The 111,879-nt window shown below is 68.3% G+C and carries 104 protein-coding genes (2 of these 104 only partly in view); 30 read left to right on the top strand and 74 right to left on the bottom strand.

Annotated features, from left to right (window positions below; translation table 11 throughout):
- From BLQ77_RS07675 to BLQ77_RS07485, 40 genes are all read right to left on the bottom strand, one after another.
- Window positions 1-157, bottom strand: partial view of an MlaD family protein gene (locus BLQ77_RS07675; RefSeq protein ID WP_089957499.1) — the beginning only. The gene continues 1,949 nt to the left of window position 1, outside the view; only the first 157 of its 2,106 coding nucleotides appear in the window; the start codon lies at window positions 155-157; its stop codon lies off the left edge, out of view.
- 6 nt (window positions 158-163) lie between these two features.
- A complete protein-coding gene (locus BLQ77_RS07670) occupies window positions 164-790 on the bottom strand; it encodes a paraquat-inducible protein A (RefSeq protein WP_089957497.1) in 627 nt (208 codons plus the stop codon).
- A complete protein-coding gene (locus BLQ77_RS07665; RefSeq protein WP_089957494.1) occupies window positions 757-1,401 on the bottom strand; it encodes a paraquat-inducible protein A in 645 nt (214 codons plus the stop codon). Before BLQ77_RS07665 ends, BLQ77_RS07670 begins: the two co-directional genes overlap by 34 nt.
- 102 nt (window positions 1,402-1,503) lie before the next feature.
- Window positions 1,504-2,541, bottom strand: coding sequence for an L-threonine 3-dehydrogenase, zinc-binding type (gene tdh, locus BLQ77_RS07660; protein WP_089957492.1), 1,038 nt, complete (start codon window positions 2,539-2,541; stop codon window positions 1,504-1,506).
- Window positions 2,538-3,725 (bottom strand): glycine C-acetyltransferase, encoded by a 1,188-nt coding sequence (locus BLQ77_RS07655; RefSeq protein WP_089957489.1) that lies wholly within the window; start codon window positions 3,723-3,725, stop codon window positions 2,538-2,540. The genes tdh and BLQ77_RS07655 overlap by 4 nt, the downstream gene beginning before the upstream one ends.
- Before the next feature lie 91 nt (window positions 3,726-3,816).
- Window positions 3,817-4,386, bottom strand: a complete 570-nt coding sequence (locus tag BLQ77_RS07650) for a type II toxin-antitoxin system RelB family anti-toxin (RefSeq protein ID WP_089957760.1) — start codon at window positions 4,384-4,386, stop codon at window positions 3,817-3,819.
- Window positions 4,387-4,425: 39 nt separating this feature from the next.
- Window positions 4,426-6,093 carry a ribonuclease J gene (locus tag BLQ77_RS07645; RefSeq protein ID WP_089957486.1) on the bottom strand — a complete coding sequence of 556 codons (1,668 nt, stop codon included), beginning with the start codon at window positions 6,091-6,093 and terminating at the stop codon, window positions 4,426-4,428.
- Complete coding sequence (locus BLQ77_RS07640) at window positions 6,090-6,869, bottom strand: type III pantothenate kinase (protein WP_089957484.1); 780 nt, start codon at window positions 6,867-6,869, stop codon at window positions 6,090-6,092. The genes BLQ77_RS07645 and BLQ77_RS07640 overlap by 4 nt, the downstream gene beginning before the upstream one ends.
- 13 nt (window positions 6,870-6,882) lie before the next feature.
- A complete protein-coding gene (locus BLQ77_RS07635) occupies window positions 6,883-7,629 on the bottom strand; it encodes a biotin--[acetyl-CoA-carboxylase] ligase (RefSeq protein ID WP_008884282.1) in 747 nt (248 codons plus the stop codon).
- 123 nt (window positions 7,630-7,752) lie between these two features.
- Window positions 7,753-9,195 carry an NADH-quinone oxidoreductase subunit NuoN gene (nuoN, locus tag BLQ77_RS07630; RefSeq protein WP_089957481.1) on the bottom strand — a complete coding sequence of 481 codons (1,443 nt, stop codon included), beginning with the start codon at window positions 9,193-9,195 and terminating at the stop codon, window positions 7,753-7,755.
- An 11-nt stretch (window positions 9,196-9,206) separates the two neighbouring features.
- Window positions 9,207-10,757, bottom strand: coding sequence for an NADH-quinone oxidoreductase subunit M (locus BLQ77_RS07625; RefSeq protein ID WP_008885847.1), 1,551 nt, complete (start codon window positions 10,755-10,757; stop codon window positions 9,207-9,209).
- Window positions 10,757-13,045, bottom strand: a complete 2,289-nt coding sequence (nuoL, locus tag BLQ77_RS07620; protein WP_089957478.1) for an NADH-quinone oxidoreductase subunit L — start codon at window positions 13,043-13,045, stop codon at window positions 10,757-10,759. Before nuoL ends, BLQ77_RS07625 begins: the two co-directional genes overlap by 1 nt.
- A gap of 5 nt (window positions 13,046-13,050) precedes the next feature.
- Window positions 13,051-13,356: an NADH-quinone oxidoreductase subunit NuoK gene (nuoK, locus tag BLQ77_RS07615; protein ID WP_008884673.1), complete on the bottom strand. Its 306-nt coding sequence runs from the start codon at window positions 13,354-13,356 to the stop codon at window positions 13,051-13,053.
- Window positions 13,357-13,460: 104 nt separating this feature from the next.
- Window positions 13,461-13,589 carry a hypothetical protein gene (locus BLQ77_RS29630; protein ID WP_278184692.1) on the bottom strand — a complete coding sequence of 43 codons (129 nt, stop codon included), beginning with the start codon at window positions 13,587-13,589 and terminating at the stop codon, window positions 13,461-13,463.
- Window positions 13,590-13,620: 31 nt separating this feature from the next.
- Window positions 13,621-14,223: an NADH-quinone oxidoreductase subunit J gene (locus BLQ77_RS07610; protein WP_089957475.1), complete on the bottom strand. Its 603-nt coding sequence runs from the start codon at window positions 14,221-14,223 to the stop codon at window positions 13,621-13,623.
- Window positions 14,220-14,627, bottom strand: a complete 408-nt coding sequence (locus BLQ77_RS07605) for a carboxymuconolactone decarboxylase family protein (protein ID WP_008884627.1) — start codon at window positions 14,625-14,627, stop codon at window positions 14,220-14,222. The genes BLQ77_RS07610 and BLQ77_RS07605 overlap by 4 nt, the downstream gene beginning before the upstream one ends.
- A 105-nt stretch (window positions 14,628-14,732) precedes the next feature.
- Complete coding sequence (nuoI, locus tag BLQ77_RS07600; protein WP_008884682.1) at window positions 14,733-15,227, bottom strand: NADH-quinone oxidoreductase subunit NuoI; 495 nt, start codon at window positions 15,225-15,227, stop codon at window positions 14,733-14,735.
- A gap of 8 nt (window positions 15,228-15,235) precedes the next feature.
- On the bottom strand, window positions 15,236-16,273 hold the full coding sequence (gene nuoH / locus BLQ77_RS07595; RefSeq protein WP_008883906.1) for an NADH-quinone oxidoreductase subunit NuoH: 1,038 nt from the start codon (window positions 16,271-16,273) through the stop codon (window positions 15,236-15,238).
- A 10-nt stretch (window positions 16,274-16,283) separates the two neighbouring features.
- Complete coding sequence (locus BLQ77_RS07590; RefSeq protein ID WP_089957472.1) at window positions 16,284-16,679, bottom strand: YNQ4 family lipoprotein; 396 nt, start codon at window positions 16,677-16,679, stop codon at window positions 16,284-16,286.
- A 2-nt stretch (window positions 16,680-16,681) separates the two neighbouring features.
- Window positions 16,682-18,703 (bottom strand): NADH-quinone oxidoreductase subunit NuoG, encoded by a 2,022-nt coding sequence (gene nuoG, locus BLQ77_RS07585; protein WP_089957467.1) that lies wholly within the window; start codon window positions 18,701-18,703, stop codon window positions 16,682-16,684.
- Between the two features lie 99 nt (window positions 18,704-18,802).
- Window positions 18,803-19,216 (bottom strand): DUF5333 domain-containing protein, encoded by a 414-nt coding sequence (locus BLQ77_RS07580; protein ID WP_089957465.1) that lies wholly within the window; start codon window positions 19,214-19,216, stop codon window positions 18,803-18,805.
- A gap of 128 nt (window positions 19,217-19,344) precedes the next feature.
- The gene (locus BLQ77_RS07575; RefSeq protein ID WP_089957462.1) at window positions 19,345-19,695 is read right to left on the bottom strand and encodes a hypothetical protein; all 351 of its coding nucleotides are present in this window, start codon (window positions 19,693-19,695) and stop codon (window positions 19,345-19,347) included.
- Between the two features lie 8 nt (window positions 19,696-19,703).
- Window positions 19,704-20,135, bottom strand: a complete 432-nt coding sequence (locus BLQ77_RS07570; RefSeq protein WP_089957459.1) for a DUF5333 family protein — start codon at window positions 20,133-20,135, stop codon at window positions 19,704-19,706.
- Window positions 20,132-21,427 (bottom strand): NADH-quinone oxidoreductase subunit NuoF, encoded by a 1,296-nt coding sequence (gene nuoF / locus BLQ77_RS07565; RefSeq protein ID WP_008886009.1) that lies wholly within the window; start codon window positions 21,425-21,427, stop codon window positions 20,132-20,134. The genes BLQ77_RS07570 and nuoF overlap by 4 nt, the downstream gene beginning before the upstream one ends.
- A gap of 4 nt (window positions 21,428-21,431) precedes the next feature.
- Window positions 21,432-21,659 (bottom strand): DUF5337 domain-containing protein, encoded by a 228-nt coding sequence (locus BLQ77_RS07560; RefSeq protein WP_089957456.1) that lies wholly within the window; start codon window positions 21,657-21,659, stop codon window positions 21,432-21,434.
- A 166-nt stretch (window positions 21,660-21,825) separates the two neighbouring features.
- A complete protein-coding gene (locus tag BLQ77_RS07555) occupies window positions 21,826-22,557 on the bottom strand; it encodes a helix-hairpin-helix domain-containing protein (protein WP_089957454.1) in 732 nt (243 codons plus the stop codon).
- 37 nt (window positions 22,558-22,594) lie between these two features.
- Window positions 22,595-23,761, bottom strand: a complete 1,167-nt coding sequence (locus BLQ77_RS07550; protein ID WP_089957451.1) for an NADH-quinone oxidoreductase subunit E — start codon at window positions 23,759-23,761, stop codon at window positions 22,595-22,597.
- Between the two features lie 95 nt (window positions 23,762-23,856).
- A complete protein-coding gene (locus BLQ77_RS07545; protein ID WP_040384427.1) occupies window positions 23,857-24,198 on the bottom strand; it encodes a hypothetical protein in 342 nt (113 codons plus the stop codon).
- 93 nt (window positions 24,199-24,291) lie between these two features.
- Window positions 24,292-25,521, bottom strand: a complete 1,230-nt coding sequence (locus BLQ77_RS07540) for an NADH-quinone oxidoreductase subunit D (RefSeq protein ID WP_206889831.1) — start codon at window positions 25,519-25,521, stop codon at window positions 24,292-24,294.
- Complete coding sequence (locus BLQ77_RS07535) at window positions 25,521-26,129, bottom strand: NADH-quinone oxidoreductase subunit C (RefSeq protein ID WP_089957448.1); 609 nt, start codon at window positions 26,127-26,129, stop codon at window positions 25,521-25,523. The genes BLQ77_RS07540 and BLQ77_RS07535 overlap by 1 nt, the downstream gene beginning before the upstream one ends.
- Before the next feature lie 13 nt (window positions 26,130-26,142).
- A complete protein-coding gene (locus BLQ77_RS07530) occupies window positions 26,143-26,676 on the bottom strand; it encodes a NuoB/complex I 20 kDa subunit family protein (RefSeq protein WP_083791812.1) in 534 nt (177 codons plus the stop codon).
- The gene (locus BLQ77_RS07525) at window positions 26,667-27,032 is read right to left on the bottom strand and encodes an NADH-quinone oxidoreductase subunit A (protein WP_008885187.1); all 366 of its coding nucleotides are present in this window, start codon (window positions 27,030-27,032) and stop codon (window positions 26,667-26,669) included. The genes BLQ77_RS07530 and BLQ77_RS07525 overlap by 10 nt, the downstream gene beginning before the upstream one ends.
- A gap of 233 nt (window positions 27,033-27,265) precedes the next feature.
- Entirely contained in the window at window positions 27,266-27,673 is a 408-nt protein-coding gene (locus BLQ77_RS07520; RefSeq protein ID WP_089957445.1) for a hypothetical protein, read from the bottom strand.
- Window positions 27,674-27,816: 143 nt separating this feature from the next.
- The gene (locus BLQ77_RS07515; RefSeq protein ID WP_089957443.1) at window positions 27,817-28,596 is read right to left on the bottom strand and encodes a crotonase/enoyl-CoA hydratase family protein; all 780 of its coding nucleotides are present in this window, start codon (window positions 28,594-28,596) and stop codon (window positions 27,817-27,819) included.
- A gap of 21 nt (window positions 28,597-28,617) precedes the next feature.
- Window positions 28,618-29,469, bottom strand: a complete 852-nt coding sequence (locus BLQ77_RS07510; protein ID WP_089957439.1) for a hydroxymethylglutaryl-CoA lyase — start codon at window positions 29,467-29,469, stop codon at window positions 28,618-28,620.
- Between the two features lie 44 nt (window positions 29,470-29,513).
- On the bottom strand, window positions 29,514-30,179 hold the full coding sequence (locus BLQ77_RS07505; RefSeq protein ID WP_089957436.1) for a glutathione S-transferase family protein: 666 nt from the start codon (window positions 30,177-30,179) through the stop codon (window positions 29,514-29,516).
- Window positions 30,176-32,134 carry an acetyl/propionyl/methylcrotonyl-CoA carboxylase subunit alpha gene (locus BLQ77_RS07500; RefSeq protein WP_089957433.1) on the bottom strand — a complete coding sequence of 653 codons (1,959 nt, stop codon included), beginning with the start codon at window positions 32,132-32,134 and terminating at the stop codon, window positions 30,176-30,178. The genes BLQ77_RS07505 and BLQ77_RS07500 overlap by 4 nt, the downstream gene beginning before the upstream one ends.
- Window positions 32,135-32,233: 99 nt before the next feature.
- Window positions 32,234-32,653, bottom strand: coding sequence for an ASCH domain-containing protein (locus tag BLQ77_RS07495; protein ID WP_089957429.1), 420 nt, complete (start codon window positions 32,651-32,653; stop codon window positions 32,234-32,236).
- Between the two features lie 21 nt (window positions 32,654-32,674).
- The gene (locus BLQ77_RS07490; RefSeq protein ID WP_089957426.1) at window positions 32,675-34,279 is read right to left on the bottom strand and encodes a carboxyl transferase domain-containing protein; all 1,605 of its coding nucleotides are present in this window, start codon (window positions 34,277-34,279) and stop codon (window positions 32,675-32,677) included.
- Window positions 34,276-35,886, bottom strand: coding sequence for an AMP-binding protein (locus BLQ77_RS07485; protein ID WP_089957423.1), 1,611 nt, complete (start codon window positions 35,884-35,886; stop codon window positions 34,276-34,278). Before BLQ77_RS07485 ends, BLQ77_RS07490 begins: the two co-directional genes overlap by 4 nt.
- Before the next feature lie 158 nt (window positions 35,887-36,044).
- Between BLQ77_RS07485 and BLQ77_RS07480 the strand changes: the two genes are divergently transcribed.
- Window positions 36,045-36,653 carry an OmpW/AlkL family protein gene (locus BLQ77_RS07480; protein WP_008885975.1) on the top strand — a complete coding sequence of 203 codons (609 nt, stop codon included), beginning with the start codon at window positions 36,045-36,047 and terminating at the stop codon, window positions 36,651-36,653.
- A 14-nt stretch (window positions 36,654-36,667) separates the two neighbouring features.
- On the opposite strand, the gene BLQ77_RS07475 is transcribed toward BLQ77_RS07480, so the two are convergent.
- Together BLQ77_RS07475 and BLQ77_RS07470 are read right to left on the bottom strand one after the other, a co-directional pair.
- Window positions 36,668-37,117 (bottom strand): lysozyme inhibitor LprI family protein, encoded by a 450-nt coding sequence (locus BLQ77_RS07475; protein WP_089957420.1) that lies wholly within the window; start codon window positions 37,115-37,117, stop codon window positions 36,668-36,670.
- 79 nt (window positions 37,118-37,196) lie between these two features.
- Complete coding sequence (locus BLQ77_RS07470) at window positions 37,197-38,360, bottom strand: isovaleryl-CoA dehydrogenase (protein ID WP_089957418.1); 1,164 nt, start codon at window positions 38,358-38,360, stop codon at window positions 37,197-37,199.
- Between the two features lie 138 nt (window positions 38,361-38,498).
- On the opposite strand from BLQ77_RS07470, the gene BLQ77_RS07465 reads away from it, so the two are divergent.
- Window positions 38,499-38,969, top strand: coding sequence for a pyridoxamine 5'-phosphate oxidase family protein (locus tag BLQ77_RS07465; RefSeq protein WP_089957415.1), 471 nt, complete (start codon window positions 38,499-38,501; stop codon window positions 38,967-38,969).
- A 23-nt stretch (window positions 38,970-38,992) separates the two neighbouring features.
- Window positions 38,993-39,445 carry a CreA family protein gene (locus tag BLQ77_RS07460; protein WP_008886284.1) on the top strand — a complete coding sequence of 151 codons (453 nt, stop codon included), beginning with the start codon at window positions 38,993-38,995 and terminating at the stop codon, window positions 39,443-39,445.
- 11 nt (window positions 39,446-39,456) lie between these two features.
- Here the strand turns inward: BLQ77_RS07460 and BLQ77_RS07455 are convergent, their stop codons facing one another.
- A complete protein-coding gene (locus BLQ77_RS07455; protein ID WP_089957412.1) occupies window positions 39,457-40,632 on the bottom strand; it encodes an FAD-dependent monooxygenase in 1,176 nt (391 codons plus the stop codon).
- Window positions 40,633-40,749: 117 nt separating this feature from the next.
- Window positions 40,750-41,172 carry an RNA polymerase-binding protein DksA gene (dksA, locus tag BLQ77_RS07450; protein ID WP_008886276.1) on the bottom strand — a complete coding sequence of 141 codons (423 nt, stop codon included), beginning with the start codon at window positions 41,170-41,172 and terminating at the stop codon, window positions 40,750-40,752.
- A 471-nt stretch (window positions 41,173-41,643) separates the two neighbouring features.
- On the opposite strand from dksA, the gene BLQ77_RS07445 reads away from it, so the two are divergent.
- Window positions 41,644-42,483, top strand: a complete 840-nt coding sequence (locus BLQ77_RS07445; protein WP_089957408.1) for an AAA family ATPase — start codon at window positions 41,644-41,646, stop codon at window positions 42,481-42,483.
- Window positions 42,484-42,489: 6 nt separating this feature from the next.
- Here the strand turns inward: BLQ77_RS07445 and BLQ77_RS07440 are convergent, their stop codons facing one another.
- Entirely contained in the window at window positions 42,490-43,095 is a 606-nt protein-coding gene (locus tag BLQ77_RS07440) for a hypothetical protein (RefSeq protein WP_008884642.1), read from the bottom strand.
- Between the two features lie 86 nt (window positions 43,096-43,181).
- A complete protein-coding gene (locus tag BLQ77_RS07435) occupies window positions 43,182-43,550 on the bottom strand; it encodes a VOC family protein (RefSeq protein WP_008884012.1) in 369 nt (122 codons plus the stop codon).
- 137 nt (window positions 43,551-43,687) lie between these two features.
- On the opposite strand from BLQ77_RS07435, the gene BLQ77_RS07430 reads away from it, so the two are divergent.
- Complete coding sequence (locus tag BLQ77_RS07430) at window positions 43,688-44,590, top strand: AEC family transporter (RefSeq protein WP_089957405.1); 903 nt, start codon at window positions 43,688-43,690, stop codon at window positions 44,588-44,590.
- A 45-nt stretch (window positions 44,591-44,635) separates the two neighbouring features.
- On the opposite strand, the gene BLQ77_RS07425 is transcribed toward BLQ77_RS07430, so the two are convergent.
- The 5 genes from BLQ77_RS07425 to BLQ77_RS29625 form a co-directional block, all read right to left on the bottom strand.
- Complete coding sequence (locus BLQ77_RS07425; protein ID WP_207545821.1) at window positions 44,636-45,709, bottom strand: ABC transporter ATP-binding protein; 1,074 nt, start codon at window positions 45,707-45,709, stop codon at window positions 44,636-44,638.
- A gap of 151 nt (window positions 45,710-45,860) precedes the next feature.
- Window positions 45,861-47,441, bottom strand: a complete 1,581-nt coding sequence (locus BLQ77_RS07420; protein WP_089957401.1) for a pyruvate kinase — start codon at window positions 47,439-47,441, stop codon at window positions 45,861-45,863.
- Window positions 47,442-47,541: 100 nt separating this feature from the next.
- Window positions 47,542-48,090 carry an RSP_2648 family PIN domain-containing protein gene (locus BLQ77_RS07415; protein WP_089957398.1) on the bottom strand — a complete coding sequence of 183 codons (549 nt, stop codon included), beginning with the start codon at window positions 48,088-48,090 and terminating at the stop codon, window positions 47,542-47,544.
- Window positions 48,087-49,283 (bottom strand): RSP_2647 family RNA methyltransferase, encoded by a 1,197-nt coding sequence (locus tag BLQ77_RS07410; RefSeq protein WP_089957395.1) that lies wholly within the window; start codon window positions 49,281-49,283, stop codon window positions 48,087-48,089. The genes BLQ77_RS07415 and BLQ77_RS07410 overlap by 4 nt, the downstream gene beginning before the upstream one ends.
- 165 nt (window positions 49,284-49,448) lie before the next feature.
- Entirely contained in the window at window positions 49,449-49,577 is a 129-nt protein-coding gene (locus BLQ77_RS29625) for a hypothetical protein (protein WP_008884653.1), read from the bottom strand.
- Between the two features lie 768 nt (window positions 49,578-50,345).
- Here BLQ77_RS29625 and edd point away from each other — a divergent pair.
- Window positions 50,346-52,151: a phosphogluconate dehydratase gene (gene edd, locus BLQ77_RS07405; RefSeq protein ID WP_089957391.1), complete on the top strand. Its 1,806-nt coding sequence runs from the start codon at window positions 50,346-50,348 to the stop codon at window positions 52,149-52,151.
- Between the two features lie 94 nt (window positions 52,152-52,245).
- On the opposite strand, the gene BLQ77_RS07400 is transcribed toward edd, so the two are convergent.
- Together BLQ77_RS07400 and BLQ77_RS07395 are read right to left on the bottom strand one after the other, a co-directional pair.
- On the bottom strand, window positions 52,246-52,881 hold the full coding sequence (locus BLQ77_RS07400) for a hypothetical protein (protein WP_131821995.1): 636 nt from the start codon (window positions 52,879-52,881) through the stop codon (window positions 52,246-52,248).
- Between the two features lie 19 nt (window positions 52,882-52,900).
- Window positions 52,901-54,151: a hypothetical protein gene (locus BLQ77_RS07395; protein WP_089957383.1), complete on the bottom strand. Its 1,251-nt coding sequence runs from the start codon at window positions 54,149-54,151 to the stop codon at window positions 52,901-52,903.
- 323 nt (window positions 54,152-54,474) lie between these two features.
- Here BLQ77_RS07395 and BLQ77_RS07390 point away from each other — a divergent pair, with 323 nt between their 5' ends.
- Window positions 54,475-56,424 (top strand): LodA/GoxA family CTQ-dependent oxidase, encoded by a 1,950-nt coding sequence (locus BLQ77_RS07390; protein WP_089957379.1) that lies wholly within the window; start codon window positions 54,475-54,477, stop codon window positions 56,422-56,424.
- Here BLQ77_RS07390 and BLQ77_RS07385 read toward each other — a convergent pair.
- The 4 genes from BLQ77_RS07385 to BLQ77_RS07370 all read right to left on the bottom strand — a co-directional run bounded on the left by BLQ77_RS07385 (window position 56,412) and on the right by BLQ77_RS07370 (window position 62,152).
- The gene (locus BLQ77_RS07385; protein ID WP_089957375.1) at window positions 56,412-57,467 is read right to left on the bottom strand and encodes an NAD(P)/FAD-dependent oxidoreductase; all 1,056 of its coding nucleotides are present in this window, start codon (window positions 57,465-57,467) and stop codon (window positions 56,412-56,414) included. The genes BLQ77_RS07390 and BLQ77_RS07385 overlap by 13 nt on opposite strands.
- 174 nt (window positions 57,468-57,641) lie before the next feature.
- Window positions 57,642-59,996 (bottom strand): TRAP transporter large permease, encoded by a 2,355-nt coding sequence (locus tag BLQ77_RS07380; RefSeq protein ID WP_089957371.1) that lies wholly within the window; start codon window positions 59,994-59,996, stop codon window positions 57,642-57,644.
- A gap of 13 nt (window positions 59,997-60,009) precedes the next feature.
- Window positions 60,010-60,939 carry a TRAP transporter small permease subunit gene (locus BLQ77_RS07375; RefSeq protein ID WP_008884512.1) on the bottom strand — a complete coding sequence of 310 codons (930 nt, stop codon included), beginning with the start codon at window positions 60,937-60,939 and terminating at the stop codon, window positions 60,010-60,012.
- Window positions 60,940-61,066: 127 nt separating this feature from the next.
- Complete coding sequence (locus BLQ77_RS07370; protein ID WP_008884533.1) at window positions 61,067-62,152, bottom strand: TRAP transporter substrate-binding protein; 1,086 nt, start codon at window positions 62,150-62,152, stop codon at window positions 61,067-61,069.
- 232 nt (window positions 62,153-62,384) lie between these two features.
- On the opposite strand from BLQ77_RS07370, the gene BLQ77_RS07365 reads away from it, so the two are divergent.
- Together BLQ77_RS07365 and BLQ77_RS07360 are read left to right on the top strand one after the other, a co-directional pair.
- Complete coding sequence (locus BLQ77_RS07365; protein WP_089957366.1) at window positions 62,385-63,806, top strand: cache domain-containing protein; 1,422 nt, start codon at window positions 62,385-62,387, stop codon at window positions 63,804-63,806.
- Window positions 63,803-64,447 carry a response regulator transcription factor gene (locus BLQ77_RS07360; protein WP_008883978.1) on the top strand — a complete coding sequence of 215 codons (645 nt, stop codon included), beginning with the start codon at window positions 63,803-63,805 and terminating at the stop codon, window positions 64,445-64,447. Before BLQ77_RS07365 ends, BLQ77_RS07360 begins: the two co-directional genes overlap by 4 nt.
- A 46-nt stretch (window positions 64,448-64,493) precedes the next feature.
- On the opposite strand, the gene BLQ77_RS07355 is transcribed toward BLQ77_RS07360, so the two are convergent.
- A complete protein-coding gene (locus BLQ77_RS07355; protein ID WP_089957363.1) occupies window positions 64,494-64,712 on the bottom strand; it encodes a hypothetical protein in 219 nt (72 codons plus the stop codon).
- 472 nt (window positions 64,713-65,184) lie between these two features.
- Here BLQ77_RS07355 and BLQ77_RS07350 point away from each other — a divergent pair, with 472 nt between their 5' ends.
- Both BLQ77_RS07350 and ilvN read left to right on the top strand, forming a co-directional pair.
- Window positions 65,185-66,939 carry an acetolactate synthase 3 large subunit gene (locus BLQ77_RS07350; protein WP_008884808.1) on the top strand — a complete coding sequence of 585 codons (1,755 nt, stop codon included), beginning with the start codon at window positions 65,185-65,187 and terminating at the stop codon, window positions 66,937-66,939.
- Window positions 66,940-67,040: 101 nt separating this feature from the next.
- Window positions 67,041-67,604 carry an acetolactate synthase small subunit gene (gene ilvN, locus BLQ77_RS07345; protein WP_008885116.1) on the top strand — a complete coding sequence of 188 codons (564 nt, stop codon included), beginning with the start codon at window positions 67,041-67,043 and terminating at the stop codon, window positions 67,602-67,604.
- Between the two features lie 15 nt (window positions 67,605-67,619).
- Here the strand turns inward: ilvN and BLQ77_RS07340 are convergent, their stop codons facing one another.
- On the bottom strand, window positions 67,620-68,000 hold the full coding sequence (locus BLQ77_RS07340) for a hypothetical protein (RefSeq protein ID WP_008885738.1): 381 nt from the start codon (window positions 67,998-68,000) through the stop codon (window positions 67,620-67,622).
- A 238-nt stretch (window positions 68,001-68,238) separates the two neighbouring features.
- Between BLQ77_RS07340 and BLQ77_RS07335 the strand changes: the two genes are divergently transcribed.
- Window positions 68,239-69,048 (top strand): helix-turn-helix domain-containing protein, encoded by an 810-nt coding sequence (locus tag BLQ77_RS07335; protein ID WP_008885382.1) that lies wholly within the window; start codon window positions 68,239-68,241, stop codon window positions 69,046-69,048.
- A 44-nt stretch (window positions 69,049-69,092) separates the two neighbouring features.
- Here BLQ77_RS07335 and BLQ77_RS07330 read toward each other — a convergent pair whose 3' ends face one another.
- The 5 genes from BLQ77_RS07330 to BLQ77_RS07310 all read right to left on the bottom strand — a co-directional run bounded on the left by BLQ77_RS07330 (window position 69,093) and on the right by BLQ77_RS07310 (window position 76,491).
- Window positions 69,093-69,905, bottom strand: a complete 813-nt coding sequence (locus BLQ77_RS07330) for a DUF2189 domain-containing protein (protein ID WP_089957360.1) — start codon at window positions 69,903-69,905, stop codon at window positions 69,093-69,095.
- Window positions 69,906-70,036: 131 nt separating this feature from the next.
- Complete coding sequence (prfB, locus tag BLQ77_RS07325; RefSeq protein ID WP_089957355.1) at window positions 70,037-71,158, bottom strand: peptide chain release factor 2; 1,122 nt, start codon at window positions 71,156-71,158, stop codon at window positions 70,037-70,039.
- Between the two features lie 248 nt (window positions 71,159-71,406).
- Window positions 71,407-73,944, bottom strand: a complete 2,538-nt coding sequence (locus BLQ77_RS07320; protein ID WP_008884319.1) for a penicillin-binding protein 1A — start codon at window positions 73,942-73,944, stop codon at window positions 71,407-71,409.
- 90 nt (window positions 73,945-74,034) lie between these two features.
- Window positions 74,035-75,243, bottom strand: a complete 1,209-nt coding sequence (locus BLQ77_RS07315) for an N-acetylmuramoyl-L-alanine amidase (protein WP_089957351.1) — start codon at window positions 75,241-75,243, stop codon at window positions 74,035-74,037.
- 102 nt (window positions 75,244-75,345) lie between these two features.
- Window positions 75,346-76,491, bottom strand: coding sequence for a pyridoxal phosphate-dependent aminotransferase (locus BLQ77_RS07310; RefSeq protein WP_089957754.1), 1,146 nt, complete (start codon window positions 76,489-76,491; stop codon window positions 75,346-75,348).
- A gap of 56 nt (window positions 76,492-76,547) precedes the next feature.
- Between BLQ77_RS07310 and BLQ77_RS07305 the strand changes: the two genes are divergently transcribed.
- Together BLQ77_RS07305 and BLQ77_RS07300 are read left to right on the top strand one after the other, a co-directional pair.
- A complete protein-coding gene (locus BLQ77_RS07305) occupies window positions 76,548-77,903 on the top strand; it encodes a M48 family metalloprotease (RefSeq protein WP_089957348.1) in 1,356 nt (451 codons plus the stop codon).
- Window positions 77,904-77,947: 44 nt separating this feature from the next.
- Window positions 77,948-78,718: a DsbA family protein gene (locus BLQ77_RS07300; protein ID WP_207545820.1), complete on the top strand. Its 771-nt coding sequence runs from the start codon at window positions 77,948-77,950 to the stop codon at window positions 78,716-78,718.
- A gap of 277 nt (window positions 78,719-78,995) precedes the next feature.
- Here the strand turns inward: BLQ77_RS07300 and ispG are convergent, their stop codons facing one another.
- From ispG to hemA, 3 genes are all read right to left on the bottom strand, one after another.
- Window positions 78,996-80,129 (bottom strand): flavodoxin-dependent (E)-4-hydroxy-3-methylbut-2-enyl-diphosphate synthase, encoded by a 1,134-nt coding sequence (gene ispG / locus BLQ77_RS07295; RefSeq protein ID WP_008885993.1) that lies wholly within the window; start codon window positions 80,127-80,129, stop codon window positions 78,996-78,998.
- 156 nt (window positions 80,130-80,285) lie between these two features.
- Window positions 80,286-81,890, bottom strand: coding sequence for a helix-turn-helix domain-containing protein (locus tag BLQ77_RS07290; protein ID WP_089957345.1), 1,605 nt, complete (start codon window positions 81,888-81,890; stop codon window positions 80,286-80,288).
- Window positions 81,891-82,241: 351 nt separating this feature from the next.
- Window positions 82,242-83,465 (bottom strand): 5-aminolevulinate synthase, encoded by a 1,224-nt coding sequence (gene hemA, locus BLQ77_RS07285; protein WP_089957341.1) that lies wholly within the window; start codon window positions 83,463-83,465, stop codon window positions 82,242-82,244.
- Window positions 83,466-83,787: 322 nt separating this feature from the next.
- On the opposite strand from hemA, the gene BLQ77_RS07280 reads away from it, so the two are divergent.
- The 3 genes from BLQ77_RS07280 to BLQ77_RS07270 all read left to right on the top strand — a co-directional run bounded on the left by BLQ77_RS07280 (window position 83,788) and on the right by BLQ77_RS07270 (window position 86,524).
- Window positions 83,788-84,120 carry a hypothetical protein gene (locus tag BLQ77_RS07280; protein WP_008885502.1) on the top strand — a complete coding sequence of 111 codons (333 nt, stop codon included), beginning with the start codon at window positions 83,788-83,790 and terminating at the stop codon, window positions 84,118-84,120.
- Between the two features lie 72 nt (window positions 84,121-84,192).
- Entirely contained in the window at window positions 84,193-85,569 is a 1,377-nt protein-coding gene (locus BLQ77_RS07275) for a M20/M25/M40 family metallo-hydrolase (RefSeq protein ID WP_089957337.1), read from the top strand.
- A 436-nt stretch (window positions 85,570-86,005) separates the two neighbouring features.
- Window positions 86,006-86,524 carry a hypothetical protein gene (locus BLQ77_RS07270; RefSeq protein WP_089957334.1) on the top strand — a complete coding sequence of 173 codons (519 nt, stop codon included), beginning with the start codon at window positions 86,006-86,008 and terminating at the stop codon, window positions 86,522-86,524.
- 424 nt (window positions 86,525-86,948) lie between these two features.
- Here the strand turns inward: BLQ77_RS07270 and BLQ77_RS07265 are convergent, their stop codons facing one another.
- On the bottom strand, window positions 86,949-87,212 hold the full coding sequence (locus tag BLQ77_RS07265) for a hypothetical protein (RefSeq protein WP_131821993.1): 264 nt from the start codon (window positions 87,210-87,212) through the stop codon (window positions 86,949-86,951).
- Between the two features lie 139 nt (window positions 87,213-87,351).
- Between BLQ77_RS07265 and BLQ77_RS07260 the strand changes: the two genes are divergently transcribed.
- Window positions 87,352-88,098 (top strand): hypothetical protein, encoded by a 747-nt coding sequence (locus BLQ77_RS07260; RefSeq protein ID WP_089957326.1) that lies wholly within the window; start codon window positions 87,352-87,354, stop codon window positions 88,096-88,098.
- Window positions 88,099-88,117: 19 nt separating this feature from the next.
- Here the strand turns inward: BLQ77_RS07260 and BLQ77_RS07255 are convergent, their stop codons facing one another.
- Both BLQ77_RS07255 and BLQ77_RS07250 read right to left on the bottom strand, forming a co-directional pair.
- On the bottom strand, window positions 88,118-89,416 hold the full coding sequence (locus BLQ77_RS07255; RefSeq protein ID WP_089957323.1) for a DUF3422 family protein: 1,299 nt from the start codon (window positions 89,414-89,416) through the stop codon (window positions 88,118-88,120).
- A gap of 142 nt (window positions 89,417-89,558) precedes the next feature.
- Window positions 89,559-89,951, bottom strand: coding sequence for a DUF6314 family protein (locus BLQ77_RS07250; protein ID WP_242661644.1), 393 nt, complete (start codon window positions 89,949-89,951; stop codon window positions 89,559-89,561).
- 183 nt (window positions 89,952-90,134) lie between these two features.
- On the opposite strand from BLQ77_RS07250, the gene purB reads away from it, so the two are divergent.
- The 4 genes from purB (at window position 90,135) to BLQ77_RS07230 (ending at window position 95,079) form a co-directional block, all read left to right on the top strand.
- Entirely contained in the window at window positions 90,135-91,442 is a 1,308-nt protein-coding gene (gene purB, locus BLQ77_RS07245) for an adenylosuccinate lyase (protein WP_089957316.1), read from the top strand.
- 175 nt (window positions 91,443-91,617) lie between these two features.
- Entirely contained in the window at window positions 91,618-93,591 is a 1,974-nt protein-coding gene (locus BLQ77_RS07240) for an alpha/beta hydrolase (RefSeq protein ID WP_089957312.1), read from the top strand.
- 125 nt (window positions 93,592-93,716) lie between these two features.
- Window positions 93,717-93,872 carry a hypothetical protein gene (locus BLQ77_RS07235; RefSeq protein WP_040384082.1) on the top strand — a complete coding sequence of 52 codons (156 nt, stop codon included), beginning with the start codon at window positions 93,717-93,719 and terminating at the stop codon, window positions 93,870-93,872.
- Between the two features lie 151 nt (window positions 93,873-94,023).
- Window positions 94,024-95,079, top strand: a complete 1,056-nt coding sequence (locus tag BLQ77_RS07230) for a flagellar motor switch protein FliG (RefSeq protein ID WP_089957309.1) — start codon at window positions 94,024-94,026, stop codon at window positions 95,077-95,079.
- Between the two features lie 254 nt (window positions 95,080-95,333).
- Here BLQ77_RS07230 and BLQ77_RS07225 read toward each other — a convergent pair whose 3' ends face one another.
- The 4 genes from BLQ77_RS07225 to BLQ77_RS07210 all read right to left on the bottom strand — a co-directional run bounded on the left by BLQ77_RS07225 (window position 95,334) and on the right by BLQ77_RS07210 (window position 102,900).
- Window positions 95,334-97,016, bottom strand: a complete 1,683-nt coding sequence (locus BLQ77_RS07225) for a hydantoinase B/oxoprolinase family protein (protein ID WP_089957307.1) — start codon at window positions 97,014-97,016, stop codon at window positions 95,334-95,336.
- 226 nt (window positions 97,017-97,242) lie between these two features.
- Window positions 97,243-99,303: a hydantoinase/oxoprolinase family protein gene (locus BLQ77_RS07220; protein WP_089957747.1), complete on the bottom strand. Its 2,061-nt coding sequence runs from the start codon at window positions 99,301-99,303 to the stop codon at window positions 97,243-97,245.
- A 47-nt stretch (window positions 99,304-99,350) separates the two neighbouring features.
- The gene (locus BLQ77_RS07215) at window positions 99,351-102,068 is read right to left on the bottom strand and encodes a molybdopterin-dependent oxidoreductase (RefSeq protein ID WP_089957304.1); all 2,718 of its coding nucleotides are present in this window, start codon (window positions 102,066-102,068) and stop codon (window positions 99,351-99,353) included.
- Window positions 102,058-102,900, bottom strand: coding sequence for an FAD binding domain-containing protein (locus BLQ77_RS07210; RefSeq protein ID WP_089957300.1), 843 nt, complete (start codon window positions 102,898-102,900; stop codon window positions 102,058-102,060). Before BLQ77_RS07210 ends, BLQ77_RS07215 begins: the two co-directional genes overlap by 11 nt.
- Window positions 102,901-103,251: 351 nt before the next feature.
- Here BLQ77_RS07210 and BLQ77_RS07205 point away from each other — a divergent pair, with 351 nt between their 5' ends.
- The 8 genes from BLQ77_RS07205 to BLQ77_RS07170 all read left to right on the top strand — a co-directional run.
- Window positions 103,252-104,679 carry a 6-hydroxynicotinate reductase gene (locus BLQ77_RS07205; RefSeq protein ID WP_242661655.1) on the top strand — a complete coding sequence of 476 codons (1,428 nt, stop codon included), beginning with the start codon at window positions 103,252-103,254 and terminating at the stop codon, window positions 104,677-104,679.
- Window positions 104,676-105,548 carry a UPF0280 family protein gene (locus BLQ77_RS07200; protein WP_089957293.1) on the top strand — a complete coding sequence of 291 codons (873 nt, stop codon included), beginning with the start codon at window positions 104,676-104,678 and terminating at the stop codon, window positions 105,546-105,548. The genes BLQ77_RS07205 and BLQ77_RS07200 overlap by 4 nt, the downstream gene beginning before the upstream one ends.
- Window positions 105,541-106,125 carry an amino acid synthesis family protein gene (locus BLQ77_RS07195; RefSeq protein WP_089957289.1) on the top strand — a complete coding sequence of 195 codons (585 nt, stop codon included), beginning with the start codon at window positions 105,541-105,543 and terminating at the stop codon, window positions 106,123-106,125. Before BLQ77_RS07200 ends, BLQ77_RS07195 begins: the two co-directional genes overlap by 8 nt.
- Window positions 106,122-106,700 (top strand): amino acid synthesis family protein, encoded by a 579-nt coding sequence (locus BLQ77_RS07190; RefSeq protein ID WP_089957286.1) that lies wholly within the window; start codon window positions 106,122-106,124, stop codon window positions 106,698-106,700. Before BLQ77_RS07195 ends, BLQ77_RS07190 begins: the two co-directional genes overlap by 4 nt.
- A 52-nt stretch (window positions 106,701-106,752) precedes the next feature.
- A complete protein-coding gene (locus tag BLQ77_RS07185; protein ID WP_089957283.1) occupies window positions 106,753-107,823 on the top strand; it encodes an aromatic ring-hydroxylating dioxygenase subunit alpha in 1,071 nt (356 codons plus the stop codon).
- 61 nt (window positions 107,824-107,884) lie between these two features.
- Window positions 107,885-109,093: an ABC transporter substrate-binding protein gene (locus tag BLQ77_RS07180; RefSeq protein WP_089957279.1), complete on the top strand. Its 1,209-nt coding sequence runs from the start codon at window positions 107,885-107,887 to the stop codon at window positions 109,091-109,093.
- A gap of 210 nt (window positions 109,094-109,303) precedes the next feature.
- Window positions 109,304-111,163, top strand: coding sequence for an ABC transporter permease (locus BLQ77_RS07175; protein ID WP_089957274.1), 1,860 nt, complete (start codon window positions 109,304-109,306; stop codon window positions 111,161-111,163).
- On the top strand, window positions 111,160-111,879 hold the 5' portion of the coding sequence (locus BLQ77_RS07170) for an ABC transporter ATP-binding protein (RefSeq protein WP_008883806.1). The gene runs 51 nt beyond the window's last position; only the first 720 of its 771 coding nucleotides appear in the window; the start codon lies at window positions 111,160-111,162; the stop codon falls past the right edge of the window. Before BLQ77_RS07175 ends, BLQ77_RS07170 begins: the two co-directional genes overlap by 4 nt.

The raw sequence follows: 111,879 nt of genomic DNA, 5'->3' as shown, positions 1-111,879 counted from the left end.
TCTCGATGCGCGAGCCGCGCTCGGAGAAGCTCTTCCAGGCGATGCCGAGCGTTACCGCGAGCGCCAGGATCGGCACCAGCCACGTCAGCGACAGGTTCCGCCAGATGGACCGCTTGGGCCCCTCGATCTGCATTTCCGCCGGGCGCGGTTCAGTCATCGCTCGCTACTCCCCGTCTACGTCCCAGATAAGCCGCGAGTCGAAGCTCTGGGCCGAGATCATTGTAAAGGCCACGGAAAGCGCAAAGCTGACCGCCGCGATCCCCGGATTGATGGAAGCCGCGAAATCGAGCTGCACCAGAGACGACAGGATCGCAACCACGAAAACATCGATCATCGACCAGCGCCCGATGAATTCCACCGCCTCGTAGAGTTGGTGCCGCCGGTGTGCCGACATCGCCACCTGGTGCTGCACGCTCAGCGCGAGGTAGGCGATGGCGATGAACTTCGAGATCGGGATGACGATCGACGCCCCGAAGACGATGGCCGCCACCCCGTAGGATCCGTGGTGCATGAGCTCCACCACCCCGCCGAAGATGGTGCTCTCCGAGGTCTTGCCAAGGATCGTCGTGAGCAGCATGGGGTAGATGTTGGCGGGGATGTAGACCACCAGCCCGGCGAAGAGCCACGCCCAGACCCGCTGCAGGCTCGTGACGTCACGGCTCTGCAGGCGGGCACCGCAGCGGGTGCAGCGGGCGACGCCGGGGCGATGAACGCGCCCGCATTGGGTGCAGCCCACCAGCCCCGCCGCCTTCGCGGTCAGGATGGGCGCCGGTGCTCCAGCGTCTTCCATAGGGTCACCCTGCTCATGAAGTTGTCTTTCAGCACGGTCACGATGACCAGCGCCACGAAGGCCCAGAAGGCAGGCCCGATGAAGATATGCGCCATGCCCGCCACCTTGACGAGCGCCACGGCGACGCCGACCACGAAGATCTCGGCCATGGCCCAGGGCCGCAGGCTCTCGGCCACGCGGAACACCACCTCGGCGTGGCGCGCGGGCGCGTGCCCGAAGGCCATCGGCGCCATCACGTAGATCAGCGCCCCGATGCGGATCATCGGCACCACGACGATCAGCGAGGCCATGGCGATGGTCAGCGGCGCGGTGAGCCCGCTCGAGAAGGCCAGCACCGTATCGAGCAGCGACGAGCGGTGCATCCGCCCCGCCGCCTCGAGCTCGAGGAACGGGAAGAAGATCGCGGCGATCATCAGGATCATCGCAGACACCGCCAGCATGATGATGCGGGTCATCGCGGTCTGGCGAGGTGCCTCGAGCACCTCGTGACAGCGCAGGCAACGCGCCGTCTCGCCGGGCGCCACAGGGCGTTCGACGTAAAGTGCATCGCAGGAGGGGCAGGCCATAAGCGCCTCGGGCGCGGGCAGCTCGGCCGGGGATTCGGCTGTCATGCGGCTCAATCTAGAGCGATGGGCAGTGCGGGGAAAGTGGCCGCGCCGCAGCATGCCGCCGGGTGTGTTCCGGCGACCAGCCGCGGGCGGCGGGCGGGCGCCTCAGCGCCAGTCGAGGACGACCTTGCCCGAGACCCCGCTGCGCATGGTCTCGAAGCCCTCGCGGAAGTCGCGGGCGCTGAAGCGGTGGGTGATCACGCGGCGCACGTCGAGCCCGTTCTCGAGCATCGCGATCATCTTGTACCAGGTCTCGAAGATCTCACGGCCGTAGATGCCCTTGAGGGTGATCGCCTTAAACACGATGCGCGACCAGTCGACCGGGCTCTTGCCCGGCGGAATGCCCAGAAGCGCGATGCGCCCGCCCATCACCAGGCTTTCGACCATCTGGTCGAGCGCCGTCTGGTTGCCGGACATCTCGAGGCCGACGTCGAAGCCCTCCTTCATCTTCAGCCGGGCGATGACGTCGCGCAGGTCCTCCTCGGCCACGTTCACCGGCACCACGTCGGCGACCTTGGCGGCAAGCTCGAGCCGCGCCGGGTTCACGTCGGTGATGACCACGTGCCGGGCCCCCACGTGGCGCGCCACGGCGGCCGCCATGATGCCGATGGGCCCCGCGCCGGTGATCAGCACGTCCTCGCCCACGAGGTCGTAGCTCAGCGCCGTGTGCACCGCGTTGCCCAGCGGGTCGAGGATGGCGCCGATCTCGTCGTCCACCGCCTCGGGCAGCGGCACCACGTTGAAGGCCGGCAGGCGCAGGTACTCGGCAAAGGCCCCCTGCTCGTTCACCCCGATGCCTCGCGTCTCGGGGTCGAGATGGAAGCGCCCGGAGCGGCTCTGGCGGCTCTGGCGGCCGATCAGGTGTCCCTCGCCCGAACAGCGCTGGCCGATCTCGAGCCCGCGCACGTCGCGGCCCAGCTCGACGATTTCGCCCGCGAACTCGTGGCCGGTGATGAGCGGCACCGGCACCGTGCGCTGCGCCCAGGCGTCCCAGTTCCAGATGTGAATGTCGGTGCCGCAGATGCCGGTCTTGTTGATCCGGATGAGAACATCCTCGGGCCCGATCTCGGGCACCGGCGCCTCGACCATCCACAGGCCGGTCTCGGGCTTCGACTTCTCGAGGGCAAGCATCTGGTTGGTCATGTCAGGACTCCGGTGTCGCGGCCCGCCTGCGCGAAGGCGGCAAGGGCGTCGTCGAGGTCGGCGCGGGTGAGCGCCGCGTTCATCTGGGTGCGAATGCGGGCCCGGCCCTTGGGCACCACGGGGAAGAAGAAGCCCGAAACGTAGACGCCGAGCTCGTAGAGCCGCTGCGCCATGGCCTGCGCCTTGCGGGCGTCATAGAGCATGACCGGAATGATCGGGTGCTCACCCTGAAGCAGGTCGAACCCCGCCGTTGTGAGCCCCTCGCGCCAGTAGCGGGCGTTCTCGAAGAGCTGCGCGCGCAGGTCGTCGCCCTGCTCGACCAGATCCAGCGCGGCGAGCCCGGCAGCCACCACAGCAGGCGGCAGCGCGTTGGAGAAAAGGTAGGGCCGCGCCCGCTGGCGCAGCAGGTCCACCACTTCCTGCGGGCCGGCGATGTATCCGCCAAGCGCGCCGCCAAGCGCCTTGCCCAGCGTGCCGGTCAGGATATCCGCCCGCACCCCGAAATGCGACGGCGTCCCCTGCCCCTTCGGCCCCATGAACCCGGTGGCGTGGCAGTCGTCGACCATCAGGAGTGCGTCGTAGCGGTCGGCCAGCGCCCGGATTTCGGGCAGCTTCGCGAGATAGCCGTCCATCGAGAACACGCCGTCGGTAGCGATCATGATGTGCCGCGCCCCATCGGCGCGGGCGGCCATCAGCTGCGCCTCGAGGTCGTCCATGTCGGAATTGGCGTAGCGATAGCGCTTCGCCTTGCAGAGCCGGATGCCGTCGATGATCGAGGCATGGTTCAGCGCGTCCGAGATCACCGCGTCCTCGGGCCCCAGCAGCGGCTCGAAGAGCGCCCCGTTGGCGTCGAAGCAGGCGGCGAAGAGGATGCTGTCGTCGGTGCCGAGAAAGGCCGCCAGCCGCTGCTCGAGCGCGCGGTGCAGATCCTGCGTGCCACAGATGAAGCGCACCGAGGCCATGCCGTAGCCGTGGTCGTGCATCGCCCGCCCGGCCGCCTCGATCAGCGCCGGATGGTCGGCCAGCCCGAGGTAGTTGTTGGCGCAGAGATTGATGAGCTCGCGCCCGTCGACGCCGACGCGGGTGCCCTGCGGCGAGGTGATGAGCCGCTCGGTCTTCATCAGCCCCTCGGCCTCGACCTCGGCGAGGGTGTCGCGCAGGTGGGTCAGAAAAGCTTGGGCCATGAGTCGCACTCCCGTCGTGGTGTGCGTCTCTTTTCCGCCATCGCGGATTATCGGTCAATATAAAAGATACGCTATCACGGAACTCTGTCCGTTATGGCGTCTCGACGATGAGGAAGCAGCGCGCGCCCTCTCCGCAATCACGGATGGCATGCGCCACGTCCGCCGCATAGCGCGCGGTGTCGCCCGCGCGCAGCGTGTCCTCGGCCTCGCCCGAGCGGATGGTCAGCGCGCCCTCGATCACCGTCAGGTGCTCGCGCGCGCCCTGCCCGTGCGGCTCGCTCTCCAGCGCGCCACCGGCGTCGAAACGGATGTCGTAGACCTCGTAGCTGCCGACCTTGCCGGGCTCGGACAGGATGGTGATGTGGCAGCCCAGCCCGTGGCCGGTGATCACCGGCGCCTGATCGGCGCGGATGACCTCGATTGCGCGGGCCGGCGCCCCGAGGTCGAGAAGCCCGGCGAAATCCACCTGCAACGCGCGGGTGAGGTTCCAGAGCGTCGCCACGGTGGGGTTGGATTCGCCGCGCTCGATCTGGCTCACCATCGAGCGGCTCACGCCCGACAGCTTCGCCACGGCGTCGAGCGACAGGCCCTTGGCCTGCCGCGCGTCCTTCAGCCGTCCGGGAATGCGGCCGAGCACCGCGTCTGCATCATGATCCGTCATGACGGATGGCATGACCGACCCGGAGGCCGCCGTCAACGCTCAGTTCAGGCGGCTGACGATGACGGTGACCTCGGGCTTCTTGCCGATCTCGTTCTGCGAAGAGTTGCGGACGATGCGGCGCATGTCCTCTTCGAGCTTGTCGTCGTCACGAAGCGCCTTGTCGCCCGCCCGGCCAAGGTACTGACTCAGATCCTCTTCCAGCACGTCGACCAGCGGCGCGTTGCTGCGGCCGATCTCGGGCAGGCCCATGACCTCGCACCACGGCTCGCCGAGCGGCTCGTCGTCCTCGTCGAGGATCACGGTCACGATGACATGGCCGTTGAGCGCCATCCGGATGCGGTCGCGCACGATGCCGTCGAGCGCGCCGATCTGCACCGACCCGTCGAGATAGGTGCGGCCCGCGTCGATCCATTCGGCCACCGTGGGCTCGTTGCCGGAGAGGTCGATCATCATGCCGTTGACCGCCAGCACCCCGGCCCGGCCCCGCGCCTTGGCAAGCTTCACGTGCTCGCGCAGGTGGCGGTGCTCGCCGTGCATGGGGATGACGATCTGCGGCGACACGATGTCGTGCAGGCGCACGAGGTCCGGACCGTTGGCGTGGCCCGAGACGTGGTACTTGCCGCCCGAGTCATCGACCACGTCTACCCCGCGCTCGGAGAAGTTGTTCATGATGCGGATGACGTCCTTCTCGTTGCCCGGAATGGTCTTGGACGAGAACAGGAACAGGTCGCCTTCCTTCAGCTCGATGCCGTTGTACTTGCCCCGCGACAGCTGCGCCGAGGCGGCGCGGCGTTCGCCCTGGCTGCCGGTGACGATCAGCATCAGGTTGTCGCGCGGGATATCCGCCGCTTCCTCGGGGCTGACCACCTTGGGGAAGCCGGTCAGCACGCCGGTCTCGATGGCGGCCTCGATCATCCGGCGCATGGCGCGGCCCAGCAGGCAGATCGAGCGGCCCGCCTTGGAGCCCGCCTCGGCCAGCGTCTTCACCCGCGCCACGTTCGAGGCAAAGGTGGTGGCGACGACCATCTGCGGCGCGGCCGAGACCAGCTCCTCGATGTTGGGGCCGACCTCGGATTCCGAGCGGCCGGGGTTGGGCGAGAACACGTTGGTGGAATCGCAGACGAGCGCCTTGACGCCGCCCGCCGAGACCTCGGCCCAGAGCTCGGGATCGAAGGCCTCGCCCACCACGGGGCTCGGGTCGAGCTTGAAGTCGCCCGAGTGGATCACCCGGCCGCCGGGCGTGTCGATGACCAGCGCCGAGCTCTCCGGGATCGAGTGCGAGATCGGCAGGAAGCCCACCTCGAACGGGCCCACGTTGGTGGTCTCGGGCCATTTCGAGCAGGTTTTCACGGTCTCTTCCGAGTAGCCGTATTCCGCCAGCTTCTGCCGCGCGAGGTTGGCGGTGAAGGCACGGGCGTAGATGCGCACGCCAAGCCGCTCGAAGCAGTGGCCGACGGCGCCGATGTGGTCCTCGTGCGCGTGGGTGATGAACACCGCCTCGATGCGCTCGCGGTTCTGCTCGAGCCAGGCGATGTCGGCGAAAATGATGTTGACGCCGGGGGTGGTGTCCATGTCGGGGAACGCCACGCCGAGGTCGACGACGATGAGCCGCTCGGCCCCGGGTTCGCCGTAGCCGTAGACATAGCAGTTCATGCCGATTTCGCCCGCCCCGCCGAGGGGCAGATAGATGATACGTTGGGTGGTCATGAGGACTCCTGCCTCTTGTTGTAGTCGTGGATGACGGTCAGACCATGCATCGTGAGCGCATCCACCCACTCGTCGAAAAGGTCTTCGGATTGCTGGAAAAGCGGTGCCAGCCCACCTGTCGAGATGACCTTCATCGGCCGGTCGCGTTCGGCCTTGATGCGGTCGCAGATTTCACGGACGAGGCCGATGTAGCCCCAGAAGACGCCGGACTGCATGCAGGCGACGGTGTTGGTGCCCACCACCCGCTGCGGTTTGGAGATGTCAACGTGCGGCAGGGCGGCGGCGGCAAGGTGCAGCGCCTCGAGGCTGAGGTTCACGCCGGGCGCGATGACCCCGCCGATATAGGCGCCGTCACTGGCCACCACGTCGAAGGTGGTGGCGGTGCCGAAGTCGACCACGATCAGGTCGCCGCCGTATAGATCGTACCCCGCCACCGTGTTTACAAGGCGGTCGGGGCCGACATTCGTGCCGACATCGACGCGCGCGTCCACCGGCAGCAGGCAATCGGGCTTGCCCACCACGTAGGGGCGCGTGTTGAAATAGCGGTCGGCGAGGACGCGGAGGTTGAAGACCACGCGCGGCACCGTCGACGAGATGATCACGTCGGTGATGTCGGCCTCGATCTTCTGGAAGGCTATCAGCGTCGAGAGCCAGACGTAGTACTGGTCGGCCGTGCGCTGGTGCTCGGTCGAGGTGCGCCACGTGGCGAGGAACTTCTCGCCGTCCCAGATCGAGAAGACCGTGTTGGTATTGCCGCAGTCGATCGCCAGAAGCATGTCGCTCTCTCCCTCAGAAGAACACGTCTGCCGCGGCAATGGCCTGCCGGCCGCCGCGGGTGGTCAGGATCAGGTTGCCACGCTCGTCGACCGTCTCGAAGGTGCCGACGGTCTCGGCGGTGCCGCTGCGCGCGGTGATCACCTCGCCGAGCCGTGCGGCCCGCGCCAGCCACGCCTCGCGCAGCGGGCCGAAGCCATAGGTGGCAAAGCGCGCCTCGTGCTCGGCGTAGCTCGTGGCCAGCAGGTCGAGGAAGCTCTCGGGATCGATCAGCACGCCGGACTCGGAGAGCAGCGACACCGGGCGCAGCGCGCCGGGCTCGACCTCGCCCGCATCGGGCGCCTCGGCGAGGTTCACGCCGATGCCGATGGCCAGATGCGCGACGCCGCGCCGCTGGCCGAGGCTCTCGAGCAGGATGCCCGCCACCTTGCCGCCGTTCAGCAGCACGTCATTGGGCCATTTCAGTGCCAGCCCCTCGACCCGGCCGGTGGCCGCGGCGAAGGCGTCGTAAAGCGCCAGCGAGGCCACGAAGCTGCGCAGCGCCACCACGTCCGGCGTCTCGCGCGGCATCATCAGAAGCGTGCCCGCGAAGTTGCCCTTGGGGTTGACCCAGGGCCTTCCCCGGCGCCCGCGCGCCGCGGTCTGGCGCAGCGCCAGGATCCATTCCGGTCCCGCCAGCGTTCCCGCCAGCCGTGCCGCCTCGGCATTGGTGCTGTCCACCTCTGCCAGAACCCGTCTTCCGTATCCCGCTGGCCAGCTCAAAGCACCCCGTCCTTCATCTTTCGGTATCGTCTCCCGCCGGGGGCCGCACCGCTGCGGCCGCCAGAACGAAAAAGGCGACGCGCTTGGGGCGCGTCACCATAGGCAGGGATCCCGCCGTGTGGCTCAGTTGACAAGCGTCGCTGCCGCTGCCGCTGCCGCGCCCTCGACCCCGAAGAGGTTCACGACGCCCGCAACCATGAGCACGGCCGAGAGCACGAGGAAGCCCCAGAGCACCGGCGAACCGCCGGCGTCGAGATCGTCGCTCCGGTCGTCGCCGAAGTACATGTAGAAGACGATGCGCAGGTAGTAGAAGGCGCCGATCACCGAGGCGATCACGCCGGCCACGGCCAGCCACGCCAGCCCCGCCGCGTAGGCGGCCTGCAGCACGTAGAGCTTGCCGAAGAAACCCACCAGCGGCGGCACGCCCGCGAGCGAGAACAGCAGCACCAGCATCGCCAGCGCACGGGCCGGCTCCTTCTTCGAATACATGCCGAGCGCGCCGATGTCGGTCACCGGCTGGCCGTCGCGCGACATCGACAGGATGAAGGCGAAGGTGCCGACGTTCATGGTGACGTAGATCGCCATGTAGACCAGCATCGCCTGCACGCCGAACTCGGTGCCCGAGGCAAGCCCCATGAGCGCGTAGCCCATGTGGGTGATCGAGGAATAGGCCATCAGGCGCTTGATATTCCGCTGGCCGATGGCCGCGACCGAGCCGAGGAACATCGACAGCAACGACAGCAGCGCCACGACCTGGCTCCAGTCCGCCACGGCGCCGCCGAAGGCATCGAAGAGCAGCCGCGCGAAAAGCCCCATTGCCGCGACCTTGGGGGCGGTCGCGAAGAAGGCGGTGACCGGGGTCGGCGAGCCCTCGTAGACGTCGGGCGTCCACATGTGGAACGGCACTGCCGAGACCTTGAAGGCAAGGCCCGACATCATCAGCACGAGGCCGATCAGCAGGCCGATCGAGAGATGCCCCTCGGTCGCGGCGGCGATCACGCCCGAGAACAGCGTGGTGCCGGCGTAGCCGTAGGTGAGCGAGGCGCCGTAGAGCAGCAGACCCGACGACAGCGCGCCCAGCACGAAGTACTTGAGGCCCGCTTCGGTCGAGCGCTCGCTGTCGCGCCGAAGGGCCGCGACCACGTAGAGCGCCAGCGAATGAAGCTCGAGCCCCATGTAGAGCGAAATCAGGTCACCGGCCGAGACCATGACCATCATGCCCACGACCGAGAGCAGCACCAGCACCGGGTACTCGAAGCGCAGCAGCTTGTGGCGCGCCATGTAGCCCTCGGACATCAGCAGCACCGCCGCCGCCGAGACCAGGATCACCACCTTGGCGAAGCGCGAGAAGGCGTCGTCGATGAACATGCCCGAGAAGGCGATGCGGGTATCCGCGCCGGTCGTCCCGATCCAGATCGCCATGAGCAGCATCAGTGCCGCGCTGGCCCAGACCAGCAGCGGGGCGACCTTGTCCTTGCCGGTGTAGACCGCGCCGACCAGCGCCAGCATGGCGAAGACCGCGAGCACGATCTCCGGAAGGATGATGTTGAGATCAGCCGAGATCATGTCCCGCCCCCCTAGTGGTTCGCTTCGGCCACGGTGGCACCGCCGAGATCGGCGGCCGCCACGGCCGTATCATAATTGTCGACAAGCGCCTCGACCGACGGGCCGATGATGTCCAGCGCCGCGGCCGGGTAGACCCCGAGCCAGAGCGTCATGACCACGAGCGGCGCGAAGATCCACTTCTCGCGCGAGGTCATGTCCTGGATGGTCTTGAGGCTTTCCTTGATCAGGTCGCCGAAGACCACGCGGCGGTAGAGCCAGAGCGCGTAGGCCGCCGAGAAGATCACACCCGAGGCCGCCACGAACGCCACCCAGGTGTTGACCTGGAAGATCCCCATGAGCGTCAGGAATTCGCCGACGAACCCGGAGGTGCCCGGCAGACCGACGTTGGCCATGGTGAAGAGCATGAAGATCAGCGCGTAGGCGGGCATCCGGTTCACGAGACCGCCATAGGCATCGATCTCGCGGGTGTGCATCCGGTCGTAGATCACGCCGACGCAGAGGAAGAGCGCGCCCGAAACGAAGCCGTGGCTGAGCATCTGGAAGATGGCCCCGTCCACGCCCTGCTGGTTGGCAGCGAAGATGCCCATGGTCACGTAGCCCATGTGGGCCACCGACGAATAGGCGATGAGCTTCTTCATGTCTTCCTGCACCAGCGCCACCAGCGAAGTGTAGACGATGGCGATGGCCGACATCCAGAACACCAGCGGCGCCATGACCTCGGACCCCACCGGGAACATCGGCAGGCTGAAGCGCAGGAAGCCGTAGCCGCCCATCTTCAGCAGAATCGCCGCCAGCACCACCGAACCGGCCGTGGGGGCCTGCACGTGCGCGTCCGGCAGCCAGGTGTGCACCGGCCACATCGGCATCTTGACCGCGAAGCTCGCGAAGAAGGCCAGCCAGAGCATCGTCTGCATGCCGCCGACCACGTGGATGCCAAGCACCGAGAAGTCGGCGAAGGCGAACTCGTGGCGCAGCAGCGTCGGGATGTCGGTGGTGCCCGCGTCTACGTACATGGCGACCATGGCGACCAGCATCAGCACCGAGCCGAGGAAGGTGTAGAGGAAGAACTTGAACGACGCGTAGATGCGGTTCTGGCCGCCCCAGATGCCGATGATCAGGAACATCGGGATCAGGCCTGCCTCGAAGAACATATAGAAGAGCACCAGGTCGAGCGCCATGAACACGCCGAGCATCAGCGTCTCGAGCATCAGAAACGCGATCATGTATTCCTTGACGCGGGTCTTCACGCCCCAGCTCGAGAGGATGGTGAGCGGCATGATGAAGGTGGTCAGCATCACGAACAGCACCGAGATGCCGTCGACGCCCATCTTGTAGTTCAGGCCCATGATCCAGCTGCCCTCTTCCACCATCTGGAAGTCGGTGTTGGAGGGGTCGAACTGGAACAGGATGAAGAGCGAGATCACGAAGGTCGCCGAGCTCGCGATCATCGCCAGCCACTTGGCGTTCCGATCCGCCGCGGCATCGCCCCCGCGCAGGAACAGCGCGAGGATCAGCGCCGCGAGCGCGGGCAGGAAGGTGACGATGGACAGCAGGTTATCCATTAGTGAGCCCCTCCGAGGATCGACATCCAGGTGACGAGAACAGCGATCCCGATCACCATGGCGAAGGCGTAGGTGAAGATGTAGCCGGACTGAGCGCGTCCCGCGAGCTTGGTGAAGAAGGGGATGATCCCCATGGCGATGCCGTTGATGGTGCCATCGATGATGTTGCCGTCGCCGCGCTTCCAGAAGATCCGGCCCACCGCACGGGCGGGACGGACGAAGAGGAAGTCATAGGCCTCGTCGAAGTACCACTTGTTGAGCAGGAAGAGGTACAGCGGCCGCTGGTTCTCGGCCAGCTTGCGGGGCAGCGTCGGGTTCACGATGTAGAACCAGTAGGCGACCACGAAGCCGATGATCATGGCGATGAAGGGCGAGATCTTCACCCAGACCGGCGCGTGGTGCGCCTCTTCCATGACATTGTTGTCGGGCGACATGTAGATCGCGCCGTACTCGAGCCCGGCCGCGGCATGTGCCCCGGCACCTTCTTCGCCATGGGCGTCGGCGGCCGGAGCCTCGCCATGCGCCTCATCGGCGACGGCGGTCTCTTCTGCACCCACTTCGGATGCGGCGGGCGCCTCGCCCCCGGCGGTGTCGGCGGCAGCGGTGTCCGCGCCGGCGGCCTCGTCGGTCGCGGCAGGCACCTCCCCTTCGGCCGTGTCGGCGGCGGCGGTCTCGGTGCCGTGCTCTTCGGTGGCGGCGGCATCACCGTGGCCCTCGGCCGCGGCTTCCTCGCCATGGCCCTCGCTGGCCTCGGCATGGTGCGCGGGCATTCCGAAGAAGCTCAGCACCTTGTCGTGGTTCCCGAAGAAGGTCGCGTAGAACACCATGCCCGAGAACACCGCACCGACGGCGAGCACGCCGAGCGGGATCAGCATGACCCTGGGGCTCTCGTGCGCGTGCTCATGCGTGTGCTTGTCGCCCCGCGCCTTGCCGTAGAAGGTCATGAACATCAGGCGCCAGCTGTAGAAGCTGGTGAAGAGCGCCGCGATGACCAGCATCCAGAAGGCGTAGCCCCCCTGCGTGCCGGCCCATGCGCTCTCAATGATCGCGTCCTTGGAGACGAAGCCCGCGAAGCCGAGCCAGCCGGTGAGCGGGATGCCCACGCCGGTGATGGCGAGCGTACCGATCATCATCGCCCAGAAGGTCATCGGGATCTTGGTGCGCAGCGCGCCGTAGTTCCGCATGTCCTGCTCATGGTGCATCGCGTGGATGACCGAGCCCGCGCCGAGGAACAGCATCGCCTTGAAGAAGGCGTGGGTCAGCAGGTGGAACATGGCGACCGAGTAGACGCCCACGCCCGCGGCCACGAACATGTAGCCGAGCTGCGACATGGTAGAGTAGGCGATGACCCGCTTGATGTCGTTCTGCACGAGGCCGATGGTCGCCGCCACGAAGGCGGTGGTGGCGCCGAGGAAGGTGATGAAGGCGGTGGCCTGCGGCGCGTATTCCATCAGCGGCGACATGCGACAGACGAGGAAGACGCCCGCGGTCACCATGGTTGCCGCGTGGATCAGCGCCGACACCGGCGTCGGGCCTTCCATCGCGTCCGGCAGCCAGGTGTGCAGGAAAAGCTGCGCCGACTTGCCCATGGCCCCGACGAACAGCAGGAAGGCGATCAGGTTGGCGGCGTTCCACTCGGTCCAGAGGAAGTGCAGCTGGGTTTCCGCCAGACGCGGGATCTCGGCGAAGATCTGATCGAACTGGATGCTGTCGGTCAGGTAATAAAGCGCGAAGATCCCCAGCGCGAAGCCGAAGTCGCCGACCCGGTTGACCACGAAGGCCTTGATCGCCGCGGCGCCCGCCGAGGGCTTCTTGTAGTAGAAGCCGATGAGCAGGTAGGACGCGAGGCCCACGCCTTCCCAGCCGAAGAACATCTGCACGAGGTTGTCCGAGGTCACCAGCGCGAGCATCGCGAAGGTAAAGAGCGACAGGTAGGCGAAGAAACGTGCGCGGTAGGGCGTGTTTTCGAACTGCGGGTCATGCGCCATGTAGCCGAAGCTGTAGAGGTGCACGAGCGCCGAGACCGTGGTCACCACGATCAGCATGATCGCGGTCAGCCGGTCGATGCGGATCGCCCAGTCGGTCGAGAGCGTGCCGCTCTCGATGAAGCGGAAGAGCGTGACCGTGTGCGACTCGCCCAGCGTCAGGAACACGATCCAGCTCAGCAGCGCGGCGAGGAACAGCAGGCCGGTGGTGAGCCACATGGCCCCCTTCTCGCCCATGAACTTCCAGCCGAAGCCGCCGAGGATGGCGCCCACGAGCGGGGCGAAGAGAATGATCGTCACCATCGGGCTCAGCCTTTCATCACGTTGACGTCTTCCACGGCGATGGAGCCGCGGTTGCGGAAGAAGCAGACGAGGATCGCGAGCCCGATGGCCGCCTCGGCCGCCGCCACCGTCAGGACGAAGAGCGTGAAGACCTGCCCCGCGAGATCGCCCAGGTAGGACGAGAAGGCGACGAAGTTGATGTTCACCGACAGCAGGATGAGCTCGATGCTCATGAGCAGGATGATCACGTTCTTGCGGTTCAGGAAGATCCCGAAGATCCCCGTGACGAACAGCACCGCCGCCACCGTCAGGTAATGTTCAAGTCCGATCATGTTGTCCCTCCGGGCATAACCCGTCTCGTCTTTGCATTCGTCTCTCCGGGGCTCGCTGCCCCGGGTGTTCCGTGCCGCGCCCTCCGGCGCGTGTCCGCCGCCTGTCAGCCCCTGGGCCGGCGCGCCCGCCAGGCGCGCAGGAGCACGTAGCCCACGCCCGCCTTGACCACCCAGAGCCCCCCCGAGGCCGCGATCCCCCAGGGTGTCTGGAGGAAATGCAGGAGGCCGTTCATCCCCGCGCGCTCCGCAGGTCCGGGAACCGCCTCAAAGGCCCTGCCCCGGTTTCACGTCCTTCAGCTCCATCGCCTTGGCCGGGTCGCGCCACATCTGTGCGAGCACGTTCTGGCGCTTGACGTCCTGGCGGTGACGCAGGGTCAGCACGATGGCCCCGATCATCGCGACCAGCAGGATCAGCCCCGCAAGCTGGAAGGCGAGGAAGTAGCGGTCGTAGATCAGCACGCCTAGGGCGGCGGTGTTCTGCATGTCGCCGGGCGTCGGGGCCGAGAGCTGGCCCGCGGCCAGGTCCGAGGTTTCCCACGCGCCGAAGGCCATGCCGAGCTGCATCAGGATGACCACCCCGATCAGCAGCGCCAGCGGCATGTATTTCGCCATCCCCGCGCGCAGCTCGGCGAAGTCCACGTCGAGCATCATCACCACGAAGAGGAAGAGCACCGCCACTGCGCCCACGTAGACGATCACCAGCAGCATCGCCACGAACTCGGCGCCCAGCAGAACGAAGAGCCCCGCCGAACTGAGGAAGGCAAGGATCAGCCAAAGCACCGAGTGGACCGGGTTGCGGCTGATGACAGTGAACAGCCCGCCCAAGATGGTGCAGAGCGAAAAGAGGTAGAAGGCGAACACGGTCATGCTTCGTCATCCTTGTTGTCTTCCATCACCTCGCGCGCGAGTTCCATGGCGCGGGTCATGGCAGGAATGCCTGCGAACATCGACATGTGGGCGATGGTCTCGGCGATCTCGTCCTTGGTGGCGCCGGCCTCGATCAGGTGGCGCACGGTCATTCTGATCGGCGTATCGGCCTGCGCGCCCTGCATCGTCAACCCCGCCAGGGTCAGCAGCAGCCGGGTCTTGGCATCGAGCCCGTCCTTCGACATGCCGCGCCCGAACCAGAACTCCATGAAGTCCTTGGGCATGGTCGGCCAGAGCTTCTCGAACTCGCGCGGGGCGAAGCTTTCCAGCGCCGGGTTGAAGGCCTTCGCCATCTCCTGCGCCTGCTGCATCATCAGCTCGAAGGGGGTCTTGGGGTCGCTCATGCCGTCTCTCCTTCTGCGCGCACGTCCCCCGCCCGCCGCGGGATGCGGCGGAAGGCGGTCAGGTCAGGAACGGTACGGGTGGCGATCATGGCTTCCTCGGTCCGATCAGCGGTAGGGCGCGTCCAGTTCCAGGTTGCGAGCGATCTCGGCTTCCCAGCGCTCGCCGTTGTCGAGCAACTTCTGCTTATCGTAGAAGAGCTCTTCGCGGGTCTCGGTGGAAAACTCGAAGTTCGGCCCCTCGACGATGGCATCGACCGGGCAGGCCTCCTGGCAGAAGCCGCAGTAGATGCACTTGGTCATGTCGATGTCGTAGCGCGTGGTGCGGCGGGATCCGTCGTCACGCGGCTCGGCGTCGATGGTGATGGCCTGCGCCGGGCAGATTGCCTCGCACAGCTTGCAGGCGATGCAGCGCTCTTCCCCGTTGGGATAGCGGCGCAGCGCGTGCTCGCCACGGAAGCGGGGCGACAGCGGGCCCTTCTCGTGCGGGTAGTTGAGCGTCGGCTTGGGTGCGAAGAAGTAGCGCAGGCCAAGCTGGAAGCCCTTGATGAAGTCCGCCAGCAGGAAATATTTCGCGGCGCGGGCGTAATCGATCTGAGTCATTGGCTTGCTTAACCTCCCATGGTCCAGCGGGCGAAGATCCCCCAGAACCAGCCGAATTTGGCGGCGAAGGAGACGAAGACCACCCAGGCGAGGCTGAAGGGCAGGAACACCTTCCAGCCGAGTCGCATGAGCTGGTCGTAGCGATAGCGGGGCGTGATCGCCTTCACCATGGCGAACACGAAGAAGAAGAAGGCCATCTTGCCGACCATCCAGAGCGCGCCGTCCGGCAGGCCCGGGATCGGCGACAGCCAGCCGCCGAAGAACAGCAGCGAGGTGAGCGCGCACATCAGGAAGATGGCGATGTATTCACCGGCCATGAAAAGCAGGAAGGGCGTTGCCGAGTATTCCACCTGGTAGCCGGCCACCAGCTCCGATTCCGCTTCGGGAAGGTCGAAGGGCGGGCGGTTGGTCTCGGCCAGCGCCGAGATGAAGAACAGGAAGACCATCGGGAAATGCGGCAGCCAGTACCAGCCCAGGAGGCCCCAGCCGGTGTCCTGCGCGGTCACGATCTGGCCGAAGTTCATCGAACCGGTCGAGATGATCACGCCGATGATGATGAGACCGATGGAGACCTCGTAGGAGATCATCTGCGCCGCCGAGCGCAGTGCCCCGAGGAACGGGTATTTCGAGTTCGACGCCCATCCGCCCATGATCACGCCGTAAACCTCCAGCGAGGAGATGGCGAAGACGTAGAGGATGGCGACATTGACGTCCGCCAGCACCCAGCCGTCCGAGAACGGAATCACCGCCCAGGCGATCATCGCGCAGACGAAGGAAATCATCGGCGCCATGATGAACACGGCCTTGTCGGACCCCGCCGGGATCACCACTTCCTTGACGACGTATTTCAGCGCGTCGGCCACGGACTGGAGAATGCCGAAGGTGCCCACGACGTTGGGCCCGCGCCGCATCTGGACCGCGGCCCAGATCTTGCGGTCGCCGTAGACCAGGAACAGCAACGAGATCATCACGAATGCCAAGACGGCCACGCATTGCGCGAGGATGATCACGAAGGTTCCGAACGGGGTTGAGAAGAAGTCTGCCATCAAGTGTCCCTCACACCATCGGTATTCCGTTCTCGGCACAGGCCAGCGCGACGACTTCCGCGTCGATGGTCTTGAGCCCTCGCGGCAGCGCCGCCGAGATCGTGTAAACAGCATCTCCGCGCCAGAGGCCACCCTCTTGCGCGACATTCGTGCGCAGATGCCGCGCGAAGCCGTAGCCCCGGATCAGCGCATACTGCGCCGCAGCGCATTCCGCGTAGTCCTCGACGTCCGAGGAGCCACGCGCGCCGCGCATCGCGACGAAGAAATTCACCAGATCGCCGTCCAGCAGCGCCGTCTCGACGCCCTCGTAGACCGGCTCGAACGGGGCCGGCTCCCGCGGCTCGGTCTCGCCGCAGGAGGTCAGCGCCGCAAGCGCCAGACTGGATATGGCGAGACGCGACCACATGCCTACTCCGCCGCGATCGGCTGGTCCTTGCGGGCCTTGGCGTTGGCCGAGAGCTCGGCCATCAGGACCGAGGCGCGGGCAACCGGATTGGTCAGGTAGAAGTCGCGCAGCGCGTAGCGGAAGCTGGCGCTGCCGAGGCTGGCCTGCGGAAGCGACGACCAGGCGTTGCCCGGGACCACGTCGATCTCGGCGAGGTGCGGAACCTCGGCCACCAGCTTCTGACGCAGCTGCGCGAGGCTGTCCCACGGCAGGGTCGCACCGATCTCGGCGGAGAGCGCCCGCATGATCGCCCAGTTTTCCTTGGCCTCTCCCGGCGGGAAGCAGGCGCGCATGGCCAGCTGCGGACGGCCCTCGGTGTTGACGAAGAGACCGTTTTCTTCCGTGTAGGCGGCGCCCGGCAGAATCACGTCGGCGCGGTGTGCGCCGCGGTCGCCGTGGCTGCCCTGGTAGATGACGAAGGGGCCCTCGGCGATCTCGACCTCGTCGGCGCCGAGGTTCCAGACCACGTCCGCTCCGTTCATCGCCGCGTCGAGCCCGCCCTCGGTCACGGCGCCCGCATCCATCGCGCCCACGCGGGCGGCGGCGGTGTGCAGCACCATGAACTTGCTCCGGGTGTCCTCGGCCAGCTTCATCGCGGCGGCGAGCACGGCGGCGCCATCGGCCTCCTGCAGCGCGCCCTGCCCGACGATGACCACCGACGGCGCCTCGAGCACCGAGTCGTACTCCTTGTCGAGCAGCGACGACAGCGCGGCGCGGTCGGCGCCCACATGGGCGTAGTCGTAGGTGAGGTCGACCGCCTCGCCCACCAGCCCGACCTTGGCGCCATGCAGCCAGGCCTTGCGGATGCGGGCGTTCAGCACCGGCGCCTCGTCACGCGGATTGGCGCCGATCAGCTGGATGAACTGCGCGGTGTCGATGTCCTCGATGGTGGCGTTGCCGACATAGCCCGCGCGGTTGCCCGCGGGCAGCTTGGCACCGTCGGTGCGGCACTCGACCGAGCCGCCCAGCCCCTCGATGATGGTCTTGAGCGAGAACGCGGCCTCGACCGGAGCGAGATCGCCCACCAGCCCCACCGGCTTCGACGCGCCCTTGAGCGCCGCCGCGACCTTCGTCAGCGCCTCGGGCCAGGTGGCGGGCTTCAGCTTGCCGTCGACGCGGATGTAGGGACGGTCGAGACGCTGGCGGCGCAGGCCGTCCCAGACGAAGCGGGTCTTGTCCGAGATCCACTCCTCGTTGATGCCGTCGTGGTTGCGCGGCAGGAAGCGCATCACTTCGCGGCCCTTGGTGTCGACGCGGATGTTCGAGCCCATGGCGTCCATGACGTCGATGCTCTCGGTCTTGGTCAGCTCCCACGGGCGGGCGGTGAAGGCATAGGGCTTGGAGACCAGCGCCCCCACCGGGCAGAGGTCGATGATGTTGCCCTGCAGGTTCGAATCCAGCGTCTGGTTCAGGTAGCTGGTGATCTCGGCATCCTCGCCGCGGCCGGTCTGGCCCATCTGGGTGATGCCCGCCACCTCGGTGGTGAAGCGCACGCAGCGGGTGCAGGAGATGCAGCGCGTCATGTGGGTCTCGACCAGCGGGCCGAGGTCGAGGTCGGTGACAGCGCGCTTGGGCTCGCGGAAGCGCGAGAAGTCGACGCCGTAGGCCATCGCCTGGTCCTGCAGGTCGCATTCGCCGCCCTGGTCGCAGATCGGGCAGTCGAGCGGGTGGTTGATGAGCAGGAACTCCATCACCCCCTCGCGGGCCTTCTTGACCATCGGCGAGTTGGTCTTGACCACCGGCGGCTGGCCTTCCGGCCCCGGCCGCAGGTCGCGGACCTGCATCGCGCAGGAGGCGGCGGGCTTGGGCGGGCCGCCGACGACCTCGACAAGGCACATGCGGCAGTTTCCCGCGATCGACAGGCGCTCGTGGTAGCAGAAGCGCGGCACCTCGATCCCGGCCGTCTCGCAGGCCTGGAGAATGGTCATCGCACCGTCGACTTCGACCTCGTTTCCGTCGATGATGATCTTGCGCAGGTCACTCATTGGCATCTTCCCAGACAGAATTTCCCAGGGGCCGGCACCTCTGCCGACCCGGGCACGGGCGTGCTGGCGCCGGCGTGTCCCCGCCGTGCGTGCCCCACATCACCATGCCCTCAGGAGCGCGCCGATCTGCGAGCCCCTTTCGATTTCCTGACGACCGATGCGGCAGTAGTCCGCCTCGACGCCCAGTGTCACGCCGCGGGCCTTCAGCCAGGCCTCGCCCTCGGCGCGGTATTTCTTCTTCTCGGCCTTCGAGGTCACGTAATCCTCGATCTCGTCCTCGCTGTACCCCAGCGCGCGGGCCCTCGACTTGAGTTCGCCCAGGTAGCTGTAGGCCCGGAACATGCGGGCGCTGATGCTGCCGCAGCGGCTGCGGATCTCGTCGGCGAGCCCCACGGCCAGCAGCCCGTCGTGGATTTCCTTGACCGTACCCAGCGAGGGCCTGGCGGCAGCAGCCTGCGGCAGCAGGGCGGCGCCCATCACGGCCGCGACCAGCAGGGTCTTGATCTTGCGCATGTCATGTCTCCCGAACAGGGTTGCGGGGCCGCCGGCGTGGCGACCTCCTCTCCCCCGGAAGGTGGGAACGCCGGGTGCAGTCATGCAATAGCACGCCGCGCACGCCCCCGTTATGACAGCCGCTCCGGTCACTCGAGGCATTCCCCCCGATAGGTCAGCTTGTCCTTCTCGATCGGCAGCTGCGACGGCGGCGTGTCCGGGCCGATGGCCCAGCGGATGTCCGAGCTGCCGAGATAGTCGATGCAGTACTTGATCGCCTCGTAACTCGCCGCCGCGCGCGCGCCGTCGATCGAGGCGCTGACGGGGCCCGCCGTGGCCACGAACTGCTTGCGGTTGTCCTTGATGCCCTTGGCATCGCCGGGGAAGCGCATGCCGCCGTACTGGTAGGCGTTGTTGCCGCCGCAGCCGGCGAGCGCCAGCAGCACGAGGCCGGGCAGCGCGAGGGCCCTGAGGCGGGTGCGGGTGGAAGAAGTGGTCATGCCGTCCCTCACGATTTCTGCAGCACGCGCCCGAGCTCGGAGCCCTGGGCGATCTCGGACTCGCCGACGGCGCAGAGGCTGGCCGGGGCCGCCTCGGACGCGCCGCGGGCGGAGAGATAGCTCTTCACCGCCGCTGTGGTCGTGTCGAAGTCGTGGTTTGCGTAGGCCGCCTCGAGCGTGGCGCGATCGACGCCCTCGGCCGCCAGTTCCTCGGTCGCGCGATGCACCGCCCCGCCATAGGGCGACGGCGCGAGGAAGATGCCCTCGGAATAGCAGACATCGGCGATGCGCTCGGCCAGCGTCAGCGTGGCGACGCGGCTTTCCCAGCGACCGCTGGACGCGCCCGGGGCTGCGGTGCCGCCCAAGGGCGCAGGCCCTGCGGCGCAGCCGGCGAGCGCCGCAAGCGCGACGAGCGGGTATGCGAAACGCGACACGGTCATTCCGCCGCCATCGCGCCGCTGCGACCGGTGCGCTTGGCCTTGATGCGGTCCTCGATTTCGTCCCGGAAGTGCCGGATCAGACCCTGAATCGGCCAGGCCGCCGCGTCGCCGAGCGCGCAGATGGTGTGGCCCTCGACCTGCTTGGTGACGTCGAGCAGCATGTCGATTTCCTCGACCTCCGCCTCGCCGGTCACCAGGCGGTCCATGACGCGCATCATCCAGCCGGTGCCTTCGCGGCACGGCGTGCACTGGCCGCAGCTCTCGTGCTTGAAGAACTTCGACAGGCGCCACACCGCCTTCACCACGTCCACCGAGTTGTCCATGACGATCATGCAGCCGGTGCCGAAGGAAGAGCGGTTCTCGCGCATCCAGTCGAAGTCGAAGATCGCATCCTCGAGCGCGTGCTTGGGCAGCACCGGGCACGAGGCCCCGCCCGGGATGATGGCCTTGAGGTTGTCCCAGCCGCCGCGAATGCCGCCGCCGTGCTTCTCGATGATCTCGCGCACCGAGAGCGACATCTCTTCCTCGAAGACGCAGGGCGTGTTCACGTGACCGGTCAGCGCCATCAGCTTGGTGCCCGAGTTGTTCTTGCGGCCGAAGCCCGAGAACCACGAGGCGCCGCGGCGCAGGATGGTCGGCACGACGGCGATGGACTCGACGTTGTTCACCGTGGTCGGGCAGCCGTAGAGACCGGAGCCGGCCGGGAATGGCGGCTTCATCCGCGGCATGCCCTTCTTGCCCTCAAGGCTCTCGATCAGCGCGGTTTCCTCGCCGCAGATGTAGGCGCCGGCACCGTGGTGCAGGTAGAGGTCGAAATCCCAGCCGGTGCCACAGGCGTTACGGCCGATCATGCCCTTGTCATAGGCCTCGTCGATGGCCGCCTGCAGAGCTTCCTTCTCGCGGATGTATTCGCCGCGGATGTAGATGTAGGCCGCATGTGCTCCCATCGCGAAGGAGGCGATCAGCGCGCCCTCGATCAGTGTGTGCGGATCGTGGCGCATGATCTCGCGATCCTTGCAGGTCGCGGGCTCGGATTCGTCGGCGTTGATGACCAGGTAGGACGGCCGGCCGTCGCTCTCCTTGGGCATGAAGGACCACTTGAGCCCGGTCGGGAAACCTGCCCCGCCGCGTCCGCGCAGCCCCGAGGCCTTCATCTCGTCGATGATCCAGTCGCGGCCCTTGCCGATGATGTCGGCGGTTCCGTCCCAGTGGCCACGCTTCTTCGCGCCCTCCAGCGTGCGGTCATGCATGCCGTAGAGATTGGTGAAAATGCGGTCCTCGTCCTTCAGCATCGCATCACTCCTCGTTCGAGCGGTTCTTCCGGCGCGCACGCCAGAGCCCGTAGATCATCCATATCGCCGTCCCGAACCCGGCGATCGCCGCCAGGTCGAAGAAGGCTCTCGTGCGCTGGCTCCAGTCCAGCGCGACACCCGCGGCCGTTGCGGCCATCCAGGCAAGCCCGGTTCCGGCGATCACCAGCGCGATGATGCGCCCCTGCCGGCTGTGGCTGTCCCGGTCGTTCATTCCCCGGCCCCGGTCCCTTTCGCGGCCCCCGACGGTCGCAACCCGCAGCGCCGGAAGAGCGGTCTGTCACCGGCCCCGGTCGCGCGGGCCCCTGCCCGTCTGCCAGTTTCATCCTGCACCGTGTCCCTGCGGAACCCAGGCGCCCTTGTCGTGCCGTCGCGCGGTCTCAGTAGACCTCGCCCTCGTCCACCCGCGTCGAGAATGCGGTCTCGCCCCCGGCGGCGAGGATCTTTGCCTGCCCGATCCAGTCATCGCGCGAGACGCGGCCGCGGAACCCGTTGAGGTTGCCGTCCATCCAAGCCACTTCGGCGGCAGTCCAACCGGCGATCTGGTCGAAGTGGTAGATCCCGAGCTCGTTCAACTGCTCCTCGAGCTTGGGGCCGACCCCCTTGATTTCCTTCAGGTTGTCCGCCCCGCCATCGCGCGGAGCCGACAGTGCCTCGGGCCGGGTGCCCGCGTCCTCTGCGACCGCCTCGGCCGTCTCGCCTTCGTAGCGCCACGCGCCCTTGCGGCCCGCCAGTTCCGCCTCGCCCGCGAGTGCCTTGCTGGGCTTCACCAGCGGCTCGGCGGTCTTCTCGGCGGCGGACGCCAGTTGCGGCGCGGCTGCGGGTGCCGGCGTTGCGGTCGGCGCCGGGGCGGCGCTGGCCTCGGCCGGAGACGCCACGGGCTTCGGGGCAGGCACCGGCTTGGGCGTGACCGGGGTCAGCTTCGGCACAGGCGCGCAGCTCACCCAGATGAAGAGCTGCGACAGGAGCACCATCGCGAGGACACCGAGGACGAGCGCCGCGACGAAGCCGCGATCCGCGCCAAGCGCGAACAGCGCCACGAACAGACCGACCACCGCGGCGGCGATCCAGCATTTGCGTCGGCAGGTCCCTTCCATCGTCGTGTCCGTCATTCCCCGTTCTCCTCCTCACCCGAGCCTTGCGGCCCCCTTATTCGTCCGCGTCGTCACCTTTCCCGGAGCGCTGCGAGAACTCGGTCTCGCCCCCCGCTGCCAGCGTCCTGGCCTGTGCGACCCATTCGTCGCGGGTCACGCGGCCGCGGAAGCCCTGCAGGTTCTCGTCGACCCAGGCGACCTCGTCCGGCGTCCAGTTGGCGATCTGGTCGTAGTGATAGAAGCCGAGGCTGTTGCACAGCTCTTCGAGCTTCGGCCCCACGCCCTTGATCTTCTTGAGGTCGTCCGCCCCACCCTCGCGCGGCGCGTCGAGCGCCTCGGGGCGGGTGCCGGCGGTCTCGGCGGGCTGCTCGGAGCCGCCCTCGACCGGCTGCTTGGGCTCGCCCGCGGGCGTCACCGGCGCCTCGCGCTTGTCGATGCCGGTGTCGTCGGCGCTGGCCCCGTCCGAGAGCTTGGGCGCGTGGGTGTCGGGCACCGCGTCGCCGTCCTCGTCCGAGCGGTCGCGCCACGGCGTACGCAGCGGCACTTCGCTGCCGTCGATGCGCTTGACCGTGTCGCCGATGTCGGTGGCGAGCGCCACCGAGGCATTGTACTGCGCGCGACCGTCGACATGGGCGGTCAGCACCACCGGGCCGCCGAGCGGCTCGGAGCCGTAGCGGCCGTTCTGCGGGCCCGGCACCGGCACCTTGCCGGCGGCGAGTTCGTCGAGGATCTCGCCGAGGCGCTCGGCGGTCAGGTCCTCGTAATAGTCCTTGCCGATCTGGGCCATGGGCGCGTTGGCGCAGGAGCCGAGACATTCCACCTCTTCCCACGAGAACTTGCCGTCGGGCGAGACCACGTGGGCCTTGGGCGCGATCTTCTCCTTGCAGACGCCGATCAGGTCCTCGGCGCCGCAGATCATGCAGGTTGTGGTGCCGCAGACCTGCACATGCGCCACCGATCCCACCGGCTGCAGCTGGAACATGAAGTAGAAGGTCGCCACCTCGAGCACCCGGATGTAGGCCATGCCGAGCATGTCGGCCACGGTCTCGATCGCCTTCTGGGTCAGCCAGCCTTCCTGCTCCTGGGCGCGCCACAGAAGCGGGATGACCGCGCTGGCCTGACGGCCCTCGGGATACTTCGTGATCTGCCCCTCGGCCCAGGCGAGGTTGTCCGGGGTGAAGGCGAAGCTTTCTGGCTGTTCGGGATGGAGACGGCGCAGCATCGGCGGATGGCCTCTTTCTCAGGGTCTGGTGCGCGCGCGGCGCGCGCGGGCCTCGCGGCCCTCATGGGTTATGGCGTCGGAGCCCGTCACCCGGTTCAGCCGGCGGTGGCCATGTCGCCGGTCGCGTCGGCGACCGGGGCTGCCGGTTCCGCGACCGGGGTGCAGGCGCCGGAGGTCAGGCGGAAGCCGCCGGTCTCGGTGCGCTCGCCGTTGCCGCCCGCGATGCGGTAGTTCGCGACCTGCTGGATCTGCTCGCGGGTCAGCCCGGTCTGCAGTTCGACGGCAAGGTAATCGGCTTCGTAGTCCAGCGCGCAGCCGATCGAGTCCACGGCGTCGTCGAACGCCAGCATCTGCTGGTCCTCGACCCCTTTGGGCGGCAGCGCAAGGCAGCCTGCGGTTGCAACGAGCGGCAGCACCGCCAGGCAATTCTTCAGCATCACGATCCTCAAGTCCCTCTTTCCTGTCACGGCCTCCGACGGGCCGGGTGGACCGCGGCGCGCCTCGCGCCCTGGTCCGCTAAACTCTCCGCCTCAGCGGTCGACCTCACCGAACACGATGTCGAGCGACCCGAGGATCGCGGCCACGTCGGCCAGCTGGTGCCCCTTGCAGACGTAGTCCATCGACTGCAGGTGCAGGAAGCCCGGCGCGCGCAGCTTGGCGCGGTAGGGCTTGTTGCTGCCATCGGCCACCAGATAGACGCCGAACTCGCCCTTGGGCGCCTCGACGGCGGCGTAGACCTCGCCGGCGGGGACGTGGAAGCCCTCGGTGTAGAGCTTGAAGTGGTGGATGAGCGCCTCCATCGAGGTCTTCATCTCGGACCGCTTCGGCGGGGTGATCTTGCCCCGCGCCAGAACGTCGCCCTGATTTTCGGGCATGCGCAGCTTCTCGACGGCCTGCTTCATGATCTTCACGCTCTCGCGCATCTCGGCCATGCGGCAAAGGTAGCGGTCGTAGCAGTCGCCGTTCTTGCCGACCGGGATCTTGAACTCGAACTCGTCGTAGCATTCGTAGGGCTGGGCACGGCGCAGGTCCCAGGCGAGGCCCGAGCCGCGCACCATGACGCCGGAATAACCGTGCTCCTGGATGTCCTGCTCGGTGATCACGCCGATGTCGGCGTTGCGCTGCTTGAAGATGCGGTTCTCGGTCAGCAGGTCGTCGATGTCCTGCAGGCGGGCCGGGAACTGGTCGCACCACGCGTCGATGTCGTCGATCAGCTTGGGCGGCAGGTCCTGGTGCACGCCGCCGGGCCGGAAATAGGCCGCGTGCAGGCGCGCGCCGCAGGCCCGCTCGTAGAAGACCATGAGCTTCTCGCGTTCCTCGAAGCCCCAGAGCGGCGGCGTCAGAGCGCCCACGTCCATGGCCTGGGTGGTCACGTTCAGCAGGTGATTCAGGATGCGCCCGATCTCGCAGTAGAGCACGCGGATCAGCTGCGCCCGGCGCGGCACCTCGACCCCGGTCAGACGTTCGATCGCGATGCACCAGGCGTGTTCCTGGTTCATCGTGCCGACGTAGTCGAGACGGTCGAAATACGGCAGGTTCTGCAGGTAGGTGCGGCTTTCCATCAGCTTCTCGGTGCCGCGGTGCAGCAGGCCGATGTGAGGATCGCAGCGCTCGACGATCTCGCCGTCGAGCTCGAGCACGAGACGCAGCACGCCATGGGCCGCGGGGTGCTGCGGGCCGAAGTTGATGTTGAAGTTGCGGATCTTCTGCTCGCCGGACAGCGCGTCGGTGCTGCCGTCGTCGAATTTCGAGCCGTCCATCATTTCGATGCCTCCGCCTTTTCATCGCCGGGCAGCACGTACTGGGCGCCCTCCCAAGGCGACATGAAGTCAAACTGCCGGTATTCCTGCACGAGGCTTACCGGCTCGTAGACGACACGCTTGAGTTCTTCATCGTAGCGCACCTCGACATAGCCCGTGGTCGGGAAGTCCTTGCGCAGCGGGTGGCCCCGGAAGCCGTAGTCGGTGAGGAGGCGGCGCAGGTCCGGGTGGCCCGAGAAGATGATCCCGAACATGTCGAAGACCTCGCGCTCGAACCAGTTGGCACTGACGTGCACGCCCGTGATCGAGGGCACCACCTCGTCCTCGCGCACGGCGACGCGGACGCGGATGCGGTGGTTCTGGTACATCGACAGGAAGTGGTAGACCACGTCGAAGCGCTTGGCCCGCTCGGGGTAGTCCACCGCCGTGATGTCGACCAGCGTCGAAAAGCGGCAGGACGGGTCGGTCTTCAGAAACTCGACGAATCCCGCGATGTTGGACGAGGCCACGTCGACGTTCAGCTCGTCGAACGACACGTTCCAGCCCAGCACGCAATCCGGGCGCTTGAGCTCGAGATGCCCGCCGAGTTCGCTCATTGCCTGCGTCATTGCTCGCCTCCCCTCAGCGCACGATGGTTCCGGTGCGGCGGATCTTCTTCTGCAGCGCCATGATGCCGTAGAGCAGCGCCTCGGCCGTGGGCGGGCAGCCGGGAACGTAGACGTCCACCGGCACGATGCGGTCGCAGCCGCGCACCACGGAATAACTGTAGTGATAGTACCCGCCGCCGTTGGCGCAGGAGCCCATCGAGATCACGTAGCGCGGCTCGGGCATCTGGTCGTAGACCTTGCGGAGCGCCGGCGCCATCTTGTTGGTGAGCGTGCCTGCGACGATCATCAGGTCCGACTGGCGCGGGCTGGCGCGCGGGGCGGTGCCAAAGCGTTCAAGGTCGTAGCGCGGCATCGAGGTCTGCATCATCTCGATGGCGCAGCAGGCGAGACCGAAGGTCATCCAGTGCAGCGAGCCGGTACGCGCCCAGTTGATCACGTCGTCGACCGAGGTCAGCAGGAAGCCCTTGTCCTGAAGCTCGCGGTTCAGCGCCTGTGTCGCCACCTCGCGGTCGGGTCCGGCGGTGGTCGGTCCGGTCATCACTCCCATTCGAGCGCCCCTTTCTTCCATTCGTAGGCGAAGCCCGCGGTCAGCACCGCAAGGAACACCATCATCGACCAGAAGCCGACCATGCTCACGTCCTTGAAGGCGGTGGCCCAGGGGAACAGGAAGGCGATCTCGAGGTCGAAGATGATGAACAGGATCGACACGAGGTAGAACCGCACGTCGAATTTCATCCGCGCATCGTCGAAGGCGTTGAACCCGCATTCGTACGCCGAGACCTTCTCGGGGTCAGGATGGCGCACGGCCAGCACGACGGCGGCGAGGATGAGGATCGCACCGAGGGCGATTGCGACGGCTAGGAAAACGAGGATCGGGAGATATTCCCGCAGCATCTCTTCCACTTGCTGGCTCCTTTGCGAGGCGCGCCGGAAGGTTGGCGCGGAAACCATGGCGGTGTTGCCTTGCTATTCGTGACTTATCGCCGGTGCAAGACAGGGTCAACAAGCACGCCAAATATTCAGGAAGGGTTAAATCGCTGATTTTCTAACGGGATAGACGGAAAATCCCGGTGACTGCCTGACAAAGCGACATTTTTATCGTCTACATTTGCATACATCGGCCCTCCCGCCCCTGCTCATGCCGTCATCACCGCGAGCGCCATCGCCGTCAGCACCGCGTGGCACGGTCCCCAGAGCCTGCGCTCGACCGGGCGCCGCGCCGCGAGACTCAGCGCCGCGAGCGCCCCCTGCACCGCCACCGCGAGCCATCCGGTCCAGCGCGGCCAGCCGAGTCCCGGGAAGCCCGCCGCCGAGATGATCGCGAGTGCCAGATAAAGCAGCACCGGCACCGTAAGCGCCGCGGCAAGCCTGCCGGCCGGCGACAGCGGAGCGCCCGGCCCGTCCCACGCGTCACCCTGCGCGGCCTGCGTGACATCTAGCCCCGGCCCCCAAGAGGACCAGGGCGCTCCGAAGGCCAGTGCAATGTGGAGAATCGCCAGCGCGAGACAGAGCGTTGCGTGAAGATGCGCGATCTGGACCGTCACCCCGCATCCTCCTGCCCGCTTGCGTCGCGGCACCGGGGACGGCACCGCGCCCCCGCAGGCTGGCAATGATCGGCGCGCGGGTAAAGCGTGACCCGGTGTCACGCCTCCCCCGGACGGTTATCCCGGACGCGCCCGGCGGGCGGTCACCCGGCCCAGGGCGCCTTTCGCTTCTCGAAGAAGGCCGAGATGCCCTCTTGCGCCTCGTCGCTCTGCCAGCGGATCGCCAGCGCCTCGATGGCGTGGTCGACCTGCTCCGGCGTCACGCGCCCGGCAAGCTCGTTCAGCAGCGCCTTGGCCTCACGCACGGCGAAGGGCGCGCAGGTAAGATAGGGCGCTACCTCGGCCTCGACCGCCGCGTCCAGATCCTCGGGCGCCACGACGCGGTTCAGCAGGTCGAGCCGCATCGCCTCGTCGGCGTCGAAAATCCGCGCGTTCATGAAGACCTCGCGGGCCCGCACCGCGCCCATCCGCGCGATGACGAAGGGCCCGATGTTGGCGGGAATCAGCCCCAGCCGCACCTCGGTAAAGCCCATGCGGATGCCGCTCGCGCCGATCGACACATCACAGACCGCCGCGAGCCCGACACCGCCGCCGAACGCATTGCCGTGGATCCGCCCGATCAGCGGCTGCGGCAACGCGGCCAGCGCGCCCATCGCGCCGGCGATGCGCCGCGACTCGCGCTTGCGGGTCTCCGCGTCCATACCGAACTGCTCGCGCATCCACGCCAGATCGCCGCCAGCGCAGAAGGTCGGCCCCTCGGCCGCCAGCACCACCACCCGCACCGTCGCGTCGCGGGCCAGCTCGCCCGCCGCCGCCTCAAGCTCGGTCATCATCTGCGCCGACAGCGCGTTGTGCTTCTCGGCCCGCGCCAGCCACAGCGTGGCGACCCCGCGCGCGTCGCGCTCTACCCTGATCGTGTCCATGTCCTGTCTCCTCTGGCGGGCTCAGGCCCGCATCGCCCGCGCCAGTGCGGCGGCCTCGGCCAGCACGCCCGTGTCCAGCTCGGTGTCGTAGCCAAGCGCCTCGAGCCGCGCCGCCACCGCCTCGGTTGCAACGTTGCCCGCGGCGCCGGGCGCGTAGGGGCAGCCCCCGAGCCCGCCCACGGCGGCGTCGAAGACCCGCAGCCCGCGGCCCAGCGACACCTCGATATTGTCGAGCGCCCGCCCGCCGGTGTCGTGGAAATGCCCGGCAAGCTTGCCTGCTTCGATCTCGCCCAGCACCGCCGCCAGCATGGCGTCGACCGCCTCCGGCGCGCCGCGACCGATGGTGTCGCCGAGCGAGACCTCGTAGCAGCCCATGTCGCGCAGCGCTGCCACAACCCGGGCCACCGCCTCGGGCGCCACGACGCCGTCGTAGGGGCATTCCACCACGCAGGAGACATAGCCCCGCACCGGCACGCCGCGCGCCAGCGCCGCCTCGGCCACCGGGCGGAACCGCTCGAGGCTCTCGGCGATCGAGGCGTTGATGTTGGCGCGGCTGAAGCCTTCGGAGGCGGAGCCGAAGATCGCCACCTCGTCGGCGCGTGCCTCCATCGCCGCGTCGAAGCCCCGCATGTTGGGCGTGAGCGCCGCGTAGGACACCCCCGGCGCGCGCGTGATCCCGGCCAGCACCTCGGCCGAACTCGCCATCTGCGGCACCCATTTCGGGCTTACGAAGCTTGCGCATTCGATACGCCGGAAGCCGGCCCGGCTCAGGCAGTCGACCAGCGCGATCTTCTCCGACGCCGGGATCTGGCGCGCCTCGTTCTGCAAGCCGTCGCGCGGCCCGACCTCGAAGATCTCGACATAACCGCTCATCTCAGGCCCTCTCGTTCAATTCCAAATGTCCCACCCGGCGATGCTCAGCTCGGCCACGCCGGGTAGAAATCCTGCGCGTAGAGCCGCCCGCCCTCGTCCGTCAGCGACTTCGCGAACGCCTCGCGCTCGCAGATCCGTTCGTACCAGGCGGAAAGCTCCGGGAAGCCCTCGATGGCCGCGAAATGACGCGCCATGTAGACCGCCTGCCCCACGGCGATGTCGCAGGCAGAGAAGCCCGAGGTCAGCAGGTGGTCGCGATTCTCGATGGGCGTCGACAGCCGCGCCTCGATGGCGCCGTAGCATTTCTCGATTCGCTTCGCCTCGAGCTGCATGACGATGGGCGAGCGCATGTGGTCCTCGCGCAGCATGATGTGCTGCTGGGTGAGGCTCGCCGTGTGCTGGCTGACGGTCTCGGCAAAGTGCAGCCAGCTGAGCCAACCCATGCGGTCGGGCGAGCCCGGCGCGCGGCCGAGCCCCGCTTCGGGGAAGCGTTCGCAGAGGTACTCCATCATGGCGAGGCTCTCGAACATGCGCTCGCCCTCGATCTCCAGCGCCGGCACCCGGCCCGCAGGCGAGAGCAACAGGTACTCCGCCCCGCGCAGCGACTTGTCGAAGGGCCGCTCGACCACGTCGAAATCGACACCCAGTTCGTAGAGCAGCCAGAGCACCCGCATCGAGCGGCTCTCGGGCACGTGGTGGAGGCGGATCATGTCGCCGCCTCCCCGTCGCTGTCCTCGTCCTCGAGCCGGATCAGCGCGGCGCCTGCCTCGACCTGCGCGCCTTCCGAGACCAGCACCTCGGCCACGACGCCGTCGCGCGCGGCGGTCAGGGTGTGCTCCATCTTCATCGCCTCGAGCACCGCCAGCCGGTCACCGGCCTGCACCTCCTGCCCGGCGACCGCCAGCACCGACACGACGCGGCCCGGCATCGGCGCCTCGATGAGGTTGCCCGCGGCACCCGCGCCCGCGGCGCGCGCCAGCGGATCGACGACGTGGAACACCTGCCCGCCCGCGGCAAAGACGGTGATCTCGCCAGAAGCGGCGAAATGCGCCGCGGCAGGCCGCCCGTCGAGCCGCCAGCCGCCATCGCCACGCTCGGCCAGCACGACGCTCTCGCCCAGCCCGACCTCGACCCGGCCCGGCCCCGCAACCCGCAGCACCGCGGTGATCTCGTCATCGCCGTGCTGCAGCAGCACCGTGCGGGACAGCGGCCCCCAGAGCGTGAACCCGCCCTGCCAGCCGGCATCCTCCCAGAGCCCCGCCGCCACCAGCGCCGCCTGCGCCACCACCGGCAAGGGCAGCTCGGGCACCGCCACCAGCGCCTCGAGATCGCGGCCGATGAGGCCGGTGTCGACCTCGCCCGCGGCAAAGCCTGCGTGCCGCGCCAGCGCGCCGAGGAAGGCGAGGTTGGTCACCGTGCCCGCCACCTGCGTCTCGGCGAGCCCGCGCGCCAGCTTGCGCAGGGCGATCTCGCGGGTCGCCCCGTGCACGATCAGCTTGGCGATCATCGGGTCGTAATGCGGCGAGATCACATCCCCCGACCGAACGCCGCTATCCGAACGCACGTCTTCGGGGAAGGCCAGGTGCGCCAGCCGCCCCGTGGCCGGCAGGAAGCCCGCGGGCACGTCCTCGGCATAGAGCCGCGCCTCGAAGGCATGGCCGTTGAGCCCGAGCTCACCCTGCGTCTTCGGCAGCGGCTCGCCCGCCGCCACGCGCAGTTGCCACTCCACCAGGTCGACGCCGGTCACCAGCTCGGTCACCGGGTGCTCGACCTGCAGGCGGGTGTTCATCTCCATGAACCAGAACCCGTCCGCGCGCAGCCCGCGCGAGCCGTCGACGATGAACTCGATGGTGCCCGCGCCCTTGTAGCCGATGGCCTCGGCCGCGCGCACCGCCGCAGCGCCCATGGCCTGCCGCATCTCGGCGGTCATGCCCGGCGCCGGGGCCTCCTCGATCACCTTCTGGTGGCGGCGCTGAAGCGAGCAGTCGCGCTCGAAGAGATGCACCGCGTTGGTGCCGTCGCCGAAGACCTGCACCTCGATGTGGCGCGGCTTCGAGACGAACTTCTCGATCAGCACCGCCTCGTTGCCGAAGGCGCCGCGGGCCTCGGCCTGCGCGCTCTTCAGCGCGTCGGCAAACTCCCCGGGCCGCTCCACCAGCCGCATGCCCTTGCCGCCGCCCCCGGCGACCGCCTTGATCAGCACCGGGTAGCCGATGGCCTCGGCCTCGCCCGCGAGGAAGCGCGCGTCCTGCTCCTCGCCGTGGTAGCCCGGCACCACCGGGACGCCGGCCTCGTGCATCAGCCGCTTGGCCGCGTCCTTCAGTCCCATCGCCCGGATCGCCTTCGCACCGGGCCCGACGAAGATCAGCCCCGCCGCCTCGACCGCGTCAACGAAATCGGGGTTCTCCGACAGGAACCCGTAGCCCGGGTGAATAGCTCCCGCCCCGGTGGCGCGCGCAGCCTCGATGATGCGCTCGCCGCGCAGGTAGCTCTCGGCGGGCGCCGCGCCGCCGATGCAGACCGCCTCGTCCGCCATCGCCACGTGTTTCGCGCCCGCATCGGCCTCGGAATAGACCGCGACGCAGCGCAGCCCCATCGCCCGCGCCGTCTCCATCACCCGGCAGGCGATCTCGCCCCGGTTGGCAATCAGCACCGTGTCAAACATCTCCGACCTCCCCGGTCCCAGTCTCTTCATCTTGCCCGGAAAACTCCGGGGGGAGCGCGCCCTGGCGCGCGGGGGGCAGCGCCCCCCATGCAACATCCGTCATCCCGCCAGATCCTCCACCACCTCGAAGCGCTCCAGCATCATCGCAACGTCCGGCGCGAACCGCCCCGAGCGGGTGAGATACGCCTCGTAGCCACGCCGCCAGTGGGCGAGATCGGTGAACTCGCCCTGCTCCGCCGCCATCTCCCCGGTCATCTCCGCGAACGGCACCCGCAGCACTTCGAGCGTCCGTGTCGCCAGCGCGGGCGCACCGTCCCAGTCGAGCACGATGTCCACGCGCCCCACCACCGGCAGCGCCTCGTGGCCCTCGTCGAACGCCGCCCAGGCCTCGCAGCTCGCCCGCTTCCGCCCCGACCGCATCAGCGCGAGGATCTCGGCGTTGAGCGCGGCCGAATCCCCCGGCCGGTAGCTCTGCGCGCCCGGCCAGCGGGCCAGCGCCGCCTGCAGCGCCACGGTCATCGCCCCGCCCCGATGCCAACATTACATCCGGAACACGCCAAAGCGGGTCTCCTCGATGGGCGCGTTGAGCGTGGCCGAGAGCGACAGCGCCAGCACCGCGCGTGTCTTGCGCGGGTCGACGATGCCGTCGTCCCACAGCCGCGCCGAGGCATAGAGCGGGTGCGACTGGCGCTCGAACATCTCGATGGTGGGCCGCTTGAACTCGGTCTCCTCCTCGGCCGACCATGCCCCGCCGGCGCGCTCGATGGCGTCGCGCTTCACGGTGGCGAGCACGCCCGCCGCCTGCTCGCCGCCCATCACCGAGATCCGGCTGTTGGGCCAGGTCCACAGGAAGCGCGGCTGGTAGGCCCGCCCCGCCATGCCGTAGTTGCCGGCCCCGAAGGAGCCGCCCACCAGCATGGTGATCTTGGGCACGTTGGTGGTCGCCACCGCGGTCACCATCTTGGCGCCGTGGCGCGCAATGCCTTCGTTTTCGTATTTCCGCCCGACCATGAAGCCGGTGATGTTCTGCAGAAAGACCAGCGGCACACCGCGCTGCGAGCAGAGCTCGACGAAATGCGCGCCCTTCTGCGCCGCCTCCGAGAACAGCACGCCGTTGTTGGCGACGATGCCCACCGGCATGCCCTCGACATGGGCGAAGCCCGTGACCAGCGTCTCGCCGTAGCGCGGCTTGAACTCGTCGAAGCGCGAGCCGTCCACCACGCGGGCGATGACCTCGCGGATGTCATAGGGGGTGCGCAGGTCGCCCGGCACCACGCCCAGGATCTCGTCGGGATCGTAGGCGGGCGCCTCGGGCGACTGCATCGCCACGCCCGGGGTTTTCACCCGGTTGAGCCCGGCCACGGCGCGGCGTGCCAGCGCCAGCGCGTGGGCGTCGTCCTCGGCGAGGTAGTCCGCCACCCCCGAGAGCCGGGTGTGCACGTCGCCGCCGCCGAGGTCCTCGGCCGAGACCACTTCGCCCGTCGCGGCCTTCACCAGCGGCGGGCCGGCAAGGAAGATCGTGCCCTGCTCCTTCACGATGATGGTCACGTCCGACATGGCGGGCACATAGGCGCCGCCCGCGGTGCACGAGCCCATCACCACCGCGATCTGCGGGATGTTCTTGGCGCTCATCCGGGCCTGATTGTAGAAGATCCGGCCGAAGTGGTCGCGGTCGGGGAAGACCTCGTCCTGGTTCGGCAGGTTGGCCCCGCCGCTGTCCACGAGGTAGACGCAGGGCAGCCGGTTCTCCTCGGCGATCTCCTGCGCCCGGAGGTGCTTCTTGACCGAGAGCGGGTAGTAGGTGCCGCCTTTCACGGTGGCGTCGTTGCAGACCACCATGACCTCCTGTCCCGAGACCCGGCCGATGCCCGCGATCACGCCCGCGCAGGGGGCCGCGCCGCCGTACATGTCATGCGCCGCAGTGGCGCCGATCTCGAGGAAGGGCGAGCCCGGGTCGAGCAGGTTCGCCACCCGGTCCCGGGGCAGCATCTTGCCCCGCGACAGATGCCGGTCGCGGGCCTTGGCGCCGCCGCCCGCGGCGGCCAGTTCCGCCGCCTCGCGCACCACCTCGAGCGCCGCCAGATGGGCGTCGCGGTTGGCGCGGAAGCCCTCCGAGGACGGGATTGCTGTGGATGCCAGTTTCATGAAACCTCCCCGGCCGCCTCGGCCGTCCGTTCCGCGGCCGCGATGGCCTTAAGTTCCTTGCGGATCACCTTGCCGGTGACCGTCATCGGCAGCGCGTCGAGAAACGCGATTTCCCTTGGATAGGAATAGGTTGCCAGCCGCTCCTTGACCCAGGCCTGAAGCTCGGACGCGCGGACCTCGACGTCCGGGCGGAGCACGACGTAGGCCTTTACCAGCTCGGTGCGCAGCGGACAGGGCTTGCCCACAACGCCCACCGTGGCCACCGCCGGATGGGTCATCAGGCAGTCCTCGATCTCGGTCGGGCCGATGCGGTAGCCGGCGCTGGTGATGACGTCGTCCTCGCGCCCGACGAAGCGCAGGTAGCCGTCCTCCCAGGTGCCCCGGTCGCCGGTCACCAGCCAGTCGCCCCGGAACTTGTCGGCGGTTTCCTGCGGTTTCTGCCAGTATTCCAACAGCATCGAACCCGCGCCCCGCCGGATCGCCACATCGCCCTCGCCGTCGGTCTCGTTGCCGTCCTCGTCGATCACCGCGATGTGGAAGCCCGGGGCGGGCTTGCCGATGCAGCCCGGACGGGCCGGGAACAGCGCGCCGCAGGACGAGGCCACCATGTTGCACTCGGTCTGGCCGTAGAACTCGTTGATCTCGACGCCGAAGGCCTTGCGACCCCAGGCCAGCATCTCCGCCCCCAGCGGCTCGCCGCCCGAGGCGACCGAGCGCAGGCCCGGCAGCTCGGCGCCCTCGGACTTCAGCATGCGCAGCGCCGTGGGGGGGAAAAACACATTGCGGACAGATACTTGCTGGCAGATCCTCAGGCACTCGGAGGTCTCGAACCGGGGCATCCGAGCGGCCACGACCGGCACGCCGAGATAGAGCCCTGGCATCAGCACGTCGAAGAGCCCGCCGATCCACGCCCAGTCCGCCGGGGTCCAGAGCACATCGCCCGGCTGGCCCAGCAGGTCGTGGCTCATTTCGACGCCGGGCAGATGGCCCGTCAGCACCCGGTGCCCGTGCAGCGCGCCCTTGGGTTTGCCGGTGGTGCCGGAGGTGTAGATGATGATCGCCGGATCCTCGGGGCCGGCGTCGGCGGCAGGCTCGGTTGCGCCGTCCTGCGGCAGCCCGGTTTCGGTCACCACCGAAAGCCCGAAGGGCGCCAGCATCGCGGCCCCCTCGTCGTCGCTTACCACCACCCGCGCGCCGCTGTCGCCCAGACGGGACTCGAGCGCGTCGTGCTTGAAGAGCTTGAAAAGCGGCACCGAGATCGCGCCCATGCGCCACGCGGCGATATGGGCGGCGGCGCAGAGCGGCGATTGCGACAGCAGCACCCCCACCCGGTCGCCGCGCGCCACGCCCTGTCCGCGGAACCACGCCTCGACCCGCCGCGACAGCGCCTGGAGCGCACCGTAGCTCACCACCTCGGGCGCGCCGCCTGCGCGCATGTCGAGGATCGCCGGGCGCCCGGGTTCGCGCGCCGCCCAACTGTCGCAGACCTGCTCGGCCATGTTGACCCGGGCTGCCTCGGGCCAGCGGAACCCCTCGCGCAGCGCGTCGTAGCCTGCCCCCTCCGCCAGCGTCCGGCGCCGTGCGGTCTCCTCCGTCGAAAGGCTCATGACGCGGCCCTCACGCGCGGTTCAAGATGCACCCCAGACTCCTCATATGATGGATTTGCAACAGCCCAAGTCCCTGAGTTCCAAGCTTGACTCAGATCAACATGCGAATCTGCCCGAGCGCCCAAATGGCCCCACGTGCGATTTGGAAAGGGACTAAGATGAACACGACCAAACTCGTCTCCGCCGCGGCCGTACTGGCCGTCTGCGCCACCGGCGCGCTGGCTCAGTCCAAGGGCGACATGACGGCGGGGATCGGCTTTGCCTGGGTGAACCCCTCTGACGACAATGGCAGCCTCGCCAGCGGTGCGCTCGACATGGATGTCGGTGAGAACACCCAGCTGTCGCTGACTTTCGAGTACTTCATCGCCGACAACCTTGGCATCGAAGTGCTGGCCGCCACGCCCTTCACCCACCAGGTCAAGGCCAACGGGTCGGACATCGTGAAGGTCAAGCACCTGCCGCCGACCGTGACGCTGAACTACCACGTGCCGACCAACACCGCCTTCACGCCCTTCTTCGGCGCCGGTGTGAACTACACCACCATCCTCGGGCTCGAGGACCAGAAGATCTCGGGTCTCGACATCAAGGACAGCTGGGGCCTGTCGGGCCACTTCGGCGTGGACTACGCGATCAGCGAGCGCTCGGCGCTGCGCGTCGACGCCCGCTACATCGACATCGATCTCGATGTCGAGCTGAACGGCGATGACATCGGTACCGTCGAGGTCGACCCGTGGGTCTTCGGCGTGTCCTACATCCTGCGCTTCTGACCGCGCCCCGGGCCTCAGCGATTGAGGCTGTAGAAGAACTCCACCGCCCGCGCGGCCGTCAGGTCGCGCTGGCATTCCGCCCCGTAGATCACCCGGATCGAGCCGCCGCCCGCCTCTTCGTAGCGCCGGGCGCATTCCGCGTCGCGGTCCTTGATCCACTGGCGCTGCGCGGCGAGCAGGCTGTCCCAGCTGCCATTCGCCTGCGCCCGCGCCTTCATCGGCGTCCACCACGCATTCAGCAACTCGTCCCAGCCACGCTGCTCGCGCATGATGCACTCGGCGATGCCGATCGTCGTGTCGTCCTTGCAGCTCGGTTGGAACATGCCGACGCATTTGCCGAGCACTCCCGATTGCGGCCCCGAGGCCGAGGATTCGACGCAGCCCTGAAGCTTGGCCGCGTCGCTGGAGGCCGCTGACGCCGCGACGGGCACCAGCAGGCAAAGGCAGATCGCAAAGGTCTTCATGGCAATGACATGCTCCGAAATGACGTCGTGACAATGACGCCACCCTAGCAGGCCACCGCGATTCCCCCAACCGCATGGCTCAGCTCATCGCCGCCATGAGTTCGCGGCCGATCAGCATCCGGCGGATTTCCGAGGTGCCGGCGCCGATTTCCATGAGCTTTGCGTCGCGGAACAGACGTGCCACGGGCGCATCCGCAAGGAACCCCGCGCCACCCATCGCCTGCACCGCCTGGTGCGCCTGCACCATCGCCTGCTCGGAGGCATAGAGGCAGCAGGCCGCCGCGTCCTGACGGGTCACGTCGCCGCGGTCGCAGGCCTTGGCGACCTCGTAGACATAGGCGCGGGCCGAATTCATCGCCGTGTACATGTCGGCAATCTTGCCCTGCATCAGCTGGAACGACCCGATCGCCTGTCCGAACTGCTTCCGCTCGGTCAGGTAGGGCATGATCTCGTCGAGACAGGCCGCCATGATGCCGGTGCCGATCCCCGCGAGCACCACGCGCTCGTAGTCGAGGCCCGACATCAGCACGCGCACGCCCTTGCCCTCTTCGCCGAGGATGTTCTCGAAGGGCACTTCCACGTCGTCGAAGATCAGCTCCGCCGTGTTCGACCCGCGCATCCCGAGCTTGTCGAAATGCGGGCTGGTCGTGAAGCCGGTCATCGACTTCTCGATCAGGAACGCGGTGATGCCGCGGCTGCCCGCATCGGGGTCGGTCTTGGCGTAGACCACCAGCGTGTCGGCGTCGGGTCCGTTGGTGATCCAGTACTTGTTGCCGTTCAGCACGAAGCGGTCGTTCTTCTTCTCGGCGCGGAGCTTCATGCCCACCACGTCCGAGCCTGCCCCGGCCTCGGACATCGCGAGCGCGCCGACGTGCTGGCCCGAGACCAGCCCCGGCAGGTATTTGGCCTTCTGCTCCTGCGTGCCGTTCAGCTTGATCTGATTCACGCAGAGGTTCGAGTGGGCGCCGTAGGACAGCGACACCGAGGCCGAAGCCCGGGCGATCTCTTCCACCGCCACCACATGGGCAAGGTAGCCCATGCCAGCACCGCCGAATTCCTCGGGCACGGTGATGCCCAGAAGGCCCAGCTCGCCCATTTCGGTCCAGAGCTCGTTCGGAAAGGCATTCGAACTGTCGACCTCGGCCGCCATCGGCCTGACCCGCTCCTGCGCCCAGCGATGAACCATCTCGCGCAGGGCGTTCACATCCTCTCCCAGGTCGTAACGCATGACCGCGTTGAACATTCCTCGCCCTCCTCCGACGATTATTGAACGCTTGTTCATATCTACGCTCAGGGTCACGCTTGCGTCAAGAGGCAGGAACAGGTCGGCGGGTCGCGGCGTTTCAGGAGGGACACAAGGAAGAACCCAAAGGAGGACACCATGTCCAAGGATCTCAAGTCCGAATTCTGGAGCCAGCTCAAGGATGTGCGCGCCGGCCTGCTGGCCGCCGACGGCGAACGCCCGGTGCCGATGTCGCCGCAGGGCGATGCCGACGAAAACGCGATCTGGTTCATCACGGCGCGCGGCACTGCCGCCGAACGCGCCGCGAAAAGCGGTGGCGAGGCGTCGTTCCACGTCGCTGATTCCCGCGCCCACCTCTATGCCAACGTGTTCGGCACGCTAACTTTGGTGAACGATTCCAAGAAGCTCGACGAGCTCTGGAACGCCTTCGCCGCCGCCTGGTTCGAGGATGGCCGCGACGACAACTCCGTTCAGCTGGTGAAATTCACCCCGCACGAGGCCGAGGTCTGGGCCGGTGACGGTGGCGCGAGCTTCCTCTACCAGATCGCCAAGGCCAATCTGACCGGTGACACGCCCGACGTGGGCGATCATGGTCGGGTCGTGTTCTGAACAACGACCAAAGGATTCGCCCGATGACCCTGCCCCGCCTCGCCGCGCTGCTCGCCTGCGTTCCCCTCATGTCGCAGGCCGAGCAGGTCGGTGAGGTCGGGGTGGACTGGACCGGGAACGACATCATCATCGAGGCCGTCGCCGACCCCAAGGTCGAGGGCGTGACCTGCCACATCGCATATTTCGACCGTGGCCTCATCGACCGGCTGTCCAAGGGCAACTGGTTCGAGGACCCGTCGAACGCTTCCATCGCCTGTCGCCAGACCGGGCCGATCACGGTCGGGGACATCGACAGGTCGGAAGACGGCGAGGATGTGTTCAGCGCCTCGCGCTCCATCGTTCTCAAGAGTTTGCGGGTGAAGAGGATCTTCGACGAGGCCAACCAGACGCTGATCTACCTCGTTCATGCGAGCGAGCTGGTGGACGGCTCCGCCAAGCTCGCGGTCTCGACCGTGCCGCTCTACGGCTCGGACTGAATCCTGCCGGATCAGGCCGCGACGGTGACGTCGTGGCCGTATATCCAGTCGAACTGCTGCAGCATCCGCTGCGGCATCAACCGCCCCGCGAGACCCAGCCCGCGATGCGCGACCCCGCGCAGCAGCGGGTTGCGAAGGTGGTACTTCCATGCATTGCCATTGGCCGCGGAGACGATCCGCTCGCAGCGATTGCGACGGCGCGACTGGTAACGCTCGAGCGCCCGCGCCTGATCGGCGTCGGCCGCGAGGCAGGCCGCCAGCGTCCATGCATCCTCGAGCGCCATGTTGGCCCCCTGCGCCATGAAGGGCAGCGTCGGGTGGGCGGCGTCGCCCAGAAGCGCCACGCCCTCGCCATGCCAGCTGCGCGCCACCGGGTGACGGAACAGCCCCCAGAGCCCGACGCGCTCGACCGAGGCCAGCATCTCTGGCACCCGCCCGCCGAAGCCCGCGAAGGCCGCTCGCAGGTTCTCGGGAGCATCCTCCTGCGCCCAGCCCTCGTCGACCCAGTGGCTGCGCTCTTCCACGGCCACGAGGTTCACCGAGCTGCCGTCGCGCAGCGGGTAGCTGACGATGTGGCGCCCAGGCCCCATGTGGACCTGCGCCTCGGCCGGATGAGCGGAGGTGTTGGGGACGATGGCGCGCCACGCGACCTGCTTGGTGAAGAAAGCGCTGGCGCTGCCGTTGAGCGCCTGGCGCAGCACCGAATGCAGCCCGTCCGCGCCCACCACGAGATCGCCGCCCACGCTGTCGCCGTTGCAGAGCTCGAGCGACGGCATCGGACCGGGGACCACCGAACGGACCTTCTGCAGGAGCCGGATCCGCACCCCGGCCTCGCGCGCGGCATCAGCCAGCAGCTCGACGAGGTCGGCACGGTGCACGAACTGGTAGCCCTGCCCCTCGGGAAGCTGGCCGAGGTCCAGCCGCAGCACCTGCTCGCCGCTCAGCCCGTCGCGCAGCACCACCGCGCGCGCCTTGCAGGCGCGGGCCGCCAGCCCTTGCGCCAGCCCCAGCGCCTCGATCACCCGCAGCCCGTTGGGGCTGACCTGGATCCCGGCACCGACCTCGGTGATCGCCTCCGCCTGTTCGAGAACCAGCACCTCGGCGCCCCGTTGCCGGAATGCCAGTGCTGCCGCAAGACCGCCGATACCGCCACCTGCGACCACGATCCGCCTGCCGTTCAGAGCCATTGAGTCCGCGCTCCTACGCGCCGTCCGCCCCGGCCTCGCCGGGAAAGCAAAGCGCCGGAGCCTACGCCCCGGCGCTTTGGTCGTCACTGCCGATCCGGGAAGACCCCCGGCATGGGCTCAGTCGTCGCGATGCACCTTCTCGCGACGCTCGTGACGCTCCTGCGCCTCGAGGCTCATCGTCGCGATCGGCCGTGCGTCGAGACGCTTCAGCGAAATCGGTTCGCCCGTCACTTCGCAGTAGCCGTATTCCCCTTCGTCGATGCGACGCAGCGCGGAGTCGATCTTGGCGACGAGCTTGCGCTGGCGGTCGCGCGTGCGCAGCTCGATGGCGCGGTCGGTCTCCTCGCTTGCGCGGTCGGTGACGTCGGGAATGTTGCGGGTCGCTTCCTGCAGGGCCTCGATGGTGTCACGGCTCTCGGCAAGAATGTCGTTTCTCCAGGCAATCAACTTGCGGCGGAAATACTCGAGCTGACGCTCGTTCATGAACGGCTCGTCCTCGGCGGGACGGTAGTCGTCCGGAAGAAAGGTTTCGGGCTTCATTTCTGCTCCCTCTGAAAAGCCGGCCCATCGCACTGGTTAACCCCTCAACGATCCCGGCACCCCTTGCGAGGCTGCAATTATCCCAAGGCCAACACGTTGTCACTACACAATGCAGGAGCGTGCGGGCAAATTTTGGGCATCGCGGCGACAAGGGTATGAGAGCACCGCGAAACAGGGTCATCCGCCCGAGACCACAGAGGTTTTTGCCCGCACAGGGCGGCATTTCCCACGGCCCGAGCGGGTCCGGACAGGGGTAATAATTATGATTAAATTTTATGCATATTTGTCGCCATACGCGCATGACGTTGGGTCAGGAGCCGCGCAGTCGCAGGCCCCTCCACGGCCCCGGCGACCGCTTTCCGGGCGCGGGCCGTGCGGAACGCCACAGCACGGCGGCGGACCGGCGGCGTTGCTTGCAGAAGCCGCGCGGCTTGCGTATCCCGGGTCGTGGAGATCCGCAGGGAGGCTGCAATGCGTTTTGACGGCACTGACACCTACGTCGCCACCGACGACCTGACCATGGCGGTCAACGCCGCGATCGCGCTGGAGCGGCCGCTGCTGGTCAAGGGCGAGCCCGGCACCGGCAAGACCGAGCTCGCGCGCCAGGTGGCTGAGGCGCTGGGGCTGCCGATGCTCGAGTGGAACATCAAGTCCACCACCCGCGCCCAGCAGGGCCTTTACGAATACGACGCGGTCAGCCGGCTGCGCGACAGCCAGCTCGGCGACGAGCGCGTGCACGACGTCTCCAACTACATCCGCAAGGGCAAGCTCTGGCAAGCCTTCGAGGCCGACGGCAAGCTGGTCCTGCTGATCGACGAGATCGACAAGGCGGACATCGAGTTCCCGAACGACCTCCTGCAAGAGCTCGACCGCATGGAATTCCACGTCTACGAGACCGGCGAGACGGTACGGGCGCGGCAGCGGCCCATCGTCATCATCACCTCGAACAACGAGAAGGAGCTGCCCGACGCCTTCCTGCGCCGCTGCTTCTTCCACTACATCCGTTTCCCCGACCACGACACGCTGCGCCGCATCGTCGAGGTCCACCACCCCGGCATCAAGCCGGCGCTGCTGACTGCGGCGCTCGCCCAGTTCTACGAGCTGCGCGAACAGCCCGGGCTGAAGAAGAAGCCCTCGACCTCGGAGGTGCTCGACTGGCTGAAGCTGCTGCTGGCCGAGGATCTCGACGCAGAGGACCTCAAGGGCGACGCCGCCAACGCCCTGCCCCGTCTGCACGGCGCGCTGCTGAAGAACGAGCAGGACGTTCACCTGTTCGAGCGGCTGGCCTTCATGGCGCGCCGCCAGCGCTAGGCCGCCTCAGGCGTTCATCCGCGACAGCAGCGCCTGCCGGTCCCGGCGGGTGCGGATCTGGTCGGTCAGGACGTTCTCGGGCCGGAACCGCATGCGCCCGCCGGAACAGTCGATCTCGTAGCGTTTGCGTCCGCCCGCCAGCCGGTGGGCCTGCTGTTCCGCGACCACGACGGTGATCTCGACCGCGCGGCAATCGTCAAGCGAGACGTCCTCGTCGATCTGGTGGGCGGCGCGGCTGACGATGTTGCGCAGGCTGCCGATATCCAGCGCCTCGCCGCCGCGCAGGGGTCCCTGGTTGGTCTTGTCGCGGAAGTCGCCGCCGATCGGGTCCTCGTCCTCCACGCGGTCGGTCACCGGCGCGAGGCGGGTCCTGTCGCCGTCGTCGAGCCCCACCATCACCGCCAGCACGTAGGCCGTGTCCGAGCCCATGTTGGTGACGAGGCAGCGCGCGTCCTCGCCGCTCTCGGAAGCCATGCCGATGTGGATGACCGTGCGGTTCGAGCGCCGGAAGCTGACGAAGAAGAGCTGCAGGTAGGCCAGCCAGATCAGCAGCATCGCCGCGTTCAGCCCGACGTTCAGCGCCGAGGCGTTCGATCCGATCCAGTCCCACATGGTGGGCGCTCTCCTTCCGTCTGGCCTGCGTTCCCAGGGGCAACGCAGGCCATCGGCAGGTGTTCCAAGATCGGCGGCGCCGAGCGTCAGCGGTCCGGCATGCAGACGCGGATGCGGTGGCCGTCGGGGTCGAGCGCCACGAAGGTGCGCCCGAAGGCCGCCTGCATGGGCGCCTGCTCGACACTCACGCCGCGGGCGACCCAGTCGTCGTGCATCCGGTCGACCTCGGCGTCGCTCGGCACCATGAAGGCAAGCTCCGAGCGGTGCCCCTCGCCGCCCGAGACGAAGTCCTGCGCGGCAGTGGACCACAGCCCGAGGCTCAGCCCGTTGCCGAAGGACAGCGCCGCGTAGTTGGGAAAGACCGCCTCGGGCTCGGTGCCGAGCAGGTCCGCGTAGAAGGCCGCGCTGCGGGCCGGATCGCTCACGTAGAGCAGGATGAGGTTCGGGGTCGTCATGGCAAATCTCCTGTGTCTTGACGCCCCATGGCTACCCGCGGCTCCTGACAGAAAACGTCAGTGGCGCGCGGCGCCCCCACCGCTTGACCCCGCCCCCGTTCCCGCGCAGGGTGCGCCGGTATACCATTCCGGTCCAAATGCTTCACATTCTCACCCACGACATCCTGCCGGTGTTCTCGATGCTGGCGCTCGGCTACATGCTGGGCTGGCGCGGCGTCTTCTCGCGGGTCGAGGCGGGCGCGGTGAACCGTGTCGCCTTCCTCCTGCTGCAACCGGCGCTGATCTTCCCGCTGGTGGCCTCGGTGCCCTTCGCCGAGTTCGAAATGACGGCGGTCGGGCTCTACGCGCTCTGCGAGCTGGTGGCCTTCACCGTGGCCTACGTGATGGCCCGCCGCCTGTTCCGGCGCGAGCGGCCCGAGGCGTGGCTGCTGGCCATGGCGGTCGTCTTCGTGAATTCGCTGCTCTACATCTGGCCGATCTCGTTCCTGATCTACGGCGAGGCGGCGGCGCTGCCGGTGACTGCCATCGTGGCCTGGGACGCCTCGGTGGTCTTCGCGATCTTCATCGTGGGCACCGATCTCATGGTGCAGCCCTCGGCGGGGATCGGCAGCGCGGCGCGGCGGATCGCGTCGAACCCGGTGCTGATCTCGATCGCGGCGGGGGTGGTGATGAACCTCGCGGCCCTGCCGATCCCCGCCCCCATGCTGACCGCGGCAGAGTTCGCCGGCGCCGGAGCCGCACCGCTGACGCTGTTCGCGCTCGGGGTGATCCTGTCGCAGCAGAACCTGCGCCCGACACCGGTGGTGGCGGCGATCTCGGCGCTGAAGCTCGTGGTCTTCCCGGCGCTGGTCTTCGTGGCCTTGGCGGCCGCCGGGGTCAGCGCGCGCTGGCACGACCTCTTTACCCTGACCGCGGCGGGGCCGTCCGGCGCCATGGCCTTTGCGCTGGCGCTGCTGCACGGGGTGCGCACCGATGCCATCGCGCCGGTGATCATCTGGACCTCGGTGCTGTCGCTGCTGTCGCTGGCGTGGCTGGCCTGAGTCTGCGCCCGAAGCTGAGGCTGAGCCTGAGCCCGAACCTGCGCTTCAGGCGGGGAAGACGAAGCAGCGGTCGCGCCGCACGGTCAGCCACATCGGCGTGCCGGGCTTGGGCAGGAACACGTTCGGCACCGTCGCCTTCAGCACCTCGCCGTTGAAGTCCATGCGGTACTCCACGAGGCTTTCCGACCCCATGAACCGCGCCCGCTGCACCACGCCGCGCGCGGGCGTGCCCGCGAGTTCGGTGGCGTTCGGGCCACGGCCGTTGCGGTCGAAATCGAGCCCGATGTGCTGCGGCCGGAAGACGATGTCGACCTCGGAGCCGTCCGGAATGCCCGGCGCGAGGAACTGCCCGAAGGGCGTCTCGGTGAGCGCGCCCTTGACCGTGCCGCGCAGCACGTTGACGTCGCTGAAGAAGGCCACCGCCGCCTTGTCCACGGGGCGGTTGTAGATGTTGTAGGGCGCGCCGCGCTGCACGATCTGGCCGCCGCGCATAAGCGCAATCTCGTCGGCCATGCGCATGGCCTCCTCGGGCTCGTGGGTCACCAGCAGGACCGAGGTCCCCTCTTCCTTGAGCAGCGCCAGCGTCTCGTCGCGGATGCCGTCGCGCAGACGGTTGTCCAGCCCCGAGAACGGTTCGTCCATGAGCATGATCCGGGGCCGCGGCGCCAGCGCCCGGGCCAGCGCCACGCGCTGCTGCTCGCCTCCCGAGAGCTGGTGCGGAAAGTCGTCGATGAAGCGCGACAGCCCCACCCGCTCGAGCAGCTCGCCGGCGCGGCGGCGCTTCTCGGCCTTGCCGTCGCGCAGGCCGAAGGCGACGTTGTCGCCCACCGAGAGGTGCGGGAACAGCGCGAAATCCTGGAACATGAGGCCGATCTGGCGGCGCTCGGGCGGCACCCGGAAGACGGTGTCGCAGATCAGCTTGCCGTCGACGTAGATCTCGCCCTCGTCCTGCATGTCGACGCCCGCGATCATCCGCAGCGTCGTGGACTTGCCGCACCCCGAAGGGCCCAGCAGGCAGGTGACGTCGCCGGGCTGAATGGTCAAGGACACGTCATCGACGACGCGGCGGCCGTCGAAACGGCGCACGATATTGCGGATTTCCAGCCGGGGTGTCTGCACGGGCCCACCTTCTCAGTTCCCGACCAAACAGATCGGGATAACGGAAAGTGAGTAGCAGCCCCCCGTTTTCGCTGCAAGACCGCCCCCGGCCCGCGGCGTCAAATCGCGGCGATTGCGCGCAGCCCGGACACGGCAGGTGTCCTCGCGGCGGTCAGAGATCCTGCGGCCCGTGCCAGGCACGAAGCGGACCGAGCCGCGGGGATTTCTTGGATTGGTGCCGGTCCATGCGGCGCAGGATGCGGGCGAGGAAAGCCACCGCTTCGGCGGCGTGCGGGCCCTTGTTGAGCATCACGCATTCGGCGCGCTGGCCCATCGCGGCGTCGGTGGCCTCGGCGCGGCTGGGATTGCCCTGCTTGGCCAGCCCCTCGAGCACCTGAGTGGCCCAGACCACCGGCACGCCCGCGGCCTCGCAGATCCACAGGATCTCTTCCTGGATCTCGGCCAGCCGGGCGAGCCCGATCTCGACCGCGAGGTCACCGCGCGCGATCATCACTGCCACCGGCCCGGCGCCGCCCGCCATGACGATGAGCCGCGGCAGGTTGCGGATGGCGCGCTCGGTCTCGATCTTGAGCACAACCGCCGGCCGTGGCGCGCCCTCGGGCAGCCGGGCGTCGAGCGCGGCGTGCAGGGCGCGGATGTCGTCGGGCGTCTGCACGAACGAGAACCCCACCGCGTCGGCCAGCGTCACCACCGTGTCGAGCGCCGCGAGGTCGGCCTCGGCCAGCGCCGGGATCTCCATGTCGACGCCGGGCATGTTGACGCCCTTCTCGGGCGGCAGCCGGGTACCGCCGTCGCGCGCCGTCTCGACCTGCAGCAGCGCGTGGTCGTCGTCGCGTTCGACCACCACCGCCGAAAGCTTGCCGTCGTCGAACCAGAGCCGCCCGCCGGTCACGGTGCGGGCCAGCAGCTCGGGGTGGCTCAGTGTCGCCTCGGGCAGGTCCTTGGCTCCCGACAGCTGACGCACCAGCCGGAAACGGTCGCCGGGCAGCAGCAGTGGCCCCATCGACAGCGGGTCGCGCCCTGCCTCGCGCATCCGCTTGACCCGCTTGCGCTTTTCCCGCTCGAGGAAGGCCTTGGGCATATGCACCTGCAGGGTGCGCACCTTTGGCCCGGCAAGGTCCATCAGGATGCGCAGATCCCGCCCGGTCGCCGCGGCGGCGTCGCGGGCGTGGCCCGCCATGCGGCGCCAGGCGGCGGGGGTGTCGTGGGCGCAGTTGATGCGCACGCAAGTGGCGCCCGCCTCGATCAGCCCGCGCACGAGGGCGCGATCCTCGGCCGCCTCCGAGGGCAGCGTCACCATGATGCGGGTTTCGGGGCCCGAGGGATCGGCGCCGAAGATGCGGTCGCGCTCGTGCTGGACATGGCGCGCCAGCGCGGCCTCTGCCACGGGCTGGCGCCCGGCCAGTGGCGCCTCACCCGCCAGCGCCTGCAACGTGGCGATCACCGCGTCGAGCGTGGCCATCACATGCGCCTCGGAGCGGCCCAGAGACGACAGGCCAAGCGCCGAGAGAGCCGCCTGCTCGGCAGTCAGGTCCTGCTTGCGGAAGGCGAGGTAGACGGCGAGGTTCTCGGCGCGCGCCCGGAAGGCCGCGCCGCCGCCGAGCGCCGGCTCCCAGCCCGCGAGCGTCGACGCCGCTTCCCAGGTCACCGTGTCGCGCAACGTCTCGAGCCGCTCGCAGAGTTCCGCGGCGAGCCCCGCCGCCGCGATCCCCGGTCGGAGAAGGTCCTGCATGTCAGAATGTCCCGCAAGCCATGGCACGGCCGCAGCATAGAAGCGGTGCATGACAGGAATGAGACAGAACGCCCCCGGCGCCCCGGGGTGCGGCGGGATGTCACCCGGCGGCTTCGAGGGCCTTGCCAAGACGCGGCAGCCGCGCCTTCTTGAGCAGCCCGCGCATGGTCCAGTCCTCGCCCGAGAGCCGGCGCGCCTCGGCCAGCACCGCCTCGCAGGCGTCGCGCACGCGGCCCGGCTGGGCCTCGAAGAGCCCGCGCAGGAAACCGTCGGCATCGACCCGCGACAGCCCCTCCTCGGCGAGGATGCCGCGCGGGAAATCCTTGGCGTTTTCGGTGACGATGACGTCGGCGTAGCCCGCGATCGCCGCCGCCAGCACGTGCAGGTCGGCGGGATCGGGCAGCCAGAGCCGCGACTCGAGCGACGGCGGGAAGCGGATCTCGGCCTTGGGCCAGGCAGCGCGCACCTGCGCGATCTCTCCCCGGGCCTGCACCTCGCCCATGGGGCCGAGCTTGCGGGCGGCGAGCGCCCATTCCTCGAGGATCCGCTCGGACCAGAGCGGCTCGTAGACACCCTGCGCCGCGACCCCCAGCAGCACCTCCCGCATCACCGTGGGATAGAGCACGCAGGTGTCGAGCAGGACCTTCACAGCCGGAACGCCAGCGCCTTGAGATAGCCCGACTCGGCCAGTTGCGGCATCAGCGGATGGTCCGGCCCGGCGAAACCGGTGCGCAGCAGCTGCGCGCGACGGCCGGCCCGGCCGATGCCGCGCAGGCAGGCGCCGGTGAAGCTCGAGAGATCGGCGGCGTGCGAGCAGGAGCAAAGCACGAGGTAGCCGCCCTCGGCCACCAGCGGCGCCGAGAGCCGCGCCACCTTCTCGTAGGCGCGCAGGCCGGCGTCGAGCGCGGGCTTGGACGGCGCGAAGGCGGGCGGGTCGCAGATCACCACGCCGAAGCGGGCGTTCTCCTGCCCGAGCGCGTCGAGCGTCGAGAAGGCGTCGCCCTGGCGGATGGCGAAGCGGTCGGCGGCACCCATGCGGCGGGCGCCCTCCTCGGCCAGCGCCAGCGCGGGCGCCGAGCCGTCGACCGCCAGCGCCGAGGTGGCGCCGCCTGCGAGCGCGGCAAGCGCGAAGCCGCCCACGTGGCTGAACACGTCGAGCACCGACTGCCCGCGCGCGAGCCGCGCGGCGAACTCCTGGTTCGGACGCTGGTCGTAGAAGAGCCCGGTCTTCTGGCCTCCGGTGAGGTCGGCCATGTAGGTGGCGCCGTTCATCTCGACCGGCACCGGAGCGTCGGGGGCGCTGCCCAGCAGCACCGCGTCGGCGTCGTCGAGCCCCTCGAGAGACCGCCCGCGCGAGCCCGCGTTCTTGAGAATGTTGGTGACGCCTGTCACGTCCGCCAGCGCCTGCGTCAGGTCGGGCAGCAGCAGCTCGGCCCATGCGGCGTTGGGCTGCACCACGCAGGTGTCGCCGAAGCGGTCGATGATGACGCCGGGCATGCCATCGGCCTCGGCGTGCACGAGGCGGTAGAAGGGCGCGTCGTAGATCCGCTCGCGCAGCTCCAGCGCGCGGCGCAGCCGGGTGGCGAGCCAGTCGCGGCCGATCTCGGCCTGATCGTCGCGGTCGAGCATGCGCGCGGCGATCTTCGACGCGGGCGTAACCCCGACGAGGCCGACCGGCTTGCGCTCGGTATCCTCGAGCAGCGCCACCGTGCCCGGTGCGAGCGCCTTGGTACGGCGGTCGAGCACCAGCTCGTTGGCATAGATCCACGGGAACCCACGGCGGATGGCACGCAGGTTGGCTTTGGGCGTCAGTCTGACGACAGGAAGAGGGGCGGCACTCATGCCGCCCCTATACTCCGGCTTCGTGTCCGAGGGAAGACACGGCCCGGGGTCGGTTGAGCTGGTTTTGGAGGGAGATGCAGGGGGCTTGGCGACGCGCCCGGGCGTCGCCAAGCCCTGCCGCCTGTCGCGCCGGATGGCGCCCGCGGCGCAGGTCGCGATCCGGGGTCAGTCGTTGAGGCCGGGGAAGTCCACCAGCTGCGCGTTGCGCTGGTAGCGGCGACGTTCTGCTGCTCCCTCGAGAAGTTCGAAAACACAGCCTGCAGCGATGATGACGACGAGAGCTCCGATATACATGTCCATTCCTCCTTCTGGTGCCTTTCGGCATTTCGCTTCTTTGCTCATGCCGGTCTTTGCTCATGCCGGTCTCTTCGGTCCGGCATCGCTGCTGGCCTCTCCCTTATGCCCGCGTTAACGACGAAGGCGTACCGCGCCTCGGGACACCCGAAATGCGCGCAGGTGGGGCATCCCTATCCCTTTGGATAGGTCATCTGCCCTGCCGTCCCGGGTCCTCTCCGGCTTCACTCACGGCAGGGCACATCCCTCAGACTACTCCGGGCTTTATGTGTGGTTCGTGGGTCTGGTGGCGGGGCTCAGCGCCCGTGCCCTTGCCCGCCGGACCGCCTTGACCGCCATCGGGCAGGTCGGCCGGTCGCGGTGGGGCACCGGGATTTCGGGTCTGTCCGAAATGCTGCTTGAGCCCGGCCCCGGCTCTCCGGCTGTGCCCCGAACGCTGCGCGTCCACGGCCCACGTTCCCGGTCGCCGCGACGAGGGATGCCACCCTCGAAATCTGTGCTGCTGCGCTCATTTCGGTAACCCCTGCTCTGTCTTTCGGTCCGTCCCACCTCTGTCGGGCAAGGTTTCGGTACATCCCGAAATGCCCGCGGAATTGGTCAGAAACAGGGCGCAACGGGTGTTTCTTTCCGGCGATGATACGCCCGGCCGGGGCGATCTCGGTGAAACCCGCCCCAAACGGCTTTACTGTTAGCGCCAACAATTCTATGTGGTTCGCATAGCGATCGCCCGCACCCCTCGCGGGACGGCCAGGGACAAGGGAGCCAGCCATGCCGCTCGACGCCACCATCGCCAAGGTCACCGAGACCATTGAGGCCCGCTCCGAGGCCCGCCGCACCACCTATCTCGACCGCATGCGTCGCGCCGCCGAGGAGGGCCCCCGCCGGGGCCACCTGACCTGCGGCAACCAGGCCCACGCCTACGCGGCGATGGGCGTCGACCAGCAGGCGCTGGCCGAGGGGCGGGTACCGAACCTCGGCATCGTGTCCGCCTACAACGACATGCTCTCGGCCCATCAGCCCTTCGAGCGTTTCCCCGAGATCATCCGCAGCGCCGCGCGCGCCGCAGGCGGCACCGCGCAGGTGGCGGGCGGCGTCCCGGCGATGTGCGACGGCGTCACCCAAGGCCAGGTGGGAATGGAGCTTTCGCTCTTCTCGCGCGACGTGATCGCGCTGGCCGCCGGGGTCTCGCTCTCGCACAACACCTTCGACGCGGCGGTTTATCTCGGCGTCTGCGACAAGATCGTGCCGGGGCTGATCATCGCCGCCGCCACCTTCGGCTACATTCCCGGCATCTTCCTGCCTGCAGGACCGATGACTTCGGGTCTTCCCAACGACGAGAAATCCAAGGTGCGCCAGCAGTTCGCCACCGGCGAGATCGGACGCGACAAGCTGATGGAGGCCGAGATGGCCTCGTACCACGGGCCGGGCACCTGCACCTTCTACGGCACCGCCAACACCAACCAGATGCTGATGGAGCTCATGGGCCTGCACCTGCCTGGCGCGAGCTTCGTGAATCCCAACACGCCCCTGCGCGACGCGCTGACCGAGGCCGGCACCACCCGCGCGCTCGAGATCACCAAGCTCGGCAACGACTACCGCCCGGTCTGCGACATCCTCGACGCCAAGGCCTTCGTGAACGGCATCGTCGGGCTGATGGCAACGGGCGGCTCGACCAACCTCGTGCTGCACCTGCCCGCCATGGCACGCGCTGCCGGGATCGAGCTCACGCTCGAGGATTTCGACGCGATCTCCTCGGTCGTGCCGCAGATGGCCAAGGTCTATCCCAACGGCCTCGCCGACGTGAACCACTTCCACGCGGCGGGCGGGCTGCAATACATGATCGGCGAACTGCTCGACGCAGGCCTCCTGCACGAGGACGTCACCACCGTCGCCGGGGACGGGTTGTCGCTCTACACCCGCGAGCCCAAGCTTCGCGACGGAGCGGTGAGCTACGAGGAGGCCGCGCGGGTCAGCCAGAACGACAAGATCCTGCGCCCTGCCTCGGATCCGTTCCAGAAGACCGGTGGGCTGAAGCAGCTCATCGGCAACCTTGGCCACGGCATCATGAAGGTCTCTGCGGTCGATCCCTCGCGCCATGTCATCGAAGCAAAGGCCAGGGTTTTCCAGGACCAGGCGGCGGTCAAGAACGCCTTCAAGGCGGGCGAGTTTACCGAGGACACGGTCGTCGTCGTACGCTTCCAGGGCCCGAGCGCCAATGGCATGCCCGAGCTGCACTCGCTGACGCCCACACTGGCGGTTCTGCAGGACCGCGGCCTGAAGGTGGCGCTGGTCACCGATGGCCGCATGTCCGGCGCCAGCGGCAAGGTCCCCGCGGCGATCCACGTCTGCCCCGAGGCCGCGAACGGCGGCCCGCTCGCCAAGCTTCGCGACGGCGACATGGTGCGCGTCGACGCCACCAACGGCACGCTCACCTGTCTCGCGCCCGATTTCGACAGCCGCACGCCGGTGAGCGCGGACCTTGCCGACAACGGCCACGGCGTCGGCCGCGAGCTCTTCGAGGCCTTCCGCCAGAACGTCGGCCTTGCCTCGAACGGCGCGGCCGTGGTGGTCTGACGGACTATTTCGGGACACCCCGAACAGGCGTGCCCCGGGGCGCGCCTGTTTCGTTTGCGCACCCGCTCTCAGGCCAGGCGCTGGCCGCCGGCTATCACTCCAGCTCGATCTCGCGTTCGTCGATCACGCGGCGGGTGACGCCCGCGTTCTGGACCACGCGAACGCTCAGCTTTCTGGCGCCGGGAAACTGGTTCTTGTCGATCTCGAAATCCGGCGTCTTGCGACCGATGAAGAGCGTGCTCCAGGGGCCCTGATTATCCGGGCGCGCCTCGATCAGGTATGTCACCCCGGCCTGCGCCTCCACCAGCCCGCTGAAGCCGCTGCGCCTGTGCCTGGCGCCGGCGAGCGGCGCCTCGAGCGTCATGCCATCGGCCAGCGCGGGCGCCTCCTCGGGCGGCGTCGCCTCGAAGACGTCCAGGACCTCTTCGCCCTGCACCAGTTCGAGCGAGGACAGCCCCTCGGGCAGCTCGACGTCCTGCTGGATCAGGCCGGTGTGCGGATCCTCGGGGCTGCTGCAGGCATCGTAGCGCACCTCGGGGATGATCCGTCTGATTTCGGCTCCATCCGAACTCCTCAGAACGAGGGCGATGTCGCCCCGATCGAGCCCCCCGAGCGGGCTCAGGTTCGACTGGATGTTCGACGGGTTGACGTAAAGGATCTGACCGCTGTGTTCGGTCGGATCGACGGTCGCCACGACATGGGCAAATCGTGTGTCTGCGGTGGTGTTCATGTGACGGATCTCCACTGCCCTACGCGACCGGAGGCGCGAACTGCGCGTCCTCGTCCGCAAGGCGCTGACGAATGGCCTCGAAGGTATACGCCGAAACCCATTGCCTGTCCGCGTAGGTCATGACGTCGTGATGGGTGGTGCCGTTCATCACCTTGGGCTCTAACCCGAGCTGCGGATCGCCGACGTCGTAGCCCACGTATTTCCGGTCGGCGTTCGACAGCTGCCCGTTGGCATATGGGAAAGTCGCGTCCGAGGCATCCTGCGCCCCGGGCGGAAAACCGGGATGAAAGCGCCCGTAAGTATGACCAAGCTCGTGTGCGCCGTACCAGTCGGCATAGGACTGGTCCTGATCGCCTGCGAAGCCCGCCGGAATGCCACAGGGCCCCGAGGCCACCGTGTCCGGCTGCGGCCCTGCGGGAATGCCCGAAGCGCGCCCCCGCATGAAGTGCTGGCCGTTCGCGTCGTCGACGAGCCCGTAGTAATGGGTTCGGGGATCGGTGCCCGAGTTGATCTCGGAGTTCCGGATCGCCGCGATCTGCGCGTTGGCGAGCACCGCCGTCGCGCCCTGAAACGGCGGGGCGAAATTCGCGTCGACCACGATCTGCGACCACTCCACCGCCGGCACCGGGTAGGCCCGAGACAGGTAGGACCGGAAATAGTCGAAGTGGATGGCGTCGGGCACGTGCACGCCACCGGTCTGCGGATCTGCGTAGCGCAGGCCGATGCAGCGCACCCGGATCGGAGGCCCCGCGGTCAGCTCGACCGCGACCGGGGCCGCGCCGGTAAAGGGCTGGTCCGCCCCGCCGATCTGGATGAGCCGGTTGAGCTCGACGATCAGCGGGCCGGCCTGAAGCGCGGTCTCGGGCAGCTGGAAGTTCAGCGAGGCCTTCAGGTTCTCGCGCTTGTCGTCGAGCGCCAGGGCGTCAGCGGGATCGAGTTTCAGCTCGTTGATCCCGGCGAGATAGGTCGCGGGACCGGTGGCGGACTGCCTGAGACAGAGCTCGCCGCGCAGTCGCAGGCTCGCCGCGACGGTGGTCTCGTCGAGATAGACCCGCACCATGGTCGGTTTCAGGGCCACCAGCGGCACGGAGTTGTCAAGCGCCTGAACCGACTGGCAGATCTCGATACCCAGCACCCCGACACCAGTCGCGGCACCGGAAAATTGCGCGGCGCGCGGTCGTCGGACGGACGCGCGGTCATAGCGGGTCGGCGGGCTGTCGGTGGCGGCATCACGGCGCATCCCGCCGCGGTCGTCGGAATGGTCATCCATAGCCGAAATCCCCCAGATCAAATGCGCAATGAAATTCTTGACGCTACGGCACCGATAACACCATGGTGTCTGAATACCGGACTCCATTCAACCAATAATTGCGCAAAGTCAGGTATCGCACGTCGTCAGGCCACGCCGACAGAGGGGGAGTGAATGTCTGCGGAGACCATATCCCCCCTGTCCCGGCGCCCTGTCCGACCCTTGTCCGACCCTGCACCCGGGCCGCCTGCCGGACACAGGATACCCCCTGCGGCGCACACCCCACCAGAGGCCACGCCCGCCGCCATCACCATCCATGACCCCGTCAGAAGGAGGAGCCTGACATGCCCGGACCCATCGTACGCGCCGCCATCCACCCCGGCCTCGGGATCGCCCGCATGGGCAATGCACGGGAGTATTACGTCGGGCCTCAGGTGATGTCGCCCACCCCCGCGGCGCCCGGCAGCTCTCATGCAGATGGCCTGCTGAAGCGCGAGGCGGCGGAGTTCCGCATCTACGGCTATGACGGCGAAGGCAACGTGGTGGCCGAACTGACCCCCGCCAACGCCGAAATCACCTGGACCGCGCATCTCGCCGCCCGCAAGGCCAGCTGGTACAAGCTGCGCGCCGCCATGGACCTGCCCGCGGCGGCGGATTTCTCGCTCGAGCGGCGCAACCCGGACTACCCGGTGGACCAGCGCTCCGACCTGACCATCGACCCGGGGCCGCACTCGGTCACCGGCACGGGTGCCGAGCAGGAGCTGCACGGCACCTTCACCTACCAGGGCCAGTCCGCCGACGCGATGATCGGCGAGCTGCACACCGAAGCCACGGGGCGGCTGCGGGTGCTGAGCGGGCTCGGCGTCTCGGGCTCTCCGACCGGGCTGCCGGTCTATGTCCCCTCCGAAACGGATGCCTTCGGCAACGCCACCGGCTGGTACGACGAGGCCTGCGACGGGCCGGTGACCGCGAGCGTCCGCATCGACGGCAACACCGTGCCCTGCGAGGGCGCCTGGGTGGTGATCGCGCCGCCGAACTACGCCCGCGACCTGATCGGCTGGCGTACCATGCTGGACCTGCTGACCGAGCTCTGGGAAGAGGCCGGCTGGACGCCGCCCGCCGCCGAGGTTTCGTTCACCCGCGACATCTACCCGTTGCTCGAGCGCATGACCGCGCATCAATGGGTGAACCAGGGCTTTGCAGCCTATTTCGGCGCAGGCGGCCCAATGGATTTCCACGATCCCGCGCTGATCGACCGGCTGGCCCGGAAGCACGGCGCGGCGGATGTCTACCGCGGCTTGCGGCGCGACATCTTCAACGCCTTCCGCCCGGTCTCGGGCGACGGCGTGGCGCTTCGCAGCTGGCCATGGCTCTACGGCGACGCCTTCGGCACCTTCCCGCCGTCGCTGCCGGCCAACGGCCTGCCGCTCTGGCCCGCGGCGGCGGCGCGGATGCAGAAATGGGTGGCCGGCGACTTCATCGAGGATTGGGGACAGGTCGCGCCCGGGCCCGACAGCATCGACGCGGTGGCGCTGGCCGACCAGCCCTCGATGCTCGACCGCGCGGCGCTGCACTTCTGCCTCGCCGACGCGTTCCACCCGGGTATCGAGGTGACGTGGCCCCTGCGCCATATCTCGATCTGGGAGAAGCCGTTTCGGATCCGCGCCCGTCCCGCCAACGACCCCGAGCCCGATTACGGCGCCATGCTCACCAGCGCCCGCGCCCTCGGGCCCGACGGGCCGCTGAACGCGCAGGTGCCGGGCGGGCTGACGCGCTGGATGGCGCTGCCGTGGCAGGCGGATACTGCGAGTTGCCGGTCAGGCTACAACCGCGGCTACGATCCGAACCTGCCGACCTTCTGGCCGGTGCGGGTGCCGAACCACGTTCTGACCGCCGAAAATTACGCGCGGGTCATGGACGGCACACTCGACGAAGCGACCCGCCAGCAGGCCTTTGCCGAGCGGCGCAACTGGTACGTCCCGCTGCAGAAATACGGGCCCGACGAGATGACCTCGATGGTGTCGCATTTCGGCGAAATGGGCGTGGTCGAGCGCCGTCCGGGCCCCGACGACCTGCCGGGCGTGCCCTCCGAGCTGTATGTCGAGGTCCTCGGGGCCGCGACCGCCGGTCTGAAGCTGCGGGGCGTCGCGGCGATGGCGGGCCTCGCGCGCGAGGCACCCGACACGCCCGAGGATCGCGCCGCGCAGGAGGCCGGCTGGCAGAGCCACGCGCAGCGCGAGTTCTTCCGCATGGCCCGCATGGGCCATACGCTGGCCGGCACCTACGACGACTGACGCGGCGTCCAGAACGGTCCGCCAAAGCGCTGCTCGGCGGCGTAGACGTCGCTGAGTTCGGCAAGGTAGGCGGCAAAGCGGTCGCGGCGGCGCTCGGCTAGTGCGTCGGGCGCAAGCGCCCGGTCGCCCACGGTCTCGCGGATGTCGAGCAGCGCCTTGGTCATGCCCGCCGAGGCCAGCGGATCAAACGCCATGGCCGCGTCGCCGATGGCCGCCCAGCCGGGGCCGCAACTCGGCTCGGTGACCTGGCTCCCCGCCGCCATGGCGCGGAAGCCCTCGGGCCGGGCCCCTGCGCAGAGCCCGCCCGCGAGGCGGCTCTCGGAGATGCGCTCCAACGCCAGCGCCCTGCGCGCGGCGGCGCCTCTGGGCAGCACGGCGGCAGGGGTCAGGAAAACAGTGACCAGCCGCTCCCCCGACAGCGGCGCGGCGTAGCACCAGCCGTCCGGCAGGCTCTTGGAGCGCAGCGCGGCGTCCTCGGTGGGCGCCCCGGACCAGAACAACGCCAGCGCGGTGAGATCGTCGCACCGCGTCACCCGGGCCTGCAACGCCCGCGCCAGCCATGCCGCGCGCCCCGTGGCGTCGATCAGGAAGCGGGCGGTCAGCGGCGCGCGCCCGGCGCCGCGCAGGTCGAGCTGCCAGGCGCCGGCACCTCCCGTGACCACCGGCGGCACGGAGAGGGTCTGCGCCACCGCGCCCGCCTCCCCCGCCATGCGCCTGAGATCCGCCTCGAGCGCGCGCCGGTCTACGCAGAACGCCCGGCCTCCCGGCTGCATCAGCACGTCGCGCCGCAGGGGCGCGTCGCTTCCCCAGATCGAGACGGTTCCGCGCGATGGCCGGTGCCCGGCACTGCGCAGCACCCCATCAAGCCCCAGCGCCGCCAGTGCCGCCACACCCTCGGGCGGCAGGTACTCCCCCACCGGGGGCAGCCCCTGCGCACGGCCCAGCAACGCCACCGCCTGCCCGCGCCGCGCCAGCACGGCGGCGGCGGCCCAGCCGGCGATGCCGTCGCCGATCACGATGGTCTCAAACCTGCCGCCGGTCATATTGCGCCCCTGCCCCAAAGCACTTTCCTCCGAGACCGGCTCCCGGCCGGTTCGTCAGGTGTACGCGCCCCGACGCCGCCCGGCAAACGCGGCAGAGGCACCGGCCACCGGCCCCCCCGAAACGAAAGGAGCGGACCCGAGGGCCCGCTCCCGTCTCTTGCCGCTCCCCAGAGCTTACTTGGGGATCAGGTCCGGCACGATGGTCACGATGCCCGGTGCGAACCACAGCAGCGCAAGGCCCGCGACCTGGATCAGCACGAAGGGGATCACGCCCCGGTAGATGTGCCCGGTGGTCACCGAGGCCGGTGCCACGCCGCGCAGGTAGAACAGCGCGAAGCCGAAGGGGGGCGTCAGGAACGAGGTCTGCAGGTTCACCGCGATCATGATGGTCACCCACTTCGGATCGAAGGAGCCCCCGTAGATCACCGGACCGACGATCGGCACGACGATGTAGATGATCTCGAGAAAGTCCAGCACGAAGCCGAGGATGAAGAGCACCAGCATGACCACGAGGAAGACCTTGTGCTCGTTGTCGAAGCTCTGGAGGAACTGCTGGATGTAGTGCTCGCCCCCGAAGGAGATCACCACGAGGTTCAGCAGCTGCGAGGCCACGAGGATGGTGAACACCATCGACGTCACCTTCGCCGTTTCCCGCACCGCCGGTCCGAGCACCCCCGCCTTGAGCAGCACCCAGCAGGCGAAGAACATGCCGAAGAGCGCGTAGAGATAGGCCGCCTGCGCCACGAGGAAGGCAATCCAGCTCTCGACCCCGGCGCTGCCCGAGTTCACCCGGAGGTCGAAGTTCACGCCCACGAGGATCATGATGACCACCGCGAAGGTCGACCACAGGATGATCCGCGGCGAACGGTCGGTCTCGCGCAGCTTGCGGTAGGCCGCGAGCATGATGGCACCGGCCGCCCCCAGCGCCGCGGCGGGCGTCGGGTTGGTGATGCCGCCGAGGATCGAGCCCAGCACCGCGACGATCAGCACCAGCGGCGGGAAGACCACCCGGATGAGCTCGTTCCCGGCAAGGCGCTTCGCCGCGTGCGTCGCGCCGTAGAGCGCCAGCACCCATGGCACCGCCATCAGCACCACGGTCAGGCCCGGGGTGGTGAGCGGCCCGATGAAGAGGATGTCCACCACCAGACCCAGCGCCAGCCCCGCGGCTCCGATCAGGAGCGGCCGCGGCTCGGACGCGGGCGAGACCGCCCTGCCCCAGGACAGCGTGATGCCGAGCATCACCGTGATGATCGCGATGCCGGTGCCGATCGGCGCGGCGTTGGCGATCTTGCTGGCGACAGCGGCGTTGATCTCGTCCTCGGAGAGGCGATGACCGGCCTCGACCCCGCCCGCGGCGTCGATCTCGGCCTGCTGGGCCACGGCGACATCCCATGCGGACTGGCCGTGCAGCTCGATCATCGCGGCCTTGCAGTCGGCGCCGACATTGGTGCGCAGGCTGGCGGTCTGGCCGCCTTCCGAGAAGCTCGAGACCACGGTCGACTGCGAGCCCACCATGTTGAGCTGGCCGAAGCCGATGGTCGCCACGATCAGCAGCAGCGGCACGCCGAGGTACCAGGTGAAGGCCTCGCCCCTGGTCACCGGCTCGCCCATGCTGCCCTCGCTGCGCACCGGCGGTGCCTTGTGCGGGTTGAGCATGGCGAAGCCGAAGGCATAGGCGCCGTAGAGCATCGCCAGCAGGATGCCGGGCAGCAGCGCCGCCTGGAACAGCGTGCCGACCGAGACCACCGCGGGCTCGCCCAGGTAGGTCAGCGCGTCGGTGCAGCCCAGCGACTGCGCGCGGGCTTCCTGCGCGGTCGAGTAGAGATCGCCCGCCAGCGTGCCCAGAAGCACTATGACGATGGACGGCGGGATGATCTGTCCCAGCGTGCCCGAGGCCGCGATGACGCCCGTCGCCAGCTCGGGCGAGTAGTTGTTGCGCAGCATGGTGGGCAGCGCCAGCAGGCCCATGGTCACCACGGTCGCACCGACGATGCCGGTGGAGGCCGCGAGGAACGCGCCCACGACCACGATCGACACCGCGAGACCGCCCGGAAGGGGCCCGAACACCCGTGCCATGGTCTTGAGCAGGTCGTCGGCGATCTTGGAACGCTCGAGCACGATGCCCATCATCACGAACATCAGCACCGCGAGCAGCGTCTCGATGCTGGCGCCGGCGATGACGCGCTCGTTCACGCGGTTCACGATGAACGACACGTTGCGGTCGAGCGCCACTTCCCAGCCGCGGTCGAAGACCGGCATCGCGTAGCGTGGCAGGTCCGGGTAGCGGAAGATCGAGATCGTGTCCTCGCGGATGCCGGTGGCGACCAGCGCCCGGTAGGCGTCGGACCCGGTGTCGATGGCCTGGTGGATCAGCAGGCCCGCGCTGTCGAGCGCCGCGATGATAGCGAAGGAGATCACCCCCGCGCCGCCGATGGCGAAGGCCACCGGGAAGCCCGAGAGAATGGCGGAGAAGAGCGTGAGAAAGACGATGATCAGGCCGATCTCTACGCCATCTAGTCCGAATAGCATGTGGTGGGTCCTCTCAGAATTCGGCGTGGTCGTAGGCTTCTTCGCCCGGCCCGAGGTTGTCGTGATCGTGATACTTGCCCTCGCTCTCGGGGCCTTCCTTCCACTCGAGGTACGAGCGCCAGAAGAACACGACCCCCTGCAGGAAGATAAAGCCGCACATCACGACGATGAGGATCTTGAAGAGGAAGTACGCCGAGAAGCCGTTGGGGCTGAAGCCGATGGTCTCGACGTTCCAGCGCAGCGCGCGGGCCTTCATCACCAGCCGCTCGAGCCCTTCCGAGGCCGAGGGCTTGGGCACGATCAGGTGGCGCCAGAGGAAGTACCACGAATAGAGCCACATCAGCCCCGCCATCGGCATCATGAAGACGAGGCTGCCGAACATGTCGATGACCTTCTTCGTGCGGTACTTGGCCGGTGCGTAAAGAAGGTCGACCCGCACGTGCCCGCCCTGCACGAAGGTGTAGGCAAGGCAGAGCGCGACGATCATCGCGTTGTAGAGCTTGAGCTCTTCCGACCACCAGCTGACGTCGAAGGTCACCGGCACGCCGAATCCGAACGAGATGTCGGGCCGCGCGAAGATGCGCTGCACGAAGATGATGATGACCTGCTGCAGCACCATGATGAGGCCCGCCCAGGCGGCGACCCGTCCGACGGTGTTGTGAAAGGCCTCGAGCCCGCGGACCATCCCCCACATCACGCTGTGCCGCCACATGCCGATGGCCGTGAGCACGATGAAGGTGGTGAGGATGACGAAGAACAGTTCGACCGACGCGCCGTAGTAGACGAAGCGCATCACCGACTCGCTGTTCGACCAGTCCAGCCAGCTGGCCGGATGGGTCAGCGCGTAGCCGAGATTGTAGAAGGACATGGCAATATTGCCGAAGAACCAAGCCAAGCCGTTCAGGATTGCGCTGAACGCTCCGCCCGTGGCTGCCTCTTCCATGGCTCAAGCCCCCGTTTGAGAGATTGACCGGCCGGACCCATGGCGGGACGTCGCCGGCAAGATGTTGTTTCCTGAACGCAGTTCGCCCCCGCTGCTCGCGGGGGCGTTGCACGCATCGACCGCCGGATCAGAGACCCATGACGCGGTTGCGCTGTGCGGAGAAGGCGCCTTCCGAGCGGCTGATCCACTTTGCCGAGGAACGCAGCGAGTCGTTGTAGCTTTCGTAGCAGCGGGCGTAGAGTTCGTCGCCCATGGGCTCTTCCACGACTTCCTTGGCTGCGGCGCCGAAGGCGTCCCAGACGCTGTCGGGGAATTCCATCAGCTTCACGCCGCCGGACTGCAGGCGCTGCAGTGCGGCCGAGTTGTTGGCCATGAACAGCGACATCGACCACAGGTTCGACGCGCGGGCGACCTGCTCGACGATCTTCTGCTGAGCCGGGGTCAGGCCTTCGAAGACCTCGAGGTTCATGGTCAGGTTCAGGTTCGGACCCGGCTCGTGGAAGCCTGCGGTGTAGTAGATCTTGGTGATCTCCTGGAAGCCGGCCTTCTCGTCCGCCCACGGACCGATCCACTCGGTGCCGTCGATCGCCCCCGAGGACAGCGCCTGGTACACTTCCGCGCCCGGCAGGTTCTGCACCGAGGCGCCGAGCTTGCCCAGAACCTGGCCGCCCTGGCCTGGCATCCGGAACTTGAGGCCCTGGAAATCCTCGGGCGAGTTGATCTCTTTGGAGAACCAGCCGCCCGACTGCGGGCCGGTGTTGCCGGCGGGGAAGGCCTTGAGGCCGAAGATCGAGTAGAGCTCGTCGCAGAGCTCCAGGCCGCCGTCGTGGTAGTACCAGTTGGCGTATTCCATGAAGTTCATGCCGAACGGCACCTGACTGAAGAACGACAGCGCCGGGTGCTGGCCGAGGAAGTAGTAGTCGACGCCGTGGTACATGTCGGCCTGGCCGGCGGAGACCGCGTCGAAGACCTCGAAGGCACCGACGAGTTCGCCCGCCGCCTTGAGTTCGACGGTCAGCTCACCGTCGGTGGCGGCCGTGATCTGGTCAGCGCAGTACTGGGCGCTGTCGTGCACACCGGCGAGACCGCGGCCCCAGGTTGTCACGAGCGTGAGGGTGCGCTTGCCCTGCGCGTAGGCCGGAGCGGCAAGCGCAGACGCGGCAGCAGCAGCGCCACCGGCAGTGGTGGCCCTCAGAAAGGAACGACGATCCATGAATATCCTCCCATGGTATTATTGCGCGCGCCTCTCCTCCGGCACGCGCGGATCGTGAAGTGCAGCCACACTAGATTGTGATTCTCCGTGCGGAAATACCCAGTGCTACGGACATGGGCCGCAATTTCGCCCCAAAAACGCCCGAAACGCGGCGGGTTTCGGGCGTGATGCCGTTGGGGCAGCGGCGCATTTCGTGGTTTCATCAGGGCCGAATCACCGACTATCGAGGAGCATGGCCGCGATTCTCGAACGCTTTCGCATCAGCTACGGACAGAAGCTCTTTCTGCTCACCTCGGCGCCGCTGATCCTGTCGGCGGCGGCCATCGCCTTCGTCGTCGCCTCGCAGTCCCGCGCCACCGCCGACCGCGAGATCCGGGCGCTCGAGACCCAGCTGATCGAGGCCAAGAAGCAGGAGCTGCGCAACTACGTCACCCAGGCACGCAACGGCTTCTACTTCATCTACGGCAGCGCCGCCCCCGACGACGAGGCCGCCAAGGTGCAGGTGGCACAGATCCTCGCGGCGATGATCTACGGCGAGGACGGGTCGTTCTTCGTCTACGACTACGACGGCAACAACCTCGTCTCCCCCCGCCGCACCGCGATGATCGGGCGCAACTGGGCCGGCCTCGCCGACAGCGAGGGCACGCCGATCACCGACGCGCTGATCGACATCGCGCGGGCGGGGTCGGGCTATCATTCCTACCTCTGGCCCAAGCCCTCGACCGGCGAGGAGGCTCGGATGATCACCTTCGTGCTGGGGTTCCAGGACTGGCAATGGGCGGTGGGCACCGGGGTCTGGATCGACGACATCCTCGAGGAGGTGGCGCTGGCCCGCGCAGGCGTCGAGAGCCGGGTGCGCAGCACCTTCGTCTACATCGGGGGCATCACGCTCACCGCGCTCCTGATGGTGTTCTTCTCGGGTCTGATGATGAACCTGCGCGAGCGGCGGCTGGCGGATGCCAAGCTCAAGGAGCTGACCCAGCGCGTCTTCGACGCGCAGGAGGAAGAGCGCGGCCGCGTCGCGCGCGAGTTGCATGACGGCATCAGCCAGATCCTCGTCGGGGTGAAATACGCGCTCGACATCGCCCGTCGCCGCCTCGCCTCCGGCGACGCCCGCGCCGAGCAGGCGCTGGAACGCGGGCAGGAGAACCTCTCGGGCGCCATCCAGGAGGTGCGCCGCATCAGCCGCGACCTGCGTCCCGGCACGCTCGATGACCTGGGCCTCGGGCCGGCGCTCAAGACCCTGACCGAGGATTTCCACACCCGCACCGGCATCGAGACGGTGTTCGAGACCGTGGTGTTCCGCAACCGCATCGACCAGGAGGGGCGCATCGCGCTCTACCGCATCGCGCAGGAGGCGCTCACCAACATCGAGCGCCACTCCGGCGCCACCCGGGTCGAGATGGACCTGCGCGGCCACCGCCGGGGGGCCACGCTCAAGATCGCCGACAACGGCTGCGGCATCGATCCCGACCCGCCCAGGTCGCGCCCGGGCATCGGCCTGCGCAACATGCAGGAACGGATGGAGCAGCTCGGCGGGTCGCTGCGCGTCTTGTCCTCGCGCTCGGGCACGGTTATCGAAGCCCAGATCCCCCTGTCCCACCTGCTGCCCCCAGAGGAGGGCAGCCAGCAAGCCCGCAAGGTCCGCGCATGACCCGTCCCACCCGTGTTGCCATCGTCGACGATCACCCGCTCGTGGCCGAGGGCATCGAGGCCATTCTCGAAAGCTACGACGACATCGAGGTGACGGCGACGCTGTCCAACGGGCAGGAGATGATCGACCGACTCGAGGCGCTGGCCCCGGACGTCATCCTGATGGACCTGAACATGCCGGGGCTCAGCGGGCTTTCGGCCACCGAGATGATCCTCGAACGCCGCCCCGAGACCCGCATCCTCGTGCTCTCGATGCACGATACGCCCGAATACATCTCGACCGCGCTCGGGCACGGCGCCATGGGCTACGTGCTCAAGGACGTGCCGACCGACGAGGTGAAGCGTGCCATCGACGCGGTGATGGCGGGCGAGCGCTATCTCTGCACCGGCGCCGAGGGGGCGCTGCGACCCGTGATGACCGGCGGGCGCGAACAACTCACCAACCGCGAGCAGATGGTGCTGCTGCAGCTGGCGCAGGGCAAGTCGAACAAGGAAGTGGCGCAGGCGCTGGATATCTCGGTACGCACGGTCGAGACACACCGCAAGAACATCAAGCGCAAGCTGGGGATCAGCTCGACCGCGGGGCTGACCCGCTACGCGCTCGAGCATGGGGTGCTGCAGGGCACCGGCGTCAACACCTGACGCCGCGCCCTCGGCAATGTCACCAAGCCTTATCAAGGCCCGTCGCTCAGATCAGCGGGCCTGCCTGTGCGCCTGCGTCCTCGAGGCTGCCGTGGATGATCGCGGGGATCACCTGCGGGTAGGTCCGAGCATCCTCGGCAATCTCCCCGTCCCCGCTCTGCACGGTGCTCAGCAGATGGGCCAGCGCCAGAAGCGCCACAAGGAGCCCGGCCCGCAGCATCGTGAAGTCGCGGGCAGAGCGGCGGAAGTATCGTCTGAAGGCCATGTCACTCTCCCTGAAGTCCGGTCGGTTCCGGAGTTTCTCTATCTGAACCGATGCGTTCAGTATGCCCGGAACCATCGTTTCACGCAATTCACGAACCCGAGTGCAGGGGTTGAACCGGCTTGAAGTCCCAATCGCAAAATGGGTGAGAAGTGTTGTCCTATTTCACAGTGACCTCAAAAGCTTTCCGAAAATTTCCGGAAACTCCTTCGCCACGAAACTTTGCGAAAATAAAAGCTGTCCGAGACGCGGAATTTCGCCGTTTCCAAGGTTGACGCCCCTCCCCCATGCTCCTATGGTCCGCCGGCGCAATGAAGGAGTCCACACTCGTGGCACGTCTAATCGTAATCGTAGGAACATGGCGCATGGGCCGGTAACACCGAACCATAATGGTTCCCCATGCGCCCCCGAAATCCTCGGGGGCTTTTTTATTGCCGCAGCAACAAGTGAATGACGTCGTAAACGGAGATACGCGATGACACGTCAGATGACCGGAGCGAAAATGGTGGTCCAGGCCCTGAAGGATCAGGGTGTGGACACGGTATTCGGCTATCCCGGCGGTGCCGTCCTACCGATTTATGACGAGATCTTTCAGCAGAACGACATTCATCACGTCCTCGTCCGGCACGAGCAGGCCGCGGTTCACGCGGCCGAGGGCTATGCCCGCTCGACCGGCAAGGTCGGCGTCGCGCTTGTCACCTCGGGCCCCGGCGCCACCAACGCCGTCACCGGCCTCACGGATGCGCTGATGGACTCGATCCCGATCATCGTCCTGTCGGGCCAGGTCCCGACCTTCATGATCGGCTCGGATGCCTTCCAGGAGGCCGACACCGTCGGCATCACCCGCCCCTGCACCAAGCACAACTGGCTGGTGAAGGACACCGACAAGCTGTCCTCGATCATCCATCAGGCCTTCCACGTCGCCTCCTCGGGGCGTCCGGGCCCGGTGCTGATCGACATCCCCAAGGACGTGCAGTTCGCCAGCGGCGAGTACACGCCCCGCCCCAAGGCGCCGGTCGGCCACTACCAGCCGCAGGTGAAAGGCGATCTCGACACCATCACCGCACTGGTCGAGGCGCTGGAGAACGCCGAGCGGCCGGTCTTCTACACCGGCGGCGGCGTCATCAACTCGGGCCCCGGCGCGAGCCAGCTCCTGCGCGAGCTGGTCGAGGCCACCGGCGTGCCGATCACCTCGACGTTGATGGGCCTCGGCGCCTACCCCGCCTCGGGCAAGCACTGGCTCGGGATGCTCGGCATGCACGGTCTCTACGAGGCCAACATGGCGATGCACGGCTGCGACCTGATGATCAACATCGGCGCCCGCTTCGACGACCGGATCACCGGCCGCCTCGACGCGTTCTCGCCGAAGTCGAAGAAGGCGCATATCGACATCGACCCGAGCTCGATCAACAAGGTCATCAAGACCGACCTGCCGATCGTCGGCGACGTGGCGCATATCCTTGAGGACCTGCTCAAGGTCTGGAAGGCCCGCGGCCGCAAGATCAACCGCGAGGGGCTGGCCAAGTGGTGGCGGCAGATCGACGAGTGGCGGGCGGTGAAGTGCCTGACCTACAAGCCCTCCGAGACCATCATCAAGCCGCAATACGCGCTGGAGCGGCTCGAGGAGCTCACCAAGGGCCGTGACCGTTACATCACCACCGAGGTCGGCCAGCACCAGATGTGGGCCGCGCAGTTCCTCGGCTTCGAGGATCCCAACCGCTGGATGACCTCCGGCGGGCTCGGCACCATGGGCTACGGCTTCCCCGCCTCGATCGGCGTGCAGATGGCCCATCCCGACGCGCTGGTGATCAACGTCGCGGGCGAGGCCTCGTGGCTGATGAACATGCAGGAGATGGGCACCGCGGTGCAGTACCGCCTGCCGGTCAAGCAGTTCATCCTCAACAACGAGCGTCTGGGCATGGTGCGCCAGTGGCAGCAGCTGCTGCACGGCGAGCGCTATTCCTCGAGCTGGTCCGAGGCGCTGCCCGACTTCGTGAAGCTGGCCGAGGCCTTCGGGGCCAAGGGCATCCAGTGCAAGGATCCGGCGGATCTCGACGACGCGATCATGGAGATGCTGAACCACGACGGCCCGGTGATCTTCGACTGCCTCGTCGAGAAGCACGAGAACTGCTTCCCGATGATCCCGTCGGGCGAGCCGCACAACAAGATGCTGCTCGGCGACGCGAAGGCCACCAATGCCATCGCGGGCAAGGGCGCCGTCCTCGTCTGATACCCAAGGTCACGCAGGGGGCTCAGCGCCCCCTGCCCTCATGCTGATCCCGAGGCAGGCCGGAGGGGGCGCCTCGTTTTTCCGACCGGAAAGGAATGCAAATGTCCGCGCTACAGATCAAGAAGGGCTCGTCCAAGCACTCGGCCTACAACCTGCGCCCGACCTTCTCGGACGTGCAGGAGGCCCACACGATCACCGTGCTGGTCGAGAACGAGCCCGGTGTCCTGGCCCGCGTCATCGGCCTGTTCTCGGGCCGTGGTTACAACATCGACAGCCTGACCGTGGCCGAGGTCGACCACGAGGGGCACCTGAGCCGCATCACCATCGTGACCACCGGCACGCCGCAGGTGATCGAGCAGATAAAGGCCCAGCTCGGCCGCATCGTGTCGGTGCGTGACGTGCACGACCTGACCGCCGAGGGCAGTTCGGTCGAGCGGGAACTGGCGCTGATGAAGGTCACCGGCAGCGGCGAGAGGCGGGTCGAGGCACTGCGCCTTGCCGACATCTTCCGGGCTCAGGTGGTGGATTCGACGCTGGAGAGCTTCATCTTCCAGCTGACCGGGGCTCCGGACAAGATCGACGCATTCGCGGATCTGATGCGCCCCCTCGGGCTGGTCCAGGTCGCCCGGACGGGCGTGGCCGCGCTTTCGCGCGGCCAGAGCTGACGGGAACGTCGCGTCTCAGGACGCGTGCAGGGTTTCCGGCCGGAACTTCTGGCCGGCCGGGGCCGTACCAGGGAAGGGAATGACATTCCCGAGCGACCGGCTTGCGGCAGGTCGCTGCGGCGCCGGCACACGGTGCCGGTCCACGTTGCGCAGGTTCTGCGCCAGTCCCGCATACTGCTGCTGAACGAGCCGCTTGGGGTTGTTCACGCGCCTAAGGTTCTCTTCCTGCGTAAGATCGAACTGGATCAGGTCACCCGCATCCAGCGACACACCGCCATGCGCGGTGTGCTCTTCGTTTCTGTAGAAGGCCAAGTCTCCGTGGTCCTCGCACCAGATAACCGCCTTATGATCACTATGGTCGGCCCAAAGCACGACCCCGTACATCTTTTCAGACATTGCCAGCCCTTACGTTCCCTTGGGAAACAGGGTCGCGCATTTACAAGATAAACGACATGAGAAGAATAGCGTCTACGGGTTGCTTTTTGTGTCCGTTTCAGTATGAACTGTCGCTAAAGAGCGCCACATCTGAAGCTATATAGCGTCACATTCGGCCTTTCGAGCAGAGAAACCCTTAATAACTGTCACTTGGCCGATGGTCGGGCGACGCAAAAGCGGACGGGTCACGGTACGAAACATGCGAAAGGACGTCACGCAACCAAGTCCTGCAGAGCTTCGGGGCGTCTTTGGCGCCAATTTGCGTCAGCTTGGCGACAAGGCGTCGTCGATCTCGGCTCTGTGCCGCGATCTCGGCATCAACAGGACCCAGTTCAACAGGTATCTTGCGGGCGAAAGCTTCCCCCGTCCAGATGTTCTTCACCGCATCTGTCGCTTCTTCAACGTTGACGCGCGCATCCTGCTCGAGCCGGTGGACCAGATCGAGGACAATCGGCAGGGTCTCCTGCATCACCCCTACATCGCGGATTTCGTTGGAGGCGGCCTCGAGAGGCTCATACCAGAAGAGGAATTTCCTTCGGGTTTCTATCGTTTTACGCGAGCAGCCTTCACCGACGCCGACCGCTACATCGTGGGTCTCGTGCAGATTTCGCGGCGGGACAACCTGACCGTTCTGCGCGGCTACGAGCCCAAGGAAGCGCTCGCGATGCTCGACCTGCCGACCGACCCGACAACGCGCGAATTTCGCGGTGTGGCCATGCCGCAGGCCGAAGGATTCGCACTTTTGGTCAGCCGCAGGGATTCGCTGACCACCTCGTTCAACTACCTGTCGCGAATCTCGGCCATCGGGAAATTCTACTGGGTGGGCTACACGCTCCGGACCACGCCCGAGAACCCCACCGGCCGTCGCGCCGCACGGCTGATCTACGAATACCTGGGCCGCGACACGCACCAGATCCTCGCCACCGCGCGTATGGCCGGCTACGTGCACGAAGACGCGCTCTCGCCCTTCCACCGCCGGCAGCTGCGCGTGGGCGAGCCCTTCGCCTGATCCCGCCTGCCGTCCCTGATCCGGTCACCTGACGCTGATGCGCCTCAGGCCGGTGCCGCGCCCTCGGTCGCAGCAGCCTCCGCCCCTGCCCCCGCCTTCAGCAGGTCGTAGAGGTGCCATGTGGCGTGCCCCAGCACCGGCAGCACCACGAAGAGCCCCAGGAAGGCCGGGAGCATCGCCAGCAGTGTCGCCGCCGCGATGAAGGCGCCCCAGGCGAACATCACCACCGGGTGCGCCGCCACGTACTGGAACGAGGTGATCATCGCGGTCACGAAGTCGATCTCGCGGTCCAGCAGCATCGGCAGCGCCAGCACCGTGATCATGTAGAGCAGCACCGAGAACCCCGCCCCCACCGCGGTGCCGAAGGCCAGCATGGCGAGCCCGTTGCCGGTCAGGAAGACCTCGTGGCTCGACGAGACGTTGGTCATCACCGAGAGCCCGAGGAACAGCGCGAAGATCATGTGGGCGAGGAAGAACCAGAACATGAAGACCAGCACGATCACCGCGCAGATCGACGGCAGCTGGCGGCGCGACTGGCGCATCACCACGCTGACGACCTGCATCCAGTCGGTCGGCAGTCCAAGCTCGAGACGGCGGCTCACGTCGTAGAAGCCCACCGCCGCGAAGGGCCCCAGCAACGGGAAGCCGATGGCGGCCAGCACCAGCCAGTAGCTCTGCCCGGTGGCCCAGGTGATCCAGCTCATCACCAGTCCCGCCACCACGTAGAACCCCGCGAAGACCAGCGCGAAGCCCGGCGCGCGTCTCAGGTCGCGGACGCCCCGGCGCACGGCCTCGGCCAGCGTGGAAAACGTGACATCCGCCAGCGGCGGCACCCCCGGCTCCGGCACTACGGTCATCCAGCCTCTCCCCTTGCCTCGACCTCTCCTCGAGACCCGAGTGTAACCCGGAAACGAGGCGGCCGCGCAAGGTCTTTGCGCGGCCGCCGGAATTCAGGTCGTGGGGGCCTCGAGGGCCCGCGGATATGGGATCAGTCCGCCTGCGCGTCGGCGCGGCTCTTGCCGCTCGCCTGCTGCGCCAGCGTCGCCGCCATGAACGGGTCGAGATCGCCGTCCAGCACGCCCTGCGTGTCGCTGGTCTCGTGGCTGGTGCGCAGGTCCTTCACCATTTGGTAGGGCTGCAGCACGTAAGACCGGATCTGGTTGCCCCAGCCCGCGTCGCCCTTGGCCTCGTGCTGGGCGTTGATCTCGGCGTTCCGCTTGTCGAGCTCCATCTGGTAGAGCCGCGATTTCAGCGCCTTCATGGCGATGTCGCGGTTCTGGTGCTGCGACTTCTCGGACGAGGTCACCACGATGTTCGTGGGGATGTGGGTGATCCGCACCGCCGAGTCCGTGGTGTTCACGTGCTGACCGCCGGCACCGGACGAGCGGTAGGTGTCGATGCGGATATCGCTCGGGTTGACGTCGATCTCGATGTTGTCGTCCACCACCGGGTAGACCCAGACCGAGGCGAACGAGGTCTCGCGCGTGCCCTTGCCGAAGGGCGAGATCCGCACCAGCCGGTGCACGCCGCTCTCGGACTTGAGCCAGCCATAGGCGTTGGTCCCGGAAATCTTGTAGCCGCAGGACTTGGTACCGGCCTCGGCGCCCGCTTCCTCGAACTGCAGCTCGACGTCATAGCCGCGCTTTTCGGCCCAGCGAACGTACATGCGCTGCAGCATCGCCGCCCAGTCGCAGGCCTCGGTGCCCCCGGCGCCGGCGTTGATCTCCAGGAAGGTGTCGTTGCCGTCGGCCTCGCCGTCGAGCAGCGCCTCGAGCTCCTTCTGGCCGGCCTTCTCGGCCAGTGCCTTAAGCGCGGCCTCGGCCTCGGAGACGACCTCGTCGTCCTCCTCCATCTCGCCCATCTCGATGAGCTCGACGTTGTCGGACAGTTCTTGCTTGATCGAGGAGTAGGTCTCCATCGCGTCCACCAGCATCTGCCGGTCGCGCATCAGCTTCTGCGCCGCCTGCGGATCGTCCCAGAGGTTGGGATCCTCGACCCGGGCGTTGAACTCCTCGAGCCGGTGCGGCGCGGTCTCCCAGTCGAGCCGCTGCCCCAGCAGGTCGAGCGACTTCTCGATCTTGTCGACGGTTTTCTGGGTCTCGGCACGCATGGATCTGCTCTCTTCGGGTCTGCAATCGGTCAGCGGGACATAGACCAGCACCGCCGCCCCTTCAAGCGTCACGAGCCCGCAGCGCCGTCACGGACCCGCCACACAACCGCCATTTCGGGCATTCGTGAAAAGCCGAAGGCCGGGAGCGGCCCCCGGTCTTCCAATGGCTCCAAATATCCTGGGGGAGTCGCGCAGCGCGCGACGGGGGCAGCGCCCCCTCCCGGCTGTCTGCAGGACAGCCGCCGGGCTCAGTAGAGCCCGCCCGAGGACAGCGTGCCGAAGCTCGCCTTCGGGCCCACCGTGGCCTTGCGGCCGGTGGAAGTGGTGACCTGGCGCGCACGGGTGGTGCCGTCGGGCTGGATCAGGTCGAAGTTGCCGCTCATCGCCCAGCCACCGTCCAGCTGGATGCCGAACAACGGCTCCTCGCCGCGGCGGAAACACTCGGCCACCACGTTGGGGCCCGAGGCATCGGGGCCAAGGCGTCCGCCGGTGAAGCGGTCGATGTTGATGAACTCGCAGGCCTCGGGGACCTTGAACTGGCCGCCGCCGTATTTCTTCACCGCCTTCGACATGAAGCGCTGGAACACCGGGCCGCACATGGACGAGCCATAGGCGTGCCGGCCCAGCGGGCGCGGCGTGTCGTAGCCGATGTAGCAGCCCGCCACGATGTTCGAGGTGAAGCCGATGAACCACACGTCCTTGGCGTCGTTGGTGGTGCCGGTCTTGCCCGCGGTGGGCACGCCGAGGTCCACGACCCCGGAAGCCGTGCCGCGCTGCACCACGCCCTGCATCATCGAGGTCAGCTGGTAGGCGGTCACCGCGTCCATGATCCGCTCGCGGCTGTTGACGATCTCGGGGCCACGGCCCGGCGGCAGGTTGGGGTCTGCGCAATCGACGCAGACCCGCTCGTTGCCGCGCGCGCTCTCGTGGTTGTAGATCGTCCGCCCGTAGCGGTCCTGCACCCGGTCGACCAGCGTCGGCTCCACCCGCTCGCCGCCGTTGGCGAACATCGCGTAGGCCGAGATCATCTTGTAGAGCGTGGTCTCGTCCGCGCCGAGCGCATTGGCCAGCACCCGGCCCATGTGGTCGTAGACGCCGAACTTCTCGGCGTAGCGGCCCACCGTGTCCATGCCGATCTCCTGCGCGAGCCGGATGGTCATTAGGTTCCGCGACTGCTCGATGCCGGTGCGCAGCGGCGTCGGGCCATAATAGGTGTTCGACGAGTTCTTCGGCCGCCACACGCCCTGCGGCGTGTCGATCTCGATCGGCGCGTCGATGACGATGGTCGAGGGCGCGTAGCCCGAATCCAGCGCCGCCGCGTAGACGAAGGGCTTGAAGGACGAACCCGGCTGCCGCATCGCCTGCGTCGCGCGGTTGAACACCGAATCCTGGTACGAGAACCCGCCCTGCATCGAGATCACCCGGCCGGTGTTCACGTCCATCGCCATGAACGCGCCCTGCACGCGGGGCACCTGCCGCAGGGTCCAGCGGATGAAGCTGCCCGAGCCGTCCTCGGTCATCTCGCGCACGTGCACCACGTCGCCGCGCTCGAAATTGTCGACGAAGCTGCCCTTGATCCACGAGATGTCCGCCCGCGGCACGGAAGTGCCGCGCGGGTCGTCGGTGGCCACGCCCTCGATGCCGAGCCGCATCGACTGGTCGCCCACCTCGAGCACCACCGCCGGCAGCCATTGCGACTCGAGGTCGATGTCGCGGGCCACGCTGGTGTCGGCCAGCGCCGCGCGCCAGTCCTCCTCGCTGCCGAGGCGGTCAGCATCTATGGTCTTGCCGGTGCCGTGCCAGCGGCCGAGCCCGCGGTCGTACTGCTCGAGCGACATGCGCAGCGAACGCGCCGCCTCGAGCTGCATCTCGGGATCCAGCGTCGCGCGGACCGAGAAGCCGCCCGAGAAGAATTCGCCCTCGCCGAAATCCTTGGTGAGCTGGCGGCGGATCTCGTCGGTGAAGTAGTCGCGCGGCGGCAGCGCCCGGTAGTAGGGCTCGAAGTCGCCGTTCTGCACCGAGCGCAGCGGCTGCGCCACCTCGTGCTCGTAGACCTCGTCGGTGATGTAGCCGTTCTCGCGCATCTCGCGCAGCACGTAGTCGCGGCGGGCCTGCAGCCGTTCCTTGTTGCGCACCGGGTGGTAGTCGGACGGCGCCTTGGGCATTGAGGCAAGGAAGGCCGCCTCGTGCGGGGCCAGTTCCGACAGCGCCTTGTTGAAATAGGTCTGCGCCGCGGCGGTGACGCCGTAGGAGTTCTGCCCGAGGAAGATCTCGTTGAGATATAGCTCGAGGATCTTTTCCTTGCTGAGCGCGGCCTCGACGCGGCTGGCGAGGATGATCTCCTTGATCTTGCGCTCGGCGCGGCGGTCGCCTGAGAGCAGGAAGTTCTTCATCACCTGCTGGGTGATGGTCGAGGCGCCGCGCACGTCGCGGCCACGCGTCTTCACCGCGTCGATGGCGGCGGCGGCGATGCCGCGCACGTCATATCCCTGGTGGGTGTAGAAGTTCTTGTCCTCGGCCGAGATGAAGGCCTGCTTCACCAGATCCGGGATCTCGGCGGCGGGCGTGAACAGCCGGCGCTCCTGCGCGAACTCGTCGATCACGCGGCCTTCCTGGCTGTAGATCCGGCTGATCGTCGGCGGCGTGTACTGCGCCAGGCTCTCGTGGCTCGGCAGGTCACGGCCGTACATCCAGAACACCGCGCCGATGGTCAGCGCAGCCATCATCACGCCCATTGTGACAATGCTGAAGATACCGCCGAGGAATGAGAGAATGAACCGAGTCACGTAGCCGCCTTTCAGGGATTGCCGCTTCCCTTATACCGTCCCGTGCCGCCGGTCAAAACACACGCGCGCGTGACGGCGGGGCACTGCCGTTCATTGCCGCCGCAAACGCGCCAGGGCCGCGTCCTCGAGCGCCCATGCCCCGATGCCGTCGCGGATCGCCGCGGCCATGCCCGCGCGCCAGTCCGCATCGAGCAGGTGGTCGAGATCGCGCTCGGTCGAGAGGAACCCCACCTCGATCAGCACCGAGGGAATGTCCGCGGATTTCAGTACCGAGAACCCCGCCCGGCGCAGCGGCCGCTTGTGGATCGCGCCGCCCGCGCCCTCGATGCCCGCGACCACATGCTGGGCCAGCGACAGGCTGCGTGGGCCGTTGTCGAGCCGGGCGAGATCCATCAGCACGTCCGCCACCCGGTCGTCGGCGCCCGAGAGGTCGAGCCCGGCGAGGATATCGTCGCGGTCGTGACGTTCGGCCAGCGCCGCCGAGGCCGCGTCCGAGGCGTTCTCGTCGAGCATGTAGACCGTGGCGCCATGGGCGATGCCCTCCTCGATGGCGTCCGCGTGCAGCGACAGGAAGAGGTCGGCGCGGGCCTCGTGCGCCAGCGCGACGCGGCCCTCGAGCGAGACGAAGACATCGGCGTCGCGGGTCAGCGCCACGTCGTAGCCCGCCCGGCGCAGCTCGTCGCGCAGGTCGCGGGCGAAGGTCAGCATCAGCGAGGCCTCGTTGTGGCCGCCGCCTTCGGCGCCCGGGTCGATGCCGCCGTGGCCCGGGTCGAGCACGATGCGCAGCGGATCGCCCTCGGCGCGGCGCGGCGGCGCGGTGACGCTGGGCGCCGGCAGGTCCCAGCGCGGGTCGCGCGGCGCGCCCGAGACCGCGGCCATCTCTTCGGGCGTTGCCGGGTCAAGCCGCAGCGACAGCGTGGCACGGCCCGAGCCCTCTTCGACGCTCATGCCCGCCTGCCCGATCACCATGGGCTCGGCGAGGTCCACCACCATCCGCGACCAGCCCGAACGGAAGCCGCCCATGCGCAGCGCCGCCACCGCCTCGGAGCGGTCGAGCACCTCGGCATCGGCGCCGGTCCAGTCGACCTCGCGGAAATCGAGCACGAGCCGGGCGGGATCGGTGAGGGTGAAGGCGCGCCACGGCACACCCTGGCTGATGGTCAGCGACAGCTGCGCGCCCCCGCCCCAGCGCGCGTCGGTGAGGCTTCCCGCCTCGAACCGCGCCCGCCCGCCAAGATCCTGCGCCACGGCGGCACTCGCCAGCCAGAGCGCCGCAATAAATACCAGAAACCTGCTCATTCGCCCGTACGGTCGTTGTTTTGCGGCGACCCTACCACAGGGTCGCCGGATTCGCACCGGGCGCCGCAGCGGCACCCCTGCCCCCGGTTCAGCCGCGCAAGATCAGCCGCGCAAGGCCATGAAGGTCCGGAGCCGCGCGAGCCCTTCCTCGATGTCGGCGCTGCTGCGCGCGTAGGAGAAACGCAGCGTGCCGTGACCGCGCAGCGGGTCGAAGTCGAGCCCCGGCGTCACCGCCACCCCTGCCTTGTCGAGGATCTCGGCGGCGAAGGCGCGGCTGTCGTCGGTGAGGTGGCTGACGTCGGCATAGACGTAGAACGCCCCGTCCGGCGGCGCGATGCGGTCGAAGCCCGCCTTGGGCAGACCGTCGAGCATCAGCTCCCGGTTTTTCGCGTAGACCGCGAGGTTGCCCTGCAGCTCGTCGTCCGCGTCAAGCGCCGCCAGCGCCGCCACCTGCGCCGCGTGCGGCGGGCAGATGAAGAGGTTCTGGGCCAGACGCTCGACCTGCCGCACCTGCGCCTCGGGCACCACCAGCCAGCCGACGCGCCAGCCGGTCATCGAGAAATACTTGGAGAAGGAGTTGATCACGCAGACCTCGTCCGAGAGCTCGAGCGCTGTCACCGCGCGCTTGTCGTACTCGATGCCGTGGTAGATCTCGTCCGAGAGGAACGCCGCGCCCTGCGCCTGGCAGGTCTCGATCAACGCGCCGAGCTGATCGCGGCCCAGCATGGTGCCGGTGGGGTTGGCGGGCGAGGCCATCATCAGGCCCTGGTAGTCGACGCCCTTCAGGTCCTCGGGCACCAGCTGGTAGCCGTTGTCGGGCGAAGCGGGCACCTCGACAGGCACGAGGTCAAGCGCCTTGAGAATCTGGCGATAGGAGGGATAGCCCGGCATCCCCAGCGCCACCCGCTCGCCCGCGTCGAAGAGCGCCGAGAAGGCGAGGATGAAGCCGCCGGACGAGCCCGGTGTCACCACCACCCGCGCCGGATCGAGGTCGACGTCGTACCAGTCGCCGTAGAGCCGCGCGATGCGGTTGCGCAGGGCGGGCAGCCCCAGCGCCACGGTGTAGCCCAGCGGATCGGTCATCATCGCCTCGGACAGCACCCGGCGCGCGTGTTCCGGCGCAGGCGAGGACGGCTGGCCCACCTCCATGTGGATGATGTGGCGGCCGGCCTCTTCGGCGGCGCGCGCGGCTTCCATCACATCCATCACAATGAAGGGATCGACCGCCCCCCGGCTTGAGTTTCGCATCATGCTCTCCCATGGTGGCCCGGGCACCCGCTTACGGGCGATGCAGGGGAGGGTCAATGTCCGGCGCCAAGACCGCGGCCACCGTCACGAGGCCGCTGGCCATTCTGCTGTTTGCAGCCGTGTTCGCCCTGTCGGCGGCCGCGCCCGCGCGGGCGGTCTCGCTGCTGCGCGACGCAGATATCGAGTATGCGCTCGGCGCCCTCGCCCAGCCGGTTCTGCAGGCCGCCGGGCTGAGCCCGTCGCAGGTTCAGATCGTGCTGGTGCATGACAGCAGCCTCAACGCCTTCATCGTCGACCCCACCGCGATCTACATCCACTCCGGGCTGGTCCTGAAGCTCGAGAGCCCCGAGGCCCTGCAGGCGGTGATCGCCCACGAGGCCGCCCACATCACCAACGGCCACATCACCCGCCGGCTCGGCAACATGCGCAGCGCCCGCACCGCCTCGGCGCTCGGCATGGCGCTGGCCGCCGCCACAGGGGCCGCGACCGGCAGCGGCGACGCCGCCTTCGGCGTGCTGCTCGGCACCCAGAGCGCCGCGATGCGCAACTTCCTCGCCCACACCCGCGCCGAGGAAAGCTCGGCCGACATCACCTCGGTCCGGACGCTTGCGCGGGCCGGCATCGACCCCGCCGGCGCCATCGAGGTGCAGGAACTGTTCCGCGGGCAGGAGGCGCTGTCCGCCGGGCGTCAGGATCCCTACATGCGCAGCCACCCGCTGACCACGGACCGGCTGCGCACGCTCAAGGGGCTGGTGGCCGCCGCCGGGCCCGGGGCGCCGCGAAATGCCGAGGCCGCCTACTGGTTCGCCCGCGCCCGCGCCAAGCTCGAGGCCTTCCTGCGGGCGCCGAAATGGACGCTGGGGCGGCTCGACCGCCTGCCCTCGAAGGACATCGCGCTGATGGCCGAGGCCGCGGCGCGGCACCAGCAATCCGATCTCAAGGGCGCGCTGCGGGCCATCGACGGCGCTATCGCGCTGCGCCCGCGCGATCCGTTCTATTACGACCTCAAGGGCCAGATCCTGCTCGAGTCGCGGCAGGCTGCCGCTGCCGTGAAGGTCTATTCCCAGGCCCGCAGCCTTGCCCCGCGCAACGCCCAGATCCTTGCCGGGCTCGGCCGGGCGCAGCTTGCGGCGGGCCAGACCTCGGCGGCGCTGCAGACGCTGGAAGAGGCACGCGGCCGCGACTGGCGCGACGCCCGGGTGCTGCGCGACCTCTCGGTGGCCTATGCACAGAGCGGCAATGCCGGCATGGCCTCGGAGGCGACGGCGCAGCGCTACGCCCTCGGCGGCCGCCTCAAGGACGCCGGGATCCACGCCAAGCGCGCCACCGATCTGCTGCCGCGGGGATCCGCCCCGTGGCGTCGGGCGCAGGACGTGCTAGACGCAGCCGAAAGAGCCAAGGCCACGCGCTGACGCGGGCCCGCCACACACGCGACGAGATAGACATTGGAGACCCCATGCTGACCCGACTGAAACGCCCCGCCACCGCGCTGACCCTCGCCGCCGGCATGCTCGCCTCGCCGCTCGCCGCGCAGGATCTCGACTTCTCGGGCATGACGCCCGAGCAGCGCCAGGCCTTCGGCGCGCAGGTCCGCGAATACCTGCTCGAGAACCCCGAGGTGATCATGGAAGCGGTCAACGCGCTCGAGGCCAAGCAGGCCCAGCAGCAGGCCGCCGCCGATGACCAGCTCGTCGCCGACAACTCCGATGCGCTGTTCCGCGATGGCTACAGCTGGGTCGGCGGCAACCCCGACGGCGACGTCACCATCATCGAATTCTCGGACTACCGCTGCGGCTACTGCCGCCGTGCCTTCCCCGAGGTCGAGGAGCTGATCGAGAGCGATGGCAACATCCGCTTCATCATGAAGGAATTCCCGATCCTCGGCGAAGCCTCGGTGACCTCGTCGCGCTTTGCCATCGCCACCCAGCTCGAGGCCGGGGACGATGCCTACAAGTCGGTTCACGACGCGCTGATGACGCTCGAGGGCGAGCCCTCGGAGCCGGTGCTGCGCCGTCTTGCCGACACTCTGGGCCTCGATGCCGACGCGATCCTCGCGCGCATGTCCGACCCGGAGATCACTCGCCGCATCCAGGAAACCCGCGAGCTGGCGACCCGCCTGCAGATCAACGGCACGCCGAGCTTCGTCTTCGAAAGCGAGATGCTGCGCGGCTACGTGCCGCTCGACGGCATGCGCGATCTCGTGGCGCAGATTCGCGCCGAGGGCTGATCCCCCAGGGTCTTGCCGGGGGCGGGCTCCGTCCGGCCCCGGACGGCGCTTGCCGTCGCCGTCACGCAGGCGGTTCATCCGCGCCCGCGCCGCCCCCGGCGGCACCGCCGGCAGGACCAACCGGATTCGGGTGCCCCGCCCCGGCGCCGACCTGAGCACGATCTCGCCCCCGCCGATCAGGGCTTCGCGGGCGTTGCTGATGAGTTCGAGCAGCGCCGCCCCGAGTTTGACCGGGTCCACGTGCACCGCCCGCAGCTTCGCCCCGTCCCGGATCACATCACTCCGCGGCCTGCGCGGCGCCTGGCTCCTGCGCCTCGATCTCGGCGGCCTTCTTCTCGACCTCCTCGACGATGTGCTCGATCATCTGGTCGTTCGACATCTTGTGGCTCGCCTTGCCGGCCAGGTAGACCATGCCGCTGCCGGCACCGCCGCCGGTGAAGCCCACATCGGTCATCAGCGCCTCGCCCGGCCCGTTCACCACGCAGCCGATAATCGAAAGCGACATCGGCGTCTTGATGTGCTCGAGCCGCTTCTCCAGCGCCTCGACGGTCTTGATCACGTCGAAGCCCTGACGCGCGCAGGATGGGCAGGAGATGATGTTGACGCCGCGGTGGCGCAGCCCCAGCGACTTGAGGATCTCGTAGCCGACCTTGATCTCCTCGACCGGGTCGGCCGAGAGGCTCACCCGCAACGTGTCGCCGATGCCCATCCACAAGAGCTGGCCAAGGCCGATGGCGCTCTTGATGGTGCCCGAGGTCAGCCCGCCCGCCTCGGTGATGCCGAGGTGGATGGGTTTGTCGGTGGCCTCGGCGAGGCCCATGTAGGCGGCGGCGGAGAGGAACACGTCCGAGGCCTTCACCGAGATCTTGAATTCGTGGAAGTCGTTGTCCTCGAGAATGCGGATGTGATCCAGCGCGGATTCGACCATCGCCTCGGGGCACGGCTCGCCGTATTTCTCGAGCAGGTGCCGCTCGAGGCTGCCGCCGTTGACGCCGATGCGCATCGAGCAGCCGTTGTCGCGGGCGGCGGCGATGACCTCGCGCACGCGCGCCTCGCTCCCGATGTTGCCGGGATTGATGCGCAGGCAGGCGGCGCCGGCCTCGGCGCTTTCGATGCCGCGCTTGTAGTGGAAATGGATGTCCGCGACGATCGGCACCGGGCTCTCGCGAACGATCTCCTTCAGCGCTTTCGAGCTCGCCTCGTCCGGCACCGAGACCCGCACGATGTCGGCGCCCGCCTCGGCGGCGCGCTGCACCTGCTCGATGGTCGCCCTGACATCCGTGGTGACGGTGTTGGTCATGGTCTGGACCGAGATCGGCGCGTCGCCCCCAACCGGCACGTTCCCGACCATGATCTGGCGGGACTTGCGCCGCTCGATGCTGCGCCAGGGTCGGATGGGATTGTGACTCATACCGCGAAGCTCCTCCTGAGAGCGTCTGTCGTTTCCCCGCCTATCTAGCGCTCTCGCGCCGTCGGGGCCAGTCTCCTTTCCGAGAGCTCCGCCCGCAGGGACGTGCGGCACGCCGTTTCCGCGCCCCGCATCTTGCGCGACGGGACGGTTCGGGGATCAGTCGGTGAGGGTCGCGGTGGTATCGTTCAGTTCGGCCACGACCCGCTCGAGGTCCGAATCGCGGGTCGCGTCGGCCACCTGATAGGTCTGGGTGAGATTCTCGACCGAGAGCGCGAGGTTCTTGGTCACCGCGCCCTTGGCGCCGGCCGGCCCGTAGGTCTGGCCGTTCACCGCGAAGTAGACAGCGCCGGATTCGCCCACGCGCAGGGTGGCAGGCTCTTCGGTGGCCGGCAGCTTGAAGGTGTCACCGGCGTTCATGATCGCCTCGTAGATCACCGAGCCGTCGGCCGCACGCACCCGCACCCACGCCGGGCGCACCGCAATCATCATCACGCCGGGGGCGCCGTCCTCGAGCACCTTGGGCATGCCGGGGATGCCGGCGGGGCCGCTGTTGAGACGCAGGTCGGCCAGCATCTGCTGCAGGTCGCCATCGCGCTGAGGGTCGGCGGGAGTATAGGCGGCGTTCAGCACGTCGGGCACCAGCGGCAGCTCGCTCGTCACGGTGCCGGAGGGGCCGACCGGGCCGTAGGTGTTGCCGTTCATCGAGAAATAGACGGCGCCGGATTCCCCAACGTTGAGCCGCGGCTCGAGCTGGTCGGCGGGAACGGTCCAGGTGTCGCCGGCATTCATCACCCGCTCGTAGAGCGTGACGCCGCCGTTGCCGCGCACCCGCACCCACGCCGGGCGCACCGCCATCAACGTGACGGCACCGGGCGCCGAGGCGATCCGCGGCGCCTGAAGCGAGGCGAACTGGCGCTCGGAGCCGTCCGGGGTCGCCATCGGCTGCGGCGCGGTCATGCCGCGCCGCGCGAAGGCGCCGACCGTAGCCGGGTCGAGCGAGGAAATCGGGGCATCGCGCGCCACCAGCACCGGCACGTCCAGCGCCTGCGGCCGGTAGAGCCTGGCGAGCGCCTCGGAGCCCGGGGGCGAGAAGGCACCGACGCCCTCGGCGCGCGCGACCTCAACGTCGTCGTCGGTCTCGGGCACGATGGCCCCTTCCAGCGGGTCAAGCTCGCTCAGCACCACCGGGGTCTGGTCCACGGGCGCAAGCTGCACGCGCTGCACCTCGCGCAGGACCGACCAGCCGCCGTAACCGATGCCACCGATCAGCGCGATCAGCACCAGCATCGAGCCGATGGCCCCGGGCTCGATCCGCGACAGCAGCGAGTCGCCGGCAGGCACGAAGGGCATCCGCGGTTCCTCGAACGGGTCGCGGGCCGAGGAGCGGAGCGGCTCGCCCGGTTGCGGCTTGCGGATGGTCGATGCTTTCTCGGACATGCCATGGGCCACGGCAAAGCCGCTTTCGGCGCAGAACTGCTGGAAGCATTCGTCGGGATCCATCCCGAGATAGCGGGCATAGGAGCGCACGTAACCGGCGATGAAGCCCGGCGTGTCGAAGGCGGAAGGATCGCAATTCTCGATCGCGGCGATGTAGCTCGCCTTGATCCGAAGCTCGCGCTGCACGTCGAGAAGCGACTTACCCATGGTCGCACGTTCGCCACGCATCACGTCGCCAAGCCGCAACGTGAAATCGTCGAACCCGCGCGGTGTGTCTTCGTCGACAACCGCCTCCGGCTTACGTGAGGATTTCCGCCCGATCATGCGTTCAACCCAGTTACCGCTGTCCCAAGTAGCCCTGCCCACTCACGCGTTCGCGATTCGCGTCGCGCGCTTTATTGATACGACGTTAGCACATCACAACAGGGTTTACAGAGTTCTAACGAGCGATGAGCATGGATCTGCGCACCGCCCGGCCATTCGCGTTTCCCCCGCCGAACGCGTCGAGCGCCTCGGAAGTTCCTAAATCGTCATCCGAAATTCTCGACCGCGTTCCGGGCTTCCCTGTGTCGGAAGCCGGGGCGAGACCGTGACCCATCCATAAAAAACCTCCCATGCCGGGGCACGGGAGGCAATGAAACACCGATCACGTCCCGGATAGCGGGCGTGAGCGCGTCAGGCGCTGAGCTCCTGCCGATTGAGGGCGCAGCGCGACCAAAGTTCGTCGAGCGCGCGCACCAGACGGTCCATCTCGTCGGGGCCGTGCACGGGCGACGGGGTGAAGCGCAGACGCTCGGTGCCGCGCGGCACGGTGGGGAAGTTGATCGGCTGCACGTAGATGCCATAGCCCTCGAGCAGCATGTCGGACAGCTGCTTGGTGTGCTTCGGGTCACCCACGATCACCGGCACGATATGCGAGCCGTGGTCGATGATCGGCAGCCCCATGCCCTTGAGCCGGGTCTTGAGGATCCGGGCCTGGGTCTGGTGCTTCTCGCGCAGCGCATGGTCGGTCTTGAGATGCGCGATCGAGGCCGCGGCCCCGGCCGCCACCGCCGGCGGCAGCGAGGTGGTGAAGATGAAGCCCGGCGCGTAAGAGCGGATGGCGTCGCACATCTTCTCGTTCGCGGCGATGTAGCCGCCGAACACGCCGAAGGCCTTGCCGAGGGTGCCGTTGATGATGTCGATGCGATGCGAGAGCCGGTCACGCTCGGCCACGCCACCGCCGCGCGGGCCGTACATGCCAACCGCGTGCACCTCGTCGAGATAGGTCAGCGCGTTGAACTCGTCGGCGAGATCGCAGAGCGCCTCGATGGGCCCGAAATCGCCGTCCATCGAGTAGACCGATTCAAAGGCGATGAGCTTGGGCGCGCGCGGATCATCGGCCTCGAGCAGCTCGCGCAGGTGGGCGGTGTCGTTGTGGCGGAAGATCCGCTTGGCACCGCCGTTGCGCTTGATGCCCTCGATCATCGAGGCGTGGTTGAGCTCGTCGGAATAGATGATCAGCCCGGGGAACAGCTTGGGCAGGGTCGAGAGCGTGGCGTCGTTGGCGATGTAGGCCGACGAGAACACCAGCGCCGCTTCCTTGCCGTGCAGGTCCGCCAGCTCGGCCTCGAGCCGCTTGTGGTAGACCGTGGTACCCGAGATGTTGCGGGTGCCGCCCGAGCCCGCGCCGGTGCCGTCGATGGCCTCGTGCATCGCCTGCAGGACGACGGGATGCTGGCCCATGCCAAGGTAGTCGTTGCCGCACCAGACGGTGATCGGCTGCTCGGTTCCGTCAGCCTTGCGCCAGGTGGCGTGGGGGAACTGGCCCTTCTTGCGCTCGATGTCGATGAAGGTGCGGTAGCGGCCTTCGTCGTGCAGGCGGGTCAGGGCGTCGTCGAGCTTCGCGGTGTAGTCCACCGGTATCTCCTTCCTTGGTCGTGCCACGTCTTTTGCGGGCTGCGTGGCTAGCTCCTGCGGGGTCATCCGCAGTCAGATGGTCCGCATTCACAGGAGTGAATGGATACCGCTCACATCGTCTCATGTCCACGGTTTAGAACGATGCTAAATGTCGCGGCCTTGATTTGCATCAAGACTTTCGGAGCGTGTCCCGGGGGTCGGGTTTCCCATACTACTCAGCCGTTCCCGATCGGCGCATCCTGAAGCTGGCCGAATTGACGGCCCCGCCCGCCTCCACCCGGCGCGGCCTCGAGCTTCATTTGAGACATCCTGGATATTTCCGATGCTGACACTCGTCTCGCCCACCATTCCCGCCGCGCTGCTGGTGATCGCGACCGCCGGAGGATACGCGGTCGCCACCATCGGCATGAAACTCACCTCGCACGGTCTTGGCCATTCGGGCATCGCCTTGGCCTCGCTCGGTTTTCTCGCCGCATTTCTGGCCGAGATGGTGCTCTTGCGCCGGGCCGAGCTGTCGCTGGTCTACATCGCCATCATCGCCGCAGAGACCCTGCTGGTGCTTTCCTACGCGCTGCTGATCGGCGAGGGGCTGAGCCTTCGGCAGGCGGCCGGGGCGGCGCTCGTGCTGGTCGGGCTCGCGGTCGCGACAACCTGAGGTCCGGGCTCTGGACAGTGCGCCCGGCGCTGCTAGGCTCGCGCCGAATTGACCGCACACAGGAGCCTTGGCATGTCACTCGACGCCGTTCTCGCCCGCATCGACACCGATCTTCCCGCCGCGACCGACCGGCTGCTCGAGCTGCTTCGAATCCCCTCGATCTCGACCGACCCCGCCTACAAGGCCGACTGCGACCGCGCCGCCGACTGGCTGGTGGCGGATCTCGCCTCGCTCGGGGTCGCGGTCGAGAAGCGCCCCACCCCCGGCCATCCGATGGTGGTGGGCCATGTCGACGGCCCCGGCCCGCACATCCTGTTCTACGGCCACTACGACGTGCAGCCGGTCGATCCGCTGAACCTCTGGGACCGCGATCCCTTCGATCCGGCGCTCGAGGAGACCGCCAGGGGCACGGTGATCCGCGGCCGCGGGGCGGCGGACGACAAGGGCCAGCTGATGACCTTCATCGAGGCCTGCCGCGCATGGAAGGCCGAGCACGGCAGCCTGCCCTGCAAGATCACTTTCTTCCTCGAGGGCGAGGAAGAGAGCGGCTCGCCCTCGCTGGTGCCCTTCATGAAGGAGAACGCCGACGAGCTGAAGGCAGAGCTGGCGCTGATCTGCGACACCGGGCTCTTCCAGTCGAAGACCCCCGCCATCATGACCATGCTGCGCGGCCTCCTCGGCGAAGAGCTCACCATCACCGGACCCGACAAGGACCTGCACTCGGGCATGTACGGCGGCATCGCGAGGAACCCCGCGCGCGTCCTGACCAAGATCCTCGGCGGGCTCTTCGACGACGACGGGGTGATCCAGGTGCCCGAGCTCTACGAGGGCGTGCCGGTGCTGTCCGACGAGCTGAAGGCGCAATGGGAAGGGCTCGGTTTCGACGACAAGGCCTTCCTCGGCGACGTCGGGCTGTCGATCCCCGCGGGCGAAAGCTCGGTCACCCCGCTCGAGATGATCTGGGCCCGTCCCACCGCCGAGATCAACGGCATCTGGTCGGGGTACACCGGTGACGGCTTCAAGACCGTGCTGCCGTCCAAGGCCCACGCCAAGATCAGCTTCCGTCTGGTCGGCACGCAGGACCCCGAGGCGATCCGCAAGAACTTCCGCGCGTGGGTCGAGGCGCAGCTGCCCGCCGACTGCAAGATCGCGTGGAAGGACCACAGCTGCTCGCCCGCCTCGCAGATGTCCATCGAGCACCCGGGCTTCGAGGCCGCGCGTCAGGCGCTGTCGGACGAGTGGCCCGATCCCGCGGCCTATGCCGGCTGCGGCGGCTCGATCCCGATCGCGGGCTACTTCAAGACCATCCTCGGCATGGACGCGATGCTGGTGGGCTGGGGCAAGGACGACGACCAGATCCACTCGCCCAACGAGAAGTACGACCTCGAGAGCTTCCACAAGGGCATCCGCAGCTGGGCCCGCATCCTCGAGGCGATGACCCGGGGCTGATTGACCTTTGTCCGGGCGGGGGATGCCTCCGCCCGGGACGCTCGGTGGCCGCATTCGGTATCGGCGCCGTTAACCTCGATGCCGTGGTTTTCACTAGATTCTTAACCTTCAGGGCCCGGAATCTCAGGGGTTTGGCGTCTCACGCGCAAATCCGAACCGTTTGCCGTGGTGTTTCCCAACCTCGGGCGCAATCGCTGCAATAAATCGCCATTATTCGCCCCTACCCCTTAACGCGTCGGAGGAAGGCCATGCGCCACCGCGGTGCTGTCTGCGCACAACGTGCAGCCGCGCCGGCAGGGACGCGGCGCCGGATTCGGCAGAGGTCGGGCCTGCGCGACAGACGCGGGTATCGCCACATGCGTCGGGAACCGAGGCAGGGCTCAAGGCAGGGACAGAGGCAGGGACTGGGCGAATGAGGCAATACGCGTTTCGGAAGATGACCCACGACGATTTCGTGGCCCGTGTCGAGCGGGTCGACCCGCGTTTCATCCGCGACGGCGGCGCGCATCCCGAGGTGCAGGTCCGCAGCAGTCACCCGTGGATGTACCTTCTGATGGGCTTCGGCTGGGCCTACCTGACGATCTCTGCGGCCCGCAACCGCGACGGCATCCAGGAGAGCCTGACCCAGGGCAGCCTGCCCACCCACCTGCACGGCTATGTCTTCTACGCGCTCGCGGCGCTGCTCGCGGCGTCGGCGGTGTTCCTCGCGGCCCACGTGCTCCGCTACGCGCTGGCGCGGCGCAACCGGGTGACGCGAAGCAACTCCGGCGGCCTGCTCGCCGGCGCCATCTTCGCCGCAACGCTGGTCCACACGCCGCCCGGCCTGTTCGAGGCGGGGCTCGGGCTCATCGACGAAAGCTCGCGCGGGTTCATCGCCGCGACCTCCGAGGGCGTCCGGCAGGCCATGCCCACCCAGATCACCTCGGTCGCCTTCGTGTCGTCGAAGGGGTTCTGACGCAGACCGTTCGCTCGGCAGGACCTGATCCTTCCGGACGTCCCGAGGCACGAGACCGCGTTGCGCCGGTTCATCGTCTCGACGCAGAGCCCGAAGTTGCAGTACCTGAGGTGGAAGAGGTGCAGCCGACCCGGCTTGAAGAGCTTCGAGGCCCGGGTGACATGCCCTCCCCGCGCGAGATCCTGGGGTCGAGCGACAGCACGCAGGGCCTGGATTGCTGCGGCGCGATGCGCACATTCCGTCGCGGGCCCGGCACCTGCCCCGCCAGCGGCTCCGTCTCGCGGTCGATGCGGTGAATGACCTCGAGCCCCGTGGCGTCAGGACCCGCCGCGACGGCTGTCCGGCCAGCCAGTCGACCAGCATCAAGCCCTCCGCCGGGTTCAGCACCACCAGCGCGTCGCCATCCCCCACGATGACCTGCGCATCATAGCCCCGCAGCCCGGTCACCCCGCCGTCTGAGCAGCCGACAGCGCTTCATGTCGAAGCCCCTGTGCGCCTCGCCCGGGATGCCGATGACGTTGCAGCTCGCGGCCAGCCGCTGCACGTCCGCGATGCGCCCGTGACAGATCACTTCGCAGTTCTCGCGGCTCGGCGCCGCGCCGTCGTAGCGCACCCATGTCTCGTGGAAGAACGCGTCGTCGCGCACCACCGGCACGGCCGCGGCCACCGATTTATATCTGCGCTTCACCTGTTCTTGACGCGGTTTCGCAATAGCTTACAGCGCCCCCTCACGAATGAGAATCGCCAATCTTCCGGGGCGGGCGTAACGTTGCGGGCAGGCCGTCCGTCCGCCACCCGTACCGGATCCGACCCAGACCAGAGGCCAGATGATCGCGCAGGACTTCCTTGACACCGGCTGGCAGTTTTCCCTGACTGGCCACCCGATCACCCGTTACCAGGTGTTCGGCGAGCGGTCCTCTGGCACCAATTTCGTCAAGCGCCTGCTGGGGCGGAACACCGCGCTCGCGCCGTCCGAGGGGCTGGGCTGGAAACACGGCCTGCCGCATATGGCCGCCATCCCGCAGGACATGGCCATCGTCTGCGTCGTGCGCCACGCCGGCGACTGGGCGCGCTCGATGCACGAGAAGCCGTGGCATTGCCCGCCCGAGATGCAGCGCCTCGGCTTCTCAGAGTTCATCCGCGAGGAGTGGGCCACCATCGCCGACCGCGAGCGCTCCTTCCCGCAGCTCAAGACCATGGGCGGGCGCGGCGCGGCGCTGCAGCTCGACCGGCACCCGCTCAGCGGGGCGCCCTACGCCAATCTCTTCGCCCTGCGCCGCACCAAGATGCAGGGGCTGCTGGGCTTCTTCAACCGTGGCTGCTCGCTGGTGTTCTGCCGGTTCGAAGCGGTGCAGAGCGCGCCCCGCGCCTTCCTCGCCGAACTCGAGAAGCGGCTCTCGCTCACCCCCTCGCCCGAAGGCTACCGCCCGGTGGTCAGGCGCCTCGGCTCGAGGTTCCTGCCATCGGTCGAGACGCGCCCCGAGACGCCCATGCACATGCCGGGCGACGACACGACCTTCATGCGCGGCGAGCTCGACCTCGCGCTCGAGGCCGACCTCGGCTACCGCTACTGAGCCACGCGCGGGCTGGCTCTCAGTGGCCGCCCTCCTTGGTGACCGACCGGCGGATCCGCCGCAGCCCGAGCCAGACCGCCAGCACCACCGGCGGCACCGCCAGCGCCGTCAGAAGCCCCTTGCTCATCCCGACGGCGCCGGCCAGCGGGTACAGCAGGTAGCCCACCAGCGACACCGCGTAGTAGCTGATCGCCACCACCGAGAGCCCCTCGACCGTGTGCTGCAGCCGCAGCTGCATGTCGGCGCGCCGGTCCATGCTCGCCAGCAGCTCCTGGTTCTGGGCCGAGCGCGTCACCTCGACCCGGGTGCGCAACAGCTCGCCCGCCCGCATCGCCCGCGCCGACATCGCCTCGAGCCGCCGCTCGGCGCTCTTGACCGTGCGCATGGCCGGATCGAAACGGCGCACCATGAACTCGCGAAAGGTCTGCCGGCCGTGGAAGCGCTCCTCGCGCAGCACCGAAATGCGGCTGGTGACCAGCGCCTCGTAGGCCGCGGTGGCCGAGAGCCGGAAGGCGGTCTGCGCCGACAGCGTCTCGAGCTCGGAGGACACCCGCAGAAGCGACCGCAGCGTCTCCTCCTCGGGCGCATCGCCATGGGTCATGGCGGTCATCAGCCGGGTGAGCTCGGCGTCGATCTCGGTCATCCGCGGCGCGATCGCCCGCACCCGGGTGAAGCCCAGCATCGACATCGCCTTGTAGGTCTCGATCTCGCAGACCCGCTGCACCACGCGCCCGACCCGGCGCTCGCCCACGCCCTTGCGCGGGAACACCCCGAAGCGCAGGTGCCCGCCCGCGTCGATGCGGAAATCGCCGGCGATCACCACGGCGTCGTCCACGACGCGGCTCACCGCCACGCTGTCCGCCACCAGCCAGTCGTTGATCATGGTATTGACCGCCTCCTCGTCGGCGACGCGCTCGCAGATCCGGATCATCGCCGAGGTCACCCGCACCCCGGGCGCCGACGCCAGCCAGTCGCCGGGGAAGACGTCGAAATCCGCCGGATCGAAGGGCCGCTCGCCGGCACCGCTCAGGAACACGGTATAAGTGACGAACTCGGTGTGCTGCTCCCATTTGAGCACGTGCTGGCCGATCGGCGCCGAGAAATGCGTGGCACCGGGCTGCGGATGCTGGGTGCCGTAGCGGTCCAGCAGGTCGAGCAGGTGGGCGGTGTCCTCGCCCCGGTCGCGCGAGGCCGCGTCATGGGTCTTCTTGATTGCCAGAAAGACCGCCCGGGCCGGCGCACGCAGCGACGGAAACGGGCGGGCGTGCAGCTCGTTGGCAAGCTGGTAACGCAGCGGGTGGTCCTGGATCGTCGGCATTCACGGGTGTCCTGCAAGCAATGTGCGCCAGAATCTACAAGCCGCGACACCAAAGTAAAGAAAAATTCCCCTTGGGTTTCAGCATCTTACAGGAATGCAGCGGTATACAGACCAGCAAGCCCCGGAAATCCCAGCGCTTTGTTCAGCCCCGGGCGTAGCGCGACACCATGCTGTAATCCTTGCGCGGCCCCCGCACCTGCCAGCGCACCTGCCACTGCGGCCAGTCGCTGAAATCGTAGCGGACATCGTACTGGTCCGGATCGCACCAGTGGCCGGTCTCGCCGCCCTCCGCCGGGACCTGGTGAAAGAACCGCCCGTCCTCGAACCACACCGACAGGTCCGCGCCCCAGCGATAGCGCCGCTCGGCAGCGAACCGCCCCGAGGGCAGCACCAGCTCGCCGGTCTCGACGTAGAGCGCCCCCGCGCCCTCGGGCACCCAGCGCGCCACGCCCTCGAACCGCCCGCTGCCGCCCGAGGCCTCGCGGATCTCCCGCTCCAGCCGCCATTCTCCGATAAACGCCTCCAGCCCGCGCAAGGCCCGCTCCTTCATCTTGCCCGTAAACTCCGGGGGGAGCGCGACAGCGCGGGGGGCAGAGCCCCCCTCCGCCCGTGCCGCCCGCGACAGGCCCCGGACACCGCGCGACAGCCTCCACACTTGCCGCCACGGCCCTTCCGCCCTATGACGCGCGCAATTCCAGTGCAACCCCGAGGACCGCCCATGATCCCCCGTTACGCCCGCCCCGAGATGACCGCGATCTGGGAGCCCGCCACCAAGTTCCGCATCTGGTACGAGATCGAGGCCCACGCCTGCGACGCCCAGGCGAAACTTGGCGTGATCCCGCAGGAGAACGCCGACGCCGTGTGGAAGGCCAAGGATGTCGAGTTCGACGTCGCCCGCATCGACGAGATCGAGGCCGTCACCAAGCACGACGTCATCGCCTTCCTCACCCACCTGGCCGAGCACGTGGGCTCGGACGAGGCCCGCTTCGTGCACCAGGGCATGACCAGCTCCGACGTGCTCGACACCTGCCTCAACGTGCAGCTGGTGCGCGCCGCCGACCTCCTGCTGGGCGGCGTCGACAAGGTCCTCGCCGCGCTCAAGAAGCGCGCCTTCGAGCACAAGGACACCGTCCGCGTCGGCCGCAGCCACGGCATCCACGCCGAGCCCACCACCATGGGCCTCACCTTCGCGCGCTTCTACGCCGAGATGGACCGCAACAAGAACCGTCTCGAGAAGGCCAGGTGGGAAATTGCCACCGGCGCGATCTCGGGTGCCGTCGGCACCTTCGCCAACATCGACCCGGCGGTCGAGGAGCACGTCTGCGAAAAGCTCGGCCTGCGCCCCGAGCCGATCTCGACCCAGGTCATCCCGCGTGACCGCCACGCCATGTTCTTCGCCACGCTCGGCGTCATCGCCAGCAGCATCGAGAACATCGCCATCGAGATCCGCCACATGCAGCGCACCGAGGTGCTCGAAGGCGCCGAGTTCTTCTCGATGGGCCAGAAGGGCTCCTCGGCGATGCCGCACAAGAAGAACCCGGTGCTGACCGAGAACCTCACCGGCCTCGCCCGCCTCGTGCGCATGACGGTGATCCCGGCGATGGAGAACGTCGCCCTCTGGCACGAGCGCGACATCTCGCACTCCTCGGTCGAGCGCGGCATCGGCCCGGACGCCACCATCACCCTCGACTTCGCGCTGAACCGCCTTGCGGGCGTCGTCGACAAGATGATCATCTACCCGCAGAACATGCTCGACAACATGAACAAGTTCCCGGGTCTGGTGATGTCGCAGCGGGTGCTGCTGGCGCTGACCCAGGCCGGCGTGAGCCGCGAGGACGCCTATTCCATGGTCCAGCGCAACGCGCTCAAGGTCTGGGAAGAGCGTCTCGACTTCCGTGACCTGCTGCTGGCCGACGAAGACGTGGTCAAGGCGCTCGGCGTCGACGGCATCAAAGAGAAGTTCGACATGGGCTACCACACCAAGCACGTGGACACGATCTTCCGCCGCGTCTTCGGCGAGGCCTGATCGCGCCCTTCCGGGGGCGCCCTGCCCCCGGAGACGACCCACGACCTGCGACAAGACCCGGGACAGGATCCTCCGAACACACCCCGGAGGTTGACCCAAGCCCCCGTGCCGCTCCTAATGGTCCTGCCAGCGGAGCGGCACTTGCGCGGCTCCGTAGCCCAGACGGAGCGCCGACATGACCCCCGAACAGATCATCGCCGCCGTGGCCCTGCTCACCTCCGAACCCGACCCCGCCTTCGACACCCTGCGCGGCGGCGGCTTCGACACCCGCTACCCGGTCACCGTCGAGGCCTGTCCCGAGACCACCTCGCCCCTCGACATCGAAGGCCACACGCTGATCTGCGGCACGGTGAGCGTGCCCGAGGACTACGACCTTCCCGACGGCCGCCGCGTCCCGCTCGAGTTCGCGGTCGGGCGCGCCCAAACCACCCAGCCCTTCCCCGACGCCATCGTCTACCTGCACGGCGGCCCCGCAGGCGGCAGCCTCGCCTCCATCGCCACGATGACCGACGTGATCCTCGGCGGCCACCGCGCCCATCGCGACGTGGTGAGCTTCGACCAGCGTGCCGCGATGCTGTCATCGACCACAGTCCGCTGTCATGAGGCGATGGCCGAGAACATCGTCGGCATCGTCCGCAAATCCGCCGGAAAGCCCGAGATTGAGGGCGAAGAGCTCAGCGACGAGACCCTGCTCGCCCCCTGCATCGAAGAGCTCAAGGCCAGCGACGCAGATCTGTCTGCCTACAACACCGCCAACAATGCCCGTGACGTGCAGGCGGTGATGTCGGCGCTCGGATACCCGGAATACAACATCTTCGGCATCTCCTACGGCTCGCGGCTGGCGCTCGAGGTGCTGCGTACCGCGCCCGAGGGCGTGCGCGCGGTGATCATCGACGGCGTGGCCCCGCCCACCGTCCGGCTCTACGACGACCTCTTCGGCCCCCATGCCGACGCGCTCGAGGCGATGTTCGACCAATGCGCCGCGGACGAGGGCTGCGCCGCGGCCTACCCCGACCTGCGCGAGAAGACCAAGGCGCTCGGCGACATCCTGACCGAGACGCCGGTGCCCGCCGCCCGGGGCAAGCCCGAGATCTCGGCCTCGCTCTTCTACACGCTGGTGAGCCAGCGCACCGCCCACAGCGCGCTATGGGCGCGCGAGCTGACCGCCTACCTGCCCCGCATCATCCACGAGCTCTCCGAGGGCGATGCCACCACGCTCGACTGGTATCTCGACACCTTTCTCGAGCCCAAGCTGAAGCAGCCCGCGGACCTGCTCGATGGCGGCGCCGAGCGTCTCAGCGACGACGAGCGCGCGCTGGCGCTGGCGGCACTGGCCACGGCGCAATCCATGCAGGCGCAGACCAGGACCGTCGCCGCCGCGCTGCAACAGCTGAAGCATGACCTCGTGACCGGCGTGACCGCGGTTTCGGTCGCCGAGGCCTTCGACCAGCGTGTCACCGAGGCCGGGCGCGACCTGACCCGCGAGAGGCTCTTCGCCGCGGTCAGGGACTACGCCCGGATGCTCGCCGGCCCGCGCAGCCGCGAGGCCCTCGCCGAGTGGGTGGGCAGCCATTTCGTCGGCCCCGACCGCGAGGCGCTGCTGTCGCTGGTGGCCGCCATGAGCGAGGACGACGTGCGCCGCACCTTCGATCTGGGCGAGACCGAGATCACCGGATTCGAGAGCGCCGTTGAAGGCGTCATGGGGCTTTATATCTACGCCTGCCAGGAGGATTTCCCCTACAACTCGCCCGAGGGGTTCGAGCAAAGGCTCGCTGACTTCCCCTATTCGCTGGTGACGACCGAGGTCATGCAGACCGAGATCCGCAGCATGTACGAGACCTGCGCGCTCTTCGACCCGGCCCCGCGCGAGGGCTTTCACGAGCCGGTGCATTCCGACGTGCCGGTGCTGGTCGCGGGGGGCACCAACGACTCGCAGACGTCGTGGAAATGGTCGCCGCTCGCTGCCGAGACGCTCGGGAATTCCCGCGTGGTGATCTTCCCCAACGCGGGCCACGGCGCCAGCCTCTACTCCGACTGCGGCATGGACATGAACGTGAAGTTCATCCTCGACCCCGGAGCCGAGCTCGACACCGCTTGCGTGGAGGCGCTGACGCCCCGCTTCGTGCTGCCCGACACGCCCCTGCCCTAGGGCCTGCCACGGGGTGCAAACCGGCACGCGGGCGGGATCCCGCCGAAATGCGCCTCTCGGACGAATCTTTTTGCCGTAGGGTAAACTCGTGCTACCGTTGAAGCACGCCAAACGGAGGACGCAAGATGACGATCAAGGCTCTTCTGACCGCCGCCGCACTCATCGCGGCCCCACTGTCGGCGAGCGCAAACTGTATGGGACACAGCGACGCGCGCATGACGTGTGCCGACGGCACCGTCTTCGACTCCGTGTCCGGAACCTGCAAGGTTGTTTCGGGCTGACGTACCTCTCACGGGACACCACGAGGCGGCCGTTCGCGGCCGCCTTATCCGTTTGTTTTTCCCGCATCCGCCGGCATCGGACCGCCCCGCGGTGAGGCTTCGTTAACCCAGCCGCGGTAGCACTTGGGCATCCCGACCGGAGCGATCCAAGATGCCGAATCTTTCCCCGTTCGCAGCACTTCCGGGCCCGATGGGCGGTCCCGCGGGGCTCACCCGCCGCGCCAAGGCGGCGATCATCGTGCAGTTCCTGCTGAACGAGGATGCGGATGTGCCGCTGTCCTCGCTGCCCGACGACCTTCAGGCCGAGCTCACCCAGCAGCTCGGGCGCATGCGCTACGTCGACCGCGAGACGCTGAACCAGGTGATCGAGGAATTCGCCGACGAGCTCGAGAGCGTCGGCATGTCCTTTCCGGGCGACATGGCGGGCGCGCTGTCGGCGCTCGACGGCAGGATCAGCCACCGCACCGCCGCGCGCCTGCGCAAGGAGGCAGGCGTGCGCCAGACCGGCGACCCGTGGGAACGGATCAACAAGCTCGACGAGGAACGGCTCGAGGCGCTGGTAGTGGGCGAGTCGATCGAGATCGCCGCCGTGATGATGTCGAAGATCGACACCGCCAAGGCCGCCAAGGTCATCGCCCGCCTGCCTGGCGACCGAGCCCGCCGGATCTCCTACGCGATCTCGATGACCGCGGGCGTCAGCCCCGAGGCGGTGGACCGCATCGGCCTGTCGCTGGCCGCGCAGCTCGACGCCGAGCCGCCCAAGGCCTTCGAGAAGAAGCCCGACGAACGGGTCGGCGCGATCCTCAACTACGCGGCCAGCGCCAAGCGTGACGAGCTGCTGGAGGGGCTGGAAGAGACCGACAGGGAGTTCGCCGAGAGGGTGCGCAAGGCGATCTTCACCTTCGCCAACATCCCCGAGCGTCTCAAGAAGTCGGACGTGCCCAAGATCACCCGCGACGTGCCTACAGACGTGCTCGCCACCGCCATCGCCTCCGCCTCCTCCGAGGCCGAGATGGCGGCGGTGGAGTTCATGCTCGAGAACATGTCCAAGCGCATGTCGGGCTCCCTCCGCGAAGAGGCGGCGGGCATGTCGGTCAGCGCCAAGAAGGGCGAGGCGGCGATGAACCAGGTGATCTCAGCCATCCGCGACCTCGTCGCCGCCGGCGAGGTCGAACTCAAGGACCCCGACGCCGACGACGAGGACTAGGCGCCGCAGAGCCTACGGGCCGAGGGCCGTGTTCTCGGGGCCTTGGGGGCCAGTGCCCGGGCCATGGGGCTCGGGCACCGGGTCTCGGGCACTGGGTCTCGGGCCATGGGGCATTTCGGAAAGACACCGGACCGCGTGTCCTCCGTGGAGAGCGCACGATCGCCGCGGGTCAGGAGATGCCGGCGACCGGACAGGGAGGGACGACCGGGGAGATCGGTTCCGGGCGCACGCCGCGAGCCCCTGCCCCCTCGAGGTCAGGCGCCGCCGAACAGCGCCTCGGCTTCCTCGGCCGTGTAGCGCCCGAGCCGGACGTCCTCGGCCACCAGCGCACGGTCGCGCGTCGCAGGATCGCCATAGCCGCCGCCGCCGGGTGTCTTCACCCGTACCCGGTCGCCCGCCGCCAGCGAGATGTCCTGCGCCTTGGAGAGGTGCTCGGGCGTGAAGCTCTCGCCGCCCCGCGTCACCCGCACCTCGTTCACCGCGCCGTCTCCTCCGCCGAGCACGCCCTGCGGCCCGAAGCGGCCGTGGTCCATCACGAAGCTCGCCCGCGCGTGTCCCCTGAGGATCTCGACCTCGTAGTCGAGCCCGAAGCCGCCGCGCTGCGCGCCCGCCCCGCCCGACCCCTCGCGCAGGGCGTAGCGGTGGTAGAGCACCGGGAACTGCTGCTCCATGATCTCGACCGGCGGCGCCTTCGAGATGCCGATGGTCGAGCAGCCGTTCGAGATGCCGTCGCCGCCCGCGTAGCCGCCGTAGCCGCCACCCGAGATCTGGTACATCACGTAGCTCTGGCCGGTCTCCGGCACCTCGCCGCCAAGCGCGAAGTTGCCGGACGAGCCCGCGGGGGCCGCGCTGACCTTGCCCGGCAGTGCTTCGACCAGCGCCGCGAACACCGCCTCGGCGATGCGCTGGCTGACCTCGGCGGCACAGCCCGAGACCGGGCGGGGGTAGCGGGCATCGAGGAAGGTGCCCTCGGGGCGCAGCACGGTCAGGGGCTCGAAGGCGCCGGCACTGATCGGCACGTCGGGGAAGATGTGCCGCATGGCGAGGTAGACCGAGCTCAGGGTGGTGGCGATGACCGAGTTCATCGGGCCCTGGCAGGGCGGGCTGGAGCCTGCGAAATCGAAGCTCAGCCGCTCGCCGTCGGCGGTGATCGCGAGCCTGATCTCGAGCGGTTCGTTCACCACGCCGTCGCTGTCGATATAGGCGGTGGAGCGGTAGACGCCCGGCGGGATCTGGGCGATCTGCGCCCGCATCTGCTCGGCCGCGCGGCTGCGCAGCTCGCCGATGGCCTCGCGCACCGTGTCGTCGCCGTAGCGGTCGAGCATCCGGGTCAGCCGCGCCTCGCCCACGTAGAGCGCCGCGGCCTGCGCCTTGACGTCGCCGATGCGCTGGTCGGCGACGCGGATGTTGGAACAGATGATGGCGTAGATCTCGGGATCGAGCTCGCCGTCCTTGAAGAGCCGGACGGGCGGCAGGCGCAGCCCTTCCTGCTCGACCGAGGTGGCCGAGGCCGAGAATCCGCCTGGCACCGCGCCGCCGGTGTCGGGCCAGTGGCCGGTGTTGGAAAGCCAGCAGAAGATCTCGCCGTTGCGCCAGACCGGCATGGCGAAGCGCACGTCCATCAGGTGGGTGCCGCCGAGATAGGGGTCGTTGACGATGTAGATGTCCCCCGGCTTCGGCGCGACGACCTTGCCCTCTTTGATCATCCTGATCAGCGTGGCGGTGGAATACTGCATGACGCCCACGAAGACCGGCAGGCCCTGCGAGCCCTGCGCGATCAGGCTGCCGTCCTCGGCCGAGTAGATGCCGTCGGAGCGGTCGTTGGCCTCGGCGATCACCGGCGAGAAGGCCGCCCGCGAGAAGGACAGGTCCATCTCGTCGCAGACCTGCTGCAGACCGGACTGGATGACGGTGAGGGTGATGGGATCGAGCGTCATGGTCTGACCTCCCGGCGTTGCAAGGGCGGAGATGCCGGATGCCTCCGGCGGGAGTTTATCCGGCAAGATGAAGACCGGGACGCGGTGCCCTGCCCTTGTCCTGGCCGGAGATGGTCCACGGCGGGCGGGTGGGCTGCCTGGAGGTCTTGCGTGGGGCTGTCCTGTCCGCCCTCGGGTGGGGTCCAGGGGGCGGGGTGAGGCCAGCTGGAGAGAGGGGCTGGGGGCATCATGCGCGCTCTCCCACGGTCACGACCAGGTTGCCGTCCGCGTCCTGCGTGGCGGTGTCGCCGGGTTCGAGCACCAGCGTGCAGTCCATTTGCTCGACGATGGCCGGGCCCGCGAGGTCGGCGTCGAGCGGCAGGTGGTCGCGCCAGTAGACCGGGGTCTCGGTCCAGTCTTCGAAGAACACCTGCCGCGTGCCGGTCTGCGCCTCGGCCAGCGTCGGCTTGCGCCCGGAGCCGTCGATCAGCGCCGCGAGGTCGATCTCTGGGCGGCGGCCGATGACCGAGCTGTTGACGTTGACGAGCGCCGGGCGGATCTCGGGGAGCTTGACCTGGAAGCGTCTGAAATAGGCCTCTTCGAAGAGCGCCTGCAGATCCGCGCGCGTGGGCGCGGCGTCGGGCAGCGGCACCCGCAGGAGGTGGGTCTGGCCGATGAAGCGCATCTCGACCGAGTGGGTGATCTTCTCCTCGGCGATCTCGACCCGCTCGCGGCCGATGGCGGCGCGGCCATCCGCCACCTGCCGGGCGAAGAGCGCGTGCACCTCGTCCATGTCGCAGGCGTCGAGCGGCTTGTTGACCGTGGCCACGTAGTCGTGGCGCAGGTCGGCCACGATGCAGCCGAGCGCGTTGGTGATGCCCGGGCGCGCCGGCACCAGCACCCGCGGCACGCCCAGTTCGCGGGCGATGGCGCAGGCGTGCAGCGGTCCCGCCCCGCCGAAGGCGAAGAGCGCGAAGTCGCGCGGGTCCTCGCCCAGCGAGATCGACACCATGCGCACGGCGTCGGCCATCTTGGCATTGGCGATCTTCAGCACCGCCGCCGCGGCCTCGGGCGCGCCGAGCCCCAGCGGGCCGCCTAGCTTCGTGGCGAAGGCCTCGCGGATGGTGTCGAGCGACACGCCCCCGGCCCCGGTGTTGAGCCGCTCGGGGTTGAGCCGGCCGAGCAGCATGTTGGCGTCCGAGATCGTGGGCTCGGTGCCGCCCTTGCCATAGCAGATTGGCCCCGGGGTCGAGCCTGCCGAGTCGGGGCCCACCTGCAGGAGCCCCGCCGCGTCGACGCGGGCGATCGAGCCGCCGCCCGCGCCCACGGTGCGCACGTCCACCATGGGGACGTGGATGGGCATCGCGTATTCGATCTCGATCTCGTGGCTGACGGCGGGATCGGCGCCACGGATCATCGCGACGTCGGTGGAGGTGCCGCCCATGTCATAGGTCAGAAGGTCGGGAATGCCGGCGCGGCGCCCGGTATAGGCGGCGGCCATGACGCCCGAGGCGGGCCCCGACATCACCGTCTTGGCGGCCTCCTCGGCGACGATGCGGGCCGAGACCATGCCGCCGTTGCCGTTCATCACCAGAAGGTCACGGTCGTAGCCGCGTTCCGAGAGCTTGTCGGCGAGGCGCTCGACGTAGCGGCGCAGCAGCGGCTGGACGCTGGCGTTGACCGCCGCGGTGACGCCGCGTTCGAACTCGCGGCTTTCCGAGATCAGCGCGTGGCCCATGGTGATGTTGCCGTTCGGCCAGATCTCGCGGGCGATCTCGCGGGCGCGGAGCTCGTGCGCGGGGTTGGCATAGGAGTGCAGGAAGTGGATGACCAGCGCCTCGCAGCCCTTGTCGACGAGGCCGGCCAGGGCCGCGCGCAGGGCGTCCTCGTCGAGGGGCGCGTATTCCGAGCCGTCCGCCAGCATCCGTCCCGGCACCTCGAGCCGCAGATCGCGCGGGATGATCGGGCGGAACTGGCCGGTCATGCCGTAGGCGTGGGGCCGCGTGCGGCGTCCGAGCTCGAGCACGTCGCGGAAGCCCAGCGTGGTCACGAGGCCGGTCTTGCAGAGCTGGCGTTCCAGCACCGCGTTGGTCGTGGTGGTGGTGCCGTGCACGATCAGGTCGAGCGCAGCGGCATCGACCGACGCCGCGTCCAGCGCTGCCAGAACGCCCTTCGACTGGTTGTCGAGCGTCGTCGGCACCTTGGCGAGCTTCACCCCCCGCGCCTTGCTGTCGTAGTAGACGAGATCGGTGAAGGTCCCGCCCACGTCGATCCCGGCGAAGGTGCCGGTCAGGGTCTTTTCGGTCATCTCGGGGGCCTTTCCTGCGGCCGTCTTCGGGTCTTCTGCGTCGAGCATCATGCGCCCGTCCCCACGGCGAGGATCGCCGCGCGCACCTTGTCGGGCGTTGCGGGCAGATGGTGGATGCGCGCGCCGGTGGCATGCGCGATGGCGTTGAGCACCGCGGGCGCGGTGGGGATGAGGCAGTGCTCGCCCAGCCCCTTGGCGCCATAGGGGCCGTGCATGTCGCCCGACTCGACGATCAGGCTTTCGATCGGGGGCACGTCGCCGATGGTGGGGATCAGGTAGTCGTGCAGGTTCTCGGTGCGGCCGGGAAGGAACTCTTCCATCAGCGCAAGCCCGATGCCCTGTGCCACGCCGCCCTCGATCTGGCCCTCGACCAGCAGCGGGTTGATGGCCTTGCCGACGTCATGGGCGGCGACGATGCGCAGCAGCTTCACGGTGCCGAGCGCGGTGTCGACTTCCAGTTCGCACATCTGCGCCGCGGTGCCGAAGACAGCGTAGGGATCGCCCTGCCCGTTCTTGTCGAGCGGCGAGGTCGGCGGGTCGTAGCTCTCGACCGCCTCCAGCGCGTATTCGCCCTCGTGCGACAGGTCCACGCGCACGGTGTTGCCCGCGTCGGTGAGCTCGATGGCGCCGTCGCCAAGGCGGATCACCGCCTCTTCAGAGACGTTGCCCAGCCGCAGGATCTGCGCCCGCAGCGCCTCGCCGCAGAGCCTTGCAGCGTTGCCCGAAATGTAGGTCTGGCGACTGGCCGAGGTCTTGCCCGCGTCCGGGGTGATGTCGGTGTCGGGACCCACCAGCGTGATGTCCGCGACCGCGACGCCGAGCGCCTGCGCGAAGATCTGGGTGATGACGGTATTGGAGCCCTGCCCGATGTCCACCGCACCCTGGTGCAGGCGCAGCTCGCCTGTGGGCGTGATGCCCGCGCGGATGGTCGAGGGATTCGACATCGAGGTGTTGCCGCAGCCGTACCAGCCCGCCGCGACGCCGACACCGCGCTTCTTCACGGCGCTGGTGTCGTTGAAGGCGGCGGCCTCGGCCAGCGCCCGGGTCCAGTGCGGGGTCAGCGCGTCGAAACAGGCGTCGATGCCCATGCCACGCTCGAAGACCTGCCCGGTGACGGTCGGGTCGCCGTTCTCGAGGCAGTTGCGGCGGCGGAATTCGAGCCGGTCGATGCCCAGCTTTTCGGCCATGATGTCGTAGAGCTGTTCCTGCGCCACCGCCGATTGCGGCACGCCGAAGCCGCGGAAGGCACCGGCGGGCGCGGTGTTGGTGTGTATGCCCGCGCTCCTGGCCTCGTAGTTGGGGGTCTTGTAGGGGCCGGACGCGTGGATCGGCACGCGGTTGGCCACCGTGGGGCCCCAGCTTGCATAGGCACCGGTGTTGAAGACGCCGTCGAAACGCGCGGCCACGATGCGGCCCTCGGCGTCGGCGCCGATCTCCATGTGGACCTGGCTCGGGTGGCGCTTGGTCGAGGTCGAAATCGACTCGATGCGGGTGTAGGCGATGCGCACGGGGCGGTTCAGCTTCCACGCCGCCAGCGCCACGAAGGGCTGCGCGGTGAGGTCGAGCTTGGAGCCGAAGCCGCCGCCCACCGCCGTCGGCAGGATGCGCACATCCGCCGCCGACATGCCCATGATCGAGGCGATGCCATCGCGGTTCATGTAGGGCGCCTGCGTGCAGCAGCGGATCTCGAGCCGGTCGCCGACGCGCCGGGCCGAGGCGGCCTCGGGCTCGATGTAGCCGTGTTCGATGAAGCCGGTGGAGAAGTCGCCCGACACCACATGCGCCGCCCCGGCCAGCGCGCCTGCCGCATCGCCGCGCGCCACGTAGCCGCGGCACATGACGTTGGCCTCGCGGCCCTCGTGCAGCAGCGCGGCCCCGGCGGCACCTTCGGGGGTAAGCACAGAGGGCAGCTCCTGCCAGCTCACCGGGAAGGGCTCCATCCCGGCCAGCGCCTCGGCAGAGCCCACGACGGCTGCCACGGCCTCGCCCTTGAAGCGGGTCTCGGTCTCGGCAAAGAGCGGCTGGTCCTCGAAGCCGGGGATCACGCCGAAGCGGTTCTCGCCCGGCACGTCGGCGGCGGTCAGCACCAGCGTGAGGCCGTTTTCTTCGGTGAAGCGCTCGAGGTCGCCGAAGCTGAAGGAAGCGCGGTGGTAGGGCGAGCGGATCGCCTTCACCACCAGCGCGTCACCCGGCGCCACGTCGTCGCCGAAGCGCTCGGTGCCCGAGACCTTGGGCCAGCCGTCGAGCCGCGCGATCGGCGCGCCCACACCGCCCTCGGCAAGCGGTGCCGTGTCCGAGGCGTCGAGCACCGCGGCGATGATCTTGCGGTAGCCGGTGCAGCGGCAAAGCACGCCGCCGAGCGCGTCCGAGACGCTCTCTTCGGTCAGCGCCTCACCCGAGCGCAACAGCGCCACGGCCGAGACCATCATGCCCGGCGTGCAGATGCCGCATTGTGCCGCCTGATGGCGTTGGAAGCTCTGCGCCAGCCGCTCGGCCAGCGGATCGTCGGCCACCAGCCCGGCCTGGGTATCCACGGTGCGGCCCTGCACCTGGCCCGCCGCCATCATGCAGGCGCAGACCGGGTCGCCGTCGACCAGCACGGTGCAGGCGCCGCAATCACCGGCGTTGCAGCCGACCTTGACGTCGCGGGCGCCAGCGACTTCGCGCAGCAGCTCCGAGAGGCGCACGGTGGGTTCGGCGGGAACGGTGATCTCGGCCCCGTTGAGGGTGAAGCCGATATGGCCCTGTGGTGCATCAAGCGACATGGGATGCCTCCTTTTCGACGGCCAGAGCGACGGCGCGCGCGACCAGCGTCGCCACCGCCTCGCGGCGGTAGCCGGCACGGGCGCGCACGTCGTCGATGGGGCTCAGTTCGGGGTAATCGTAGCCCAGGATCACTGGCTCGGCGGCACCGGCCCCGCAGCCGGCGAGCAGGGATTCCAGCCCTTCCAGTCGCCGCGCCACCGGCGAGCAGGCGCCCACCGCGATGCGCGCCGAGGCGATGCGCCCGGCCTCGACCGCGACCACGGCCGAGACCATGGCGATGGAGATCACGAGGTAGCGCCGCGCACCCAGCTTGAGGAAGGCGCCCGAGCCCGCGACGTCGGGGATCAGCACGGCGGTGACGATTTCGCCCGGGGCCAGTTCCGTTGCGCGCGGGCCGGTGATGAACTGCGCGAGCGGCAGCACGCGCGTGCCCGTGCCCGTGGCCAGCTCGACCGAGGCGTCGAGCGCCAGCAGCGCCGGCACCCCATCCGCCGCGGGCGAGGCGTTGCAAAGGTTGCCCGCCACGGTTCCGGCGTTCTGGATCTGCACAGAGCCCACCTCGCGCGCCGCGGCCCCCAGCCCGTCGAAGAGCGGCGGCAGCTCGGCCCGGGCCACCTGCGTCCAGCTCGTGGCCGCGCCGATGCGCCAGCCCGAGCCGTCTCGGGTGATGCCGCGCAGCCCCGCCACCCGGGTCAGGTCGACCATTTCGGAGGGAGGCACGCCATCGCGCAGCGCCGGGTAGAGGTCGGTGCCGCCTCCCAGTGCGACCGCCGCGCCGCCCCCCATGAGCGACAGCGCGTCGTCCAGTGTTTCGGGTCGGTGCAGGGACATGGGCGATTCTCCGGGCGTGTCGCTGGGTGAGTCCAGGAATGTCTGTTTATCGTTCGCATACAAACGAAGGTGGGTTACGCTAGGCGGGCGCGGCGAGATCTGTCAATCGGCTTGAACAGGCTTCCGCCCGGCACCCGTGCGATTGCTGAAAATCTCACCACAGACCCGGCGCGCCGTCACGCGGCGTTTCGACTCGCTTGACAGAAAACCCCGGCATGTGCGTTCGTATACAAACGAATTGACGTCCCCATGCCAGCGACAGGAGCGCGCGACGTGACGGCAGAGACCTCCCCGGTGAAACGCGGCACCGCCGACAAGCCCGAAAAGATTCGCTGCGATGCCTGTCCGGTGATGTGCTACATCGCCGAGGGCCGCGCCGGGGCCTGCGACCGCTACGCCAACGAGAACGGCGAGCTGGTGCGTCTCGACCCGCTGACGATTCTCGAGAACTCCGACACCCCGGTTGTGCCCTTCCTCGAGCGCGAATGGGACGGTGACATCGTTTCGGGCGACGAGGCCTTCATCACCGCCGTGGGCTCGGGCACGACCTATCCCGACTACAAGCCCGCGCCCTTCATCGTGGCCTCGAAGACCGCGGATGCGGACATGATCACCGTGGTGACCGAGGGGATCTTCTCGTACTGCGGCGCCAAGGTGAAGATCGACACCGACCGCCACCTCGGCTCGGAATGCGCCTGGGTGCGCTCCGAGGGCGAGATCATCGGCCATGTCACCACCTCGGAATACGGCTCGCAGATGCTGTCGCTCGGCGGGGTCAACCACCTCACCGGCGGGTCCAAGAAGGAGGGCCGCGCCACCTGCTCCGCCCTGCTCGCGCTCTGCAACGGCGAGAGCGTACAGCTCAGCATCGACAACGGCGCCGAGCTCGAAATCGCCGCGGGACAGGCGCCCATCGTCAACGGCCAGACCGAAGAGCGCATGCGCGTCGGCTGCGGTTCGGCCACGGTCGGCATGTTCGCGGCGCAATGGCAGGGACTCGTGGACGAGGTCGTGGTGGTCGACGACCACATCACCGGCGTCATGTCCGAGCACCAGGCCGGCAAGGTCATCGGCTGGAAGCCCACCGGCATCAAGATCAAGGGCCGCCGCTCGACCCCGGGCCGCTACTTCCAGGTGGCCGAGCCCGGCACCGGCTGGGGCGGCACCGATCTCACCGACCCGCTGGCAATCCTCGACAAGTGGAAGCCCGAGGCGTGGCCGGGCCTGTCGATCCTCATGGTCTCGACCACCGGCGAGAACGCCGCCTACTACGAGCTGAACGACGATCTCGTGCCGGTGCAGAAGGACATGCCCGAGCGGCTGCGCCCCTCGGTCCAGCGCATCGAGGAAAACTGCGAGCCCTCGCTGGCCTCGGTGCTCTTCATGGCCGGTGCCGGCGGGTCGCTGCGCTCGGGCGTGACCGAGAACCCGGTCTCGCTCACCCGCTCGGTGCAGTCGCGGCTGACCCGCGTCACCTGCGGCGGCGCGCCGGTGATGATGTGGCCGGGCGGCGGCATCACCTTCATGTCCGACGTGACGCAGATGCCGAAGAACGCCTTCGGCTACGTGCCGACCCCTGCCCTCGTCGCGCCCATCGAGTTCACCATGTCGCGCGCCGATTACCAGGCGCTTGGCGGCCACATGGACTACGTCATGCCGCTCGAGGATGCACTGAAGGGTGTCACCGGACGGCAGAGCGACCACCGCCTGTCGGGCCGCCGTTCGGAGAGCCGCAAGAAGGGCGCGCCGTGGCCGGTCGGCAAGGAGCCCGCGAAATGAGCTTCCACGAAACCCCCGTCGTGCGCATGGCCCGCGACGGGCGGATGCGGCTCACCCACGGGCCGATCGACCTCATCCTCACCGCCGAAGGGCCCGCCGAGGCCGCCCGTGACGCCCTGCGCCGGGCACACGAGGCCTTCGAGCCGGTGCTCCACGAGCTCTGCGCCGAGCTGCCGCGCCTGCGCGCGGCCCATGGTCCGGCGCCGCGCGGTGCGGTGGCCCGCCGCATGCAGAACGCGACCGATCTCTTTGCACCGGCCTTCGTCACCCCGATGGCGGCGGTGGCGGGCTCTGTCGCGGACCACGTGCTGGCCGCGATGCTGGTGCCCGGGCACGGCCTGACCCGCGCCCATATCAACAACGGCGGAGACATCGCGCTCTGGACCGCCGCGAAGCCCCTGCGTCTGTCGATCTGCGAGGACCCGATCATCCGCGCCCCCGGCGGGCGGGCCGAGATCGGCCCCGACGACGGCATCGGTGGCGTCGCCACCTCGGGCTGGCGCGGCCGCTCGCATTCACTGGGCATCGCCGACGCCGTCACCGTGCTGGCCCGGGACGCGGCGCTCGCCGACGTGGCCGCCACGCTCATCGCCAATGCCGTGGACCTGCCCGGCCACCCCGCCGTGACCCGCGCCCGCGCCTGCGACCTGTCCCCCGACAGCGACCTTGGCGCGCTCGCGGTCACCACCGGGGTCGGCCGCCTTACCGCCTCCGAGGCGCGCGAGGCTCTGGCCAAGGGCCATGCGCTGGCCCAGAATTACATCAGCCGGGGTCTCATCCGTGCCGCCTGCCTTGCGCTGGCGGGCGAGCGGACGGCCCTCGGTGACACGATTACAGAAATTACCGAAGAGGAAGCCCTCCATGCCTGAGGTGAAGGTCCGCAAGACGCTGGTCCAGGTCGAAACCATCCTGCACGAGGGCGGCCCTGCCCCCGAGGTGCCGCAGAAGCGCGCCGCCGCCATTGCGGTGGTCGAGAACCCCTACGCGGGCGGCTATGTCGAGGACATCCAGCCCTTCATGAAGGATCTCGAGCCTCTGGGTGCCAAGCTGGCGCAGATGTGCATCGACGCGCTCGGTGGCGATGCCTCGCTGATCGAGGGCTACGGCAAGGGCGCCATCGTCGGCGTCAACGGCGAGATCGAGCATGGCGCCCTCTGGCACGTACCCGGCGGATACGCCATGCGCGACAGCATCGAGAAGAGCATGGCCATCGTGCCCTCGACCAAGAAGGTCGGCGCCGCGGGCACCCGGCTCGACGTGCCGGTGACCCACACCAACGCCTCTTACGTGCGCACCCATTACGACGCGGTCGAGGTCGGCGTGCCGGACGCGCCGCGCCCCAACGAACTGGTGCTGGTGCTGGTCATGACCACCGCAGGCCGCATCCACGCGCGCATCGGCGGCCTCACCAAGGACCAGATCAAGGGCGAGGACGGGCTCCGTTGAAGCTGCGCAAGATCGTCACCCTGGTCGAGGAGACCCGGACGGAGATGGGCCGCGAGGTCTCTCCCCCCGCCCGCCGGTCCCTCGCCGCGGCGGTCATCGCCAACCCCTTTTCCGGGATCTGGGCCGAGGACCTCTCGGAGCTGATCGAAACCGGCGAGGCGCTTGGCAAGCTTCTGGGCGACGAGGCGCTGGCCGCGCTCGGCTGCGCGGCCAATGAGGTCGAGGGCTACGGCAAGGCGGCGCTGGTGGGCGAGCTGGGCGAGCTGGAACATGCGGCCGCCCTCCTGCACCCGAAGCTGGGCGCGCCGCTGCGCGCGGTGATCGGCGGCGGCAAGGCGCTGGTGCCTTCGTCCAAGGCCATCGGCCGCGCCGGCGAGATCCTCGACGTGCCGCTCGGCCACAAGGACGCGGCCTATGTGCGCAGCCACTTCGACGGCATGCGCCTGCGTATCAGCGATGCCCCGCGCCCGGGCGAGATCGTCGTCGCGGTGGCGCTGCAACAGACCGGACGACCGCTGCCCCGCGTGGGCGGCCTGACACATGACGAGATCGAGGGCGCAGACGGGCTGCGCTGACACACCATACCATACGCCGCACGACCAAGCGTTGGAGCAAGGGAGAACGACGATGACGAATTTCGTGAAGAACGCCTGGTATGTCGCTGGCTGGTCGACGGAAATTGATGACGAGCTTCGCCGCTTCACCATCCTTGGCGAGCACGTGGTGATGTTTCGCAAATCGGACGGCAGCGTCGCCGCGCTCGAGGACCGCTGCCCGCACCGGCTGCTGCCGCTGTCGAAGGGCAAGCGCATCGGTGACACGGTGCAATGCGGCTATCACGGCCTGACCTTCGACTGCTCGGGCGCCTGCGTGCGTGTCCCCGGCCAGACCAACCTGCCCAAATCCGCCTATGTCGAGGCCTATCCCATCGTCGAGAAGCACGGCATCGTCTGGATCTGGATGGGCGATGCAGAAAAGGCCGACCCCGAGGCGGTCTTCGACATGCCCGAATTCACCGACCCCGGCTGGGCCGCCCACCATGGCGACGCGCTGCACCTGAAGTCGAACTACCTCAACGTGGCCGAGAACCTCGTCGACCCCGCGCATGTGAGCTTCGTGCACCCCACCACGCTCGGCAATGCCGCGTCCGAGAACGTGCCGGTGCACGTGCAGACCGAGGGCGAGGCCATCGTCGCCTGGCGCTGGATCCGCGACGCCGAGCCCATCGGCTTCTTCAAGGCCTTCGGCGGCTTCACCGGCAACGTCGACCGCTGGCACTACTACTACCTCTACACCCCCTGCACCGCGGTGATCGACTTCGGCTCCATCGAGACCGAAAAGCACTGCGCCGAGGAGGACCGCGACCAGGGCGTGCGCATCTTCGCGCTGCACTTCATGACGCCGGTGACCGAGACCTACACCATCGACCGCTGGATGCACCTGCGCAACACTGCCACCGACGACCCCGAGGCGGCGGCACGCATGGACACGATGTTCCGCAAGGCCTTCGCCGAGGACAAGGAAATCCTCGAGGCGGTGCAGGAGGAAGAGATCCGCCCGCAGAAGCGCCGCCCGATCCGCATCGCCATCGACAAGGGCCCCCTTGTCTACCGCAAGCGCATCAACGAACTTCTCGAACTGGAACGGACCGAGGACATCGCCTCGGACCCTTCTCCCGCTTTCGTTTACCACGATTAACCGGCACAAAGACCGGGCGACACGGGGTCAACGAACCCCACCAACAGGAGAGACGCACACAATGAACCTCATCAGACGCACCGTGCTCGGCATGGCCGCGGCCGCCGCGCTGGCCCCTGCGGCAGCCCTCGCGCAGGACACGATCAAGGTCGGCGAGATCAACCACTACAAGCGCATGGCGGCCTTTGCCGAGCCCTACAAGAAGGGCATCGAGCTGGCGCTGAGCCAGATCAACGGCGACGGCGGCGTGCTCGGCAAGGATCTCGAGTTCGTCTTCCGCGACGACCAGGGCGACCCGGCCGAGGCGGTGAAGATCGCCGAGGAGCTGATGACCCGCGAGGGCACGGTGATGTTCACTGGCACCATCCTCAGCCACGTGGGCCTCGCGCTGTCGAGCTTCGCCGCCGAGAAGGGCTACCTCTACCTCGCCTCCGAGCCGCTGGCCGACAGCCTCGTCTGGGGCTCGGGCAACCCCTACACCTTCCGCCTGCGCGCCTCGACCTGGGTGCAGGCCGCGATGCTGGCCGAAGAGGCCGCCAAGACCGACGCCGTCAAGTACGCCACCATTGCGCCCAATTACGCCTACGGGCAGGACGCCGTGGCCGCCTTCAAGGAGAACCTGACCCGGCTCAAGCCCGACGTCGAGTTCGTGGCCGAGCAGTGGCCGGCGCTCTTCAACATCGACGCCGGCGCCGAGGTGCAGGCCATCGAACGCGCCAAGCCAGACGCCATCTACAACGTCACCTTCGGCACCGACCTCGCCAAGCTGGTGCGCGAAGGCGGCGACCGCGGCCTCTTCGACGGCCGCTCGGTCTACGGCCTTCTCACCGGCGAGCCCGAGTACCTCGAGCCGCTCGGCGACGAGGCCCCCGAGGGCTGGTACGTCACCGGCTTCCCCTGGTACGGCTTCGAGGACGGCACCCCGGGCAAGACCTTCGTCGACGCCTATGTCGAGGCCACCGGCGAGACCCCCAAGATCGGCAGCCTCGTGGGCTACATGACCGCGCAGTCGATCGCCGCCGCCATCAACAAGGCCGGCGCCACCGACACCGCCTCGCTGGTCGCCGCCTTCGAGGACCTCAAGGTCGAGGGCACGCCCATCGGCGAGCTGAGCTACCGCGCCATCGACAACCAGTCGACGCTCGGCGCCTGGGTCGGCACCACCGCGCTCGAGGACGGCAAGGGCGTCATGGTGGACTGGGAATACAAGAACCCGGCCCCCTACATGCCCAGCGACGAGGACATCAAGGCGATGCGCCCCGCGGAATAAGCGCGGCGGGGGCGCCCGAAGCGCGGCGCCCCTCCTTCATCTTGCCAGACAAACTCCGGGGTGAATTGGCGCGGTACGCGCCAAGAGGGGCAGAGCCCCTCGCCACGGCCGGGACGCAGGGCGACAGCCCCGCCCCCGGATCCCCCGTCGCACCCCGGCCGACGCGCGGCACCCGATGCGTCGTGCTGCACAAGGAAAGTCCCCCGGACCATGGCCTTCTTCCTCGCCCAGTTCCTGACCGGGCTCGCCAACGCGGCGGCCCTCTTCCTCGTCGCCTCCGGCCTGTCGCTGATCTTCGGCGTCACCCGGATCGTCAACTTCGCCCACGGCTCCTTCTACATGCTGGGCGCCTTCATCGGCGTCACGCTGATGGAGATCCTGCCCGGCCATGTCGGCTTCTGGGGCGCGATCCTGCTCACCGGCCTCGCCGTAGGGCTGATCGGCGCCGTGGTCGAGATGGTGGTGCTGCGCCCGATCTACCGCGCGCCCGAGCTGTTCCAGCTCGTCGCCACCTTCGGGGTGATCCTGGTGATCCAGGACCTCGCGCTGATGATCTGGGGCGCCGAGGACCGCATGGGCCCGCGCGCGCCCGGCCTGCGCGGTGTCTGGCGCATCTTCGGTGAACCGGTGCCCAAGTACGACATCGTGCTCATCGCCATCACCCCCTTCATCCTCTTTGCGCTGTGGTACCTCATCACCCGCACAAGGCTCGGCGTGCTGGTCCGCGCCGCGACCCAGGACCGCGAGATGGTGGGTGCGCTCGGCGTCAACCAGGCGTGGCTCTTCACCGGCGTCTTCGCGCTCGGCTCGGCGCTGGCGGGGCTCGGCGGCGCGCTGCAGCTGCCCAAGGGCGGCGCCGACCTCCTGATGGACTTCAACATCATCGGCGCGGTCTTCGTGGTGGTGGTGATCGGCGGCATGGGCTCGCTGCCCGGAGCCTTCATCGCCGCGGTGCTGATCTCGGTGCTCAACGTCTTCGGCGTCACCTACCTGCCCCAGTCGACGCTGGTGCTGATGTACGTGGTCATGGCCATCGTGCTCATTGTCCGCCCCTACGGCCTGCTCGGCCGCGAGGAGGTGGCGGGCGAGCACGGCCAGGTCGGCGCGCCCGAGACCCCCATCCGCCCCTACGGTCCGCTCGGCATGGCGCTGGTGGCGGCGCTGATCGCGGCACTGGCGATCGTGCCCGTCTTCGCGGAACAGTTCGTGATGACGCTGATCGTCGACATGATCATCTTCGCGCTCTTCGCCGCGTCGCTGCACTTCATCCTCGGCTCCGGCGGGCTGGTGAGCTTCGGCCACGCCGCCTTCTTCGGCGGCGGCGCCTATGCCGCGGCGCTGCTGGTCTACCACACCGACACGCCGATGGAGCTTGCCTTCCTCTTCGCGCCGCTTGCCGCCGGCCTGCTGGCGCTGGCCATCGGCTGGTTCTGCATCCGGCTCACCGGCGTTTACTTCGCCATGCTCACCCTCGCCTTCTCGCAGCTTGTCTGGTCCGTCGCCTTCCAGTGGCGCGACGTCACCCGCGGCGACGACGGTCTGGTGAACATCTGGCCCGCCGAGTGGCTGAACGCCCCCGCGCCCTTCTACTATTTCACCCTTGCGCTCGGCGTCGGCGGCATCGTGTTCCTGCGCCACGTCATCCACTCGCCCTTCGGCTACGCCCTGCGCGCCGGCCGCGACAGCCCGCGCCAGGCCGAGGCGACCGGCATCGACGTCAAGCGCGTGCAATACGCCGCCTTCGCGCTCGCCGGCGCGATGGCGGGGCTCGCGGGCGGGCTCTTCGTCTTCTCCAAAGGCTCGGTCTTCCCAACCACGCTCGAGATCGGCGAGAGCTTCGACGCGCTCATCGTGGTCTTCCTCGGCGGCGTGAAGACGCTGGCCGGGGGCGTCGTCGGCGCGGGCTTCATGACCGTGGTCGAGGACTGGCTCACCCGGCTCGAATACTGGCGCCTGCTGCTCGGCCTCGTGATCATCGCCGTGGTGATCCTGATGCCCGAGGGCATCGTAGGCTCGCTGCGGACGCTCTGGAACCGCCTGCGCCATACCGACGAGGAGGAAGTGCGATGACCGAGATCCTGCGCGTCGAGAACCTCAGGAAAAGCTACGACGGCTTCCTTGCCGTCAACGGCGTCAGCTTCAGCGTGGCGCAAGGCGAGCTGAAGGCCCTGATCGGGCCCAACGGCGCGGGCAAGTCCACCTGCTTCAACATGCTGATGGGCCAGCTCAGGCCCACCTCGGGACAGGTGTTCTTCGATGGCGAGAACATCACCGGCCACAAGCCCCGCGACATCTGGCGCCGGGGCGTGGGCCGCACCTTCCAGATCACCGGCACCTACCAGTCGATGACGGTGATCGAGAACGTGCAGATGGCGCTGATGTCGCATCACCGCAAGATCTTCTCCATCGCCCCACGGGCGTGGAAGCTCTACCGCGACGAGGCCTTCGAGTTCCTGCGCACCGTGGCGATGGAAGAGCAGGCCGACCGCCCCTGCTCGATCCTCGCCTACGGCGATCTCAAGCGGCTCGAGCTCGCCATCGCGCTCTGCCACCGGCCGCGGCTTCTGCTGATGGACGAGCCCACCGCCGGCATGGCGCCCTCGGCGCGGATCGAGCTCATGCAGCTCACCGCCGACATCGTGCGCGAACAGGGCGTCTCGGTGCTGTTCACCGAGCACGACATGGACGTGGTATTTGCCCATTCGCATCACATCATGGTGCTGAACCGGGGCGAGCTGATCGCGGACGGCAACGCCGCGCAGGTCCGCAACAACCCGCAGGTGCAA

Origin of the sequence: Salipiger thiooxidans (assembly GCF_900102075.1) — a bacterium.
Taxonomy (GTDB): Bacteria; Pseudomonadota; Alphaproteobacteria; order Rhodobacterales; family Rhodobacteraceae; genus Salipiger; species Salipiger thiooxidans.
Note: the sequence above shows the minus strand (reverse complement) of the source record. Positions and strands in the feature narration are given on the sequence as shown.

What these genes read in the sequence shown, in the direction of transcription:
- BLQ77_RS07670 (WP_089957497.1), bottom strand. Translation starts at nt 790, where the DNA reads ATGGAAGACGCTGGAGCACCGGCGCCCATCCTGACCGCGAAGGCGGCG.
- BLQ77_RS07665 (WP_089957494.1), bottom strand. Translation starts at nt 1,401, where the DNA reads ATGACAGCCGAATCCCCGGCCGAGCTGCCCGCGCCCGAGGCGCTTATG.
- tdh (WP_089957492.1), bottom strand. Translation starts at nt 2,541, where the DNA reads ATGACCAACCAGATGCTTGCCCTCGAGAAGTCGAAGCCCGAGACCGGC.
- BLQ77_RS07655 (WP_089957489.1), bottom strand. Translation starts at nt 3,725, where the DNA reads ATGGCCCAAGCTTTTCTGACCCACCTGCGCGACACCCTCGCCGAGGTC.
- BLQ77_RS07650 (WP_089957760.1), bottom strand. Translation starts at nt 4,386, where the DNA reads ATGACGGATCATGATGCAGACGCGGTGCTCGGCCGCATTCCCGGACGG.
- BLQ77_RS07645 (WP_089957486.1), bottom strand. Translation starts at nt 6,093, where the DNA reads ATGACCACCCAACGTATCATCTATCTGCCCCTCGGCGGGGCGGGCGAA.
- BLQ77_RS07640 (WP_089957484.1), bottom strand. Translation starts at nt 6,869, where the DNA reads ATGCTTCTGGCGATCGACTGCGGCAATACCAACACGGTCTTCTCGATC.
- nuoN (WP_089957481.1), bottom strand. Translation starts at nt 9,195, where the DNA reads ATGATCTCGGCTGATCTCAACATCATCCTTCCGGAGATCGTGCTCGCG.
- BLQ77_RS07625 (WP_008885847.1), bottom strand. Translation starts at nt 10,757, where the DNA reads ATGGATAACCTGCTGTCCATCGTCACCTTCCTGCCCGCGCTCGCGGCG.
- nuoL (WP_089957478.1), bottom strand. Translation starts at nt 13,045, where the DNA reads ATGGTGACGATCATTCTCTTCGCCCCGCTCGTGGGCGCCATCCTCGGC.
- nuoK (WP_008884673.1), bottom strand. Translation starts at nt 13,356, where the DNA reads ATGATCGGACTTGAACATTACCTGACGGTGGCGGCGGTGCTGTTCGTC.
- BLQ77_RS29630 (WP_278184692.1), bottom strand. Translation starts at nt 13,589, where the DNA reads ATGAACGGCCTCCTGCATTTCCTCCAGACACCCTGGGGGATCGCGGCC.
- BLQ77_RS07610 (WP_089957475.1), bottom strand. Translation starts at nt 14,223, where the DNA reads ATGACCGTGTTCGCCTTCTACCTCTTTTCGCTCTGCACCATCTTGGGC.
- BLQ77_RS07605 (WP_008884627.1), bottom strand. Translation starts at nt 14,627, where the DNA reads ATGAGCGACCCCAAGACCCCCTTCGAGCTGATGATGCAGCAGGCGCAG.
- nuoI (WP_008884682.1), bottom strand. Translation starts at nt 15,227, where the DNA reads ATGACTCAGATCGATTACGCCCGCGCCGCGAAATATTTCCTGCTGGCG.
- nuoH (WP_008883906.1), bottom strand. Translation starts at nt 16,273, where the DNA reads ATGGCAGACTTCTTCTCAACCCCGTTCGGAACCTTCGTGATCATCCTC.
- BLQ77_RS07590 (WP_089957472.1), bottom strand. Translation starts at nt 16,679, where the DNA reads ATGTGGTCGCGTCTCGCCATATCCAGTCTGGCGCTTGCGGCGCTGACC.
- nuoG (WP_089957467.1), bottom strand. Translation starts at nt 18,703, where the DNA reads ATGAGTGACCTGCGCAAGATCATCATCGACGGAAACGAGGTCGAAGTC.
- BLQ77_RS07580 (WP_089957465.1), bottom strand. Translation starts at nt 19,216, where the DNA reads ATGCGCAAGATCAAGACCCTGCTGGTCGCGGCCGTGATGGGCGCCGCC.
- BLQ77_RS07575 (WP_089957462.1), bottom strand. Translation starts at nt 19,695, where the DNA reads ATGACCACTTCTTCCACCCGCACCCGCCTCAGGGCCCTCGCGCTGCCC.
- BLQ77_RS07570 (WP_089957459.1), bottom strand. Translation starts at nt 20,135, where the DNA reads ATGACCGTGTCGCGTTTCGCATACCCGCTCGTCGCGCTTGCGGCGCTC.
- nuoF (WP_008886009.1), bottom strand. Translation starts at nt 21,427, where the DNA reads ATGCTGAAGGACGAGGACCGCATTTTCACCAATCTCTACGGCATGCAT.
- BLQ77_RS07560 (WP_089957456.1), bottom strand. Translation starts at nt 21,659, where the DNA reads ATGAACGACCGGGACAGCCACAGCCGGCAGGGGCGCATCATCGCGCTG.
- BLQ77_RS07555 (WP_089957454.1), bottom strand. Translation starts at nt 22,557, where the DNA reads ATGACGGACACGACGATGGAAGGGACCTGCCGACGCAAATGCTGGATC.
- BLQ77_RS07550 (WP_089957451.1), bottom strand. Translation starts at nt 23,761, where the DNA reads ATGCTGCGCCGTCTCCATCCCGAACAGCCAGAAAGCTTCGCCTTCACC.
- BLQ77_RS07545 (WP_040384427.1), bottom strand. Translation starts at nt 24,198, where the DNA reads ATGCTGAAGAATTGCCTGGCGGTGCTGCCGCTCGTTGCAACCGCAGGC.
- BLQ77_RS07540 (WP_206889831.1), bottom strand. Translation starts at nt 25,521, where the DNA reads ATGGACGGCTCGAAATTCGACGACGGCAGCACCGACGCGCTGTCCGGC.
- BLQ77_RS07535 (WP_089957448.1), bottom strand. Translation starts at nt 26,129, where the DNA reads ATGACGCAGGCAATGAGCGAACTCGGCGGGCATCTCGAGCTCAAGCGC.
- BLQ77_RS07530 (WP_083791812.1), bottom strand. Translation starts at nt 26,676, where the DNA reads ATGGGAGTGATGACCGGACCGACCACCGCCGGACCCGACCGCGAGGTG.
- BLQ77_RS07515 (WP_089957443.1), bottom strand. Translation starts at nt 28,596, where the DNA reads ATGGACACGATCAGGGTAGAGCGCGACGCGCGCGGGGTCGCCACGCTG.
- BLQ77_RS07510 (WP_089957439.1), bottom strand. Translation starts at nt 29,469, where the DNA reads ATGAGCGGTTATGTCGAGATCTTCGAGGTCGGGCCGCGCGACGGCTTG.
- BLQ77_RS07505 (WP_089957436.1), bottom strand. Translation starts at nt 30,179, where the DNA reads ATGATCCGCCTCCACCACGTGCCCGAGAGCCGCTCGATGCGGGTGCTC.
- BLQ77_RS07500 (WP_089957433.1), bottom strand. Translation starts at nt 32,134, where the DNA reads ATGTTTGACACGGTGCTGATTGCCAACCGGGGCGAGATCGCCTGCCGG.
- BLQ77_RS07495 (WP_089957429.1), bottom strand. Translation starts at nt 32,653, where the DNA reads ATGACCGTGGCGCTGCAGGCGGCGCTGGCCCGCTGGCCGGGCGCGCAG.
- BLQ77_RS07490 (WP_089957426.1), bottom strand. Translation starts at nt 34,279, where the DNA reads ATGAAACTGGCATCCACAGCAATCCCGTCCTCGGAGGGCTTCCGCGCC.
- BLQ77_RS07485 (WP_089957423.1), bottom strand. Translation starts at nt 35,886, where the DNA reads ATGAGCCTTTCGACGGAGGAGACCGCACGGCGCCGGACGCTGGCGGAG.
- BLQ77_RS07480 (WP_008885975.1), top strand. Translation starts at nt 36,045, where the DNA reads ATGAACACGACCAAACTCGTCTCCGCCGCGGCCGTACTGGCCGTCTGC.
- BLQ77_RS07475 (WP_089957420.1), bottom strand. Translation starts at nt 37,117, where the DNA reads ATGAAGACCTTTGCGATCTGCCTTTGCCTGCTGGTGCCCGTCGCGGCG.
- BLQ77_RS07470 (WP_089957418.1), bottom strand. Translation starts at nt 38,360, where the DNA reads ATGTTCAACGCGGTCATGCGTTACGACCTGGGAGAGGATGTGAACGCC.
- BLQ77_RS07465 (WP_089957415.1), top strand. Translation starts at nt 38,499, where the DNA reads ATGTCCAAGGATCTCAAGTCCGAATTCTGGAGCCAGCTCAAGGATGTG.
- BLQ77_RS07460 (WP_008886284.1), top strand. Translation starts at nt 38,993, where the DNA reads ATGACCCTGCCCCGCCTCGCCGCGCTGCTCGCCTGCGTTCCCCTCATG.
- BLQ77_RS07455 (WP_089957412.1), bottom strand. Translation starts at nt 40,632, where the DNA reads ATGGCTCTGAACGGCAGGCGGATCGTGGTCGCAGGTGGCGGTATCGGC.
- dksA (WP_008886276.1), bottom strand. Translation starts at nt 41,172, where the DNA reads ATGAAGCCCGAAACCTTTCTTCCGGACGACTACCGTCCCGCCGAGGAC.
- BLQ77_RS07445 (WP_089957408.1), top strand. Translation starts at nt 41,644, where the DNA reads ATGCGTTTTGACGGCACTGACACCTACGTCGCCACCGACGACCTGACC.
- BLQ77_RS07440 (WP_008884642.1), bottom strand. Translation starts at nt 43,095, where the DNA reads ATGTGGGACTGGATCGGATCGAACGCCTCGGCGCTGAACGTCGGGCTG.
- BLQ77_RS07435 (WP_008884012.1), bottom strand. Translation starts at nt 43,550, where the DNA reads ATGACGACCCCGAACCTCATCCTGCTCTACGTGAGCGATCCGGCCCGC.
- BLQ77_RS07430 (WP_089957405.1), top strand. Translation starts at nt 43,688, where the DNA reads ATGCTTCACATTCTCACCCACGACATCCTGCCGGTGTTCTCGATGCTG.
- BLQ77_RS07420 (WP_089957401.1), bottom strand. Translation starts at nt 47,441, where the DNA reads ATGCAGGACCTTCTCCGACCGGGGATCGCGGCGGCGGGGCTCGCCGCG.
- BLQ77_RS07410 (WP_089957395.1), bottom strand. Translation starts at nt 49,283, where the DNA reads ATGAGTGCCGCCCCTCTTCCTGTCGTCAGACTGACGCCCAAAGCCAAC.
- BLQ77_RS29625 (WP_008884653.1), bottom strand. Translation starts at nt 49,577, where the DNA reads ATGTATATCGGAGCTCTCGTCGTCATCATCGCTGCAGGCTGTGTTTTC.
- edd (WP_089957391.1), top strand. Translation starts at nt 50,346, where the DNA reads ATGCCGCTCGACGCCACCATCGCCAAGGTCACCGAGACCATTGAGGCC.
- BLQ77_RS07400 (WP_131821995.1), bottom strand. Translation starts at nt 52,881, where the DNA reads ATGAACACCACCGCAGACACACGATTTGCCCATGTCGTGGCGACCGTC.
- BLQ77_RS07395 (WP_089957383.1), bottom strand. Translation starts at nt 54,151, where the DNA reads ATGGATGACCATTCCGACGACCGCGGCGGGATGCGCCGTGATGCCGCC.
- BLQ77_RS07390 (WP_089957379.1), top strand. Translation starts at nt 54,475, where the DNA reads ATGCCCGGACCCATCGTACGCGCCGCCATCCACCCCGGCCTCGGGATC.
- BLQ77_RS07385 (WP_089957375.1), bottom strand. Translation starts at nt 57,467, where the DNA reads ATGACCGGCGGCAGGTTTGAGACCATCGTGATCGGCGACGGCATCGCC.
- BLQ77_RS07380 (WP_089957371.1), bottom strand. Translation starts at nt 59,996, where the DNA reads ATGCTATTCGGACTAGATGGCGTAGAGATCGGCCTGATCATCGTCTTT.
- BLQ77_RS07375 (WP_008884512.1), bottom strand. Translation starts at nt 60,939, where the DNA reads ATGGAAGAGGCAGCCACGGGCGGAGCGTTCAGCGCAATCCTGAACGGC.
- BLQ77_RS07370 (WP_008884533.1), bottom strand. Translation starts at nt 62,152, where the DNA reads ATGGATCGTCGTTCCTTTCTGAGGGCCACCACTGCCGGTGGCGCTGCT.
- BLQ77_RS07365 (WP_089957366.1), top strand. Translation starts at nt 62,385, where the DNA reads ATGGCCGCGATTCTCGAACGCTTTCGCATCAGCTACGGACAGAAGCTC.
- BLQ77_RS07360 (WP_008883978.1), top strand. Translation starts at nt 63,803, where the DNA reads ATGACCCGTCCCACCCGTGTTGCCATCGTCGACGATCACCCGCTCGTG.
- BLQ77_RS07355 (WP_089957363.1), bottom strand. Translation starts at nt 64,712, where the DNA reads ATGGCCTTCAGACGATACTTCCGCCGCTCTGCCCGCGACTTCACGATG.
- BLQ77_RS07350 (WP_008884808.1), top strand. Translation starts at nt 65,185, where the DNA reads ATGACACGTCAGATGACCGGAGCGAAAATGGTGGTCCAGGCCCTGAAG.
- ilvN (WP_008885116.1), top strand. Translation starts at nt 67,041, where the DNA reads ATGTCCGCGCTACAGATCAAGAAGGGCTCGTCCAAGCACTCGGCCTAC.
- BLQ77_RS07340 (WP_008885738.1), bottom strand. Translation starts at nt 68,000, where the DNA reads ATGTCTGAAAAGATGTACGGGGTCGTGCTTTGGGCCGACCATAGTGAT.
- BLQ77_RS07335 (WP_008885382.1), top strand. Translation starts at nt 68,239, where the DNA reads ATGCGAAAGGACGTCACGCAACCAAGTCCTGCAGAGCTTCGGGGCGTC.
- BLQ77_RS07330 (WP_089957360.1), bottom strand. Translation starts at nt 69,905, where the DNA reads ATGACCGTAGTGCCGGAGCCGGGGGTGCCGCCGCTGGCGGATGTCACG.
- prfB (WP_089957355.1), bottom strand. Translation starts at nt 71,158, where the DNA reads ATGCGTGCCGAGACCCAGAAAACCGTCGACAAGATCGAGAAGTCGCTC.
- BLQ77_RS07315 (WP_089957351.1), bottom strand. Translation starts at nt 75,243, where the DNA reads ATGAGCAGGTTTCTGGTATTTATTGCGGCGCTCTGGCTGGCGAGTGCC.
- BLQ77_RS07310 (WP_089957754.1), bottom strand. Translation starts at nt 76,491, where the DNA reads ATGCGAAACTCAAGCCGGGGGGCGGTCGATCCCTTCATTGTGATGGAT.
- BLQ77_RS07305 (WP_089957348.1), top strand. Translation starts at nt 76,548, where the DNA reads ATGTCCGGCGCCAAGACCGCGGCCACCGTCACGAGGCCGCTGGCCATT.
- BLQ77_RS07300 (WP_207545820.1), top strand. Translation starts at nt 77,948, where the DNA reads ATGCTGACCCGACTGAAACGCCCCGCCACCGCGCTGACCCTCGCCGCC.
- ispG (WP_008885993.1), bottom strand. Translation starts at nt 80,129, where the DNA reads ATGAGTCACAATCCCATCCGACCCTGGCGCAGCATCGAGCGGCGCAAG.
- BLQ77_RS07290 (WP_089957345.1), bottom strand. Translation starts at nt 81,890, where the DNA reads ATGATCGGGCGGAAATCCTCACGTAAGCCGGAGGCGGTTGTCGACGAA.
- BLQ77_RS07280 (WP_008885502.1), top strand. Translation starts at nt 83,788, where the DNA reads ATGCTGACACTCGTCTCGCCCACCATTCCCGCCGCGCTGCTGGTGATC.
- BLQ77_RS07275 (WP_089957337.1), top strand. Translation starts at nt 84,193, where the DNA reads ATGTCACTCGACGCCGTTCTCGCCCGCATCGACACCGATCTTCCCGCC.
- BLQ77_RS07270 (WP_089957334.1), top strand. Translation starts at nt 86,006, where the DNA reads ATGACCCACGACGATTTCGTGGCCCGTGTCGAGCGGGTCGACCCGCGT.
- BLQ77_RS07260 (WP_089957326.1), top strand. Translation starts at nt 87,352, where the DNA reads ATGATCGCGCAGGACTTCCTTGACACCGGCTGGCAGTTTTCCCTGACT.
- BLQ77_RS07255 (WP_089957323.1), bottom strand. Translation starts at nt 89,416, where the DNA reads ATGCCGACGATCCAGGACCACCCGCTGCGTTACCAGCTTGCCAACGAG.
- purB (WP_089957316.1), top strand. Translation starts at nt 90,135, where the DNA reads ATGATCCCCCGTTACGCCCGCCCCGAGATGACCGCGATCTGGGAGCCC.
- BLQ77_RS07240 (WP_089957312.1), top strand. Translation starts at nt 91,618, where the DNA reads ATGACCCCCGAACAGATCATCGCCGCCGTGGCCCTGCTCACCTCCGAA.
- BLQ77_RS07235 (WP_040384082.1), top strand. Translation starts at nt 93,717, where the DNA reads ATGACGATCAAGGCTCTTCTGACCGCCGCCGCACTCATCGCGGCCCCA.
- BLQ77_RS07230 (WP_089957309.1), top strand. Translation starts at nt 94,024, where the DNA reads ATGCCGAATCTTTCCCCGTTCGCAGCACTTCCGGGCCCGATGGGCGGT.
- BLQ77_RS07225 (WP_089957307.1), bottom strand. Translation starts at nt 97,016, where the DNA reads ATGACGCTCGATCCCATCACCCTCACCGTCATCCAGTCCGGTCTGCAG.
- BLQ77_RS07220 (WP_089957747.1), bottom strand. Translation starts at nt 99,303, where the DNA reads ATGACCGAAAAGACCCTGACCGGCACCTTCGCCGGGATCGACGTGGGC.
- BLQ77_RS07215 (WP_089957304.1), bottom strand. Translation starts at nt 102,068, where the DNA reads ATGTCGCTTGATGCACCACAGGGCCATATCGGCTTCACCCTCAACGGG.
- BLQ77_RS07210 (WP_089957300.1), bottom strand. Translation starts at nt 102,900, where the DNA reads ATGTCCCTGCACCGACCCGAAACACTGGACGACGCGCTGTCGCTCATG.
- BLQ77_RS07205 (WP_242661655.1), top strand. Translation starts at nt 103,252, where the DNA reads ATGTGCTACATCGCCGAGGGCCGCGCCGGGGCCTGCGACCGCTACGCC.
- BLQ77_RS07200 (WP_089957293.1), top strand. Translation starts at nt 104,676, where the DNA reads ATGAGCTTCCACGAAACCCCCGTCGTGCGCATGGCCCGCGACGGGCGG.
- BLQ77_RS07195 (WP_089957289.1), top strand. Translation starts at nt 105,541, where the DNA reads ATGCCTGAGGTGAAGGTCCGCAAGACGCTGGTCCAGGTCGAAACCATC.
- BLQ77_RS07185 (WP_089957283.1), top strand. Translation starts at nt 106,753, where the DNA reads ATGACGAATTTCGTGAAGAACGCCTGGTATGTCGCTGGCTGGTCGACG.
- BLQ77_RS07180 (WP_089957279.1), top strand. Translation starts at nt 107,885, where the DNA reads ATGAACCTCATCAGACGCACCGTGCTCGGCATGGCCGCGGCCGCCGCG.
- BLQ77_RS07175 (WP_089957274.1), top strand. Translation starts at nt 109,304, where the DNA reads ATGGCCTTCTTCCTCGCCCAGTTCCTGACCGGGCTCGCCAACGCGGCG.